Below are 115,343 nucleotides of genomic sequence, written 5' to 3'. Positions count from 1 at the left end.
CAAGGGCTGTCTGCTGGGGCCATCGCCGCTGCGGGTGCTGCGCCAGCCCCTGGTTGCCTGGCTGCTGGGGGTGGGCGGTCTGTTCGGGTTTCATGTCTGTTACTTCCAGGCCATGGCGCTGGCCCCTGCGGTGGAGGTGGGGCTGCTGGCCTATCTGTGGCCACTGCTGATTGTGCTTTTCTCGGCCTTGCTGCCGGGCCAGAAACTGCACCCGCTGCATGTTGCAGGAGCCCTGGCAGCCTTGCTGGGTTGCTGGCTGTTGTTGGGCAAGGGCGATACCGGCTTTGATGCAAAGTACTGGCAGGGTTATGGGCTGGCGCTGGCCTGTGCGCTGATCTGGTCGGGCTATTCGGTGGCCAGCCGGCTGGTGGCACGGGTACCCACCGATGCGGTGGGCTGGTTCTGTGGTGCTACGGCACTGCTGGGTCTGATCTGTCATCTGCTGTGGGAAGCGCCGGTATGGCCGCAGAGTCTCACCCAATGGAGTGCGGTGCTGGGGCTAGGGCTGGGCCCTGTGGGTATTGCCTTCTTTACCTGGGACCACGGCGTCAAGCATGGCGATCTGCGTCTTCTGGGCGTGCTGGCCTATGGCGCACCCCTGATCTCGACCCTGCTGCTGGTGCTGAGCGGTTTTGCCCAGGCGAGCCTGTCACTGCTACTGGCGAGCCTGCTGATTGTCGGCGGCGCGCTGGTGGCAGGCGTCATGCCCAGCTGGCTGCAGCGCAACAGGGGCAAGGGGGAGGCGGCTACAGGGGGTCAAAAGTAGTAGGCAGCAGCGGTGTTTTCGATGCCAAGGGAGCATACCGGGGTTGCCGGCCTCATCGCTACTATGCAGTTGTAGTCGAACAGCATAAGGCGCCGGGATAAAACGGTCGTCGCAGCGATAACAACAAGAGGCATGAAAACATGATCTACGCACAGCCAGGAAGCGAAGGCTCCGTTGTTACATTCAAACCCCGTTACGGCAACTTTATCGGCGGCGAGTGGGTTGCACCGGTCAAGGGTGAGTACTTCAAGAATGTGTCGCCGGTCAACGGTCAGCCGTTCTGCGAGATCCCCCGTTCCACCGCCGAAGACGTTGAACTGGCGCTGGACGCCGCCCACGCCGCCAAGGCCGCCTGGGGCAAAACCTCCGTTACCGAACGCTCCAACCTGCTGTTGAAAGTCGCCGACCGTCTGGAAGCGAACCTGGAAACCCTGGCCGTGGCCGAGACCTGGGACAATGGCAAGGCCGTACGTGAGACTCTGGCCGCCGATGTGCCGCTGATGGTGGATCACTTCCGCTATTTCGCCAGCTGCATCCGCGCCCAGGAAGGTTCCATCGGCGAAATCGACGAAAAAACCGTGGCCTATCACTTCCATGAGCCTTTGGGTGTGGTCGGTCAGATCATTCCCTGGAACTTCCCGCTGCTGATGGCCGCCTGGAAACTGGCGCCTGCACTGGCCGCCGGCAACTGCGTTATTCTGAAACCCGCCGAGCAGACGCCGGTGTCCATCCTGGTGTTTGCCGAGCTGATTTCCGATCTGCTGCCCGCCGGTGTGCTGAATATCGTCAACGGCTTTGGTAGCGAGGCCGGTCAGGCCCTGGCCACCAGTACCCGCATCGCCAAGATCGCCTTTACCGGCTCCACCCCGGTAGGCGCGCACATTCTCAAATGCGCCGCCGACAACATCATCCCGTCCACGGTGGAGCTGGGTGGCAAGTCGCCTAACATCTACTTCGAAGACGTGATGGCGCAGGAAGACAGCTTCGTCAGCAAGGCTGTTGAAGGCACGGTACTGGCGTTTTTCAACCAGGGTGAAGTCTGCACCTGCCCGTCACGCCTGCTGGTACAGGAAAGCATCTACGACGACTTTATGGGTCTGGTCATCGAGCGTATCAAGCAGATCAAACGTGGCAACCCGCTGGATACCGACACCATGGTCGGGGCCCAGGCCTCGCAGCAGCAGTACGACAAGATCATGAGCTACTTCGATATCGGCCGTGAAGAAGGTGCCGAAGTGCTGATCGGTGGTGGTGCCGAAAAACTTGAGGGTGATTTCAACACCGGCTATTACATTCAGCCGACCATCCTCAAGGGCACTAACAACATGCGTGTGTTCCAGGAAGAAATCTTTGGCCCGGTCATCTCCGTGACCACCTTCAAGGACGAAGCCGAAGCGCTGGCCATTGCCAATGACACCGAATTCGGCCTGGGTGCAGGCCTCTGGACCCGCGACATGAATCGCGCCTACCGCATGGGCCGTGGTATCGAAGCCGGACGCGTCTGGACCAACTGCTACCACCAGTACCCGGCACATGCTGCCTTCGGTGGTTACAAAAAATCCGGTGTTGGCCGCGAAAACCACAAGATGATGCTGGATCACTACCAGCAGACCAAGAACATGCTGGTGAGCTACGACGTTAATCCGCTGGGCTTCTTCTAAGCCGACAAGTCACCCGTACCGCAGTGCGCAGGGACCTCCTGCCGTGCGCACCGCACTGCAGATCGGCTGGTTCGTCCCATGGATCAGTCAACCCCCCCTGACCGAGTGCTCTCACTCGCAGGTTTTAGCCGCGTCTGACGCGGCTTTTTTTATGTACAGGAAGTACGGTATGCCGCGGGCGTATGGATGCGCAGGACTACATGGATGTAGGAAGTAGGGCGACATACTTTCTTTGCTCGTGCAAAGAAAGTAACCAAAGAAAGGCCCCGATGAAGCCTTCTTGCTGCGCTCTGACGCCATTCGACGGACTCCGCCGACGGTACATCCATGTACCTCGTCGGAGGCGGAACAGTCCCTGTTACGCCCCTGCGGGCCTGATCGTCGAATGACCTCAGTGCTCGCCGGCGTCATAAGGGGGAATGACAGCCGCTCTGTTATCCCGGAGGTGCTGAGTTGTACCCTGGGCCGGTACGCCGTCATGATTTATCACGAATCACGAATCACGAATCACGAATCACGAATCACGAATCACGAATCACGAATCACGCCTCTGGTCGCGTCATCTGCCATCGTTATACTGAGACTGATGAGGGCGCCGCTCGCAGCCGGTTACCGTGGCGAGCGCATACACTGAGCGATTAGCCAGGGAGGTCTGGATGCAGGATCAGAATTACAGTATTCGTACCATGTCGCGCAGCGAGGTGGATCTCGCCATTGAGTGGGCGGCGCGGGAGGGGTGGAATCCCGGATTGCAAGATGCCGACTGTTATTATGCGGCCGACCCGAACGGTTTTCTGGTGGGGGTGCTGGATGGCACGCCCATCGCCTGCATATCCGTTATTCGCTACGGTGACAGTTTTGGCTTTCTGGGCTTCTATATCGTCAGCCCCGACTATCGCGACCAGGGTTATGGCATCCAGCTCTGGAAGGCCGGCATGAAGTATCTGCAAGGGCGGAATATCGGCCTCGACGGCGTGGTGGATCAGCAGGACAACTATCGCCGCTCCGGTTTTCGCCTTGCCTACCGCAATATCCGTTATCAGGGCCAGGGAGGTGGCACTGCCTCTGATGGGGTTGATGCGGCTGCTGTGGTGAATCTGGCTCGCTTGCCGCTGGCTGACCTTGTTGCCTACGATCAGCCGTTCTTCCCGGACGACCGCGCCTGCTTCATCAGCCGCTGGGTGCAGCAACCGGGCTGTCATGCGCTGGGCATACTGCAAGGCGGTGCGCTCGCCGGCTATGGCGTGATTCGCCCCTGTCGCAGTGGCTACAAGATAGGCCCCCTGTTTGCCGATACGCCAGAGCTGGCGGAGTCCTTGTTTGTGGCGCTCAAGTCGCGGGTTGGGGCAAGGGAAACGGTGTTTCTCGATACGCCTGAGCCCAATCGAGCTGCTGTAGCGCTGGCAGAGCGGTATGGGATGACGGTGGCGTTTGAGACTGCGCGCATGTATACGCAGGATGCGCCGGACCTGCCGTTGGAGCGGGTTTTTGGGGTGACGTCATTTGAGGTGGGGTAGCTGGCTGTGGTTTTGGCAGTTATTAACCCGGTAGGTTAATACATGAAGCAGGGATGCTTCATCATTGGCCGCAGGCCAAAGCGAACGCCAGAAAAACCAGCAAGTCCATGCACTTGCGCCCGTTTTTCTGGCGTGACGGACTTGGATCGAATCTGCCAGCAGAGCATTTACCGAGCTCTTCGAGTCTGTATTTCACCTTTCCTTGTAACGCGACAAGGAAAGTAGGCAAAGAAAGCGACACGCCAGAAAGGCGTCACATGAACCATCAAGTTCCCCTAAGGGGTCCGTCCACTGCCTTCCCCCGTGACTAATCGGCCCCGTGCTGTTTGAACACTCCTTCATGCCGGGTTCGATCATGAATACATCGCCGACTTTCAGGTGTACTGGCTGCTCGCCTTCGGGCGTGATGATGCAGTAGTCATCGAGGAAGTGGCAGAATTCCCATTTATCGTCATTCACCTCGAATTTTCCGGGCGCAGGCTGAGCCTGCTTTCCAGCCAGTTTGCCTTATCGTTACCCAGCGATAGCGTTACTCCTCGAGGTGGCAGGCTCCAGAGGCATGCCCCACGCAACAGACGCGAGCCGGCTCGCCATGCAGCGATTAGTTAATGCGGGCCTTAACAAAGCTGCCGGGTGCCGGCTCCAGAGGAGGGTAGTCTTTGTTGCCGAGGGCCTGGGGTGCAGCCACCTGCTTGCCGGCGCGCTTTTTGACCCAGGGAGCCCAGTGGTTCCACCAGGTGCCCTGCACATCTTTGGCGGTTTCCAGCCAGTGGTCGGGGCCTTTGCCGCTTTCACCTTTAATCCAGTGGTTGCGGCGATTTTTGGAGGCCGGGTTGATAACGCCGGCCACGTGGCCGCTGCCACCCAGCACGAATTCCACGTTTGGGATGATATCGGTGGCGGCGAAGGTGCTTTTCCAGGGGGCTATGTGGTCGTCAACGCAGGACAGGAAGTAGCAGGGGGTACTGATTTTGCCGAGGTTGACCTTTTCACCGCAGATGCTGAGGCAGTCGGGCTTGATCAGATTATTCTGCTGGTACATGTTGCTTAGGTAGTAATTGTACATGTCCGCCGGCAGGCTGGTGGGGTCACTGTTCCAGTACAAAATGTCGAAGGGGGCCGGGGATTTGCCCTTAAGGTAGTTGTTGACCACGTTGGACCAGATCAGGTCGTTGGAACGCAGCATATTGAACACGTTGGCCAGGTTTTTACCGTCCAGTACGCCGGCGGCGTCCACGTCACCGAGGATTTTCTTTGCGTCATCACCGTCGATGAAGACCTCAATTTCACCCGGATCTTCAAAGTCCGTGAGGGTGGTGAGGAAAGTGGCGGAGCTGATTGTGTTGTCTTTGCGCGCCGCCAATACGGCCATGGCACTGGCGGTGATAGTGCCGCCCACGCACCAGGCTACGCAGTTGACCCGCTTGCTGCCGCTAACCGCTTTGGCAACGTCCAGCGCCTTGAAAACGCCGCTTTCCACGTAGTTGTCCCAGGACAGGTGTCGTTGCTCCGGGGTGGCATTAACCCAGGATACCAGGAAGACGGTGTTGCCCTGGTCAACGGCATATTTGACGAAGGAGTTATGGGGCTGTAGATCGAGAATATAAAACTTGTTGATGCACGGCGGAATGATCAGTAGCGGCCGTCCGGCGACCTTGTCCGTAGCCGGGGCGTACTGGATCAGTTGCATAAGGTCGTTCTCGAAGATGACAGCGCCTGGCGTGGTGGCTATGTTTTCGCCGAGGGTGAAGGCCGTTTCATCGGTCATGCTGATGCGGCCCTTTTCCATATCTCCCATCAGGTTCTGCAGGCCGTCCATCAGGCTCTGTCCCTTGGTATCGATGGCGTGCTTGATCACCTCGGGGTTGGTGGCGGCGAAGTTGCTGGGGGAAAGGGCATCGATGTACTGCTGGGTGTAAAATTCCAGCTTTTTCTGCCTTTTCGGGTCCAGGTTGGCGTTCTGGGCCGTTTTCTGAAGCATGTGCGAGGCCATCAGGTAGGACTCTTTGATGTAGTTGAACACCGGGTTTTCACTCCATTCCTCCGAGTGGAAACGGCGGTCCTTCGAGGCGGGCTTGGTGGCGCCATCAGGGGCGTTACCCAGTAATCCCGCCCAGAGTTCCAGCTGGTTTTTCTGGTAGTCGCTGACGGCCTTCATCAAGTCATCGGGGGTCTTCGGGGCTTGCAATACTTGAGCCCAGGCCGCGTTGAACTTCTCCAGATAATCGTGACCGGAGCCGGCCTTGCCGCCGAACATCTCCATTAATTTTTGGGACTCTGTGGTCATGGCATCCAGGAAATCCTGGGTGACCTTATCAAGGCTTTTGTTGTCCATGGGCTGGTCTCGGGTATTGAGTGAAAGAGTGGGCCGGCCAATGCCTGGGCGCACCAAGTACCGGACATGATAGACCACGCTAGCTGATGCTTTGGGTCAGAAGGGGTCAGGCTTCATAGGTTCCCTAGATGATGTGTGGGATCGTTAACCGGGTATAGTCGCATCGCTTGGCGCGGGGCAGAGGCTGCCCTCGTCTGGGTTCAACATTCGCTTTCAGGCGCTATGCTGCATAGCGCCTGAGTGTGAATACCTCAGCACAGGGCACTTCTGACAAAAGGAGCAACCTCTATGACGACGGGAACCGTTCGACTTCATCGTGTGCTGCGGGCCAAACCGGAGAAAATCTATCGTGCCTTCCTTAACGCGGACGCAATAGCCCGGTGGCTGCCGCCCTATGGCTTTGTCTGCAAGGTACAGCACATGGATGTACGCGTGGGAGGGAGCTTCAAGATGTCGTTTGAGAATTTCTCGACCGGGCAGGAGCACGCCTTCGGCGGGGACTATCTGGAGCTGGTGCCGGGCGAACTCATTCGATACACCGACACATTCGACGATCCGAACCTGCCTGGCGAGATGCAGGTCAGAGTGTCGTTGCAGCCGGTGTCCTGCGGTACAGAGGTTCATATAGTACAGGAGGGGATTCCGGCCATGATTCCGCTCGAGATGTGCTATCTCGGCTGGCAGGAATCGCTTGCCCAGCTCGCCAATCTTGTCGAGCCCGATATCCCAGGCTAGCCGACGCGGCTAGGTCAAGGCAAGGAGATCCTAATGCCCGCCTTGGCGTCTTGCGACCAAGCTGTTAACGGCAATTTCCTCGTCTGTGCCGAAGAATTTTATTAGACAGTGGGCAGGGTGACGGGAGCAGGTTTTGTCTTTTGATAGCAAAACACAAAACCTGGCCCTATTTTACGCCGGGCTCAGCAAGCCCTGCTGAGCTGAAGGCTCAGGCAAAGACGAAGTACTTGCGCACTGTTTCCACGACTTCCCAGGTGCCCTTCATGCCGGGTTCGATCACGAACACATCGCCGGCCTTCAGGTGTACTGGCTGCTCGCCTTCGGGCGTGATGATGCAGTAGCCGTCGAGGAAGTGGCAGAATTCCCATTTATCGTATTCCACTTCGAACTTGCCGGGGGTGCAGATCCAGGTCCCCATGATCTTGCTGCCGTCTTCGGAGAGGTAGGCGTTGAGGTTTACGGTGTGCGGATCGCCACCGATGCGCTTCCACTTGGTGGCGTCAACGACCGGAGTGGGGCAGGTTTCGCGCATTACGGTGATAAAATCAGACATGTCAGCTCCAAGCGATCTGATGAAAGGGCCATCAGTGTAGTGCCAGTGCCATAGGGCAGAGTGTCTGGTTCCGACACTGAAAGGCCTGAAATGCACCTGCTGTGATGTCGTAACCGGCAACAATCTGTGGGGCGTACCTGCCGTGGTACAAAAGGGGTTTTGTCTTTTGTTAGCAGACACAGGATCCTGCTAGCATCCGGTGCAGTGTATCGACAGCTGTCATCACGTTCATTTATCGGAGCCCTTCAGCAGGGTCTTGCGTCGGCCGGTCCGCGAGGTGCCGTCCACGCCCGCCCAATAGACCTTCAGTACCAGCATCAGGGCGCCCGCGGCGGCGGCAAGGTGCTTGAGTGTATGACCACTCAGAAGAGTGCCGCTGAGTTCGTAGATGCGCGCATCCCAGATCTCCAGCACCTTGGCCAGCACATAAAATGCCAGTGTCAGCCACAACCAGAGCGTTCCGGGAGCCCGGTATAGCTGGATGATCAGCGGCAATGCGAGCATAGGCCCGAACTGCACCAGCAGATAGAGTCTGAGGTCGTCCCGCCAGTGCCAGTACAGGACACTCAACATTGCCAGCGAGACTAACCAGGGAAACAGTGTGCGCCCCATACCCAGGCCAAGACGCTCCGCGACCACGATCGATGTGAAGGCTGCAAAACATAGCGCCATTGGCAGTCGGTCCCATACCAGGGTGTTGTTGCCAGGATTCAAATGGTACCAGGCTGACCCGAGCGCGACCCCGACCAGGCCACCCATAAAGCAGAGGTAGATGGCGACCAGCTCGCGACACATGCCTGGCCGTTTTCTCAAGACGGCCAGACCGATAATGCCCACCAGGGCAAAGGGCAGATTGGACAGGACATTGAATGCATTGGGCACCTGGAGGAACGGGCGCTGGTCGGCAAAGGCGTGGTAATCCAGGCTCTGAGGCAGTGGCTCAGTCAAGAACAGCAGCACCGACATAACAAAGAGCAGCAGGCCCGCAAGCGCAGACCGGTGACGATAACAGCGGGCTTTTACGGTTACGGAAAATTCATCCAGCATGGTCAGTTTGTCCCATCGTTACACCTGCGATCACAGCGCGTCTAAGGTGTCAGGCTGCCTCGACTGTTGTACCCAGCGCAATCGAAAAATTTGAAGTATCGGAGCAAGTGACCTTAGGTATCATCAGCTAATACGATGCGCCTGAGTTCTACGGGTGTCTTTAGCCACGGGCAGCCAGCGGGGTGGATGCAGGCATAACGCACCGCTACAAAACAGATATGTGCTAAAACCATCAAGGTAACCAGATGCTCTGTGGCATTTAGCCGCACAGGTAGCGCCAGGCCGGCAATGTAACCAACAGATTCGTTGGGTGCTAACGTAACCGGCACAGGAAAGGAGATCCGAATGCCCGACTTTACCCCTTGCGACCAACCGGCTAACGGCCATTTTATCGCGTACTCCGACGAGTTTTGTGAGGTTGTGGGCAGCGACCCACAGTTCTACACGGTGATCGAAACCGATGCCCACGAAGGGCCTGTGTACGTGGAAGCAGAGAATGCCCTGTACTTCACGACGCTGCCGGCCAGCAGCAATATCCCCGTCGCCAACGCCAAACAGGTCGCGATCAGGAAAATTTCCCTGGCCTGCGACAGCTTCCCATTGGCGCCACAGGCCGTTACGACCGTCCGTGCCGCCTCCAACATGGCCAATGGCATGACGCTGGATTCTGACGGACGTCTGGTGATCTGTGAACAGGGAACCAGAACGACACAGGCGCGCATCAGTCGCCTGGATATTCGCACGGGCGCTGTGGAAAGGCTTGTCGACGAATGGCGCGGTCTGCGATTCAACTCGCCCAATGATGTCGTGGTGAAAAGCGACGGCACTGTCTGGTTTACCGATCCGAGCTACGGCGCGCTGCAGGGGTTCAAGGACGCTCCTTTGGTGGGTGATTACGTCTACCGCCACGACCCGGCGACGCAGCAGACGTCGGTCGTCGCGGACTCGTTTAACAAGCCCAACGGACTGGCGTTCTCGCCGGACGAGTCCATCCTGTACATCAACGACAGTGGCGCCATACAGGGCCCGGGCAGCTATTTTGCCAATCTGCCGCATCATATTCGAGCCTTCGATGTGCGGGGCGGGCGGCAGCTGGAGAACGGTCGTCTGTTCGCTGTTGTGAGCCCTGGTATCCCGGACGGGCTGAAAGTGGATACCTGCGAAAGAGTGTACAGCTCCTCGGCCAGTGGGGTTCAGGTGTTCAGCCGCGACAGCGCCCTGCTGGGCGAGATTATCGCGCCGGGGGTCGCAAACTTCAGCTTCGGTGGCCCGGAAAACAACGTACTGTACATGATGGCGGACACCCGGATCTGGGCCGCCAGGATCGCGGCGGTGGGTGCCACGCGCCCGCCGTTCACCCGGCAAGCAGCCCAGCCCTGAGTCAGGTCTGCTTTTACTGCCAAGGGCGCTAGAGGAAGGCTGCAATTGGATACTGACGGAACAGATGGGAGTAGGGCTGGCATGGCGCGCAATGATCATTTCGATACAGTGGCGGACTGGACGCAAGCAGCAGGTCTGGTCGACTTTGAGCCCCGCCGACCCGCATTGTCCACGCCCTATGGTCTGGCGCCCGTGACGGTGCGGGTGGCCGGACAGGAGGCCCGCAGCTATGCGCTCGGGCCCGTGCCGGATCCCGACGACATCGATGGCCGCAGCCCGGCTGTCGTCGTGTGGCACGAGAGTGACAGGGTCTATCTGGTGGCGAGCGGCCAGCTCGAGGCAGAAACCTTGCTGCGCATCGCAGCGTCGCTGTACGACTAGCGCGCGCGGATCACGCCTGACAACAGTAGCCAAATCCTTTTACGTTAAAAATCGAGCATTGGAGTAAATTGAGAAATAATAAGTCAGGCCGAATCGAAATGATTTCGTCTTCTGCAGAACATGTTCGCATAGAGCTTGAAATGCCAGAGCTACTTGCTGAAAAGTTAAATGCAGTGGTATCAGACAATTGGCCGTCGGGAGAATATGATCGAGATGCGATGGAATTTTTCCTTTCATGTTTCGAAACAGGTGGAGACGCCGCAAAAGGCTGGTACGGTTGGTATGCAGTAAATATAGACAATGCAGAAGGCGCGAGGGCGCTCGTGGGTGCGGGTGGTTATTTTGGCCCGCCAGACGTTAATGGCGTTGTCGAAATTGGTTACTCAATATTACCCGAATGGCAGCGACGTGGTTATGCAACTGAAATGGTTAATATGTTAGTTGCTCACGCATCATCGTTTGATAGTGTAAATAAAATTATCGCTCACACTGCAGCAGATAATGTAGCCTCTATTAATGTATTAACGACGAGTGGCTTTGAAAGAGCAGGAACCAATGAGGGTAATGTACGTTTCGAACTCAAAAACTGAAATTTTCGCTATTAACCCGGCAGGTTAATAGATGAAACCGGGATAGGGGAATACTGAAATAGCAGGAGCACATTTCAATAGACCATAAGGTTCATCGTATGAAGGTAATACAGGGGCTTGGGCTTGCACTATTCGCGGCTAAACCGGAGTATCAGAAGAGCAAAAGGCAGGGTCTGGCCCTGTAACGCATATCCTCAGGAGGTAATCTTGAATCTCATAATAGGCAATAAAAATTACTCTTCCTGGTCGCTACGGCCGTGGCTGCTGCTATCTTTTCATGGGGTGCCTTTTGAGGAAATTCGTATTCCACTGGATCAAGACAACACCCGGGCAGTGCTTGCCAGGTATACAGACGCGGGGAAAGTGCCGGTGCTGCAGGATGGTGATCTGACCGTCTGGGACTCGCTGGCTATTTGTGAGTATATTTCGGAACACTATCTTGGGGGTGGCGGCTGGCCTGGGGAGGCTCGAGCCCGAGCAAAAGCACGATCTTGCAGTGCGGAGATGCATTCCGGTTTTTCACAGGTTCGCAGTCAAATGCCAATGAATTGCCGTGCGTCGGGGCGAAAAGTGGTTGTCAGTCCGGCTTTGAAGCGGGACATTGCCAGGATCGACCAGATCTGGTCAGAGTGCCGGGAAACTTATTCGGGTCTGGGTCCATGGTTATTTGGCGAATTTTCGATCGCAGACTGCATGTTTGCTCCGGTGGCGTTCCGGTTTCACACTTACGAGGTCAAGCTTTCAGACCCGGCTGCCCAGTACATGCAGTTCGTGCTGAGCCACGGGAAAATGTATGATTGGGCAGAGCAAGCTCGAACCGAACCTGAGACTATTGAGATGGAGGAAGTTGGGATCTGAGCAGTGGTCGGCCGGCGACTAACAGCCTATCGATTTTGCTTCCCCGGGCTATCATTTCGGGGCGGTTAGCATTAGCGTTAGCCAAATGGCCGCCACAGACATGTATCGGCGCTCGAAATGCTGTGTACAAGGATAGGGTGTGAATATTCACAACTGAACAGGGCCAAGGAGTGGATACAGTAATTACCTCACAGCACCTCAAACATGCTCTCGCTGCGCTTGTACTTGTAAGCTTGGCCGCTGGCCTGAGGCTATGGCCGCTGCAAACGTTTGAGTCGGAACTCGCCTGGCTGACATTCTATCCTGCGGTGATTGCCGTTGCGCTCTATGCGGGATTTTACACCGGCTTGCTGGCTACCGTGCTTGCCTGTCTCGCGGTCACTTTTCTGTGGCCGCTGTTTGTTACCCGGCCTTTTATCGAGAGTCATCTTGATCTGCTGGAAATGGCCATTTTCGCCGTCATCTGCGGATTTGTCTCGTACCTTGTTGAAGTCGTGCATCAAAATAAGAGGGCACTCAAACAGGCCGAATCCGAAGCGATAGCCAGTAGCGAACGTGAACAATTCATCAGATCCATCGCTGATTGCGTGCCCAATATGATCGGCTATTGGGACCGGGACTTACGCTGCCGCTATGCCAACCATGCCTACCATGAGTGGTTCGGAAAGTCGCCCGAGGAGATTGTCGGTATCAGGTTCCAGGATCTGACGGGCGAGGCTCTGTTTGCCCTGAATGAGCCCCATATCCGCGGAGTCCTGGCCGGGGAGCCGCAACGCTTTGAGCGGACACTGAACAAAGCCAGTGAAAACGTAGGTCATATCATCGGGCACTATATCCCCGATTTCGATGCCGATGGTACTGTAAAAGGATTTTCTATTCAGGCCAGCGAGGTGACTGTTCTCAAGGAGACCGAGGCGAAGCTCGAACTGGCCGCATGCGTCTTTGAGAACACCCTCGATGGTGTCATGATCACCGATGTTAACGGGATTATTTTGTCGGTTAACCCGGCATTCAGTGAGATAACCGGCTATGGGAGTGAAGAGGCCGTCGGGCATACGCCCCGCATTCTTCACTCTAACCGGCACGAGCAGGCATTCTATGCCTCCATGTGGCAAGAGATAAAAACCAGGGGGCGGTGGAATGGTGAGATATGGAACCGTCGCAAAGACGGGAACCCTTACCTGGTACGCATGACCATCAGTATGGTTCGCGTTGTGGATGGCGAACCTGTGCGCTATGTATCGGTATTCAGCGACATTACTGAGCTTTGGCGTAAAGATGAGCACATAAAACATTTGGCTTTTCACGATGCCTTGACCGGCTTGCCAAATCGTAACTTGCTGATGGATCGGATAAACCAAAAGCTGATTCATTCCCAGCGTGAACAGTGCAGCCTGGCGCTGATGTTCCTCGATCTTGATGGATTTAAACTCGTCAACGACCAGTTTGGCCACAAAGTCGGAGACGACCTGTTACAGGTGGTCGCGAAAAGGCTGCTGGCACTGGTGCGAAAATCAGATACTGTGGCCCGCGTGGGCGGCGACGAGTTCATATTTGTCCTCGACAATCCGCAAGGAAAAGACGAAATTATGGTCGTCGCTAACCGTGTTATTCGTTCGATTAATGAACCAATGGATACTCTCGGTGAAGTGATCCAGATAGGCGCATCCGTCGGCATTGCCATGTTCCCGGCTGATGCGGGTACCTATGTTGAATTAATGAAAAATGCCGACGCGGCAATGTATACCGCCAAAGCCTCGGGCAGGAATAATATTATTTTTTTCTCGTCTGAAATGACTTCACAAATGGGCACCTCGATTAATTGATGATTTTCGCTCAATTGAAAAAAACTGCGGCGAGGACAAAAACAGGATTGTCTTCCCTGCGAATGAAGGCTTATTTCACCGAATTGATACCTGTCCGTAGTTCGAACCAGGTCTGCTATTCGACCCACGACAACCATCAGAAAGCCTCGATTCTGGCTCGGCGTAAATACACTAACCGCTTCAGGTTGTAGCCGCTTGCCAGCCTTGTCGAGCCCGAAGTCGCCAGCTCGCCTATACGCTGAGGCCACAGGCCGTCTAGCCGCGGATCTGTCTTTGGTAGATCGCCTATGTCCGGGGCTATTGCCGTCTTGCCTCGTCGTGCGACCCGGCTGCCAGCCTGGTAGCACCGTCGGGCGCTAACTAACGACTATGAGTAAACATGCTGATTGCGAGCTAAGATGGTGGGTACTTGTTTTACAATACGGCCAAAACAGACTGAATATTAGGAATGAAGATGGCAGATACCACGGACCTGGAACAAATATACCCAAGACCACTGTCGGGCGCCGAAGTAGTGAATCCCCCACCCGCCTTGGTTCCAGGCAGGGTTCCATTGACTGGACATTACGTAAAACTTGAGCCGCAGAATGCGAATGAAGATGCTGCAGAGCTTTACGAGGCGGGTCATTCCAGTGAAGAAGGACTCCGTATTTGGGATTACATGACCTATGGTCCATGGACGGACCTCAGTAGCTACAAAGCGACTTTACGCGCTCAGTCGTCGAGTTTCGATCCAATCTTTTATACAATTCGATCCATTGAGACCGGTAGAGCCTGTGGTCAAGTTAGTTTTATGGACATAAACGCACAAAACGGAGTAATAGAGATCGGACATATCTGGTTCGGGCCCGAGCTGCAGAAAACGCCCGCTGGAACTGAAGCACTGTTTTTGATGCTGTGTCATGCAATGGATGATCTTGGTTATCGTCGCATGCAATGGCGCTGTAATTCACTGAACGAAAGATCCAGACAGGCTGCCCGCAGGTTAGGATTCAGATTCGAAGGTATCTTCTACAATCATTTGATCTTTAAAGGGAAGAATCGAGATACTGCCTGGTACTCTATTTTGGATGACGAATGGCCTGAAGTCAGAAGAGCAATCGCCTCCTGGCTGGAACCTTCAAATTTCTCATCGGATACTATATCCAAAGTATCATTGACCGAGATGATGGAAAATAGATCAGACAGTCAGCGGGGTTAGAGTCTGCGCAGTAGTAACCGCCCCTAATGTACATACTCGTTCAATACGGGCGGTTTAAGGATAGCGTTATATTCATTGCCAAATATCAGCCTGGGCTTCACGTGGTTTTTGTTCCAATTGTGGTGCGCACTTATTTAGCCGTTTCAAGAAAACGGGTAGCTACAATATGCCAGTGGGCTTGTTTCCGGATACCGAGGGCCTGGAAATGTCTATGCAGTATTTCAGTGATCTTAGACCGAAATATTACTGCTTCTCTAACGATACGCAAGAAATGACTGAGGCCGAGATCTATGCCCATTTTTCTTCGGATATGCAGGATTAAAAAATAAAGCACTCTATGCGTTGATGCTATTCAGAAGAGGGGATGGAAGATTTTGTCTTTTCCCCATCTTTCAGCCGGTTAATTAAAAATTCTTGAATAAATACAACTCGGTTGATTAACCCGCCGGGTTAGTACATGAGGCGGGGATACTTCATCATTGGCCCTTTCGTTGGGTGACGGACAAATAGGTAGGCAACCTATTTGTCCACCAGGTTAATAATCAGTGCTGCAGAGTAACCAAGGATGCTCTGGGCGTTACGATTCGAGTGTGCAGGTGCTCTGTACCCTGTGTCCTCGCGGGCGAGTGGACGGTTAGCTGATAGTTGAGACTGTTGACGACCCGCACAGGTTTCAGTCCATGCTCGATGCTGTGTGAGATCTTTAACGGGATTTTTGTGCACTTGAGGTGCTGTCACCTCCGACATAGGCCGGCAGTCTATACTGGGCAGAGAGGGCTCAATCAATATCTGCAAGGTGGAAAAACGCTGCCACTTGCTTGCGTTCTCCGCGCCCGCTGACCGCGTTAGACTATAAAAGAGGGGATGTCATGGCTCAGGCAAGGCGTCATTATCAACACTCCAACCTTGCGGTTGTATCCGAAAAGGTGGATGCCGAGTTATCACCTGACAAGGTTGAGCTGCTAAAGAGTGTCTATTCAGAAGTCTGTGCAACCTGGCGATCTTTGCATGATGTTCGTTTTAAGCTGCTCGGTTTGGTGCCTTTTGTTACTGTCGGGGTGTTGGTCGTCATACTGCCGGGTAGCGGTACCAGTGAACACTTGAGCAGTTGGTACGCAAGAATCATCCCCGCTGTGGGGTTGTTGGTCACTATAGGCCTGTTGATTTACGATACTCGAAATTCAGAGATCTATGATGATCTAATAAGTCGAGGTAGAAGAATCGAAGCAGAGTTGGGAATTAAAACAGGAATATTTCGAGGTCGGCGAACACCTGAGTGTGCATGGATTAAGCACGGTAATGCTACACGGTTGATTTATGGTGCGGCAATACTGGGTTGGGTGCTATCACTTGTTGCTGTATAGCCCCTGGCCATGAGTGCTGTGTCCGTCGCGTGTCACTGCGACTTATGCTGTTTTTCCGCGCCGACAATTCGATGGCGCACTGATTGGCCTTATTATTAACCCTGCGGGTTAATACATGAAGCAGGGATGCTTCATCATTGGGCCTTTCGTTGGAACAAAACCCAATGCGAACCCCACCCCGTCCCTTGATAGAGTCCAGCATGTCCGCGCACCTGCGCCCATTATTTTAGGTTAAAGAGTCGCGCACATACGCATCCATGCGTGTGCGGCATACCGTACCTTCTGTACATAACGGGCAAATAGGTAGGCAACCTATTTGTCAGCCAAGTTAATAGTATGACGATAGACGCCATGCACTGAATGGATTCATCCTCCCCGGTCAAGCTATAAAAAGTCGCACAGCCACTGGGGTTCTGTACCCAACGGCCATGGCCATCCACGGCCGTTGATGTAGGGCAGGTCAATAGCTCATGGCTGGATCTTGGACGCGTCGAAGATACTCTGGATGGATGCGTCGAGCATGGTGTTGAACGCCTCGCTGGACTGTTGTGCCGACAAGCCCTCGGTCAAGGCGCGGGAGAAGCTTGCAATCATTGCGTTGTTTTGGGCGAGCCGTTCATTCGCTTGCGCCCGCGTATAGCCGCCCGATAAGGCAACAACCCGCAGGATGTTCGGATGCTCGATGCACTCTTTGTAAAAGTCGGGCTGTTCCGGCAACGTCAGCTTGAGCATGACGTTCTGCCCCGGCGTGAGAGCATTCAGCTGCGCGAGTAACTGGGTTTTAAGAATGACCTCAGCCTGTGCTTTTTCGGGGCTGTGAATATCGATTTCCGGTTCGATGATCGGTATCAGTCCTTTGGCGAGGATGCGCTTGGCGATCTCGAATTGCTGGTCGACGATCGCACGGATGCCCTTATCCTGCGCGAGCGTGATGAGCGAGCGCATCTTGGTGCCAAAGACACCCTGTGCCACTGCCCGATCAAGCAGGGCGTCAAGTTCCGGGATCGGCTTCATGAGCTGAACGCCATTCTCTTGTGCCGCCAGGCCCTTGTCGACTTTGAGGAAAGGCACGATCTGCTTCTCTTCCCACAGGTATTGCGCCGTTGGCTTGCCGCCGACCTTGAGCTCCATGGTGTTCTCGAACAGGATCGCGCCCAGGATCCGGTTGCCACCGAACGCCGGGCTGGTGATGATCCTTGTACGCATTTGATGGACCCGATCGAACATCTCGTCATCGCCCGAATAGTCGGTTTCGGGAATGCCGTACTGACGCAATGCCTTGGGTGTGCTGCCACCGCTCTGGTCGAGCGCGGCGATAAAGCCGTCATCGCCACGTACTTTGTTGAATTGCCGCTGGTTCATGATTCCTTCCATGCACAGTTGGTTGGACGGGGACTACGGTTCAAAGAATCGGAGCCGCAACGGGGGTCAAAGTATACTGCCAATTCCGGTATTTTGCCGTACGGCTGAGCCCTTGACGGATTCGACTGTGGCGTTATCGGTAACCGGGTGGCCCGGTTTGTGTGGCAGCACTCACTAAAAAAGGCCCGACTCACTGAGTCGGGCCTTTTTTGATCAAGCGAAACCGCAGCGGCTCAGTTTTGCGCTTTTTGTCCGAACAGCAGCTTTTTGCCTTCTTCCGTTACCGCTGGACGGTCAGTCCAGGGCGCGGCCTTTTCGTAGGCGGTGATAACGGCCGGGCGACTTTGCATGCGCTCGAACCAGCGCTTGAGGTTCGGGAAGTCATCCAGGTTCTGTAATTGGCGCTCGTGGGGCCTGATCCAGGGGTAGGCGGCCAAGTCGGCGATGGAGTATTCATTCAACACGGACACTCGCGGTATTAAAGACCCGAGCTATCATCTCAGCTTGGCTCCGACTCGCCGTCTTGCGCAGGAGGTTTCGTATATGGAAACGGACCGTCGCCTCGCTGACGAAGAGGTAGCCAGCGACCTCTGATACTTGCATTCCCTCCATCAGCCGTTGCAGCACTTTCACTTCCCCTTTGCTGAGATTAAAGGTCTTGCTCAGCAGGTCTTCATGAGGGGCATCAACGCTTGGAGAGAGAATGAACACGATGCAGCAGGTAACCTTGCCCAGCCAGTCAAACTGCTCGTCACTGCTACGCCAGGGAAAACACAGCGCAGTCTTCTGCACGCCTTTCTGGACGAAGGGCACGATGCCGTTTTGCTCCTGTGCTTCGCCTTGGCTGATGGCGCCGATAAGGGTATGCAAATGGCTATTGGCATGGGCGTCCGGAAGTCGAATTGTTGTCTGCTTGGTAGAGCCTCCGGTCTGATGAAGATAGGGATTCGCTCTACTATTGTGCTGCACAACTTTGCCATTACTTGCGAGTAGCATCGTAGCGGCGGCAATATGTTCAAGTGAGTCGAGGGCGACCTTCGACGTAAGATGGGCCTCCAGTAGCTGCACGTTGATCATGAAGGCTCGTTGCAGGTGAGGCGTGAGGGTTTGCATCAGCAAACACTCGTCCGGCTTAAAGAGCGGTTCGGATTCACTGCGGACCACCGATAGCCATCCCCGGCGCTGGTCGTCTTTGTAGAACAAGCCTGCATTGAAGTTAGCAAACCCAATGCTTTCGTAGAAGCCTTCGTAGCAATACAAAGAATGAAGCTCTTTCCGATCGAAATAGTCCTGTGAGACAAACGAGGTACCAGGTGCCATCTGTTTGTAGATCGCCGTAAAGCGGTCCTGGGGCATGATTTCCTTCTGATAGCGCTCGATCTGAGCTTGGGAGACTCCGTTCGAATACATTGAATTCACTCGATCATCTCGGAGGTCTTCAAACATCAAGTTGACACTATGTCCCCCAATCGCTCGCTGAATTTGCCGGGCTACAGACGGCCACAGTGACGGATCCGCCGCTGCGGAGTAGATAGCATCGATGAGGGATAAAAGTGTGTCTGAGGCCATGTGGCAGTCCCCAGCCCTCCATGGCGTTCATCCTGAATTGGTTGAGACGAACAAACCTGCCCATCCCTGAAACATAGCAGCAGGTACCACCTGGGTAGATTACGAGCACTTTCTTTAAAGCTAGTTCACAAACTATCCATTTGAATAGGTTCAAACCTGCGAATTGTTCCTATTTTCCTACATGACAGTGAATCTCCGTCAAGAGGCTCATGTCATCGGTGCTACACGGGCTCAGGAATCCGTTCTTCCGGCGTGCTCGGAAGTTAGCCTCTTGGGTGGCAACTGATAAATTGAAAAATAGGGTGTAAGGCCATGAAAAATATTCTTGTATTCTTTATAGCAATGTTGGTCACACATTTCGCCTACTCGGCAAATTTGGAACAAATTGACGTTGGTGTTGGTGAGACATTAACAATTAATAATCAAACAGTTTATGCGAACATATCTGTTAACGGCGGCACGTTGTTTTTAAAAAATCAAGCTTATGTTGAGGGCAGCATTGACGTTAAAGAAAATGGTGTTCTAGATTCACAAACGGGCTCTATAGTTGGTGGAAATGTTGAAGCTTCAGGCGCTTTTTTAGTAAAGCTAAACAATACAAATGTAAACGGAAAAGTTAAACTTTCTGATACCAAATCTTTTATTTCTGGAAATAATTCTGTATTATTTTCAAATTTATGGTTAATGAATTGTGAGAATGTTGATGTTAGTAATTCATTGGTTGAGTCTGGCGAAATTCGAGTAACAAAAGCACAGGTTGCTAATATTTTTGCAAACCGAACTAAGAAACTTATTTTAACTGAAAATAAATATGCATTTGCAGTAATGAATACTGTTTACCAAAATATTAAAGTAACTGACAATGACATAGCATTTATGGACAGCAATACTGCTGGTGCAGAAGCAACAGACGTAGACCCTAAAAACCCAGCCGAAGTTAAAATAGTTGATAATATTGCAACTCATTTGTTTCAGAATAGCTTTTACGGAAAAGTAAAAGTGCTGCCAAGTGATGACGCTGCTGCCATTTGTGAAATGGACGGCAACGTATTTAATCACCTTATTTTTGGATGCGGTGATCTTTAGTCAAAAAATATATCTAATAGCGAGGCGTTGAGGATTATATTTTATAAAGGTCGGCTATTGGAAAGTATTACTAATCTAGTTCTGAGTATTTAATGTATTGGGCGGATGTTGACCACTGTGCTTTCTCATCCAGCCTCAAGCGCTGCTGGACCTGAGGCGTCGATAACGAGGATTTAACGACTTTGCTCCTGTGCACCGGGACGCGTTCCAGGCGACGCGCAGTTTTCCGGGACAATAGCGTAGCAGTTTCTTTAAAAATTTGATCACGCTGTCCCCGGTCAGGGGCTCAGTGGTCCAGCTAAAATACGTTCGGCCCTCGGGGGATACCGCCCAGCTGATCAAGCAATTCTGGGGGATCGACATTCCGGTTCGGACTCTGGGAGACTACCTCAAGCGCTGGGGCTTCTCGCCGCAGAAGCCGCTGAAGAAAGCTTGGGAACAGAACCCAACCTTGGCTAAAAGAGGAGTATCCGCAAATCAAGGCGCGCGCCAAAGCAGAGAACGCGCAGATTATATGGAGCCCCCGGTGTCAGGGTAGTTGTCGCCTGATCAGTTTCACCTAAATCAAAGCACCGGGGACGGAAAGAGTCATGCGATGCGACGTTATTCACCCGAGCGTAAAGAAGCGCTGCTGAAGAAGCTTTTGCCGCCCCACAATATGTCTGTGGCCGAGCTCGCCCGCCAGGAAGGCATCTCCGATGTAACCCTGTATGCTTGGCGAAAACAGGCCAAAGCGGGAGGTGCTGCGGTGCCCGGAGATCAAAAGTTAACGGATAACTGGTCAGCTGAATCCAAGCTGGCGGTGGTGATTGAGACCGCCGCGCTGTCTGAAATCGAGCTGAGCGAATACTGCCGCAGTAAAGGGTTGTATCCCCAACAGGTCAAAGCGTGGCGTGACGCCTGTCTGTCGGGTCAGCAGACGGCCAAGGCCCAACGTCAGCTCGATCGCGAACAGGCCAAGGCCGACAAGAAACGTATCCGCGAACTGGAGCGTGAACTCAGACGCAAGGACAAGGCACTGGCCGAGGCGGCCGCGATCCTGGTGCTGCGAAAAAAGCTCAATGCCTACTGGGGGGACGACAGCGAGGACAGCTAACGGCGCTGTCGGTCCGGCAGGATTATGTCGCCTGGATTGCTGAAGCCATGGCCGCCGGTGCCCGAAAACAAGTCGCCTGCAAGGAACTGGCGATTAGTCTGCGCTCGCTGCAACGCTGGACACAGGAAGGCGCGCCGAAAGCCGATGGTCGCACGACCACGCCGCGGCCCACGCCGGCGAATGCCCTGACTGATGCTGAACGCGAGACGATCTTGCAGCTCTGCAACAGCACGGAATACGCGCATCTTCCACCGAGCCAGATCGTGCCCCGGCTGGCCGATCAGGGCCGTTATCTCGCATCTGAAAGCAGCTTTTATCGGGTGCTGCATGCCGCCGATCAGCAGCATCGCCGGGGCCGCGTTCAGCGCCCGAAAAGGCATCCGGCACCCACGACGCACGCTGCGAACGGGCCGAACCAGCTTTGGTCTTGGGACATCACGTATTTACCCTCGCCGGTGCGGGGCCAGTATTACTATCTGTATCTGATCGAGGACCTTTACAGTCGCAAGGGCGTGGGTTGGGAGGTGCATGAACAGGAATGCGGCGATAAGGCCGCAGCTCTGCTGCAACGCAGCGTGCTCAGCGAGCAGTGCCTGCATCAGCCGCTGGTACTGCACTCGGATAACGGCGCGCCGATGAAGTCCGTCACACTGCTAAGCAAAATGTACGACCTGGGGATCACACCGTCGCGTGGGCGACCGCGGGTCAGCAATGACAACGCCTTCTCGGAGTCGTTGTTCAGAACGCTGAAATACTGCCCGCAGTGGCCACATAATGGCTTCACCAGCCTAGATGAGGCACGGGCCTGGGTGAGAGACTTCATACGCTGGTACAACCACGAACATCGTCATAGTCGCATCCGCTTCGTCACGCCGGCCGAACGGCATCGTGGACAGGATCATGAAGTGTTGGCTCGGCGAGATGCGCTGTACCAGCAAGCCCGTTCTGAACGACCGGAACGCTGGTCAGGCAACACGCGTAACTGGCAGCCGGTTGGGATGGTGATGCTCAACCCGGAGAAGCAGGAAACGACTCAGAATAAGGCTGCATAACAGAATGGTCTGCGCGACAACTACGTTGACAAACACCGGGAGTGACAAAACCGGGATCAAGAATACAACCCAGCATGGCTGTAGTTATGCTCCGATCGGTAAAACGTCCGTACAGCCGCTGCGCAATCAAGCGCGTATCGCTGAATATGGTCTCGGCGATCACCAGCCAAGTGAAGGTGCGTTTTATGCTCTACGAATAGACGATGAGCGCCAAGGTTCTGATCAAATTTCTTCGGGCACTGATTGAGTCGATGCCCGGAAAAGTGTTTCTGATTCTGGATAACCTGCGCGTCCACCATGCCAGCTCGTGAAGCGCTGTCTAGAAGTGTTCTTTTTGCCAGCGTACACGCTTGAATTGAATCCGGATGAATACTTGAACTGAGAGCATGAAAAACATGGTGCACAGCGGCCCGGCGGTTCGTTCGATTGAAGACCTGATAAAACGCTCTCGATCGTGCCTGCTCAGATTGCAAGGTCGGCCAGAACAGGTAAAAACCTATTTCCGGCAGGACACATCCTGTATGCAACAGATGCGATGTATTTATCCGCCGGATTAATAAATAGTAGGGACTGAACTGAAATGGCCGCAAACTTTGGTTAACTAGCCAGCCCGCCGCGCACCTGTTTCAGGAGTGCCCTCAACCCCATCCTGCATGGACCACGCGATCGAGATTATTAGCTGTTGACCTGATAGAGCGCCGAGGCAAGTTTAAGCACAGGTACCTCCTGCCAGGTGGTACGAGCGCTCTGTGTCGGTCGCAGACTTTCGACGCAACGCCTAAGGTGCCCACACACTCTTGCTCGGCGACAGCAGTCTATCCCTGATACGATCCCGCTTCCTTTTAACTGAGCTTGATCAAGCGAATCGCAGTTGCTTAGTTTTGCGCTTTTTGTCCGAACAGCAGCTTTTTGCCTTCTTCCGTTACCGCTGGACGGTCAGTCCAGGGCGCGGCCTTTGCGTAGGCGGTGATAACGGCCGGGCGACTTTGCATGCGCTCGAACCAGCGCTTGAGGTGCGGGAAGTCATCCAGGTTCTGTAATTGGCGCTCGTGGGGCCTGATCCAGGGGTAGGCGGCCATGTCGGCGATGGAGTACTCATCGGCGATCCAGTCGCGGCCTTCCAGGCGCTTGTTGAGTACACCGTAGAGGCGGTTGGTTTCGTTGACGTAGCGATCCATGGCGTAGGGGATGCGCTCAGGGGCGTATTGCACGAAGTGGTGGTTCTGGCCTGCCATGGGGCCCAGCCCGCCCATTTGCCACATGAGCCATTCGAGTGCCGTTTTGCGGGCACGGGTCTCGGTGGGCAGAAAGCGTCCTGTCTTGTCGGCCAGATAAATCAGGATGGCACCGGATTCGAATACCGAGATCGGCTCGCCACCATCATCCGGGTTGTGATCCACGATCGCCGGCATGCGGTTGTTGGGCGAGAGCGCAAGGAACTCGGGCTTGAACTGATCACCGGCGCTGATATCCACCGGATGAATGCGGTAGTCAATCCCGGCTTCTTCCAGAAAGATGGTGATCTTGTGACCGTTGGGTGTGGGCCAGTAGTAGAGATCTAGCATCGGGTGCTCCTCAGGCCTTGTCTGTATTGCCGGATACTTTGGGGTAGTTCTGCGGGAACAGGGCGCGCAGGGCAACTTCGTCTTGTTCGGACTTGAACTCGACATCCTTGCCAAGATCCCGGGCGCGGGCAACGGCGGGGCGGCTGTTGATGCCCCCGAACCAGTGCTTGATGTTCGGGTAGGCATCCAGGGCCTTATCACCCAGAACGACGTTGGCCTTGTCGATCCAGCCCCAGGCGGAAATATCGGCAATGCTGAAGCTGTCGCCGACGAGGTACTGGCGGTTTTTCAGGTGTGTATCCAGCGCCTCGTAGTGACGCTGGGCTTCACGGTCATAACGGTTGATGGCATAGGGCAGTTTTTCCGGTGCCATGTGTTTGAAATGTACCGCCTGACCGGAGAAAGGCCCGAGACCACTGGCAATAAACATCAGCCAGGACAGCAGCTCGCCGCGATCCTTGGCATCGCCGCCCAGCTGGCCGGTTTTTTCAGCCAGGTAGAGCAGAATGGCGGTGGAATCGAACACCCGCACGCCGTTGTCTTCTATCGCCGGCACCTTGCCGTTGGGGTTGATGGCCAGAAAGGCGGCTGAATGCTGCTCGCCTTTCATGCTGTCTATAGGTGCGAGTTCGTAGGCCAGGCCCGTTTCTTCCAGGAAGAGGGAGATTTTCAGCGGGTTGGGGGCGCGGTTAAAAAAGAACTTGATCATGCAAGACTCCGGGTCGGCTTGAGTCAACATTCAAACACGGCTTGAATGATCGTTCAAGTTTAATTTGAACATTCATTCAAGCAAAAGCTATACTGCAGCCTGATGACAGCAGGCGGTAACGACTCATGGCGCGGGTACAGTTTGATCGGGAACAGGTGATTCAGGATTGCACCCAGTTGTTCTGGCAGCAGGGCTTTAGCGGCGCCTCCATGCAGAATGTTGTACAGGCGACCGGCCTCAAGCCCGGCAGCCTCTATCTGGCCTTTGGCAGCAAGGAAGGCCTGTATCAGGCTGCGCTGGAACACTATGCGCGCCAGTCCCAGGCCACCCTGAGCCAGGCGCTGGAGAATGCGCCATCCGTGGGGGCGGGCATTTGTCAGCAACTGCTGCGCATGATCGAGGCGGCCGAAAAGGCAGATTACTGCAGCTGCTTCCTGGTGAAAAGCCAGCTTGAGCTGGCGGCCAGTGGCGGTGATTTGCACAGCCGCGTCTGTGCTTATATCACCGAAATTGAAGACCTATATGTAGAGTATCTGCAGCGTGACTATCCCCAGGATCAGGCGCGCCAGTATGCCACCTGCCTGATGATGCATGTGTTTGGCATTCGCGTGTACGGCTATCTGGAGCGCGACCGGGATAGGCTGCTGGCCGCGGTAAAGGCCGGGTTACCCTGGCTGCCCTGGGATACCTGTGAGCAGGCGGCTTCGCAGTAGCAAAGGTGTGGGTGGAAGTAGCAGCGCCGGTATTTGTGAGTTGTTATGCGTGATTCACCCATTGGTAATGAGAGAGCTGTGATTAAAGAGCCGTGTTGCGTTAGGCCAGGGCAGTCGTAGTGCGGAAAAGCAATGCTGACTCCAGGATCATTTTTTAGGGCTCTGCCTTGATAGCTCTGTATTAAGAGCCCGATATTAATAAACCTGTATTAAAAATATCCGATACATATTGCATGGTTTCCCGGCAATGTCTGCGGTTCATGCGCAGCGGTCCTGCTCTGGTCTATAGGCGCTGCACCCTCGGGGCTGTGCGTGATATCGAGCCCTTATATCCCTTTCGTTATCCATTGGTCCAAGAGCGGTCTCAATGCCCACGCTTTCGTCAGTGCCACCAACACTTTACGCCGCCTGGCGTTGCGACTAGGCTGGCGTTTGTGTCCTTTCATGCAATGGAGTCGTGCCGCTTATGCCTAAATCACTCGCCACCCCTGTGCTCACCGCGCTCTTTGTCGGCGGTCTATTACTGCTGCAAGGCTGTAGCCCCGAGGTAGGAACTGAAGCCTGGTGCAAGCAGATGGAAGCAAAGCCCAAGGGCGACTGGACCGTGAATGACGCTGGCGATTTCGCCAAGTCCTGCATTCTTAAATAGCCCACCATCCAATTCGCCCGCCTTGCACAGGGCGGGCTCAGTCTTATACCGTTATCTTGTCCCTTGCTTCCCAGAATTGCTTTCCGCTTGACGCATACCAACCGGTATGGTTAACTTGCTTCAAATTAAACCGACCGGTATGTTTGTCGGTTATTAACGGGCTGTTCGGAGGTGAACAATGGGTATCGGCAAAGGCAGGGGGCGTATCGCGCTCGTAATGACAACGGCCACCATGCTGGTCATCGGGGCGGCGGGTTTTGAGTACACGCAGCAGTCCCATGCCGCAGGTGCTGAGGCGCAGGCGCAGCCGGTGGCACCCGAGGTGGAAGTGGCGACCTTGCAGCCTGAATCCGTGAATATCTGGAGCGATTTTTCCGGCCGGCTCGCGGCTGTGGAAGTAGTGCAGGTTCGGCCCCGGGTAAGCGGCACCCTCGATCAGGTGCTGTTTCGCGAAGGGGGGCTGGTCAAGGCCGGCGATCCGCTCTATGTGATTGATCCACGCCCTTATGCCGCCGCTGTTGCCAGCGCCAAAGCGGCTCTGACGTCGGCGCGCTCAAGGGTCGAGTTTGCCCGGGTCGAGCTTGATCGGGTCAAGGGGCTGGAATACCGCAAGGTCATCTCCAAAAGTCAGTTCGATTCGGTGAACAATGACTACCGCGTCGCCCAGGCGGACCTGAATGCAGCCCAGGCCGCACTGGATCTGGCACAGCTGGATCTGGAATACGCCCACATCAAGGCACCGACCAGCGGGCGAATCAGCCGCAGTGAAGTGACCCGTGGTAACCTGGTGGAAGGCGGTGCTAATGGCCCGGTGCTGACGACCATCGTTTCAAGCGACCGCCTCTATGCCGAATTCGATGTGGATGAGCAGACCTACCTGAATCTGGTGCGTAACCACAGCGAAACGCCGCTGGCGGTCACGCTGAGCCTGTCCGGTGGCGATGATGTCGTTTACACCGGTGAGCTGCATGCATTTGATAACCGACTCTCCACCCAGACCGGCACCATTCGTGCCCGTGCGCTCTTCGACAATCCGGACGGCGCCCTGATTCCCGGTATGTTCGCCAGTGTGCGTATCGCAGCACCGGTGCAGGGGCAGGCGCTGCTGGTGGAACAGCACGCGCTGGGGACCAACCAGGATCAGAAATACGTCTATGTCATTGATGAAAACAATGTCGTGACCTATCGCCCGGTAATGCTCGGTGCTGCGGTGGGCGAACGTCGCCTGGTGCTACAGGGGCTTAATGCGGGCGACAAGGTGATGGTCAACAGCCTGCTGCGGGTCATGCCCGGCATGAGTGTCACGCCGGTGGATAGGGCCGTCGCAGCCAAGAGCGATCCCAGTGTCGCCTATCAGCTTTGATGTATTAACCCGACGGGTTAATACATGAAGCAGGGATGCTTCATCATTGGCCGCAGGCCAATGCGAACGCCATCTCTTCGCCCCCAAGAAGGCCAGCAAGTCCATGCACTTGCGCCCATTCTTTTAGGCTAAAGAGTTCTGGCGTGATGGACAAATAGGGAGGGAACCTATTTGTCCGCCGGGTTAACAGTAGATAAGGAGCAATAACGATGAGTGAGCATGTAAACAGTGTGGGTGATGCGGATTTCGCGCAGCAGGTTCTGTCCAGCGAACTGCCGGTGGTTGTTGATTTTTGGGCACCCTGGTGCAAGCCCTGCCAGGACGTAGCGCCTGTGGTGGAAAGCCTGGCGAAGGACTATGCCGGCAAGGTGCGTTTTGTGAAGCTGAACGTCGATGAAAATCCGCAAATTACCGGTGATATGGGTATTCGCGGCCTGCCGACCCTGATGCTGCTGCGCGGTGGTGAAGTGCTGCATACCAAGGTTGGCGCACTGCCGGCAGCACAGCTGACCGCCTGGCTTGAAAGCCGTTTGGCGGGTTAAAACAGCTCACTTGGACTCAGCTTACAGGTGTTTTACGGCATCGACCGGCTGGGCCGTTGCCATCAGCCGGCTGAACTCCTGGCCGGGCAGTTTTAGCAGCGTCTGGTGATCGCCGGATTCGATAAAGACCTCAGGTTCGGCCAGCAGACGACGGTCGATCAGGGTCTTGATACCGTAGGCAGCGCCCGTGGGCACAAGCGCACCGGGGTCACAGTCGTGGAAGAGTTCCCGCACTTCCGTTTCGGTGGCAAGGCCGACAGTTTCGCCCAGCATCAAGTGCAGGCGCCCAAGCTGGATACGATGATCCGCCGGCAGCACCATCACCATATAGCTGTCATCCTTGCGCTTGAGTACCACCGCCTTGGCGAGCTGGTGGCCGGGTACATGGGCCGCTTCTGCGATGCGGGCGCTGGAGGACGGACTATAGGGATGGGGATGGGATTCGAACAGAATTGCATAGCGCTGCAATTGCTCTGTCAGGGTCGCGGCAATGGGCATGATCTTGCTCCGGCAAAAAATGGTCCAGCGCTTTCTCCAGCACTCTTAGCAGTATTCTTTTCCGTATTCTGCGGATAATCTCAAGTTTAGTTCAGCCCGGTGTTGGTGAGGATAATGGCGAGGGCGCCGACAAATGCCGCTCTATAGCCGGATCATCTGAAACGAAAAAACCGGGCGCAGGCCCGGTACACTCAGGTAACTCCAGCGCGAGCCAATGCGCGGACATGCCTGAAAAAGGTCGAAGGGGTGAATAGCGGTTATGCTGAAAAAGAGGCGCCGGGCGAAAGCTCGGCGCCTCTTTTTGCGTTTTCGATCTGTGCTTTACGCCGGCCAATCAGTCGCGAGTCGAATGATTGGCCACAGGCTCCAAGGCTTTGATCATCGTCGCACTGGGCAGCCCCAGTTTGCTCTTATACAGAGACGTTTTAGTCTCGAATCGAATGATTTGCCATGTGTTCCAAGGCCTTGATCATCGCCGAGTGATCCCAGTTTTCACCGCCAAGGGCTGCGCAGGTGCTGAAATTCTGCTGCGCGCTGGCGGTGTTGGGCAAATTCAGCTTGAGCGCCCGGGCGCCTTCCAGGGCCAGGTTAAGGTCCTTCTGGTGCAGGCAGATCTTGAAACCAGGATCGAAGGTGCCCTTGACCATGCGCTCGCCGTGCACTTCCAGAATCTTGGACGACGCAAAGCCACCCATCAGGGCCTCACGCACCTTGGCGGGGTCAGCGCCGGCCTTGGAGGCGAACAGCAGGGCCTCGGACACGGCCTGGATGTTCAGCGCGACTATGATCTGGTTGGCCACCTTGGTGGTTTGGCCGTCACCGTTACCGCCCACCAGGGTAATGTTCTTGCCCATGGCATCGAACAGCGGCTTGGCGCGCTCAAAGGCAGCTTCACTGCCACCCACCATGATGGTGAGGCTGGCAGCCTTGGCACCGACTTCACCGCCGGACACAGGTGCATCTATATAGTCCGCGCCGGTCTGGTTGATGCGTGTTGCGAATTCCTTGGTGGCGATGGGGGAGATCGAACTCATGTCGATAACGACCTTGCCGGCAGCGGCCCCTTCGGCCACACCATCGGTGCCGAACAGGACCTCTTCAACCTGGGGGGTATCGGGCACCATCAGGATGATGAATTCAGCTGCTTCTGCCACGGCCCTGGGGTTGGGCAGGGCCGTGCCCTGGGCGCCCAGCAGGTCCGCCGGGGCCTTGGAATGGTGCTCGGAAAAATAAAGACTGTGGCCTGCTTTCTGCAAGTTTTCTGCCATGGGCTTGCCCATGATGCCGGTACCGATAAATCCTATACGTGCCATCTGTGTTCTCCTTTCGTTGCAGGGTCAGATCTGATTGTAGGCCTTGAGCCAGCCAAGACCGGCTTCGGTGCTGGTGGCGGGCTTGTACTCACAGCCGATCCAGCCGTCGTACCCCAGGGTGTCGATGAAGTTGAACAGGAAGTCGTAGTTGATCTCGCCGGTACCCGGCTCATGCCGGCCCGGATTGTCGGCCAGCTGTATATGGTTGATGGCGCCGAGGTTGGTCTCGATGGTGCGCGCCAGGTCTCCTTCCATGATCTGCATGTGATAGATGTCGTACTGCAGGCTCAGGTTGCTGCTGCCGACTTCATCACGAATGGCCAGCGCCTGGGCGGTGGTATTGAGAAAGAAGCCCGGAATGTCGCGGGTATTGATCGCTTCCATCACCAGCCGGATCCCGGCTTTTTCCAGCTCTGCGGCGGCGTATTTCAGATTGTCGATAAAGGTGCCTTGGGCCTGCTCAGTGCTGACGTCTGCAGGCTGAATACCGGCCAGGCAGTTGACCTGGCTGTTGCCCAGCACCTTGGCGTAGCTGATGGCGCGCTGCACGCCGGCCTGGAACTCTTCGGTCCGGTCCGGGTGGCAGGCGATACCGCGCTCGCCGGCATTCCAGTCACCGGCGGGCAGGTTGAACAGCACCTGGGTCAGGCCGTTGGAATCTAGCTTCGCCTTGATGTCCGTTGCGGCGAAGTCGTAGGGAAACAGATACTCGACACCGCTAAAGCCCGCTCTGGCGGCGGCGTCAAAGCGTTCGAGGAAGTCGTGTTCAGTGAACAGCATGGACAGGTTGGCACACAGACGTGGCATGGAAATCTCCTGTTGTCGGGTCAGTCGCAGCCCCGGGGTCGCTACCGGGGCGGCGGTTGATGAATCTATTTATGCTTGCAATCAGGCCGGCAGCGGCTCGAATTCATTGACGTTGTCGATTTCGGTGCCCATGGAGATGTTGGTAACACGCTCCAGAATGATCTCGACGACAACCGGTACCTGGTACTGTGCCTTGAGTCGCTTGGCTTCTTCAAGGGCTGCGCCTATCTCGTTTGGATCCCGTACCCGGATGGCCTTGCAGCCCAGGCCTTCGACAACAGCAACGTGATCCACACCGTAGCCATCCAGTTCAGGCGCGTTGATATTATCGAACGCCAGCTGCACACAGTAATCAATGTCGAAGTTGCGCTGTGCCTGGCGAATCAGCCCCAGGTAGGAGTTGTTCACCAGAACATGGATGTAGGGCAGTTTGAACTGGGCACCCACCGCCAGTTCTTCGATCATGAACTGGAAATCATAGTCGCCGGATATGGCGACAACGTCGCGGTCCGGGTTGGCTTTTACCACACCCAGTGCCGCAGGGGCTGTCCAGCCCAGGGGGCCCGCCTGACCCGCATTGATCCAGTTGCGCGGCTTGTACACGTGCAGGAACTGGGCGGCGGCGATCTGGGACAGGCCGATGGTGGATACGTAGCAGGTGTCTTCGCCAAAGACGGCATTCATCTCGGCATAGACGCGCTGCGGCTTGACCGGGATATTGTCAAAGTCGCTGCGGCGCAGCATTGTCTGCTTGCGCTCCAGGCAATCCGCCGCCCAGGCCGAACGGTCCTTCAACCGGTTGGCCGCCTTCCATTCTTTTGCCACTTCAACAAACAGATCCAGGGCGCTGCCGGCGTCGGACACTATGCCCAGATCCGGCGTGAAAACGCGGCCAATCTGGGTGGGCTCTATATCTACGTGCACGAAGGTACGGTTCCTGGTGTAAACATCAACAGAGCCGGTGTGACGGTTGGCCCAGCGGTTGCCGATACCCAGTACAAAGTCGGACTCCAGCATAGTGGCGTTGCCGTAGCGGTGCGAGGTCTGCAAACCCACCATGCCGGCCATCAGTGGATGGTCGTCGCTGATCGCACCCCATGCCATCAGGGTCGGGATGACAGGTACACCGATGATTTCGGCGAATTCCACCAGCTTTTCGGAGGCATTGGCATTGATAATGCCACCGCCGGCCACCAGCAACGGCTGTTCGGCTGCATTGAGCATTTCCAGTGCGCGTTCGATCTGTTTGCGACTGGCCGCAGGCTTGTAAGCACCCAGGGACTCATACATCTCGGGATCAAATTCAATTTCCGCCATCTGCACATCAAATGGCAGGTCGATCAGAACCGGGCCCGGGCGGCCTGAGCGCATCAGGTTGAAGGCCTTCTGGAACACCTGCGGCACCAGGCCCGGCTCCAGCACGGTGGTGGCCCACTTGGTCACCGGCTTGGCGATGGACTCGATATCCACGGCCTGAAAATCTTCCTTGTGCAGGCGCGCCCGCGGAGCCTGCCCGGTGATGCACAGCATGGCGATGGAGTCGGCGGAGGCGGAATAAAGCCCGGTGATCATGTCGGTACCGGCGGGGCCGGAGGTGCCGATGCAGACACCGATATTGCCCGGCGCACTGCGGGTATAGCCCTCGGCCATGTGGGAGGCGCCTTCGACATGGCGCGCCAGTACATGGTCGATACCGCCGAGTTTCTTCATGGCGGCATACATGGGGTTGATCGCCGCACCCGGAACGCCAAAGGCGGTATCAACGCCTTCGATTTTCAGAATCTCTATTGCCGCTTCAATTGCTCTCATCTTCGCCATGCTGATGGCCTCCCAGGTTAGCTGTTAGATCTGAATCGGGTAGCGCAACGTCGATGAGGGGCTTGCTACAGAGGCTGCTGTCATCGGCCGTGCCGCGCTGATGGAGTCAGTAAAACAGCTATGGAAGTTGATTACAATAACAATGGAATAGATTTTCATAATGTGGAAGTTAATATTTTCAAGATATGGATCCTGATTTTTCTATTTATGTTCTTATAAAACATCATGTTAGAATTATTTTATTGATTTGTGTTGATGTTTATAAAAATTCCATCAGTTAAAAAGTGTTTTCTAAAAATATTTCCTTATAGATTGACAGCAAAGACCCGGGCGAAGGCGGATGGACGGTGAACGGAGGGTCACCGCGCAGCACCGGGCTGCCCGTGGGCAGGCACTGGGTGCAAAGGGCCAAGGGGGCAAGGGAGGGGCTGTGGAGGCAGGGCACGCCCGTGTCGTTGCTTGTGAGCGGTGTGGTGGCGGGGATGCAGTACGAGGCCTGCACCGAAGTGAGCATCCGTTTTTTAAGACTGTTGGGAACCTGTACCAGCGCTGCTTCTATTGCACTGAAAAGTGGTGCCAGCCACAGGGATGGCCTGTGGGGATGCCGTTTACGGGCGCGGCCTCTGCCGCCCCAGGGCTGGGCTAAGCTTTGAGGCAGCGGGGCGGTTCGCCCGCTACAACCTGAGCGGGGCCATATTCAAATGCGATGTGAAGGGTGCGGGTACGCGAATCCGGCTGATGCCAAGTACTGCGAGCAGTGTGGCACCCGGCTGCAACCGGCCTGTCCGCGCTGTGGACCTGGGGTCGGCCCGGCAGCCCGCTTCTGCCGGGAATGCGGTGCCGCCCTGGATGGGGGCAGGCAGGTAGCCGTGCCGTCCGTCGGCACGGACGAAATGTCCGCGCCGCTGCGCTATACGCCGCCCCACCTGGCCGCCCGGCTGCGGGCTGAACAGGCGGCCCTGGCCGCACGCAGCGGTGCCGAGGGCGAGCGCAAAACCATCAGCGTGCTCTTTGCCGACATGGCCGGCTCCACCGCGATGGTGCATGACCGTGACCCGGAAGACGCCCGTCGGCTGATCGACCCGGTGCTCGCGCTGATGATGGAGGCCGTCCACCATTACCAGGGCTATGTCGCCAAATCGCTGGGGGATGGGATATTGGCCCTGTTCGGTGCCCCGATCGGCTGCGAAGACCACGCCCAGCGGGCACTCTATGCGGCACTGCGCATGCAGGAGGCGATGCGTCACTACAGCGACCAGGCACGGCTGGAAGACGGGGTTTCGCTGCAGATCAGGGTCGGAGTCCATACCGGTGAAGTTGTCGTCCGGGCGATCCACACCGAGGACCTTCAGATCGATTACGATCCGGTCGGACATACCATCAATATCGCGTCACGGCTCGAGGGTATCGCCGCCCCCGGCACGGTGCTGGTAAGCGACGAGACCTGCCGGCTGGCCGAAGGCTACTTTCGCTTCAAGACCCTGGGTGCCACCGCGTTCAAGGGTGTACCCGAACCCATGGTGGTGCACGAAGTCCTGGGTAGCGGCCCGCTGCGAACCCGGCTGCAGGTTGCGATGAGCCGTGGTCTGGCGAGCTTCGTCGGGCGCCAGGCGGAGCTGGCCCGAATGCGCTCAGCGTTGCAGCGTGCCTGCGCCGGCCAGGGTCAGGTTGTCGGCGTGGTGGGCGAACCCGGTGTCGGCAAGTCGCGGCTGTTCTATGAATTCAAGCACGGACTGGAGCCGCCCTGCCTGGTACTGGAGACCTATTCGGTATCCCATGGCAAGGCATTCCCTTATCTGCCGTTGATCGAGCTGCTGAAAAACTACTTGCAGATCCTGCCGCAGGATGACGAGCGGCAGCGCCGGGAGAAGGTAACCGGCAAGCTGCTGACGCTGGAGCCCGGGCTCGAAGACTGCCTGCCCTATGTGCTCTATCTGCTGGGGTTGGCCGGTGCGACCTCGCCGCTGTTGCAGATGGATCTGAACATCAGGCGCCAGCGTACCTTCGATGCGATCAAGCGTATCCTGCTGTGCGAGAGCCTCAAGCAGCCGCTGATCCTGATCTTCGAGGACCTGCAGTGGCTGGATCGCGAAACCGAGGCCTTCATCGACTGTTTGACTGACGGCATTGCCGGTGCCCGGGTGCTGCTGCTGGTCAATTTTAGGCCCGAATACCCCCAGGGTTTTGATGACCGCAGCTACTGTACGCAGCTGCGGCTGGTACCCCTGGGCAAGGATGAATCCGGGGAATTGCTCGAAACCCTGTTGGGTAAGGACGCTTCGCTGGCGCCGATCAAGCCGCTGATCATGCAACAGACTGAAGGCAATCCGTTTTTTCTCGAGGAGGTGGTCCAGACGCTGCTCGAAGAAGAGGTACTCAGTGGGGCACCGGGCCACTGCCGTCTACAGCGGATGCCGGCACTACTGCATATCCCAACGACGGTTCAGGGCGTGCTGACGACCCGCATCGACCGGCTCGCCAGGCCGGAAAAGGAACTGCTGCAGACGCTGGCGGTGATCGGCAAGGCCTTTGCCTGGCGTCTCATCAGGCGACTGTCGGACCGACCGGAGGATGAACTGGGCCGTCTGCTGTCGCGTCTGCAGGCCGGCGAGTTCATCTATGAAGTGCCGGCGGGCCCGGACGAGGAATACCACTTCAAGCATGGCCTGACCCAGGAGGTCGCCTATGCTTCCCTGCTCAAGGGGCGTCGCAGACAGCTGCACGAACGCACCGGTCAGGCGATCGAGACGCTGCATCGCCACCGCCTCGAAGACCACCTCGGGGAGCTGGCGCATCACTACAGCCGCAGCGACAATTCTGCCAAGGCGGTCGAGTTCCAGCACAAGGCCGGGAGACAGGCGGCGCAGCGCTCGGCCAACCACGAAGCCGCGGCCCAGCTGCGCGGTGCCCTGGCAACCCTGGAGCGGCTGCCGGCCGGCAGCGAGCGCGACCACCTCGAACTCGAAATACAGCTCGTACTCGGGGCGGCGCAGATGTCGGTCCGGGGTATCGGCTCGGCGGAGGTCGAACAGGCCTATACCCGTGCGTTGTCGCTGTGTCGTGAGCTTCACCAAACGAAACAGCTGTTCCCCGTGCTGGTGGGGTTGCGCAGGTACTACACCATGCGGGCGAACTTCCAGACCGCGCAGGACCTGGCGCAGCAGTTGCTCAGGCTGGCCGAGCGCGAGCAGGACGAGGAGTACCGCCTGCAGGCCCATTTTGCCATGGCGGCGGTGCTGTTTTTTCGCGGGCAGCTGGACGAATCGCGGCGGCACTTTGAGCAGTGCACCCTGATCGGTGATCCCGAGGCCCACCGGGCGCAGGCATTCCGCTACAGCATTGAACCGGGGCTGCTGTCGCGGTGCTTCCTGGGCTGGGTCCTCTGGTACACCGGCAATGCGGACAGGGCGTTGACGCAGTGCCAGGCCGTCGTCAACCAGGCACGGGAGTCATCTCCGCCCTTCGTGCTGGCCGAAGTCATCGACGGCCTTGCCGAACTGCACCAGCTGCGAGGTGAAGCCTCTGCCACGCAGGAGTGGGCCGAAGCCGCGATGGCGCTGTGCCGCGAGGAGGGGCTGCCGTACTGGCTGGCGCGCGCCACCGTTCTGTACGGCTGGGCGCTGGCGATGCAGGGGCAGCACCGGTATGGGATCGCGCGTATCCGCGAAGGCCTGAAACATTATGAGTCGAGTGGCGGCCTGATGATGTATCCACGCTATCTGGCGCTGTTATCGCAGGCGCTGGGCGGAGCGGGCAGGACCCGGGCGGCGTTAAGGACCCTGGCCGCAGCGAAGGCACAGGCCAAAACCAGCGGCGAGCGCCTTTACCTGGCCGAGATATTACGCCAGGAGGCCGAACTCCTACTGGCACAGGGCGCGGCAACGGAGTCGGAGCGGGAGGCCGAGTGTTGTCTGCTACAGGCCATCGACACAGCACGGGAGCAGGGGGCCAGGGCGCTGCAGCTTCGGGCCGCAACGAGCCTCGCACGGCTGTGGTGGCGCCAGGGCAAGGCAGCGCAGGGGCTCGAGGTGCTGCAGGAGAGTTACCGCCCGGTCACCGAAGGTTTCGCCACGGCGGACCTGCGGGAAGCCAAAGCGCTGCTGGAACAACTGGCGCAGGCTTGATCCCAGGCGTTGTTGCCCGTGCGGGCATGGTCGCTCGAGCGCCGCTAAAGGAACAGCAGCGTGCAGGGTATGACCACAAGCCCCACCAGGTTTCCGACGATGACCACCGATGCCACTCGCTGCGGCGCCTGGTTGTAGCGTTCCGCCAGCATATAGTTCATCAAAGCCGGTGGCAGTACGCTGAACAGTATCAACAGGGGGAGCTGCTGCGCAGGCAGCGGGAAGGCGATATTGATCAGCAGCGCCACGACCAGGCCGGACAGCGGGCAGAGAATGCCGCCGACGAGCCCCTGTCCCCAGTCGTCAACCCGGACGGTGGCCATGCGGATGCCCAGGGTGACCAGCATCAGCGGTATCGACACCTGGCCCAGCATGGAGACGGCGGTCCCCAGGGCCTCGGGTATTGCGAGCTCAAAATAGCTGAAGCCGATGCCCAGCATCGCCGCCAGTATCATGGGTGTGCGGATAAACCGGGCCAGCGAGAAACGCCGGTCGAGCATGTAGACGCCCAGGGTCATGTGCAGCGACATTTCGACCACCCAGAGAATGACGGCGGCGGGCAATGCCGGTTCGCCGAAGGCCAGTACCGCCAGGGGGATGCCAAGATTGCCGCTGTTGTTGAACATCATCGAGGGCAGCAGGTTGCGGCAGTCCAGCCGCAGCCCTTTCAGCACAGGGTAGGCGGTGAGGGCCGAACCCAGTACGACCAGCGCACCGGCCAGCGCGAGCCCCTGGTACAGGCCGAGTTCAAATTCCCTGACGGCCAGGACATCGAATATCAGGGCCGGGGTGAAGATGTCCATGTTCACCCGGTTTGCGAAGCCGGTATCGGGCTCGCGTTTGCGACCGTAGAGGTAGCCCGCAGCAACGATGACGACCAGGGGGCAGACGGTCAGGAACACTCGACCGATCAGCTCTGCGCTCATACTCCAACTCTTTCCTTGTCAGTGGCAGCTGTCCGAACGTGGCCACGGTGCGGCCTTCACCGGGGCCACCGGGCAGCCCCGACCGTCGACCTGCGTCAGGCGATGCCGTCGCGGATATTGCCGAAGTAGGCCTCGGTGCCGACCTGCCCGCCCTTGAGTGCGACCTCGAGCCCGTCGAAGGCGGCGTTTTCGCTGTGGGCCGTGCATAGCGGTGACCCCGGGGTTTCGGCGAGCGGCAGGCGCGTGGTCAGGGCGTAGATGCCGAGCTGCTGCAGGGCATGGCTCGACGTATCGCCGCCGGCAACCACGACGCGGCGCAGCGATTCGAGTTCCGTGAGCCGTTTCAGGATTTCACCCAGGGAGGCGCCTATCCGGTGGCGGAAGGCTTCACTGCACTCCTCGGGGGCCACCAAGTTCGATTCAGGTCCGCGCGCGGTATAGAGGACGACGCTCTTGCCCTGGCGCAGTACCTCGCAGCCCTGGTCGACGGCGGCCTGCTTGGCGCGGGGATTTTCGATCGGGTCTGCAATTTCGCGGGCGTCCAGGGCGATGGCGACGAAGCCGTTACGCTCCGCCCAGGCGATCTGGCCGGCGGTGACCTCCGAGCAACTGCCGGACACCACGGCGATGCGATCAACCGCACCCGGGTTCGGATACTCGGCTTTACCGGGAATCAGGCCGCTGTCCTTCCAGGCCTGTATCAGGGCGTACTCGATGCCCGAAGACCCGACCATGAACTGACCGCCGGGGCGACGTGTGCGCCAGAGCTGGCGGCCAACCTGGCGCTGCACATCAAGGTCCGGCACATCGTACAGCAGCACCTCGGCACCGCCGTCGAGCAGCTGGTCGACCCGGGCGTCGACGTCGTCGCGGCGCAGGCTGACCATGTCGGCCAGCGCGATGGTCTTGTCGGTCTGCTTGCCCAGGTGCAGGCAGAGGTCGCTTTCGTCCATCGGCGTCACCGGATGGCGGCTCATCACCGGGTGGCGGTCGATGCGGTGCACCGAACCCCGCGCCGCCGCGAACAGGTGTCCGAAAGCGGTATAGCGCTTGAGCTGGGGCGCGCCGACCACCACCGGGGTGACATCCTGCTCAAACAGCCCGTGGCCGATATCCAGCGCCTTGCCGATACTGCCCACCGCGGGCGCGCTGTCGAAGGTCGAACAGACCTTGTAGTGACAGATGTCGGCGCCAAGACGCTTGAGCCAGCCAAAGGCCTGCGGCAGGTGCTGTTCCATCCACTGCGGCGACTCGCTGCGGCTGGTGCCGGCGAGCCCGACGACGCGGCAGTCGGCGAACTGGGCCCGCTGCGCATCGGTGGGCGGTTTCAGGAAGAGTACCGTCGGTACACCGTGGAGGCTCAGCGACTCCATGACGTCGGTGGATCCGGTCAGGTCGTCGCCGTAATAGGTCAGTAGCAGCTTGTCTGTCATTTGCGAAATGCCTCTATTGCCTGGGCGAGTTCAGGGTGGTTCTGGGCGTAGGTCTCCAGCGCTATACCCTGTTCGGCGGCGTCCCAGGCCTGGCGCAGGCTGTCGATACCGCCGCGGATACCACCGGGGTGGCCCATGATGCCGCCGCCGCAGCAATAGATGAGGTCGGTGTTGCCCAGGGCCGCATAGGTATCGCCGACCTGCTCCGCGCTCTGGGCGGAGGAGAACACCGGCATGATGCGGCAGCTGTTGTGGGGCGCGTCGAACATCGGTGTCTGGCAGGCTTGTGCCGACGCGATCACCGATTCGTCGCCTTCACTGAACTTGTTGCGCAGGCCGTTGACGTGCAGGTGGTCGACGCCGGCCAGGCGCCAGAGTTTCTGGTAGGCGATATAGCTCATGCCGATGTACGGCGAACGGCTGTAGAGCCCCCAACCGGCGCGATGGCCGTGGATAGGCACCGCGCTGTACTCGCGCAGCTTGGCCAGTCCCGGCAGGCCGACGCTGTTGAGCGTGGCCATGACACAGGTGCCGCCGGCGGCCAGTACATAGTCGTGGTGCCGCTTCATTTCGTCGATATCGCCGGTGATGTTGAAGGCGTACATGGCTTTTTTGCCGGTACGGTCGGCATGCTCGTTAATGACGCGCATGACGGCATCGACGCGCTCGGTGAGCGGATTGTGGGGGCCATTGGCCTGGAGTTCGTCGTCCTTGATGAAGTCGATACCGGCGCTGACCAGTTCATGCACGATGTTGGCGGTTCCCTCCGGCGACAGGCCGACGCTGGGCTTGATGATGGTACCTATCAGGGGACCCTGGTCGATGCCCGCCAGCGTGCGGGTCCCTTCGATGCCGAAGGCGGGGCCGCGGTACGCCTGCGCGAACTCGGAGGTCAGCTGAATGTCCAGCAGCCGCAGGCCGGAAAACTCTTTCAGCTCGAACAGGTTGCCGGCGATGGTCGCGAGCAGGTTGGGCAGCGAGGGGCCCATGTTCTCGATGGGCCAGGACAGCTCGACCTGGGCACGCTGAAAGACAGGCGCGCCGCCGTTGGTTTTGGGCAGCGAAAGTATCGGCAGCGAAGGTGCCGATACCGTCTCCAGCGGTTCGATGCGCTCGACCCGGGCGCCGTGGGCCTGTCGCAGCTCGTTGGTTTCAGCCTTCAGTCGGGTGAAGGTCCCGCATGACTGTTCACCCGCCATGACCTGTGCTGCGACATCCAGCGGGTAGGGGGTTTCGATCCAGTAGGTTGCGCGAATGCGTTCGGCCATCAGTCAGCCTCCAGGTGTTATTTGAGTGTCGGGTGTACGCGCTGGTGGTCGCTGCGATGTCCTGACCGAAGACGGCAGGATTTATCGTCAGATCGACCTAGCTGGTATCGATAGTACGTCATCATACCAGTTGATGTAAACAACATCTGTCGTGCCACTGCAGTTTGAGGATTCAGGTGTCGCCGCGATGGCAGTGCCCGGCGATGGCCGCTGCAGGTCCGGCGGTATACAGGGTGATGACCTGCGGTCACGTCGATGGGCCGCTCAGTGCTCCCGTGGGCGGGCCTTTGGGTAGCGGCTTGCAGGCGCTGATGCCTGTGCTTTGTGTAATGCACAGCGGGTGCGGCTTCGGCTGCAGGGTTCGGCTGGCGGGTTTGGTTGGCAGGGGTGGCGGGGAAGTCGTGGCCGGAATCGAAAAGGCGGGGTTTAGGGCCCCCGGGGCCCTTTGTCTAGCGCAGAAAGAAGCCAACCGGCTTGGGGGTTGGCGGCTGTTGCCGTGGCTAGTGTACTGCTTCACCCTAATGGGTGCTTATAGAGCCCGCCAATTTGTGTCCGGCAAGGCGCCGTTCGCCGGTAATAGTGGGGCTCTTGCCAAGAGCGGCAACGCAGCTGGGCGCGAATTGGCGCGCTCCCTGCGGGCGAGCCGCCAGAAGGCCGTCCGCGGTGTTGCATTTCCTCGACATAGGCCCACTATGCCTTCGAAAATGCGCCGTGCGGCCCACCTCCTGGCGACTCGCTAAAAGCGCCTCTAAGAGCGAAGCAGTACACTAGGTGATCGGCCCGGTACCGTTCGCCCGGTCGGTGCCGGACTGGCTGGTGTACAGGGCCTTGGCGCGCTTGAGGTGGCTGGTCATGGCCTGTTCGGCGGCGTCGGCGTCGTTAGCCGCGATGGCCCTCAAGATCTGGGCGTGTTCATCGAGAGTGACCTGCTCGTTGCCTTCCCAAAGCAGAATGGTCGAGTGGAACTTCGCCAGCCAGCTCAGCATGGCCCGACTGGTGGCTTCGAAGATGGTGTTCCCGGTGATGGCGGCAATGCCGGTGTGAAAGGCCATGTCCGCTTCGACGAAGGCCTGGCAGTCCAGGTTGAGCTGCTCGGCCTGGGCCTGGAGCAGCTTCTCGAGGCGAGCGATATCCTCCGGGCCCGCCAGCTCGGCGGCGCGGCGTACCATGCCAATCTCGAAAAAGGTGCGGGCTTCCTTCAGCTGCTCAAGTGATTTGGGTGACTGCAGCAGCATGTGGCGGGCGGTGAAGTCGATCTGCGAGATCAGGCCCGCGGCGGTCAATTCAAGCACCCGTGGTCGCTGGCCATGGGAGATCGATACCAGGCCTGCATGTTCCAGCGACTGCATGGCTTCGCGCACCGCCGGGCGGCCGACACCGAACTCCTCCATCAGCTCCCGCTCCGATGGCAGGTTGTCACCGGGCGCATAGTCGCCGTTCTGAATCATCCCGTAGAGCCGGTCGAACACATCGTCCGACAGCCTCCGCCTGACTATTTTTTTCGATCCTTTCATAGGGCTGCGTATTCCTGTAACTGGCTGTGGGCCGCACAGGGCGCGGCCATATGGGGCGAAGTCTAACAGCAGGCGGCCGCCAGCAGAATGCTGGGCCCGGAAAATAACTGTTGACATGATGGTATAGATATTATGTCATTATACCAGTTGCGGCAAGGCGACCCAGCTGTCGCACTGGCCGTTATCCGCTACGGGATGTTCCGGCAGCCGGTAGCGCAGCTCCAAACCTTAACGAATAGAGGCACAGACATATGACAACAATCGCCCTGATCGGCGCCGGCGGGAAAATGGGCTTCCGGCTGTCGAGTAACCTGAAGGACTCCGACTTCGACGTCCGTCACGTGGAGGTCAGCGAAGCCGGCCGCGCACGCCTGCAGACCGAGCTCGGAATCACTTGCGTCGACGTTGAAAAAGCCGTGCCCGGCGCGGATGCCGTGATCCTGGCTGTGCCAGACAACCTCGTCGGCAAGATTTCAGCGGGCCTCAATTCAATGCTGGAAAGCGGCACCATGGTCATCACGCTGGATGCCGCTGCACCCTTCGCCGGTCACCTGCCGGATCGCAGCGACCTGGTTTACTTCGTGACCCACCCGTGCCATCCGCCGATCTTCAATGACGAGACCGATCTTGAAGCCAAGCGGGACTATTTTGGCGGCGTGCGTGCCAAGCAGCACATCGTCAACGCCCTGATGCAGGGCCCCGAGGGCAGTTACGAGCTGGGCGAGAAGATCGGCCGCACCATCTATGCGCCGGTGGTGCGCTCGCACCGCGTATCCGTGGAAGAGATGGCGTTGCTGGAGCCGGGCCTGTCCGAAACGGTCTGCGCCACCCTGCTGGTGATCATGCGCGAGGCGATGGACGAAGTCGTGCGCCGCGGTGTGAGCTACGAGTGCGCCCGTGATTTCCTGCTGGGCCATATGAACATCCTCGCCGCAGTCATCTTCGACGAGCAGCCGGGCGTATTTTCGGATGCCTGCAACAAGGCAATCGACAATGCCAAGGGCCAGATCATGAAAGAAGACTGGCTGAAGGTGTTCGAACCGCAAGAGATCGCCGAAAGCATCAAGCGTATTACCTGATCGTCCGGGGCGCAGGCAGGGCCTGTCTCTTGCGCGTTCTGCGCCCCATACTGCTATAGAAGAGCCTTATATAATTAAAACAAGTAGGAGTTTTACCATGAAAACCATCACCCGTTTCCTGTCCGGTACAGTGCTCGGCGTAGGTCTGTCGCTCGCGTCCATGACCCAGGCTGCGCAGGAAATGAACCTCGCCTTCACCCCGCCGCTCAACTCCCACTACGGCGACGCCGGCAAGGCGTTTGCCGACAAAATGGAACAGCTCAGCGGCGGCGCCTTCAAGATCAACCTGAAACCTGCCGGTGCTCTGGGTGGCGAGCGCGATGTCGTAGAGGGGCTGCAGATCGGTTCCGTCGAGCTGACGATCACCTCCACCGGGCCGGTCGGCAGTTTTGTACCGGAGGTCTTCACGCTCGACTTCCCGTTCCTGTTCGACAGCTATGCGAGCGCACACCAGGTGCTGGACGGTGAAATCGGCCAGGAGCTGCTGGCCAAGTTCGAGCCGCAGGGGCTGATCGGCCTGGCGTGGGCCGAGAACGGCTTTCGCCATGTCACCAACAACGTCCATCCGGTCGAAAAACCTGAAGACCTCGCCGGTCTGAAGCTGCGCACCATGGAGAACAAGGTGCATATAGCGGCGTTCCAGGCCGCCGGCGCCGCGCCGACGCCGATGTCCTGGACCGAGGTTATTACCGCGTTGCAGCAGGGCACCGTCGACGGTCAGGAAAACCCGGTGACCATTCTGACCGCCAACAATTTCTGGGAATTCCAGAAATACCTGACGCTCACCGGTCATGTCTACTCGCCCGCCGCCGTGCTCATGTCCAAGATCGTCTGGGATGACCTGGACGAGCAGCAGCGGGGCTGGTTTGTCGAGGCTGCCAGGGCCGCGGCACAGGCATCCCGTGACACCGTAGCCAGGAACGAAAAGGCCGGTGTCGAACTGCTGCAGCAGAACGGCATGGAAGTCGTCACCAATATCGACAAGGCTGCTTTTCAGGCTGCGGTGCAACCGGCCTACGACAAGTACGCCGAAGAGTACGGTGCGAGCCTGATCCAGCGTATCCGCGACGCTCAGTAAATCCTTCGTGCAAAGGGTCCCCTGGGGCCCTTTCGCAACTCCTCTGTACTTCTCTCTGGAGGCCGCAATGCTATTTAAAGCCCTTTCGAGGTGTAACCAGAGTCTCGTCAGCCTCAGCCACAATATTGCCGCCCTGTTACTGGCAATCTCGGTTGCGCTCGTGTTCTACCAGGTGGTGACCCGCTTCATTGTCGGCGAGTCTTCCACCTGGTCCGAGGTGCTGGCGCGGGGACTCGTAGTCTGGTGCGTCTTCCTCTCGGCCGCTGCCTGCTTTCGGCTCGGCAACATGATCGCGATCGAAATCCTGCTGCAGAACCTGCCGCGCCGCCTGCAGATCATCGGCCACCGGGTTATAGCGCTGCTGACGCTCACCTTCCTTGGCATCCTGGTCTGGTACGGCACGCTGATGACCCTCAGGGTGGCAGGCCAGCCCGTGGCCATGCTGGATTTTTCCATCGCCTGGTTCTACAGCTCGATTCCGGTGGGTGCGGCGTTCGCCTTCCTGGCGGTGCTGATGAAGCATGCCGAACACGAGTGCACCTACCGGACGCGCACGCTCAAGGATAAAAACAATAGCCTTTGTGGAGAGACATCATGAACCTGGCCATCGCACTGGCGCTGATCCTGTTCTTCGCGATCTCGGTACCCGTCGCGGTTTCCATTGCGCTTTCGAGCATCTTTGGGATCGTGCTCTTTACCAATATTCCCCTGCTGGTGGTGCCGCAGCGGATGTTCGTGGGGCTGGATAGCTTTCCGCTGATGGCGGTGCCGTTCTTTATCCTCGCCGGCAACATCATGGTGAAAAGCGGCGTCGCCGCGCGCCTGGTGGATTTCGCCAAGTCGCTGGTCGGCGGCATGCAGGGGGGGCTGGCCTGCGCCTGTGTCGTGACCTGCATGATTTTCGCTGCGGTGTCGGGATCGAGCGTCGCAACTACCTTCGCCATCGGCAGCATTCTGATTCCTGCCATGGTCAAACATGGCTATCCGACGCCGATGGCGGCCTCCATCCAGGCCTCGAGTGCTGAGCTGGGCGTGATCATTCCACCGTCGGTGCCGCTCATCCTCTACGGGGTCAGCACAGAAACCTCCATCGGCCAGCTGTTTATGGCCGGCCTGGGGCCGGGCCTGCTGATCGGCGGCGCCCTGATCCTGATGGTTGTCATCTGGTGTCGCATCAAGGGTTACGGCAAGGACGACGGCGACGGCAACCTGCCGTTAACGGCGTCCATGGGGCGTGCCTTCCTGGCGCTGCTGATGCCGGTCATCATTATCGGCGGCATCTACGGCGGTATCTTCACACCCACCGAAGCGTCTGCGATCGCAGTCGTCTACGGTCTGTTCCTCGGGCTGATCGTGTATCGCACCATCTCGTTCCGGGATTTGCCAACGATCTTCCGGGAAAGCGTGGTTTCGTCGGCGAGTGTCATGCTGATCATTTCGGCCGCCGCGCTGCTGAGCTTCATCATCAGCCGTTCGGGACTGCCGAACGAAATTGGTGAGTGGGCCCGCGCGACCTTCGAGAGCAAATATACCTTCCTGCTGGCGATCAACCTGCTGCTCTTTATCGTTGGCATGTTTGTCGAAACCGCGGCCGCCATTCTGATACTGGCGCCGATTCTTGCCCCGATCGCGATCGCCTTCGGTATCGATCCGGTGCACTTCGGCATTATCGTCGTGTGCAACCTGGCGCTCGGCATGTTTACACCGCCGCTGGGCATCAACCTCTTCGCCGCCTGCCAGGTCGCGCAGATACGGGTTGAGCAAATTTTCCGTTCACTGCTGCTCCCGGTATTAACGGTGGTGCTTTGCCTCATGACGATCACGTACGTACCGGCGATCTCGTTGTTCCTCAGAGATCTGATTTATCGCTAGTGGCCAAGTGCCATTTCTAACCGAATCAAGTAGGGACTGGACGATGTTACGCAGAACCAAAATAGTGGCCACCCTGGGCCCCGCAACCGACGCCCCGGGCGTGCTGGAGGCCTTGCTGTGCGCAGGGGTCAACCTCGTACGCCTGAACTTCTCCCACGGCAGCGCCGACGATCACAGGCGCAGGGCCCGTGAGGTGCGGGAAACCGCGCACAAACTGGGGCTGTTCGTCGGTATTCTGGGCGACCTGCAGGGGCCGAAGATACGCATCGCGCGCTTCGCGTCCGGCAAGGTCGTGCTGGAGAACGGTCAGGACTTTACCCTCGATACCGCGCTGGATGCGGACGTCGGCGACGCGACCCGGGTTGGCGTCGACTACAAGCCACTGGCGCAGGATTGCGCGGCGGGCGATGTGCTGTTGCTGGACGATGGCCGACTGGAGTTGCGGGTCAAGTCGATCAGCGGCACCCGGGTCGAGTGCGAGGTCGTGAACGGTGGCGTCCTGTCGAACAACAAGGGGATCAACCGCAAGGGCGGTGGGCTGTCGGCCTCGGCCCTGACCGACAAGGACCGCGACGATATCCGGACCGCAGCCGCGATCGGTGTCGATTACCTGGCGGTGTCCTTCCCGCGGGGGGCTGAGGACATGGAGCTGGCCCGCGAGCTGGCCCAGGCTGCCGGTTGCCAGGCGGGCCTGGTCGCCAAGATCGAGCGGGCCGAAGCCACCGCCACCCAGGTGCAGCTCGATGCGATTATCAAGGCCTCGGACGCGGTCATGGTGGCGCGCGGCGACCTCGGGGTCGAAATCGGTGACGCCGAGCTGATCGGCGTGCAAAAACTGATCATCGAGCGGGCGCGCAAGCTCAACAGAAGCGTCATCACCGCGACCCAGATGATGGAGTCGATGATTCACAGCCCGCTGCCGACCCGGGCCGAGGTGTTCGATGTCGCCAACGCGGTACTCGACGGTACCGATGCGGTGATGCTGTCGGCGGAAACGGCGGCCGGTGATTACCCGGTGGAGACGGTGGCGGCGATGGCCCGCGTCATCATCGGGGCGGAGCGGCACCCGTCTGCGCAGCAGTCTGGACACCGCCTGAACCGTTCGTTCGAGCGTATCGACGAGTCCATCGCGCTGTCCGCGATGTACTGTGCCAACCACCTCGAAGGCGTCAAGGCCATCATTTGCATGACCGAAACCGGTGCCACGCCGCTGATCATGTCCCGCATCCGTTCGGGGCTGCCGATCTTCGCCTTCACGCCGTCTCCCGGCACCCAGCGCCGGGTGGCGCTGTATCGCGGCGTCAACACGATCCCCTTTGACGGGGCGACGCTGGAGAGCAGTGGCGTCAATCAGAACGCTGTCAATCGGCTGATAGACCTCGGCGTCGTCGTCCCCGGCGATAGCGTCATCATCACCAAGGGTGACTATACCAACGTCCATGGCGGGACCAACACGATGAAGATCGTCACAGTGGGCGAGGCGATACTGTAAATCCACGCCGCGGCGAGCTGCCGGCGGCCCGGATACAGCGTCCGGGCTATGGCGGTTTCGACAGGTTTCCCGGGTGACGGTCGTGCAGACGCTAGGCTGCAGGTCCCACCCGGCTTTTCGAAAGCAGAGAGTAAGTATATGAACGACCGAATCAGAATCGGCGACCTGCAGGTCGCGGCGCCGCTGCATGAACTGGTGGCCAACGAGATTGCGCCCGGTAGCGGGATCACGTCGGCGGAGTTCTGGCGCGCATTCGAGAACATCATCGACGAGCTGGCGCCGATAAACCGCGCGCTGCTGCAAAAGCGCGATGAAATCCAGGCGCAGATGGACCAGTGGCACCGTGATCACCAGGGCCAGCCCCTGGACGCGGCTGCGTACCAGGCCTTCCTGCGCGAAATTGGCTACCTGGTGCCCGAAGGCGAGGCGTTCAGTATCACGACGGCGAACGTCGATGACGAGATCGCCCGGGTGGCCGGCCCGCAGCTGGTCGTGCCCGTCAACAACGCCCGCTTTGCCCTCAATGCGGCCAATGCCCGCTGGGGCAGTCTCTATGATGCGCTCTACGGTAGTGATGTCATCGATGAGTCCGCAGGGGGCGAGAGAGGCTCGAGCTTCAATGCAAAACGTGCCTTGCGCGTGATCGCCTGGGCCGCGGAATTTCTCGATCAGGCGGTGCCGCTGGCCAGTGGCAGTCATGCCCAGGTCAGGGAGTATGCGCTGGCAGAAGACGCAGGCTGCACGGGTTTGGCAGTTACCCTTGGTAATGGCGAGATCACGGCATTGGCTGATTCACAGCAGTTTGCGGGCTTTGGCACCGCCGATGATGGCGCCAAGACAATCTTATTGCGTAACAATGGGTTACACATAGAACTGCAGCTGGACTCTAAACACCCTGTCGGTGCACTGTCGGCCTCGGGCCTGAAGGATCTGGTGCTGGAGTCGGCGCTCAGCACCATCATGGATTGTGAGGATTCGGTCGCCGCGGTCGACGCCCAGGACAAGGTGGGCGTCTATCGCAACTGGCTCGGGCTGATGCAAGGCACGCTGGAGGAAAGCTTCAGCAAGGGTGGGGAAACCATCCGGCGGCGCCTGAACGGCGATCGTTGCTACCGCACGCCTGCGGGCGAGGAACTGCGTCTGCACGGGCGCAGCCTGCTGCTGGTGCGTAACGTCGGTCACCTGATGACCACCGATGCTGTGCTGGATCGCGACGGCCAGCCGGTGCCGGAAGGCATTCTCGATCTGATGGTTACCAGCCTCTGCGCACTGCACGACCTCAAAGGCGGGAGTCAGTACCGCAACAGTCGCAGTGGCAGCATCTACATCGTCAAGCCCAAGATGCACGGGCCCGAGGAAGTCGCCTTCACCAACAGGCTGTTCACAGGTGTCGAGCAGGCCCTGGGGCTGGCGCCCAATACGCTTAAGGTCGGTGTCATGGATGAGGAACGCCGCACCTCGGCCAACCTGGCCGAGTGCATCAGGGCGGTGCGCGAGCGGCTTTTCTTTATCAATACCGGTTTCCTGGATCGCACCGGTGACGAGATCCACACCAGCATGCAGGCGGGCCCGATGCTGCCCAAGGATGCCATCAAGGCGCAGCCCTGGATCGGCGCCTACGAAGACCGCAATGTGGATATAGGTCTGGCCTGCGGCCTGCGCGGCCGGGCCCAGATCGGCAAGGGCATGTGGGCCATGCCCGATGAAATGAAACAGATGCTCGACGCCAAGATTGTACACCCCCGGGCCGGTGCGAGCTGTGCCTGGGTGCCGTCCCCCACGGCGGCAACGCTGCATGTGACGCACTATCACCAGGTGAACGTGGCACAGCGCCAGCAGGAACTGCAGGGCGGCAGCCGTGCAGAGCTTAAGGCCCTGCTGAGGCCGCCACTGTTGGGGGATGAACGTCTCACGCCACAGCAGATCCAGGCCGAAGTGGAGAACAATGTGCAGGGAATTCTGGGGTACGTGGTGCGCTGGGTAGGCCAGGGCATCGGTTGCTCCAAAGTGCCGGACATCCACAATGTTGGCCTGATGGAAGATCGCGCCACCCTGCGCATATCCAGCCAGCACCTGGCCAACTGGCTGTTGCACGGTATCTGTACCGACGATCAGGTACTGGATACCCTCAAGCGCATGGCAGTGGTGGTGGATGCACAGAACGCAGCAGACCCGGCTTACCAGCGCATGGTGCCGGAGCTGGAACGCAGTGTGGCATTTCAGGCCGCCTGTGATCTGATTTTCAAAGGCTGCGAGCAACCCAGCGGCTATACCGAGCCTTTGCTGCATCAGCGCCGGCGTGAACAAAAAGCGCTGCAGGCCAGCAGCTGACAGGCTAACGTGAACCGTCACGCCGGCAGGTAACAGAACCTGTTGCAGGCAGGTCGAACAACAGGGCAGGGGCGCACAAAGGCTCCTGCCGGATACCCTTTTAAGGAGCTGTACCATGTTAACCATTAATCGACTCGACCAGGCCGATGCCCGTCTTCTGATCGCAGGCGCCGCCGCCCGGGCCACCGAAATAGGCGTGCCGATGTGTATCGCCATTACTGATGAATCCGGCAATCTGCTGGCGTTCGAGCGCATGGACGGCGGCAAGGTCACCAGCATCACCGTGGCCCAGGACAAGTCATTTACCGCCAGTGCGGCGCGCAAGGCGACCCATGAATACAACGCCGCCTGTGTGCCGGGCAATCTGGTGTTCGGCATCCATACGGCGCTCGGCGGTCGGCTGTGTGTGGTGGGCGGTGGCCTGCCGGTAATGGTTGATGGTGAAGTTGTGGGGGGTATTGGCCTGAGTTCCGGCACACCGGCACAGGATATGGATTGTGCCCAGGCCGGTATTGATCACTTTATGCAACGCCGGGGCGCTTAAGCAAAGCGCCGGGAATAGAGCGGAGCCCCGTCATGACTGAAAAATCCAAACCTGATAAAGCCCGGCTAGTGGAACTGTTTCGCAGCTTCATTGACCCCGAGTACGTGATCGAGGACGCCGAGACCCAGCGGCCCTACGAGTGCGATGGCCTGTCGATGTACTGTGAAATGCCGCTTATCGTGGTGTTGCCTGACACCGTTGAGCAGGTGCAGCGGGTGCTGCAGATTTGCCATCAGCAGGGCGTCCCCGTGGTGGCCCGCGGTGCCGGCACCGGGCTCTGTGCCGGGGCCATGCCCCACGCCGAGGGGGTCGTGCTGTCCCTGGCGAAGTTCAATCGCATTCTGGCCATTGACCCACTGGCGCGCACCGCCCGGGTGCAGCCTGGCGTGCGCAATCTGGCCATCACTGAAGCGGCGGCCGAGCATGGGCTCTACTACGGCCCTGATCCGTCGTCCCAGATCGCCTGCACTATAGGCGGCAATGTGGCGGAAAACTCAGGCGGTGTGCATTGCCTGAAGTATGGCCTCACGGTGCACAACATCCTTAGCGTCGAGATGCTTAGCGTCGAGGGCGAGAAACTCAGTATCGGCAGCCAGGGGCTCGATAGCTGCGGCATGGACCTGATGGCGCTGATTACCGGTTCCGAAGGCCTGCTGGGCATTGTGACCGAGGTCACCGTCAAGCTGTTGCCCCAGCCCGAAAAGGCCCAGGTGGTGATGGCCGCGTTCGACAGCGTGCAAAAGGCGGGGGATGCGGTGGGGGGCATTATTTCCCGCGGCATTATTCCGGCAGGCCTCGAAATGATGGACACCTACGCCATCAGTGCGGCGGAAGACTTCGCCAAGGCAGGTTACCCCAAGGGCGCCCAGGCGCTGTTGTTGTGCGAAGTGGATGGCACCGCCGAGGAAGTGCAGGAGCATATCGCCCAGGTCGAGAGCCTGTTTGCTTCTTTTGGCGCCACCTCGATACGCACCTCACAAAGCGAAGCCGAACGGGCCCTGCTGTGGAAGGGTCGCAAGTCGGCCTTCCCGGCGGTGGGGCGCATTTCACCGGACTACTACTGCATGGACGGCACTATCCCCCGCGGGCAGCTGGCCCATGTGCTGACCGAAATGCAGCGCATGTCCGATGAGTATCAGCTGCGTGTGGCCAATGTGTTTCATGCCGGTGATGGCAATCTGCACCCGCTGATTCTGTTCGATGCCAATGTGCCGGGTGAATTTGAAAGAACCGAAGAGTTCGGTGGTCGTATTCTCGAGCTTTGTGTTGAGGTGGGCGGCTGCATTACCGGTGAGCATGGCGTGGGCATCGAGAAGATTCGCCAGATGCCGATCCAGTTCAACGCGCAGGAGCTGCGGCAGTTCAACGCCATCAAGGATGCCTTTGATCCGGCCGGCACCCTGAATCCCGGCAAGGGTGTGCCGACACTGCGCCACTGCCAGGAACACCGGGCGCTGGAAACCAGGCCCATGCCCGCAACCCCTGATACAACGGGAGCCGCCTGATATGGCAGATATAGCAAATCACCTGCAGCAGCAGATACTGTCCGCCCGGGATGCGGGCACCCCGCTGAATATCATGGGCGGTAACAGCAAGGCCTTCATGGGCCGCGTTGCGACGGGTGACCCCCTGCGGGTTGGCGAGCATCGCGGTATCGTCAGCTACCAGCCGGTGGAGCTGGTGCTCACCGCCCGGGCCGGCACGCCCTTGACCGAGCTCGTCGCTGCACTGGATGAGCATAATCAAATGCTGTCCTTCGAGCCGCCACGCTTTGGTGGCGCCGCCACTATCGGCGGTACCCTGGCGTGCAATCAGTCCGGCCCCGGCCGGCCCTGGTGGAGCTCGGTGCGCGATCAGGTGCTGGGTGTGCGCCTGCTGAATGGCCGTGGCGAGCATCTGCGCTTTGGCGGCCAGGTGATGAAAAACGTCGCCGGTTACGATGTCTCGCGACTGCAGGCCGGCGCCATGGGCAGCCTGGGTCTGATTACCGAGGTCAGCCTCAAGGTGCTGCCAAAACCCGCCGTCACCCGCACTTTGGTGTTCGATGTAGCGCTGGAAGATGCGGTGGCGCTGATGAATCGGCGTGCCGCCGAACCCAAGCCGCTGTCGGCGGCCTGCTGGCTCGACAACCGGCTCTATCTGCGTCTCAGCGGCGCCCGGGCTGCGGTGGATGCCACGTTGTCGCAATGGCAGGGCGAGCAATTGGAGAGCCAAGGCACGCAGCTGGAGGATGACGAGTCCTTCTGGGCGGCATTGCGGGATCAAACCCTGGGGTTCTTTGAGGGGGATGCGCCGCTGTGGCGCTTTTCGATCAAGTCCACGGCGGCCAATCCGGATTTGCCGGGCAACTGGCTGATCGACTGGGGCGGCGCCCAACGCTGGTATCGCGGTGATGCCAGCATGGCGCAGATGCAGCAACTGGCCGAAGCCGCGGGCGGACAGGTGAGCCTGTTCCGTGGTGGTGACCGCCAGGCGGATGTGATGCATCCGCAGGCCAGGGCACTGCAGCTCCTTCAACAGCGACTCAAGCAGTCTTTCGATCCGGATGGCCTGTTCAATCCCGGTCGTCTGTATAGCTGGATGTAACAGGCAGGTTTGCAATGAAAACGAACATACTACCCGAATTCAAGCAGAGCGCCCGGGGGCAGGAGGCGGAGTCCATTCTGCGCAGCTGCGTCCACTGTGGCTTCTGCACCGCCACCTGCCCGACCTACCAGGAACTGAATGATGAACGCGATGGCCCGCGCGGGCGCATTTATCTCATCAAGCAGCTGCTGGAAGAGGGCACTGTCACGGAAAAAACCCGTACCCATCTGGATCGCTGCCTGACGTGTCGCAGCTGTGAAACTACCTGCCCGTCGGGGGTGCAGTACGGCCGGCTGGTGGATATAGGCCGCGCCATTGTCGACGAAAAGCTGGAGCGTCCGCCGGCGCAGCGTCTGTTACGCTGGAGTCTGCGCCAGGTTTTACCCTATCCCGCCCGTTTCGGGCCTCTGCTGCGCCTGGGGCAGAGCCTCAAGCCGCTGCTACCGGCGGTGCTCAAGGCCAAGCTGCCGCCCAAGCGCAGATCAAGTCCCTGGCCCGTGAGTAGCCATCCCCGGGTGATGCTGGCACTGGCCGGCTGCGCCCAGCCCGCAGCGGCGCCCAACACCAATGCGGCCACCGCACGGGTGCTGGATCGCCTGGGCATCAGCCTGGTGGAAGCGCCCAAAGCCGGGTGTTGCGGTGCGGTCAGCTATCATCTGTCGGCCCACGATGAGGGCCTGGATTTCATGCGCCGTAATATCGATGCCTGGTGGCCGGCGATTGAAGCCGGTGCCGAAGCCATCGTTATGACGGCGTCGGGCTGTGGTGCCATGGTGCAGGAATACGGCCATTTACTGCGCCAGGACAAGGCCTATGCCGACAAGGCACGGCGGGTCAGCGAACTGACCCGTGATCTGGGTGAGGTTCTGCTGCAAGAGGACCTGTCGGTGCTGGCGCCCAATCCTGCTGCCACCGGCAAGGTCGCCTTTCACTGCCCCTGTACGCTGCAGCATGCCATGAAGCAAAGCGGTGTGGTGGAGCAGGTGCTGGAAAAGGCCGGCGTAGAGCTGGCCAAAACCAAGGACAAGCACCTGTGCTGTGGCTCCGCCGGTACTTACTCCATCCTGCAGCCCGAAATGAGCCAGAAGCTGCTGCGCAATAAACTGGACGCGCTGACCCTAGACAACCCCGAACGCATCGTCACGGCCAATATCGGCTGTCAGCTGCATCTGGAGTCAAAGTCGGATCGTCCGGTGCAGCACTGGATTGAATTGCTGGATCGCTGAGATCCGGTTGCAAGTGCGAGCAGGAGGTTAAAAAACCGTCATTCGTAGTGAGCATCAGACCTTGCCCGTTTGAACTGTTCTCCACCGTTTCGCTGCGGATGTCGGAATTCACTGCGCTCATTACCTACGGGGTGCCGTTGCAGCCTGATGAGCCTGCGAATTCCGGGACGTGAGCCCCAGGCGAATTTCGAGGATCTGCCGGCGAATTCCGGGAAACAGGGGGCAGCGATGCAGGCATTTGGGTGATAAACTGGCGCCCATTGAGTCTGCCGGCCCCCGGTGACTGTTTCGCTTGGCACAGCTTGATCTTCAAGGCGTTGTGTCTGTAGTGGTTCTGGGGGGCGGCAGTTGGTGTGGCGCAGGCCTTCTGCAAGGATTACAGAACCGATGAACGACAGCCTGAACGACGGGCCCAAAGCTGGCAAGAAAACCTCCTCAGGCGCGGTTCAGGTGCAGTCTCTGAGCCGTGCACTGTTACTGCTCAAACGCATTTCCGCCTCCAGCAACGGCCTGAATCTGACCGAGCTCGCCGGCGAACTCGCGCTGGCGCCATCCACTGCACACCGCCTGCTGAACAGCATGCGGCAGCTTGGTTTTGTCGATTTCGACGAGCAGAGCGGCCTCTGGACCGTGGGCGTGACCGCATTCTCGGTCGGCAGCGCCTATCTGAAAAAGCGCGACTTCGTGGCCGAAGCCCGCAGTCATATGAAGCGGCTGGTGGCCGAGACCGGCGAAACCTCGAATCTGGCGATTCTGGACGGCCACAACCATGTGTTTGTCGGCCAGGTGGAATGCAGCGAAGTCATGCGCATGGTGGTGCAGATCGGCAGCCGTGGCACCCTGCACGCGGCCGGTGTCGGCAAGGCGCTGCTGTCGGGCCTGAGTGATACCGAAGTCACCAATATCATCAACCATACCGGGCTTGCGTCCCTGACGCAGAACACCATCACTACACCGGCGGTCTTTATGGAGGAACTGCGCAAGATCCGTCTGCAGGGTTTTTCCGTGGATGACGAAGAGCAGGTCTCGGGCCTGCGCTGCATCGCCGCCAATATCTACGACGAAAACGCGGAAGTCATAGCCGCGGTGTCCATTTCCGGGCCTTCGGTACGGGTGAGCCGCGACCGGCTGGATCACTACAGCGCGGCTGTGATGCGCGCGGCCGCTGCGATTACCCTGGCGATCGGTGGCACGCGGCCGGTGCAGCGTGCGTCGGTCTGATACCCCGGGCCAGGCTCGGCGGGCTGCTAACCGGCTACACAAGGCACAGCAAAGGATGGCGTTATGCTGGGTGCGCTGACACTGATTATCGGCCTGCAGGTAGTGGGTACCGTGCTGGCCGAGATACTGGCCCTGCCGTTACCGGGCCCGGTGCTGGGCATGGTGCTGTTTCTGCTGGTGCTGGCCGTTATCCGGCGTCCCTGGGCGGAACTGGAACAGGTTAACAACTTTTTTCTGGCCAACCTGTCGTTGCTCTTTGTGCCGGCGGCCGTGGGTATCGTCAGCCATCTGGAATTGGTGAGCCCGATTCTGGGCCGGCTCTTGCTGGTACTGCTGCTGAGCCTGCTGGCGGGGCTGGTCGTTACGGCGCTGATATTTGCGCGGCTTGCACGCCGCTTTACGCCCGCCTGTGACGAGGAGTTGCTGCCATGAACGCCGACCTCACACCCCTGTGGGTCTATCTCGGGCGGGATCCGCTAACCTGGCTGCTGATTACACTGGGTGCTTTTGTACTGTCGCGCGCCCTGCATGAGCGGGCAGGGCAGTCGGCCCTGCTCAACCCCATGGCCCTGACGGTGTGCCAGCTGGTGCTGCTGCTCAGTATCACCGGCGTCAGCTACGATGCCTATTTCACCGGTGCCCAGTTTATCCATGTGTTACTCGGCCCTGCGGTGGTTTGCCTGGCGCTGCCCATCTGGCAGAACAGACGCAGTATCAGGCGCAGTCTGCCAGCGCTGATTCCGGCGCTTGTGGCCGGCTCCCTGGTGTCGGTGCTGAGCGCCGTCGGGCTGGGCTGGGCGCTGGGGCTCGACAGTACCATTCTGCTGACGCTGGTGCCCAAGTCCGTTACCGCCCCGGTGGCCATGGGTATCGCCCAGAATCTGGGCGGTATCCCCGAGCTTGCCGCGGTGCTCTGTGCCGTGACCGGCATTTTCGGTGCCATTATCGGCGTGCCGCTGATGACGCGCTTGGGGATAAGAGATGCCCGGGCCCAGGGCCTGGCCATGGGTGTGACCAGCCATGGCATCGGCACCGCCGCGGCTTTCCAGGTTAACAGTGTCATGGGGGTCTACAGCTCTATCGGCATGGCGCTGAATGCGATGCTTACGGCGATACTGGCGGGTACGCTGCTCCTGGTCTGGCTGTAGCGCCAACCCTGGACAGTCACCATGTCTGTGCCATTCTCTGTTGCTTGGCGGGTGTAGCCACCCGCCTGAAGCACCTTACCTGATCAGCGCGTCACCGTCTGAACGGCGGTATCCCAGCCATCCTGAGCGACCTGGTCGGCCTGTCTACCCGCGTCCGACCGGCGCTATTCGTCACTCGTTGTTCTTTCAGGGGCCGCGACAAGCTCGCGGGTCTGCAGGCTGTCCACAAGCAGGCGGGCCGGTACGCTGAGGCTGTTGTAGTCGCGCATGCAGATGACAAAGTTGCGATGGGTCCAGTCGTTGGTCAGCGGTATTACCCGCAGCCCCAGGGCGGCTTCCACGGGCAGCGCCGCCTCGACCGGAATCACCGCGATGGCGAGGTTCGCCGCCACGAAACGAAAGGCCGCCTCGAAGGTGGTGACCTGTATGCGGTAGCGGATCGACCTGTTGGCCGCCGCAGCTTCGCGCCGCTGGGTCAGCTGGACGACACTGCCCGACTGGATTTCCAGGTGCTCGTAGTCAAGGGTGTCTTCGAAGCGCAGCTGCTGGCGCGATGCCAGCGGATGGGACGGATGCACCACCACGGCCAGGCGATCATGGCGGTAGGGCAGAACCTGTAAGCCGCGCATATCGCTGACATCCCAGCAGACACCAATATCGGCACGGCCATCCTCTATACCGCGCACAATTTCGGAGCTGACTTTTTCGTCCAGGCTGACCTTCACACTGGGATAGTCACGCACAAAGGTTCCGATATCCTCCGGCAGAAACTCCACCACCGCCGACATGCTGGCGAAGATCCGTACATGGCCATGCACGCCGCGGGAAAATTCGCTGAGTTCGGCAAACATGCGTTCCATCGATTGCAGCAGCGGTCGGGCGTAGCGCAGCAGCGCCTCGCCGGCCGGGGTCAGGCTAATGCCGCGCCTGTCCCGTTGCATCAGCTGGACGCCGACCCGGTCCTCCAGAGCGCTGAGCCGCTTGCTGATGGCCGAGGCCACGATGGCCTCGCGCTCGGCGGCGAGCACAATGCTGCGCTCTTCGCACACGGCAACGAACAGCCGCAGGCTGACCGGATCAAAATAACGCATGGTTCGCTTCCTTTGTTTACTTGGGGCTGTCCCGGGTCTGTGGCACCGGGCACGGCGTCCTGTGCTTATAAAAATTCCGTATCGGAATCTTAATCGCGAATAATTGGCACTGTAAACATCATCCGGGAATTTATAAAGTGTAATCCATCAAACGCTGGCCAACGACACCGCAAACGACCAGCCATTACCAATGGTCAGAACGGCTGAATACCCGGCGGACTGAACACTGATAGTGCGGCATAACAGGAGCGAGAATAATAACGATGACACTTTCCATGAGAGAACCCATGCCTGCCCAGGCACAGATCCGCGAAGTCGGCCTGCGTGATGGCCTGCAGAGCCTGTCCCGGGTCATGCCCACAGAGTTCAAATGCAACTGGATCCGCCAGGCCTATGAGGCCGGCATGCGCGAGATGGAGGTTGTCTCCTTCGTGCCGCCCAGGCTGCTGCCGCAGATGGCCGACAGTGTCGAGGTCGTGGCCTTCGCCAAGACGCTGCCGGGTCTGCAGGTCTGCTCCCTGGTACCCAACGTCAAGGGCGCCGAACGGGCCATCGAGGCCGGTGCCGATCTGCTGATCCTGCCCATCTCCGCCAGCTTCGCCCACAGCCAGGCGAACGTGCGCAAAACCCCCGACGAGATGATCGACAACGTGCGTGCCATCGTTGAGGCGCGTAACGCTGCCGGCGCCGCAACCCGGCTGGAAGCCGGCATCGGTACCGCGTTCGGCTGTGCCCTCCAGGGCGAGGTGAAAGAATCTGAAGTGCTGCGCCTGGCCGAAGCGGCGCTCGAGGCCGGTGCCGACTGCATCAGCCTGGCCGATACCGTTGGCTATGCCAACCCGGCGCAGGTGCGACGCCTGTTCCGCCAGGTGTTCGAAATCGCCGGCGATCGCTTCGTGTGCGGCCATTTCCACGATACCCGCGGCCTCGGGCTGGTCAACGTGCTGGCGGCGCTGGATGTCGGCATGACCCGTTTCGATGCGTCGCTGGCCGGCATCGGCGGCTGTCCGTTTGCACCCGGTGCCACCGGCAATGTCGCCACCGAGGATGTCGTCTTCATGCTGAACAGCATGGGCATCGATACCGGCATCGACCTCGAGGCGCTGCTCAAGGTGCGCGCCTGGGTGGGTGGCCCGCTCGAGGGCGAGAGCCTGCGCGGCGCCATCCATCAGGCAGGACTACCGAAAAACTACAAATCTGTGCCTTCTGCTGCCTGAGGAATTTCCGAACATGAGTGACCTAAACCAGAATACTTCAACCGGCCTGCCGCTCGAAGGCATCCGTGTGATCGAGTTCAGCCACATGGTCATGGGCCCGACCTGCGGCATGATCCTGGCGGATCTGGGTGCAGAGGTGATCAAGATCGAGCCGCCCGGCGGTGAAAAGACCCGTGATCTGCCGGGCCTGGGCATCGGCTTTTTCCGCTCCTTCAACCGCAACAAGAAGAGCGTGGTGCTGGATACCAATACACCGGAAGGCGTGGAGACGGCACGCGCGCTGATCAGCCAGTGTGATGTGGTGATCGAGAACTTCCGCCCCGGGCGCATGGATGCCATTGGCCTGGGCTATGCGTCGCTGTCCGAGCTCAACCCCGGGCTGATCTATGTGTCGCACAAGGGGTTCCTGCCGGGACCCTATGACAAGCGCCTGGCCCTCGACGAAGTGGTGCAGATGATGGGCGGCCTGGCCTACATGACGGGCCCCGAAGGGCGTCCGTTGCGTGCCGGTGCGTCGGTGAACGACATCATGGGCGGCATGTTCGGCGCCATCGGCGTGCTGGCGTCGCTGCAGGAGCGCCGCCGCACTGGTCGCGGTCAGGAGGTGCAAAGTGCGCTGTTCGAGAACTGCGTCTTCCTCAGCTCGCAGCACATGCAGCAGTACCTGATGACCGGGGAAGCGGCGCCGCCGATGCCATCGCGCGTGTCGGCCTGGAGCGTGTACGACGTCTTCACCCTGGCGCATGGCGAGCAGCTGTTCATCGCCGCGGTCAGCGACAAGCAGTGGTGCATTCTGTGCGAACTGATCGAGGCGCCGGAACTGCTGGCCGATGAAACGCTGGGGACCAACGCCCAGCGCGTCGAGGTACGGCCTGCGCTGCTGGCGCGCCTGGGCGAGATACTGAAGCACCACGAGGTTGCTGAACTGTCGGCCAAACTGGAGGCAGCAGGCCTGCCGTACGCCCCCATCGTGCGGCCGGACCAGCTGGTTAACGATCCGCACCTCAAGGCCAGCGGTGGTCTGGTGCCGATGATGACCGATACCGGCGAGGAAACCTCGGTAACGCTGCTGCCGCTGATGCTGGGTCAGCGCCGCCTGCAGGTGCGCCGTCCGTTGCCCAAGGCCGGTGAACATACCGAGGAGGTGCTGGCAGCCCTGAAGGCTACGAACCGGTAAATACATCCACTGGGTGGCCGGCGAGGTCCGGCCGCGGTCGTCCGTTACGTTCGGCATATACTAAGAATAAAGAGAGATGAGACATGAAAAATCTAACAACTGCCACCCTCGCTACCCTGATCTCCGGCCTCTCACTGGGGCAGGCCGTCGCCGCACCCTCTGAAACCATGCGCTGTGCGCACCAGTTTCCGCCGACCCACAGTCTGGCGGTGGTGATCGACAAGTGGGCAAGCGAGATTGAAACGCTGTCAGACGGCGATATCGATGTCCAGGTGTTCCCGGCCAACAGTCTGGTGTCCGACAAGGAAAACATTCCGGCGGTCGCCAAGGGTGATATCGAGTGCGCCTTTGCACTCAACTTCGCCTGGGGACGTACGCTGCCGGCGATGCTGGTGACGACGGCACCTTTCACGTTCGGTGATCTGGACGTCTGGAGAAAATGGCCGGATTCCAAGGCGGCCGCTTTCCTCGAAGACCGGTTGCTGGACAAGGGTTTGAAGAATGTTACCTGGCTGTTCCAGACCAACACCTCGGTCTTTACCTCCAACGACAAGTTCCTCAAATCCCCGGACGATTTCAAGGGCATCAAGATTCGCGGGCTGGTACCGCCCTTTAATGCCGGCCTCGAGAAAATGGGCGCCTCGCCGGTGTCCATGTCCGGCGGCGAGGTCTACCAGGCGCTGTCGACGGGTGTTATCGATGCGGCCCTGACCGACATCGCCGCGGCGGTGAGCCGCAAGTACTACGAGGTGCAGGATCACATGTCCGTGGTGCCGGTCATCTCGGTATACGCGCATGGCTTCGTTAACCCGAAATGGTACGACGGCCTGTCCGCCAAGAACCAGGATGCGCTGAGCAAGGCCGGCCATATGGCCGCGATCTGGGCGGTCGACGAGTCGGGTGCGGCCGTTGCCGATGCACCGGCACAGCTGGAAGCCCAGGGGGTGAAACTGCACTGGACAACGCCACAGGAACAGCAGGCTATGGCCGACGTGATGCTGCCCGCGTTTAACGAATCCTTCGGCAAGTGGGCCGGCGAAGATTCCGAAGAACTGGTCAAGCTCGTGCAGGAACTGAAATGAAAGCGGGCCAGGACCTTTCGCTGCGAAGCCAGATTGTGACATTGGACCGAATCTCGGATGCACTGGCCCTGCTGCCCCGGCTGGGTGGCTGGATCAGTGCGGCGCTGATTCTGGTGGTTCTGGCTCTGATTACCTACTCGATAGCGCTGCGCTACTTTTTCGGTACGCCGCTGGAGTGGACCGAAGAACTGGTGGGCTACACCGTGGTGGCGCTGGTGTCATGCGGCCTGAGCGACGCGCTTATCAGGCAACGGCATATAGCCATCGACCTGCTGACCAATCAGCTGCCGCAGCGCCGGCAGGTCTATGTGGCCCTGATCGGCTCGCTGGCAACCCTGGCCGTCGCGCTCGTGTGGGTCTGGTCGACATGGGAAACCACAGAGTTCAATCGCGCCTTCTGCCTCTACTCCAACGGTGACCTGGAAGCGCCGATCTGGATCACCCAGGTACCGCTGGTGATCGGGGCCGGTCTGCTGGTGCTCGCCAGCCTGTCAATTCTCATCAAGCTGATGGCGGAGGTGTCAAAATGACCGCCTTGTTGGTATTCAGCGCACTCTTGTGTGTGCTTCTGGCGGGGGTGCCTATTTTTGTCGCCCTCGCGGGTGTCGGGGTGGCGGTGCTGGCGATTGCCGGAGAAAGCGTCACGGCGGTTGGCGATACCCTCTTTGCAACGCTCAACCGGAGCGTGCTGGCAACGATTCCGCTGTTCGTGTTCATGGCGCAGGTCATGGTGCGCGGCAAAGTGATCGATGATCTCTACCAGTTCGCCCATAACCTGATTGGGCATGTGAAGGGTGGACTGGGGGTGTCGACGGTACTGTCCTGCACCATCTTCTCGTCCATCTCCGGCTCCTCGGTGGCCACGGCACTGTCCATCGGCTCCAGCGCCATCCCGCAGATGACCAAGTTCGGCTATCCGACACGGCGCTCGCTGGGCGTGGTGGCGGCGGGGGGGACCCTGGGTATCCTGATTCCGCCATCGGGTCCGATGATCCTCTATTCCCTGGTCACCGATGCCTCCATCGGCGCGCTGTTTCTGGCCGGGCTGATCCCGGGTCTGCTGATGGCGGCTATTTTCTCGGCCTACTGCATGCTCAGTGCGCGGCGCGAGGCATCGCCGGACTTTCCGGGTTTCCGGGCGGTCTGGGGCGCGACCAAAAAGGCCTTCTGGGCCGTCATGATGCCGCCTTTCATCATGGGCGGGATCTATTTGGGGGTGTTTACGGCGACGGAAGCGGCGGCGGCCGGGTCTGTCTATGCGCTGCTGGTGGCCACCCTGGTCTACCGCTCGTTTGGCTGGTCCCAGCTGTATGACGCCACCATGGAGACGATGCGTATCAGCATGATGGTTTTCGCCATCATTGCCGGCGCCGCCATCTTCGGGCATGCCATTACTCTCATCCGCTTGCCGGTGGGTATCTCGGAGTGGGTGGTGGCCTCCGGCTTCACGCCGTTCACCTTCATCCTGGTGGTCATGGGCATCATCTTCGTGATGGGCATGTTTCTGGAGTCGATCGCCATCATCCTGATCACCACGCCGATCTTTCTGCCGGCGCTGGTTGCCCTGGATATCGACCTGATCTGGTACGGCGTGCTGCTGATGGTCAACCTGGAACTGGCAATGATTACGCCCCCGGTGGGCATGAACCTGTTCGTGATCAAGGGCATTACCGACGAACCGCTGTCTGAAGTCATAAAGGGCGCCTATCCCTATGTGCTCATGATGTGTCTCGGGCTGGCGCTGCTGGTCGCATTCCCGTGGTTGGCGACAGCGCTGCCCTATGCTGCGGGTTACGGACTCTGATCCCGTCTCCCCCGTAAAGTAACTGAATTCTGGAGGATAAAAAGATGACTGATCTGTTTGAGAACCCCGCCGGCCTCTGTGGTTTCGAATTTGTCGAGTTTGCCGGGCCCGATCCCGAGAAGGTCGCCGAGGTGTTTCGGCTGCTCGGTTTCACGAAGGTGGCGCGTCACCGCTCCAAGCAGGTGGACCTGTATCGCCAGGGCGGTATCAACTTCATCCTCAACCGGGAGAAGAAAAGCCTGGCCGACTACTTTGCCCAGGAACACGGCCCCTCGGCCTGCGGCCTTGGCTTTCGCGTGCGCAATGCGCAGCAGGCTTACAAGTACGTGCTGGACAAGGGCGCGCAGCCGCTGGAGATTCCGACCGGCCCGATGGAGCTGCGGCTGCCGGCCATCAAGGGCATCGGTGGCGCTCCCGTCTACCTGATCGACCGCTTCGAGGAAGGCTCGTCGATCTACGATATCGACTTCGAGTTTCTCGATGGCGTGGATCCGCACCCCGAGGGCTGCGGCTTCTACGAGATCGATCACCTGACCCACAACGTCTACCGCGGCCGCATGGCCTACTGGGCCGATTACTACACGCGGCTGTTCAACTTCCGTGAGATCCGCTACTTCGATATCAAGGGCGAATACACAGGGCTCACATCCAAGGCCATGACGGCGCCGGACGGCAAGATCCGCATTCCGCTGAACGAGGAGGCGTCCAGCGGCACCGGCCAGATCGAAGAGTTCCTGATGCAGTTCAATGGCGAAGGCATTCAGCACATCGCACTGCGCTGCAACGACCTGCCGGCCTGCGTCGACCGCCTGCGCGAGCGGGGCGTGCCGCTGATGACGGCGCCGCCCGAGACTTATTACGAAATGCTGGAAGAACGCCTGCCGGGCCATGGCGAGCCGGTGCATGAACTGCAGGCACGGGGTATCCTGCTGGATGGCACCACCGGAGGCGGCACGCCGAAGCTGCTGCTGCAGATCTTCTCCAATACCCTGCTGGGGCCGGTATTCTTCGAGTTCATCGAGCGCAAGCAGGATGATGGTTTCGGTGAAGGCAACTTCAAGGCACTGTTTGAATCGATCGAGCGCGATCAGATTCAGCGCGGCGTGATCAAGGGCGACAACTAGCATCCGCTACTCACACCCTGCCGGGCAGGTCCGGCCAGGGTATGAGCAGGCAGGTGAGGGGCACGGATGTCTTGCTGCGGGCAGATGGCTGCCGCGCAGCAATTGCAGATACTTGCGTTCATGTACAAATTTACCGGTGGATTGTACGGTGGTTCGGGCGTTACAGGGTGCCCGGCAGGTACAGTACAGTCCTTTTTTCAGTGCCCGGCCCCGTGCAGTGGCGCTGATCTTTTTTTTCAGGAGCTCAGAATGGCGATCTATCAGTACGACGGTCAGGCACCGGACATTCATGAAGACACCTATGTGGCTGACCAGGCGACAGTCATCGGCAAGGTGGCTCTCAGGGCCGGCGCCAGCGTCTGGCCGCAGGCGGTACTGCGCGGCGATAACGAGACCATCGAGATCGGGGTGGGCAGCAATGTGCAGGAAGGCGCGGTGCTGCATACGGATATGGGTTTCCCGCTGACCCTGGCGCAGGACGTCACTATTGGTCATCAGGCCATGCTGCATGGCTGCAGCGTGGGTGAGGGCTCGTTGATCGGTATTCAGGCCGTGGTGCTGAACGGTGCCGTGATCGGCAAAAACTGCCTGGTGGGGGCCGGCGCCCTAGTGACCGAAGGCAAGGTGTTTCCCGATAACTCCCTCATTATCGGCAGCCCCGCGAAGGTGGTACGCCAGCTCGACGACAAGACTATCGCCGGCCTCAAGGCCAGCGCCGAGCACTATGTTGAACGCGCTCGGCTGCACAAGCGCAGCCTCAAGCGGATCGATTAGACCCCCGATAGCCTGAGCTTTAACAGTCTGCAAGTGCGGTTAATCCATCAGGTCGTCCGTCACTGCTGGCAGAGCAGTCTCTTTGGGCAGGATGGCACCGCGATGCTGGATAACCTGGGCGGCCAGACGGTGGGCCAGGCGGGCACTGGCTTGTGGCGCCAGGCCTGACAGTCTCCCGGCCAGGTAGCCGGCGTTGAAGGAATCGCCGGCACCTGTGGTATCCAGCGGCCTGATGCCCTGTTCGGCGGGCACTCTGAGCCTGCCGGTGGATATCAGGCACCCCTCGCTCCCCTGTTTTACCAGCACTTCGGCAGCCCCCAGGGACAGCCAGTGGTCGACCACCTGGTCGGCATCGTCCAGGCTGTGCAGCAGATGCTCGTCATCCAGGGTGGTGAGCACCGTGGGGTTACAGGCCGCGATCTGGGCCATAACGGTGGCGGCCTCGGTGGCGGATGACCAGAGCGCGGGTCTATAGTTGGGGTCAAAGGCAATGCGCACCTGGCTGCGTTGCAACAGTGTCAGCAGGCGCTGGCGTGCATCCCTGGACAGAATCGCCAGTGATATGCCCGACAGGTACAGCACATCGTATTCGACCAGGGCCCCCAGCAGCGCTTCGCCGACGCTGCCCTCGAACATGGCCCGCGCGGCCGACTGCTCACGCCAATACTGAAAATAGCGCTCGCCGCTGGCATCGTTCTCCACCAGGTAGAGGCCGGGTGACTGGCCCGCCAGGCTGGAGATCAGCCGGGTATCCAGACCATCGGCCCGGAATTGCGCCAGCATGCGCTGACTGAGCCGGTCATCGCCCAGCGCCGTGGCGTAGCTGACCTGAGCCCGCTCAGTCAGCAGTTGCTTGAGGTAATAGGCGGTGTTGTAGCTGTCGCCGGCAAAGCCCAGGCGGTACAGGCTATCTCCTGCTGGTACCAGTTCCACCATGCATTCGCCCAGACAGGCAATAGACAGCGACCTGGCGCTCATGACGAGTGTCCCCCCAGCACATAGCGCTTGATGGCCAGTTCCGCACCGCGCAATTCGGCCAGTCCCTTCATGCGTCCCAGCGCCGAGTATCCCGGCTTCACGTTCTTTCGCAGGTCATCCATGATCTGGTGGCCGTGATCGGGCCGCATGGGAATGGCGGGCAGGTCACCGGCCTGTTCGCGGCGCTGTTCTTCCTGCAGCAGAATGCGGATTACATCCAGCAGGTTGGCATCGCCATCCAGGTGCGAGGCTTCATGAAAGCTGCCAGGCGTCTGTTCCCGTTCGGTGGATCTCAGGTGGGTGAAGTAGATACGATCGGCAAAGGTCCGGGCCATTGAGCTGAGATCGTTGTCTGCCCGCACGCCGTAGGAACCGGTGCAGAAGGTAATGCCGTTGGCTCTGGAGGGGACGGTTTCGATCAGCCATTCCACGTCCTGTGCCGTGGAGACAATGCGCGGCAGGCCGAGAATAGGGCGCGGTGGATCATCCGGGTGTATGGCCATGCGGATGCCGCATGCTTCGGCTACCGGGATTATGGCTTCCAGGAACAGCTGCAGATGGGTGCGCAGCTGATCCTTGTCGATATCCCGGTAAGCCGTCAGGGCGAGCTGGAAATCATCCAGGGTATAGCTTTCCTCTGCACCTGGCAGGCCGGCGATAATGGTGGCCACCAGGCTGTCGCGACCCTCCTGGCTCAGGTTTTCCAGGTAAGCCCTTGCGGCGGCCTGCTCATCGGCACTGTAACTGGCCTCAGCGCCCGGGCGTTTGAGAATGTAGAGTTCAAAGGCGGCAAAGGCGGTCTGGTCAAAACGCAGGGCACGGGAGCCGTCGGGCAGTTCGTAGGCCAGATCCGTGCGTGTCCAGTCCAGCATGGGCATGAAGTTGTAACAGACAGTATCGATGCCGCAGGCCGCCAGATTGCGCAGGCTTTGCTGATAGGCGGCGATGTACTGGGCGTAATTGCCACAGCGCCGCTTGATATCTTCATGTACCGGAATGCTCTCGACCACCGACCATTGCAGTCCTGCGGCCTCGATCATGGCCTTGCGCGCCTGGATATCCTCCAGCGGCCACACCTCGCCGTTGGGGATATCATGCAGGGCGGTGACTATGCCGCTGGCACCGGCCTGGCGGATATCGCTGAGGGTAATGTCGTCACTGGGTCCGAACCAGCGCCAGGTATGTTTCATGGTGGGGTCCTTTTAATCTGAATGGGCGGTCATGCGCTTGAGCAGGTCGGACAGAGGTCCTTGCTGCAGAGCGTTATATTTTGGGCGATGCCAGGTGCTGTAGCAGCGCCTGACATCGGATTCGGCAAACAGGGCGTCCGGAATGGCTCGCATGTCAGCTACACAGACCGGCTCGCGGTTATCCTGGATTTACGTTCTCAGTCCATCAGGGAAGGCAGCCACAGTGATATGGCGGGCACATAGGACACCAGTAGCAGCACCAGCAGGTTGCAGATCAGAAATGGCCAGATTGCGCGTACTACGCGGGTGACCGGCAGTTCGCCAATGCCGGCGGCGACAAACAAACAGACACCGACCGGTGGGGTGGTCAGACCAATCATCAGGTTTAGCACCGCCATGATGCCAAAGTGGATAGGGTCCATGCCGATGCCTTCGGCCACCTTGAGCAGGGTCGGGAAGAGGATGATGAGGGCGGCAATGGTTTCCATGAAGCCGCCCACCAGCAGCAAGACCAGGTTGATGATCAGGATCACAATGATGGGGTTTCGGCTGATATCGAAGATGGCCGAGGCGAGCATTTGCGGGATCTGTTCGCTGGTCAGGATCCAGCCGAAGAGGTTGGCCATGCCCACCAGGATCATCAGAGCCGACGCGCTGAGTGCGGTATCCAGCAGCAGTTTTGGCAGATTGTTCCAGCTCAGGCCCTTGTACACGAACATGCCCACAATGAAGGCATAGATGCTGGCAATAATTGAGGCTTCGGTGGGGGTGAAGAGGCCGCCGATAATGCCATACAGAATAATGAAGGTCATCAGCAGTGCCCAGAAGGCACCGCGGCCGACACTGAGAATCTGCATCAGGGACGCGCGGGGCTCCCGGGGGTAATTGCGCCGGACGGCGATAATGTAGGTTGTTAGCATCATGGCCAGTCCCATCAGGATGCCCGGGATGATGCCGGCCATGAACATCTTGCCGACTGAAATGCCACTCAATGACCCGACGATGATCATAGGCACGCTGGGTGGAATGATGGGCCCTACGGTTGAGGACGCGGCCGTTACGGCGGCAGCAAACGGCTTGTCATAGCCACTTTTGGCCATGCCTGGGATCATGACAGCACCGATGCTGGCGGTATCAGCTACGGCGGTGCCCGAAATGCCGCCGAATATCATGGAGCCGCCGACATTGGCGAGACCAAGGCCGCCACGGATGTGGCCGAGCAGAGCGTTGCTGAAACGGATGATATAGTCGGTAATGTTACCGACGTTCATCAGGTTGCCTGCCAGGATAAAGCCGGGGATACACAGCAGTACAAAGGTATCCATGCCGGCATAGAGGCGCTGCGGCACTATGGTCAGGGGAATGCCTGACAGTGTCAGATAGACAAGGGAGGCGATGCCCAGGCAGAAGGCGATGGGTACGCCTATAAGCAGCAGCACAAAAAAAATGGCGAACAGCAATACGACTTCCATTAGCGGACTCCAGATCTGCGCAGATCACTGAAAGCGCTGATCGCGCCCAGGGTGCTGTAAACAACCGTCAGCGCAAAAAACACCACCATCGATAGAAAAACCCATACCATCGGCACTTCCAGCGCGGGGGATGTCTGCCAGCGGCCAATCATGGCGTACTTCCAGGCGGAAGGCAGAATATAGGCGGCGAATGCCCCGGTCAGCAGATGGCACAGGGCCTGGTAAACGGCCTGGTATCGCGGTGACAGGGCATGCTGGAACAGTTCCAGCCTGACCTGGCGGTTCTGGCGGATAACCAGGCCTGAACTCAGCACGATCAGATAGATAAACAGGTAGCGGGACAGCTCCTCGGTCCAGACTGGGGAGCTGGGCAGCGTAAAACGCGCGACCACTTGCAGCGTCACCACGGCGGCGATGGCCAGCAGCGCGATGATAGCCAGGAAACCGAACAGGCGGTCAATCCAGCGCAGGCCGGTGTTCAGCCAGCCGGTGACTCTGTGGGCGGGCTTAGTGCTTGCCGGAATGTCGGATTTGGTTGATACGCCCATGTTGAGCTCTCCGCAAGGAGGCCCTGGCAAAGCAGGGCCTCGGGTTATCAGCCGATTCAAATTTTCTCGAACAGTTCGATCTGTTCCGGAGTCAGTGATTCCAGAACTGCTGCCCGGGCCTTGCTTCTAAAGGCATCGGTATCGACCTCGATGAACTCCATTCCCTTGCTTTTGAGGGTGTCGGCCAGTTGCTGTTCATCGGCGGCAAAGAGGCCATGTTCATAGGTCTGCATTTCGCCGGCGGCATCCCAAACGATTTTTTGCAGATCGTCCGGCATGCTGTTGAGCTTGTCCTGGCCGATAACGACATAGATCCAGCTACGCACATGGCCGGTGAGGTTGACGTACTTCTGCACCTCGAAGAAGCTGGCACTGTTGATCAGGCTGAGGGGGTTCTCCTGGCCATCAATGGTGTTTTGCTGCAAAGAGGTAAACACCTCGCTGAAGGCCATGGGAATCGGCTTGGCACCCAGGTTCTCCCAGGTTTTGACGAACAGGGGAACATTGGGTACGCGCAGTTTGAGACCGTCCAGCTCGTCCGGGGTGCGGACAGGCCGATTGGATGTCAGGTGGCGGGCGCCGCGTTCAAACCAGGCCAGGGGTACCAGCCCGGCGCGTTCGGTAATCTGCTCGCTGATTTCGCGACCGACGTCACCCTCGACAGCGCTGCGCAGCTGATCTGAGTTGGTGAAAGCATAGGGTACCGCCATCAATGCGGCCTTGGGTGCCCAGTTTTGCAGCGATTCACCGGTAATGGTCATATCGGCAGTACCCAGCTGAATACTGTTGATGACATCCATTTCCTTGCCCAGCTGCTCGCTTGGGTATACCAGCACACTGATGCGCCCCTCTGACTTCTCTTCGGCGGCCTGTTTGAATTTCAGTGCCGCCTTGTGCCAGATATTGTCTTCATTGGCAGGGTGGCCGAGTTTAAGTGTGAACTCGGCCGCACTTGTGATGGATGCAAACAGGATCGAGCCTGCAATGGCCGCTTTGAAAAGGGGTTTGAACATGTTGAATCTCCGGTTTTTTTGTTGTTAGGCTATGGGCGTGCAAAACGCGTTAACCTTTCATTTCAACCAGCACCTTACGGGTCTGGTCAGGATGATCTTCAATCAGATGTATGGCGTCACATATGCCGTCCAGCGCGATGCGGTGGCTGACCAGGGCGCCGGGATCCAGCCGGCCGTCGGCGATCATTTCCAGTACATTGGGGAAGCGACCGTTGTTTAGCCGTGAGCCCACCAGCGTCAGTTCTTTCTTGATAACTTCCAGCTGCACCAGGTCACTGGGCGTGGCGGTGAAGCCCAGCAGGCCGATACGGCCGGCCGGTGAGGCGATCCGCAGCATCTGCGGCAGCAGAGCGGGAATGCAGGCGGCGTCGGCGATCAGTGGCACGCCTTCACCGGCGGTCAGCTCGCCAATGCTGGCTTCCAGATCCTGCTCGGCGCTGTTGATGGTCTCGCTGGCGCCCAGGGCTCTGGCGGCCTCGAGCCGTGCATCGATGATATCGGTGACGATGATGCGCTCGATGCCAAGGGCCCGTGCTACCTGAACGATGGTCAGGCCGATCACGCCAGCACCGTACACCAGCAGCGTATCGCCCGGCAGGGGACCCATGCGGTCAAGCACGTTGGAGGCAATGGAGTAGGGTTCGACCAGGGCGGCCTGCTCCAGGCTGACATTGTCCGGCAGGCGTATCACATTGCCAGCTGGCACGCAGCTGTACTCACCGAAACCACCATCACGGTGCACACCAATGACCTGAAGCTGGCTGCACACGTTGGAACGGCCGATACGGCAGGGATAGCACTGGCCGCAACTCACCACAGGGTCGACGCAGACGCGGTCTCCCACCTCGACGCTCTGGACCGCATCGCCCACGGCAACAACGGTGCCGGAATACTCATGACCGGTGATGCGGGGGAACTGCACGAACGGATTCTGTCCGTGAATAATATGCATGTCGGAGCCGCAGATACCGGCGAAGGCGGTGCGGATCAGCACCTCGTTGGCCGCAACGGTGGGGGTCTGTACCTCTGCCAGCGCATAGTTCTGCACGGCATTTACCTGGAATGCTTTCATTGTCTGTGTCTCACCAGTGCCAGAGAGTGCCGTCTTCAAGCCGGTTCACCGGCAGGTAGGCGGGTTTGTAAGGGTAGCGTGCGGCCTGTTTTTCATCGATGTCCACACCGTGCCCGGGGGTCTCGCCCGGGGTGAAATAGCCCTGGTCAAAGCGGTAGGCATGGGGGAATACCTCATAGGTCTCCTCGCTGTGGGGCATATGTTCCTGAATGCCGAAATTCGGCACCCAGGTATCGAAATGCAGCGCAGCCCCCATGCATACGGGTGACAGGTCAGTGGCGCCGTGAAAGCCCGTACGCACATGAAACAGGGCTGCGAAATCGGCAATACGGCGCATATGAGTGATGCCCCCCGCATGGGTCAGGCTGGCCCGAATATAGTCGATGGACTGGCTCTGGATCAGCTCGCGGCAATCATGAATGCTGTTGAATACTTCACCCACGGCCAGGGGGGTGGTGGTGTGTTGTCGAATCAGCTGGAATGCCTGCTGGTTTTCAGCTGGCACAGAGTCTTCCAGCCAGAAAAGGTGGTAGGGCTCTACCAGCTTTCCAAGGCGCGCCGCTTCTATGGGCGTCAGGCGGTGGTGCACATCGTGCAGCAGGTGCAGGTCCGGCCCAAACTGTTTACGTACGGCTTCAAAGAGCCGGGGCACGAAGTTGAGGTATTTTTCCGTGGACCAGACATGCTCAGCCGGCAGTTCGGAGTCAGCCGGCTCGTAGCGCTGACCTGGCACCTTGGCAACGCCATAGGTTGATGCAATACCGGGAATGCCGCACTGTACGCGCACGGCCTGATAGCCTTGGCGTACATGCTGTTCGACCTCTTCCAGGCAGCTATCTATATCTGTGCCTGTCGCATGGCCGTACACCATCACCCGGTCGCGACTCCTGCCACCCAGCAGCTGGTACAGCGGCATGTCGGCCAGTTTGGCCTTGATGTCCCAGAGTGCCATATCCACCGCAGCGATGGCGGTCATGGTCACCGGGCCACGGCGCCAGTAGGCACCGCGATACAGATATTGCCAGGTGTCCTCGATACGCTGTGGGTCCCGCCCGATCAGTGCCGGGATAAGGTGTTCTTCAAGATAGGCAACGACCGCTTTCTCCCGGCCGTTGAGCGTGGCATCGCCAATGCCGTAAACGCCCTGGTCGGTTTCGATCTTGAGGGTGACCAGATTGCGCCCAGGGCAGGTCACGATCACTTTGGCCGCGCGAATTTTCATGTTGTTACCCGAGAGGCTGTGCAAGTATTTTTGGTATGCCAGTTATCAGTTGATGGTGGCAATCCGGTTATGTGGCGTTGATGTTGGACCAGTTATAGGTTTTTAGCAACCATAAATGCTAAATTGGTGAACCATTTAAGGTGTTTTTTTATCTCGCAGGCTTCATAGAGGCGTGCATGGTGGCATCGTTGTGCTAAGATGTCATACCAATCTGCTGTTAGCTGGGCAGCTACCACCCTTATTGAAGTTAGGCACTATGGCTGAGCGACTTTACCGAGATATCGGTGAGCACATCAAAGAAGAGATTAGGGCGCAGGGCCTGATGGTCGGTGCCAAGTTGCCGACCGAGCGCGTCTATGCGGAGCAATTTGGCGTCAGTCGTACCGTGGTACGCGAAGCCTTTATCATGCTGGAAATCGAAGAGTTGATTGAGGTGCGCAAGGGGTCCGGCAGTTACCTGATCAAGGTGCCGGCCGACGGCCGTCTGATCAGGACTCATACTGAGGATATAGGGCCTTTTGAGCTGCTGCAGGCGCGTCAGGTGCTGGAAAGTTCGATCGCCGCCTGTGCCGCCCAGGTGGTGACCAAGCACGATATTCAGCTGATGCAGGACACCCTGGATCTCGAAGATGCGGAACTGGATTCGATTGAAAAAAGTGATGCCGCGGACCGGGAATTTCATCTGCTGATCGCCCGGGCGACGCAGAACGGCCTGTTGCTGGAAACCTGCACCCAGCTGTGGGATCTGCGCGAGCGCAGCCCGATGTGGAAGACGCTGCATGCCAGAATTCAGGACACGTCCTACCGCGGTGACTGGCTTGATGATCATCGGGAAGTACTGGCACAGCTGCGCAGGCGTAATGCCGAGGGCGCTCGTCAGGCCATGTGGCAGCATCTGGAAAACGTCAAGGTGACGTTGTTTGCGCTGTCCAACACCGAGGATCCGGATTTCGACGGTTTCCTGTTTACCAGCCTCGGTGCCGGGCCACTCTAAAGCGCCTGCAGGGCAGGGCGGCTGACGTGGGTCGTTCATGCCCTAAGGTAATGCGCTAAGTTAATGTTCTAAAAGCTTGAAATTTTCCCCTGATGGCTGACACTCAGGTAATGACTTTCGATCGCCGCACCTCCAGAACCCTAGTGACCCTGCTGCTGGCTGCCTCAGCGCTGCTGTGGGTCGGTGCTGCCCAGGCCGATAGCCTGCGCAAGATCGTGCATCCGGATGGACGTATCGAGTACACCAATGTGGGCAGGCCTGGGAAAGGCGACAAGGTGCTGGGGGGGAGGCGCGGGCAGAAAATCTACAAGTACCGCGCACCCAGCGGCGTCTTGAGCTTTACCGACCAGAAGCCGAAGAATCAGGCTTACGAGATCGTCAAAATCCAGTGCTATGCCTGCAATCCGGTGTCGTCGGTTAACTGGCGCAATACGCCGCTGAATGTGACCGCCTACGCCCAGCTGGTGCGAAAGGCCGCCGCCGAGCATCGGGTTGACCCTGCGCTGGTGCGGGCACTGATACATGCCGAATCCGCCTTCAATCCTGCTGCGGTTTCCCATATGGGTGCCCAGGGGTTGATGCAGCTGATGCCCGCGACCGCGGCCTCTCTGGGGGTTGAAAACTCTTTCGATGCACAGCAAAACATCGAGGGCGGTGTAAAGCATCTGGCCGATCTGCTGAGTGCTTTTAAAGGCAATGCCCGCCTGGCGGTGGCGGCTTATAACGCCGGTGCAGGCGCCGTGCGAAAGTACGGCGGGGTGCCGCCCTACGCCGAAACCCAGGTCTATGTGGAGCGGGTGGCAATTCTGCGCCAGCGCTATCAGGAAAAGGTGAGCCTCGCGCCCTAGAAGCCGCGGCGAACCCCCAGCCCTGTGCAGGATTCAGCGTTTTTGACTGGCCGTGGCTCCTCCTTGGTTGTACCCTAAGCGCCGGTTACGCGGGGACGCTGTTGATCCTCGCAGAATTTTTCAGGGGGAGTTTGTGACGATGTCAAACCAACTGCGTATCCGCTATCCGGATGACTGGCACCTGCATGTGCGTGATGGTGAAGTACTGCAAAAAGTATTGCCCGAAACCACGCGCTGGTTTCGCCGTGCCATCATCATGCCCAATCTCAAGCATCCGGTTATCACCACCGCCCAGGCGCTTGATTATCGTGCTCAGATCGACGCAGCATGCCCGGCATCGGACCCCTTTACACCGCTGATGACGCTGTATCTGACTGAAAAGACGGATCCTGCGGATGTGCGCCAGGGGTTTGCCGCAGGTCATATAGTCGCGGCCAAGCTGTATCCGGCGGGCGCCACCACCAACTCGGCGGCGGGTGTCAAAAATGTCGAGGCGGTGTACGACGTGCTGGCGGTCATGGAAGAAATTGGCATGCCACTGCTGGTACACGGTGAAGTGGTGGATGCCGATATCGATATCTTTGACCGTGAGGCGGTCTTTATTGAGCGCACACTGGGCCCGGTGCGTAGCCGCTTTCCTAAGCTCAAGATAGTGCTGGAGCATGTTACCACCAGCCACGGCATCGATTTTGTGCAGTCCTGCGCCGAAAACACCGCTGCGACCATTACACCGCACCATCTGGTGATCAACCGCAACGCCATGCTGGTGGGAGGCATCAAGCCGCACTACTACTGCCTGCCGGTGGCCAAGCGCGAAAGTCATCGCCTGGCGCTGCGTGCCGCAGCCACCTCCGGGGATTCTCGTTTCTTCCTCGGGACTGACTCAGCGCCGCACCTGCGTTCGGCCAAGGAAAGTGCCTGCGGCTGCGCCGGTATTTTCAACGTTTCTGTGTGTCTGGAAACCCTTGCTACGGTGTTTGAGCAGGAAAACGCACTGGACAAGCTCGAAGCCTTCACTTCGCTCAACGGCCCGGCTTTCTATGGGCTGGAGCCAAACAGCGACTATCTGCTGCTGGAAAAAACCACCGAGGCACAGCCGCTGCCGGCCAATGTCGAGGCCCAGGGTGAGTCGATTCTGGTATTTGATCCGGGCTTTGCGCTGCACTGGCGGGTAAGGGCTGAATAGTCCCCGTTATGCGAACATGAAAATGCCGGCCTAAGCGCCGGCATTTTTGTATCTGTTGATGGGGTCTGGTCCGCAGCTTGCAGGCGCACCGCCGCCTTAGCGTTTTTGCAGCGCGGCGTTGCGCCTGCGTTCATAGTCGCGGGCCGCCCCTGCGATATCGCCACTGTTACCGGTTTGAATCCATTTGCGGATACGGTTGGCATCGCCTGTGGGAGTGCGCTTGCCGAAGGAGTCCAGCATGACCATCACTACTTCGCGGTTGTCGATTTTGGCCAGCATGACCAGGCAGCGGCCGGCTTCATCGAGGTAGCCGGTTTTGCTCAGACGAATGTCCCAGCTGCCACCGCGTACCAGAGCGTTGGTGTTGGTGTACGCCAGGCGGTAGCGCGGGCCTTCGAAGTTGGCGGTAAATACCTTGGTGGTGGAGTAGTCGCGAATCAGTGCGTACTTGGCGGCGGCACTGACCATGCGGGTGAGGTCTGCGGCGGTGGATACGTTGTTCGGTGACAGACCGCTGGAGTCGACGAAACGGCTGTGGTGCATACCCAGTGCCTTGGCCTTGGCATTCATGGCCTTGACGAAGGCCTTGAAACCGCCGAGATAGTTGCTGGCCAGCGCGGTTGCGGCGAGGTTTTCCGAGGACATCAGCATGATGCGGATGACATCGGCGCGGCTGAGTTTCGACTGGGTGCGAATGCGCGAATAGTAATTGTGGGCCAGGGTGCGGTCGTTGCGGGTGAAGGTGATGCTTTCCTTCATCGACTGCTTGCCGTCGAGGATGACCATGGCCGTCATGAGCTTGGTGATGGAGGCGATGGGTACAGGTACATCTGCGTTCTTGTCGTACAGACGCTTGCCGCTTTTCAGGTCGACGATGGAGGCGCTGGCAGAAGCCAGGTGAATTTTCGTGTTTTGCTCGACCGCGACCGGTGCTTTGGCGGCGGGTTCGCTATGGGCCAGGGACAAGGATGAAGCCAGTACCAGTAACAGCGATGCAGATAGTTTTTTCATTATATTCACGGCGATGACGATGGAATTAATAATAAATACAGATACATAAGGCACAGCATCATACAGTAGCCATTTTGATTTCGCATCGCAGGCGCTGGCAACTTCAGATGATATTTTTCATTGTTACGCGCCTTTTCACACACCGGGCAGGCATGCTGTCATGGGCTTGGGCTTCAGGCATCTTCCTCGTGCATCATGCCATTCACCAGCTCCATTTCTTCGACAAAATTCTCGTCGTGTCGTGCCAGCCGATAGCTGCCGTTAAGCATGTTCACCAGATAGACGGTATCGCCTTCACGGGTGTCCAGTGCCTGTATCACAGTGCTTGGCAGCTCCACGCCCAGACCTTTACCCATCTTGCACACTTTGAGCTCTATCATGCTGATTCTCCTGTGGCAGTCACAATGACGGTGGCGGCAAGCACAGTGCCACCGCTCGTGTCGGGATGACAGTAACGCTGTTAAATCCAGCTTAGTGTTAAGTGTAATGGCAAAGAGGCGTCGCGGCCTTACGGCTGAGAAATATTCGTGCGCAGGGCCTTAGGCCCCTGGGAATGTGGCATCGGCATCGGCAGGGGGCGCGTTGAGCTCGTCCTGGGCTGTCGTCTGCGGGCTGTAAACGCACACCTGGTTGCGGCCGGCTTTTTTGGCGTCATAGAGTGCGGTGTCGGCACGGCGCAGCAGGGACTCGAGCGTATCCTCGGGCTGACACAGGCAGGCGCCGGCGCTGATGCCGAGCCTGATGGCCTCAGCGCCGGCCGTGGGCAGCGGGTTCTGCGCCAAACTGTTACAAAGGCGCTGGCCGAGGGCTTGGAGGTGCTGCACATTGCAATCCTGCAGCAGGATCAGAAATTCATCACCGCCCCAGCGCGCGGCGCCGTCCTGGCTGCGGATCTGGGCGCGGATCAGCTGGGCAATATGCTTGAGCGCGGCATCCCCCAGGGTATGGCCGTGCTGATCGTTGATGGCCTTGAAGTGATCCAGATCAAGCCAGATGATACCCAGACCCTGGTTGCCGCACTGACAACGCTGCAGCTCTGCGCCTAAGCGTTCTGTCATGCCGCGGCGATTGAGCAACTCTGTCAGTGGGTCTGTACGGGTCAGGGTCTCCAGGGCTTCGGTGCGCAGTTGCACCTTGTGTTCCAGGCTTTGACGGGACTCCAGTACGGATTCTGCCATGTGCTGGAAATGGGTTACCAGGCGGCCGATTTCGTTGCGCTGTGCCTTTGGCAGGGATTGCACATTGAAATCCCCCTGCTGGATACCGTGCATGGCCTGTTCAAGCTGGCGCAGAGGGCGCAGGACAAGGTGGCTGAGTATCAGATTCAAGCTCAGCACGGCCAGCAGCAGTGTGATGCCGCAAATCAGCAGGATGCCGCTAAAGCTGCTTAATGGCAGCAGGGATTCAAAGTCCAGCAGGGTGATTTCGTACCAGTCAATTTCCGCTATATAGGCAACGCCGGCCAGGTAGCGTTTTCCGTTCAGGTGAACAAAGCGCGTGGTGACGGCTTCGCCGCTCTCGACCAGCGCCGCCATGGCGCCCTTGATGCTCAGCACATCGGCGGGGTCATCCAGCAGGCGCTCCAGGGTGTTGGATGGGCTGCCCGGATTGGAGATGGAGGCGTAGTCGATCAGGCTGGGGTCACTGTAGAGCTGAATGGCGCCGCGATGATCAACAAACAGGCTGCTCACGTCGTCGCCGCTGTCCTGCAGCACCTGGTCAATAAAGCCGTCGAGCGCCATGCCGGTGCCGATTACGCCCAGGGTCTGGTCGCCATCGCGCAGCAGTACGTCAATCCAGAGTTTGGTGACGCCAAGCTGGACATCGGGGTTGACGTTCAGATGCACGGCACGCTGCTGTGCAATGACATCATAGAACCAGCGGTCCTGCGGCTTGTCGGGGTTCAGGGTATAGCGCAGCTGGCGCCCGGCGTAGTCGTTGGTCGCATTGTTGTGGAAATAGTGGCCGGATTGCTGCAGTGCAACGAAGTAGCTGTTGTCCGTGAAGTTGAGGCGGTAGCTCTCCATTTCCTCAATGGCCCGGCTGCGCAGCTGGGGGTCATCCGGGTTCTGGGCCCAGTCGATGATGTGCGGGGAGCTTGCGAACTGGCGCGAGAGCGCCATTTCTCGCAGGATCGGCTGCAGGGCGCGGGCCTTGTCGTAGAGTACCTGCTTTTCCGCGTAGCGAACGGCCCACTGGTCGATGATCTCTTCTGCCTGCTGGCGGGCGGAGTACCAGATCGCAACGCAGGAGATAATGATCAGCGAGGCACTAAACAACAGAAATCGTGGTTTTAAATTCATGCTGTGTCTCTGCATTCCATTCGATCATAGAGCTCCGTGCGCGGGTGCAACCACCGAGAGTAACATGATTACGCCGTGGCACAATGCTGCCAGCGTCTGGGTGGCGCCATGGGCAGCGCTGGGAGCGCGGGTGCTGCAGTCCGGATTTGAATGGTTGCAGGCGAGGTCAGCTATGGGTATCGAACTGCAGCTTGGCCAGTTGCGCATAAAGGGAACAGCTTTGTATCAGTTCCTGATGGGTGCCCTGAGCGACCAGGCGGCCATGGTCCAGCACCGCGATGCGATCAGCGGACTGCACCGTCGCCAGACGGTGTGCGATCACCAGGGTAGTACGACCGCGCATCAGGCTTTCGAGCGCCAGTTGTACGGTGCGTTCGCTCCTGGCATCCAGTGCGCTGGTGGCTTCGTCCAGCAGCAGGATGGGCGCATCGGTCAGGATGGCGCGGGCAATGGTCAGACGCTGTTTTTGCCCGCCAGATAAACCGCTGCCGGCATCGCCCAGACGGGTCTGATAGCCCTGGGGCAGGGCGCAGATGAAGTCGTGGGCGTGGGCGGCTCGGGCTGCTGCTTCCACCTCCTGCTGGCTCGCGCCGGGCTTGCCGTAGCGCAGATTGTCATCGATGGTGCCGAAAAACAGCGCCGGTGTCTGTGATACCAGGGCAAAGCAGCGGCGCAGGTCGACAGGGTCAAGGTGGCGGATATCGATGCCATCAACACTGATATGGCCTTCACTGCAGTCGAAAAAGCGCAGCAGCAGGTCGATGAGGGTCGACTTGCCGGCACCGGAGGGCCCCACCAGCGCCAGCGTTGTACCCGGCTCTATACGCAGGTTGATGGCATCCAGGGCCGGTATTTCGGGGCGCCCGGGATAGATAAAGCCCAGGTTGTGCAGTTCTATTGTGCCACTGATGCGTGCTGGGAGCCGCTGCAGGCCCACCGGTGGCGCGGTGATTTCATTTTCGCTGGCCAGCAGCTCGACGATCCGCTCGGCGGCGCCCGCGGCACGCTGCAGATCGCCGATCACCTCACTCACCGAGCCCACCGCGGCGCCCACAATGACGCTGTAAAACACGAAGGCTGCCAGCTCCCCTGCGCTGATGCGCCCTGCAATAACGTCCAGCCCGCCTACCCAGAGCATCAGCCCCACGGCGCCGAGCACCAGCACTATAACGATGCTGATCAGCAGGCCGCGCTGTACCGCCCGCAGCCGCGCGACCGCAAAGGCCTGTTCGACCACGGTGCTGAAGCGGGCCTTGTCCAGAGGCTGGTGATTGTAGGCCTGCACGGTCTTGATCTGCCCCAGCACTTCGCCTACATAGACACCCACATCGGCAATGCTGTCCTGACTGCGCCGGGACAGTCCGCGCACACGACGGCCAAACAGGATAATCGGCGCCACCACCAGGGGTACGCACAGCAACACCAGCGCGCTGAGCTTGGCATTGGTGACAAAGAGCCAGACGGTGCCGCCGAGCATCATGATCAGGTTACGCAGCGCCACCGACACCGAGGAGCCGATCACGGCCTGCAACAAGGTGGTATCGGCGGTGAGGCGTGACTGTATTTCGAGCCCGCGATTGCTTTCGAAAAAACCGGGGTGCAGATCGATCAGGTGATTGAAGACCTGGCTGCGAATATCGGCCACCACGCGCTCGCCAAGCCAGGTGACCCAGTAGTAGCGCGCAAAGGTGCCCAGCGCCAGGGCGGCGACCAGCAGCAGAAAGAGCTGCACATAGTGACGTAGCTGCGCGGTGGAGCCGGTGCTAAATCCCTGGTCAATGATCAGTCGCACACCCTGGCCGATGGACAGCGTAATGGTTGCGGTAAACAGCAGGGCGCACAGTGCATAGGCAATCTGGCGTCTATAGGGGCGCAGGTAGCCCAGAATGCTCATAAGCGACGCACGCGGGATGGGGGTCTTGCGCTGGCTGTCACCGGACATGGGTGTACCTTCCTGACTAATACGTGGGCGGCTGTTGAGCATAAAGCCGTCCGCCAATCCTGCGATACCCACCCTGTGATGTCCATGCGTGCTTGCAGCGCGGCGCTGGCGTGCCTTAGAGCATCGCTATAGAGTACCCCTGTGACTGACTGGACAGATTCTATCTCAGGAGCGCTATCGTGAAAGTTGTGATACCGGATGATTATCAGCGTGTGGTGCGAGGGCTTGACTGTTTTTCCCGCCTGCGGGATTTCGAGGTCGAGGTTTACCATGACTCGGTTGCCAGCATGGACACCCTGGTGGAGCGCTTTGCCTCGGCCGATGCGCTGGTGCTGACCCGTGAGCGCAGCTGTATCGATGACGCGCTGCTGGCCAGGCTGCCGCAGCTTAAGCTCATCAGTCAGACCGGCAAGGTTGCGGCGCATATTGATGTTGCGGCCTGTCATCGCCGGGGTGTTGTTATTACCGAAGGGACAGGGTCGCCGGTGGCGCCGGCGGAGCTTAGCTGGGCGCTGATCATGGCGGCGATGCGCGGCCTGGTGCCGGCGGTCAATGGGATGCAGCAGGGGCGCTGGCAGGTGAATATAGGCGACTGTCTGGCCGGCAAGACGCTGGGCATCTGGGGTTTTGGCAAGATCGGCCGTCGCCTGGCGCGCTATGCCGAGGCCTTTGACATGAAGGTGCTGGTGTGGGGACGCGACGATTCGCGCCGGGCCGCCGCGCACATGGGGTTGGGTGTGGCTGCAAGCAAGGATGACTTTTTTGCCCGCAGCGATGTGCTGAGCCTGCATGTGCGCCTGAATGCCGATACGCGCGGTCTTGTGCATTACGAGGATCTGATCCGCATGAAAGCCAATGCGCTTTTTGTAAATACCAGCAGGGCGGAACTGGTGCAGCCCGGCGCTCTGCAGCGGGCGCTGCAGTTCGGCCGTCCTGGCCGGGCAGCGCTGGATGTATATGAACAGGAGCCTGTTATCGACGCCGACTACTGGGCGCTGAAAATGGACAATGTGCTCTGCAGTCCCCACCTGGGGTATGTGGAGCGCGAGGGCTATGAGCTGTACTTCGGCCAGGCGTTTGAAAACCTGGTGGCCTTTTTCGACGGCCGGCCGGTGAATGTTCTTGCGCCTCCAACCGGTGAGAGCGGCTAATTGCGGGCCAGCGCTCTGCCCAAGAGCGGGCATCTGATTTGGGCACCTGCTGGTGGCGTCCCGTCGCCTGTTGTTTATACCGTTATCTTATGTCGCCTGTGTATGGGGTCCTGGGCCAACTGGGTAATCAGTCGGTGCTGGGCTGAACGGGATCTGCGTGACGCAGTCTCATTGCATAACTTTCAATCTGTTTTCAACCGAGGTAGACCCCATGAAGATTCGCGCAATCGCAACTTTGGCACTGCTGGGCGCACTGCAGCCTTCAGCGGTGCTGGCCGACAAGGCCATTTTCGCCGGTGGCTGCTTCTGGTGCATGGAGCAGGCGTTTCAGCCCCAGGCGGGGGTGACGGATGTGGTCTCCGGCTTTACCGGCGGTACTCTGGAAAACCCGGTGTATGACGGTAATCATGAAGGCCACTACGAGGCGATTGAAATCACCTACGACCCCAAGGTGATCAGTTACCAGCAGTTGCTGGACCTCTACTGGGTGAACGTCGACCCCTTCGACAGCCGGGGTCAGTTTTGTGACAAGGGCTCCAGCTACCTGAGTGCTATCTTTGTGCTGGATGAAAACCAGCGCGGTCTGGCAGAAGCATCCCGCCAGCAGGTTGTGAACGAATTTTCCGACAGCACGGTCGTCACGCCGGTGTTGGATGCCTCGCGTTTCTATCCCGTGGAGGAAGGGCATCAGGATTACTACATCAAGAATCCCATCCGCTATCGCTACTACAAAACCGCCTGCAGGCGCGTTTCGCGGCTGGAGGATATTTGGGGTGAAAGGGCCGCACACTGAATCTGTTTCAGACCCAGTCGATAGCCAGCTCTGAGCGAGGTGCCGCGCCGTGCGTCTGTTGCCGACGGGCACCCGGCCAAGGACTCTTAGTCACACAGCAGCTGTGTGAAGTCCAGCACAGGCTGCGCGTCAGGCGCTAAATGGTGCTCATCACAGTTGTGCTTCTGCGTTATGAGGTCGATCAGTACAAAGTCCTGATCGGGGGCCAGCGCCAGCAGCGAGTGATGCCAGACACCGGGGTGGTAATTGACCCCCTGGGTTCCGTCGCAGAGAAAGGCACGGATATCCCGCCTATCAGGCGGTTCCCCCGCCGGTGCCACGACGACGATAAAGGGCGTCTGAGCCTGGGGGATAAATGCCTGGCTTGCGAGTGGGTGGCGCTCCAGCATTTTGATGGATAACGGTGAGGTCAGGGGTTGTGATCGCGCCAGGCTGATCGCCGCGTGACCATCCCGGGGATCGGCAAATATCTGCCCTATATCGTGATAGCGTATGGTCGCGCCGCCGTTGATGGCAAAATTCTTGCTGCCGTCCATTTCGATCACATCCCCAAAGGGTGCAAAGGCGGTACGCTCCAGCGGTTCGATTATCAGTGTTGTTGTCATCTATCAAGACTCCCTGTGGGCGTTGTCGATCTCGATACGCTGAATGTCGCCCGGGTGGCCCAGGGCCACAATAACCCAGTCATTGCCCGGCGTGCGGCGACGGGCGGTTTCCCAGCCATCCATCCACTTGCCATTGTCATCGAAGAGTCCTTCCTTCCACTGGGGCTCAGTGTGAGACAGCGTGCGGCTGGCTGATGCGAAGAAATCAGCGGTGCAGAACAGCACCTCGGCGCCAAAGCGGTCGTCGGCGAGGTTAGGCCAGCGGGTTGCAAGATCAGTTGCAGGCTTGGTCATGGTCATTATTTCCATCTTATTGATATTCAGTTATTCGCCGAAGGGCGTCGGGGGCTGGTGTCGATAATGTTTAATTCATTTTTAGCGGTTCCGTTAATATGAACTCATCATTATTCTGACTAAATAGTCAGTTAATTGGTCGGCTGTATCCATGGACTGTTTTATATTAATCAGGGCGATTTGGATGCTCTTGTAGGCCAGATTGTACGCAATCATTTTGCTTAATCAATACTGTTTTTTCACTTTTATTTTGTTTGAAAATTAATTATCATTCATTGGCTGGTCACAAGGATGTGCTCACGGTTTTCGAATTCGTGTCTGTGATGGATCGCGACAGCGCAGCACGCCGTCGGTGGTTTCACCTTGGCGGCAGGCCCGAATAACCTATTTGGAAAAGATGACAATGCGTGTGGTCGCCTTGACCGGACTCAAGGTAACCATGAGCACCAAATGACGGGTTCACAATAAAAATCATAAATGAGGTGTATATACTATGGCAGACGCCAACAGCAGCAGCCCAGGTGTGGCTGAGTCTCTGTCTGGTAACCGCACGATAGCCCCGGAGGTTGACGTGAAGACCAGAAAATCATTCGAAATGCCCCATATCTACGTCATTCTGTTCGTTTTCAGTGCTATCGCAGCCCTGATGACTTACATAGTGCCGGCCGGTCAGTATGACCGCATTCCCGGTCCCAATGGCCGTACCACCATCGATGCTGATTCCTTTCGAATCATTGAATCGACACCGGTTGGTCTGCAGGACTTCATGCTCGCCATACCCCGCGGTCTCATGGATGCCGGGGTGGTGGTGTTCTTTACTTTCATCATCGGCGGCATGTTCATGGTGCTGCGGCGTACCGGCATTATCGAGATCGGTGTCGACAAGCTGACACGTCGCTTTGCGCACAACAGCATAGTGGTGATTCCGGTTCTGATGGTGACCTTTGCGGTCATCGCAACCCTTATCGGTACCCAGGAGCTGGCGCTGGTCTATGTACCGGTGATATTGCCGCTGATGATTGCCTTGCGTTTTGACTCGGTCACGGCGGCGGGGGTGGCGCTCTGCGCCACCACAGCGGGCTTTACCGCCGGTGTGCTCAACCCGATCAATACAGGCTTGGGGCAGCAACTGGCGGGCTTGCCGGTATTCTCCGGCATGGGACTGCGCTCCATGGCCTTTGTAGCAATCCTTCTGACCGGTGTGGCTTATGTGATCCGTTATGCCAGCCGGGTGCGCAATAACCCTGAGCTGAGCCTGATGAGCGGTGATGCGGCCGAAGCTGAAAAGCGCAAGCGTTACCTGCATGCCGAGACTGAGGGCGTTCTGGCTGCAACGGCGCGACAGAAGCTGGCTGCCGTGGCTGCCTTTGCCTTCTTTGGCATCCTGGTCTGGGGTGTGCTGGAGCGTCACTGGTTCATGATGGAAATGGCGGGCCTGTTTATCATTATGGGCGTGGTTGTGGGTCTGATTGCCGGGCTTAAGACTGCGGATATCTGTGAAGGCTTTAACGAAGGCTTCCGCGATGTGCTGGTCGGTGCCTTTATTTGCGGTGTGGCCCGTGCGGTTGCCGTGGTGCTGGAAGACGGCCATATCATGGACACCCTGGTACATGGCCTTGGCGGCCTGGTGGGCGGCTTCCCATCCATGCTGTCCGCGATTGGCATGTTTGTATCGCAGCTGGGCTTTAACTTTGTTATTCCCTCGGGCAGTGGCCAGGCGCTGGTGACCATGCCGATCATGGCGCCGCTGTCAGATCTGGTGGGTGTCACCCGTCAGACCGCAGTGCTCGCCTATCAGCTGGGCGATGGCCTGAGTAACATCCTGTATCCAACGTCCGGTTATTTTATGGCTACCCTGGCACTGGCAGGTGTGGGCTGGAACAAGTGGGTCAAGTTCTTCCTGCCACTGTTTGGAATCTGGGTTGCCATTGCCATTGCTTTCCTGGCCTTCGCGCAGGCGACCCAGTGGATGGGTTAATAGAAAGCGCTAATTGATTCTCCTAATGCCCCCCGATTTGAAAACCGGGGGGCATTTTTGTATGTGCAGCTAAACGGCCGCGGAGCATAAAGTATATAGGTGAGTCTTGTTTGGTCCTTGTGCACAAGGTATAGAAGTGAATAGCACCACATCTTTAACTGGGTTAATCAATGCAGGTACTGATACAGCATTAAAATCATGCATGATGTTTATCTGAGTGAAACCGAATTGTTCTGATATTTAACTGTTAATGTATACAAAGTGAAAACAAATTTTTAGTTAGGCTGTATTTGAAACAAATTATCGTTTCGGCGCCTGTGCAATGTGAATGAACAAGACATGGGGGCTTTACATACAGGGCTCTTCGGAGCGAAAACGAGAAAGATGTACTCTGTAATCCCAGATTTCTGTGCGCTCGGGCACAGGCTGGGCGTGGCTGGCACGGCTAAAAAAACATCACCGCGGGGCGGGGCAGGGCATTTTTGTGCTTTAACTGTAGCCTGTTCGCAGCACTGCTGGCGCAGAGCAGATAGAATGGCGTCATCAGGATTCAGGCAACCGGCAAGACGGGTCTGTACAGGGGGATATCTATGAAGTTGCCAATCGAAGATCGCTTGCGTGAGATATATGAAGAGCTGCCTCGCAGTGAGCGGCTGCTTGCCGATATCATCATCGACTTTCCCGGTGATCTGGCAACCCATTCCATTTCCGAGCTGGTCGAGCGCGCTGATACTTCGAATGCCGCGGCAACCCGCCTGATCAAGCGCCTGGGGTACAAGGATTTTCGCGAGATTCGCAAGCAGGTGCGTGAGGCCAAGTCCGAAGGCTCGCCGCGCTATCTGAACACCTTCGATCACCATGCCGGGGATTTTCGCAGTGAAATCAAGCAGCATCTTGACTGCGAGATGGAGAATCTGGTGCGCAGCTTTGAGGCATTGAGCGAGGATGCGCTGCAGGAAATCATTCCGTGCATTGAGACCTCGGCCAAGATCTGGATTATCGGCTATGGCAACAGCTACATGCCCGCGCTCTATTTTCGCCAGCAGCTGATACAGCTGCGCTCCTGTGTGGAAGTGCTGCCGCGCCCGGCCCAGGCGATCGAGAAAGATCTCTGCGGTCTGACCGAGCAGGACCTGGTGATCGTGATCGGTTTTCGCAGGCGCAAGGAAGTCATTAGCCGCGTCATGACCTATGCCCGGGAGCTGGGCGCCAAGGTGCTCTATCTGACCGATCACACCGAAGACAAGACCGTGAATCTGGCAGACTGGACGCTGCGCTGCATGGTGCAGAGTACCTCCCTGTTTGATTCCTACAGCTCCGGCTTCAGTATGCTGAACTACCTTTGCGCCTCTGTGTCGGATCATATCGGGCGTGGGGCATCGGAGCGCCTGAGCCGGGCTGAAAAGCTGCATGAGCTGTTCAGCAAGATTGAAGAGAACTGAGGCTGTGCTTTGATGCAGGGGTGGCTTGTTCGGTCCCGGGGGCCGGAGTATTCTGCCAGCTTCGAAACTATGGATGGTCAGGGATTTTCTATGCAACTTTACTATTCGGCGGCATCTCCCTTTGTACGCAAGGTGTTGGTAGCGGCCCATGAGCTGGGCTCGGCTGATCGGCTCGAACTGCTGAGCGCGGCGGCCAATCCGGTGAATCCCAATCTGACGATCGCGGCTTTCAATCCACTGGGGCAGGTGCCCACCCTGATAACCGATACAGGCGCGGTGTTCTGTGACAGCCGGGTGATTTGCGAATACCTCGACGCTCAGGCCGGCGGCACGCTTTTCCCCCAGGGCGAGGCGCGCTGGGCGGCGCTGGTGCTGCAGTCCCATGCCGATGGCTTGCTGGATGCGGCTCTGCTGGCGCGCTATGAGCGCATTACCCGTCCAGAGGCGTTGCAGTGGGATGACTGGGAAGCCGGCCAGATGGGCAAGATTGCCCGTACCCTGGATCTGCTGGAGCGTGACATTGCGCTGATTGAAGGCTCGGCGGGTCCGGACGAGCAGCGGGTCGATATCGGCACCATAGCTCTGGGCTGCGCCTTGGGATACCTCAGCTTTCGCTTTCCTGACTTTAACTGGCGCGAGGGTCATGCCGGCCTTATGGCCTGGTTTGAGCGTTTCAGTCAGCGCCCGTCCATGCTGCAAACGGCCCCTAAGGGATAGTCCCGCCTGGGGCATGCAAGATGCAATAAAGGCTGCCGAGGCAGCCTTTATTCTTTGTTGGCATTGTTGCCGGGCGGGCTATGGGTTCCTGGTGTCGGGTGCAGGGTCTGGTTTTATACCGTTACCTTTTTCACCTTTCACCTTTCACCTTGCCCCTGCTTTATTCAGTCCTGCTCGTCGGCGTAGAAGATGCCCTGGTTGATCAGCTGGGTCAGTAGCTCCAGCGCCGCGTCTATGTCCTCGCCCAGCTCCAGGCCGCCGCTGTTGCAAATGCCGCTGAAGAGCGACTCCTGTGCTTCGGTGCCGGCATAACGGACGCCATCGGCAAAGAGTTCGCAGCCGTTGCTGCTGCGCCGCCAGGCCAGACGGGCGCCTTCGGTACGGCTCAGGGTGCCGCCGGACTCCAGGTAGGTGCGCAGGTTCTCGCAGCTGACGGGCTCTTCGGGTTGCTGATCCAGGTCCGGATACTTGGGCTCGGTCATGCAGCGGCCGAACCATTCGCCCAGCAGGGCATCGTCATTAATGTACTGGTTGAGGATGCCGCGCACCCGTGCCAGGGCATCGTCGCCAATCTGGGTGCTGTTGGCCTGAGGTTTCAGATCGGGGTCGCTGTAGCGCAGCTCATTGCTCAGGCGCTCACCGACAAAGTCGGTAAAATTGCGCATGATTTCGCCATGGGAGGGCGCACGAAAGCCCACCGAGTAGGTCATGCAGCCATCACCCACGGCGATGCCGCTGTGTCCCAGGCGCGGCGGTACATAGAGCATGTCGCCGGGTTCCAGCACCCAGCTCTGTTCGGCCTCCCATTCGGGCAGAATCATTACCGGGGCATCGCTGCGTTTGGGCGAGTCTGAGTTGAATTCACCGCCGACCTCCCAGCGCCGCTGTCCGGCGGCCTGAATCAGGAACACGTCGTAGTTGTCATAGTGCGGCCCGACACCGCCACCATCCACGGCATAGCTGACCATCAGGTCATCCAGACGCCAGCGCGGGATAAAGTCGAACTGTGCCATCAGCTCAGCGGCTTCAGGCACCCAGTGATCCACGGCCTGAACCAGCAGGGTCCAGTGAGATGGAGGCAGCTGGCCAAAGTGTTCTTCCTCGAACGGCCCCTGCTGCAGCTCCCAGTGATCGCTGGCGGGGTCCTGCAGCACGATGCGCGCTTCCACATCCTCTTCGCAGGCCAGGCCCGCCAGGTCGTCGGCCTCGATGACCGGCTCCAGATCGGGAAAGGCCTGGCGGATAAGCAGTGGCTTCTTCTGCCAGTATTCGGCCAGGAAGCGTTCAGGGGTCAGGTCGCCCAGGTTAAGTATGTTCATCAGCGCTGCAGCAGCTCCTTTAATTCATCGACGGCGCCTTCAAGTTCAGCCATGATCTTGCGCTGATCCTTGGCGGCGATGGCCGCGACGCGATTGTTGCCCACCAGGGTGACGCAGTGGCTGATAGTGTCCACACAGCGCTCGATACCGGCGAGATTGAGTTGATAGTTCTGGGTGCGTTCGGCCAGGTCGTGGATGCCGTTGCGCAATTCATCGGCCTGGCTCATCAGTGTCTTGATCTGGTTGTTCATCGTTCGGATCCCGGCAATGTTATCGGACAGATTCACACAGCTTGCTTGCGTGTCGACACTGGCTGTGAACGGCCAGCGTCGGGGTTATCAAGACTAGCCTGCAGCGCCTTGTCGGGACAACAGCCAGGCGGGTTGTGACGACTGTTTTTTGTCAGCCGTTTACTTTTTATGCTTGCCGAGCACTTCTTCCACCGAGGTTGCAGGGGATGGCGCGCAGCATGTCGGGGCCAGTGTCTTTCAGCGAGAATGACATCGATGTGATTTACTTTTTATGCTTGCCGAGCACTTCCTCCACCGAGGTTAGGATCCCTCGCAGCATCCCAAGCTCGGCCCGTTCCGGGCGACTGCGGTTGAAAAAGCGGTGCAGCTTGTCGAGCACACGGCCTTCATGCTGCGGAATGATGAAGTGGGTCAGGCGCAGTACCCGCTCCAGATGTTCATAGAACATCTTCATTTCACCCTGACGCGGATACTGGGCGCTGTCCTGTTTCACCGAGGGTGCTTCGTGGGCCATCCAGACCTCATAGCTCAGCAACTGTATCGCCTGGGCCACGTTGAGTACCGGGTATTCCGGGTTGGCCGGAATATAAACGTGGAAGTTGCAGCGCTTGAGCTCATCGTTATGCAGCCCCATGGTTTCACGGCCGAAGACGATGGCAATTTCACCGTCAGCGGATTCCGCCGCGCACTTGATGCCGCATTCGCGGGCATCCAGCTGGGGCAGGTCGAAGGTGCGATTGCGCGCGCTTGTGCCTATTACCAGCTGGCAGTCGGCGATGGCTTCATCAAGGCTGCCAACGACCCGGGCGCTATCCAGCACATCCTTGGCGCCAGCGGCACGGGAGTCGGCATCGGGGTGGGGGAATTCACGCGGTTCCACCAGCCAGAGTTGCGTCAGCCCCATGTTTTTCATGGCCCGCGCCGCAGCGCCTATGTTGCCGGGATGATAGGTGTTGATCAGTACAATGCGGATATTCTTCAGCATGGGAGTTCCGAAGGCAGTTCGGGTTATGCGTCGATTGGCCTGCGCAGGCAGGCACAGAGTGCGGCCACCATTGAAAACGGGGCCCTGGGGCCCCGTTCATTCAGCCCGGATCAATCAGATTGATTCGGCCTGTGCCACAGCATTACCGATGTAATTCTGCGGTGTCAGAGCCTTGAGCGATGCCTTGGCGTCGTCCGGCATATCCAGGGTGTCGATAAAGTTCTGGATGGTCTCGCGGTTCATGGTGTGACCACGGGTCAGCGCCTTGAGCTTTTCGTACGGCTCTTCGATGCCGTAGCGGCGCATCACGGTCTGGATCGGCTCGGCCAGGACTTCCCAGGCGTTCTCGAGGTCTGCATCCATGCGCGCGGCGTTCAGTTCCAGCTTGCTGATGCCCTTGAGGGCCGACTGGTAGGCGATCAGGCTGTGGCCAAAGCCGACACCCAGATTGCGCAGTACCGTGGAGTCGGTCAGGTCGCGCTGCCAGCGGGAGACCGGCAGCTTGGCGGCCAGGTGCTGCATGATGGCGTTGGCGATGCCGAGGTTGCCTTCGGAATTTTCGAAGTCAATCGGGTTCACCTTGTGCGGCATGGTGGACGAACCCACTTCGCCGGCAATGGTGCGCTGCTTGAAGTAACCCAGGGAAATGTAGCCCCACACATCGCGATCGAAGTCGATCAGGATGGTGTTGAAGCGGCAGATCGCATCAAACAGCTCGGCGATGTAATCGTGCGGCTCGATCTGAGTGGTGTAGGGGTTCCAGTCAAGGCCCAGGCTGGTGACGAAAGACTCGGCGTAGGCCTGCCAGTCGACATTGGGGTAGGCGGAGATGTGGGCATTGTAGTTGCCGACTGCACCGTTGACCTTGCCGAGGAACTCCATCTGCTCCAGCTGCTTGAGCTGGCGCTGCAGACGGTGCGCCACGTTGGCCATTTCCTTGCCCAGGGTGGTGGGCGAGGCGGTCTGACCGTGGGTGCGGGACAGCATCGGCTGGGCGGCGAAATCGCGTGCCAGGGTCGCGATGGCATCTTTTACCTGCTGCATCTGATCCTGCATCACGGCCAGGCCGTTTTTCAGCATCAGGGCGTGGGACAGGTTGTTGATATCCTCGGAGGTGCAGGCAAAGTGCACGAATTCGCTGATCTTGGCCAGTTCGTCGTTGCTGCCGAATTTTTCCTTGATGAAATATTCAACGGCCTTGACGTCGTGGTTAGTGGTGCGCTCGATGTCCTTGACGCGCTGGGCATCGACTTCGCTGAATTCGCTGACGATAGCGTTCAGTTGCGCGTCTGTGGCAGCGCTGAAGGGCTGCACCTCGACGATGCCGGGGTGGTTGGCCAGCTGTTGTAGCCAGCGGATCTCCACTTCGACACGAAAGCGGACCAGGCCGAATTCGCTGAAAAAGGCGCGCAGGTCAGCAGTTTTGCTGCCGTAGCGGCCGTCGATGGGGGATATGGCGGTAAGGGCAGAGAGCTCCATGAAACGTCTCGCTGTGACTGTAGGGTTAAAAAAGTGGGCGCATTATACCGAAAATGCAGCGCCCGCGTATGACTTATGCACAGATCTGCAGACGAGCCGCCCGGGTGAACCTTAGGTCCGGGGGTATTAGTCTGCAGGTTCGCCTTATTGCGGGGCCTGCAGGCGCTGCAGTGAGGGTCGTACCCGGTGCTTGAAAAACAGCAGTTGCCAACGGCGGCCACCGACCTGCTGCCAGAGCATGGCGGCGCGAATGCCGGCCAGCAGTAGCGCACGGATCTTGGCGGCATTGTCGGCATTCTGCAGATGGCGCGGGTCGCCGCCCACGTTGATGCGAAAACTGAAGGTGCTGATCGTTTCCTGATACAGGCTGGCGATATTGGCCACTACGTTGGTGTGGGTGAACACCGCCGGGTTGTCCATTAGATCGCCATCCTGACCATTGAAATACTGCGCCTGCTGGCTGATCTGATCGATTCGCCTGCCGAGGGTTGCAAGCATTTCCTTGTTGGAGGCCAATTTGGCCTGCAGGGTGATCATGCTCAGCACATAGTTGATCAGGTTGCGGTTCTGATCGCCCCGGCGCTTATCGATGAAGTCACCCAGAGTCTTAAGGCCCAGATGCAGATTGTGGGGCAGGTCATGGGCACCCCCGAATATATCTTCAGTGCAGTCCGGCGTTGTGACGAAAATGCTGTAGAGGCTGGCTTCGAAGCTGTTCTGCGGAATCATGCCGCGAGTGGCGATCTGATCCACCAGGGTTGCGGCCTGGCACATGGCGGCCAGGGCGATGGCCTGTTGATCCTGTTGGCGTGACATCTTAAGCGCTTACTCCGAGCCGGTTTTACCTGTGGTTTCAATGACCCCGCCACCCAGGCAGGTCTTTGCGTCGTAGAACACCACGGACTGGCCGGGTGTCACGGCGCGCTGGGGCTGATCAAAACGCACCCTGTAACTGCCATCTTTGGCTGCGTCGATCACACAGTCCTGATCGGCCTGGCGATAGCGCACCTTGGCCTTACAGCGGTGAGGCAGGGGCGGGCACTGGCCATTGATCCAGAAAATTTCAGTGGCGCTGAGCCAGTCGCTGAACAGCAGATCGTTCTGTTTGCCCTGTACGGCGATGAGCACGTTGCGCTCCAGATCCTTGAAGGCGGCAAACCAGGGTTCTTCCGGGTGGTTTTTCAAGCCGCCGATGCGCAGGCCCTGACGCTGGCCCAGGGTGTAGTACATCAGGCCATTGTGCTGGCCTATGACCTCGCCGTCCGGGGTTTCGATAGCACCGGGCTGGGCGGGCAGGTACTGCTTGAGAAAATCCGCAAAGCGCCGTTCGCCGATAAAGCAGATGCCGGTGCTGTCTTTCTTGGCATGGGTGGCCAGGTCGTGCTCTTCGGCGATGCGGCGTACTTCGGGTTTTTCGAGCTCGCCCACCGGGAACAGGGTCTTGGCCAGTTCAGCTTCGCCGACCTGGTGCAGGAAATAGCTCTGATCCTTGTTGTTGTCCAGCCCCTTTTGCAGCCGGGTATGGCCGTGCTGATCCTGGCGGCGCACATAGTGGCCGGTGGCGATAAGGTCGGCCCCCAGCTCGCCGGCGTAATCGAGGAAGGCGCGAAACTTGATTTCCCGGTTGCACAAAATATCGGGGTTGGGCGTGCGACCCGCGCGGTATTCATCCAGGAAGTGTTCGAACACGTTATCCCAGTACTCGGCGGCAAAGTTGGCCTGGTGCAGCTTGATCCCCAAGCGGTCGCAGACGGCCTGGGCATCGGCGAGATCCGCCAGTGCGGTGCAGTATTCGGTGCCGTCGTCTTCGTCCCAGTTTTTCATGAACAGGCCCTCGACCTGATACCCCTGCTGCATGAGCAAAAGGGCTGAAACTGAGGAATCGACGCCGCCGGACATGCCGACGATTACTTTGGTGTGGGTGTTTTCGCTCATGGTGATGTCGGATCGGATCTCAGGGCAGAATGTTCTGTCACAAATTCAAGCGGATAACGCCGTCCCGCCAGGTAGTCATCAATGCACTGCAGTACCAGCGGGCTGCGCAGCTGATCGTGGCGCTCGTGTAGCTCGTCGCGGCTGAACCAGTGGGTGGCAATGATGTCATCGTCCAGCCTGTAGTCTTGCCCCCGCGCAAGCAGCGTCGCAACAAAGCAGAAACGGTAATAGGTTACCCCATTGGACGGCGCCTTGTAGGTGTAAAGCCCGACCAGGGATTCCGGGCGCACCTGCCAGCCAGTTTCTTCCAGGGTTTCACGCACGGCGGCCGCTACGATAGTTTCGTCTTCCTCGACATGGCCTGCGGGCTGATTAAATACTCGCTTGCCGTCGGAGTTTTCCTCAACCATAAGGAAACGACCATCCCGTTCCACGATGGTGGCGACGGTTGCGTGGGGCGTCCAGCACATCGGTTTCATATCCGCCAATTCAAGGGGTGCACACGATAGCATTAATGCTATGATTTTTCCCGCCCGCAACAGGAGTCATGCATGAGTGATTTTATCAGTATTCAAACCGAGGACTTTGATATCGCCGGTCTACACGCACAGCTGCGTGCCGAGGATGCCAGCTGCGGCGCTATCGTCACCTTTACCGGCATTGTGCGCGAGCTTGAAGGCGCCGAGCGGCTGCGGGGTATTTTCCTCGAGCATTACCCTGGCATGACGCAAAAGGCGCTGGTCAAAATTGTTGCCCAGGCCCGGGAGCGCTGGCCACTGGGGCAGGTGTGTGTGATTCATCGTATTGGCGAACTGCTGGGCAACGATAATATCGTCTACGTCGGTGTGGCCTCGCGCCACCGGGTGGCGGCGTTTGAGGCCGCCCAGTTCATCATGGATTATCTCAAACGCGATGCGCCTTTCTGGAAAAAGGAACTGCTGGGCGATGAGGCGCGCTGGGTCGAGCAAAAGGGCACTGACCTGGATGCGGCGGAAAAATGGTGAATCGTAAGCCGTAAGCCGTAAGCCATAAGCCATAAGCAGTAAGCCATGTAAGCCATAAGCCGCAAGAGCCCATGCTGCCGCCGGGCTCTGTTGAACGGATAGTGCCGCTCTAGCGCCGCTTGGGTGTTTTTCGGCTGGTGGTTGTTTTTCCTCTGCTTTTTCCATTCGCGGGTTTCTGGCCGGGGCGCTTTTGTTCGCCGCCAGGCGCGCGGACTGTGGCGTTGCTGTTGCCTTGCACGGGTGACGGGGCTTCAATGCTGCGGTATTCCCCAGGCTTAAGGCCATCCAGTGACCAGCGGCCTATGGCGGTGCGTATCAGGCGCAGGGTCGGAAAGCCGACGGCCGCAGTCATGCGTCTTACCTGGCGATTTTTCCCTTCGGTGATGCGCAGTTCGATCCAGCTGGTGGCAATTTCTGCCCGTTGGCGGATCGGCGGATGGCGTTGCCACAGTTTCGGATCCTCGACCCGCTCGGCTTTGGCCGGTGCTGTGAAGCCATCCTTGAGCTCCACGCCCTTGCGCAGGGCCGCCAGCGCCGCTTCGCTGACCTCACCCTCGACCTGGGCCAGATAGGTCTTCTCCATCTTGTGACGCGGATGGCTCAACTGATGCTGCAGGGCACCGTCGTCGGTTAGCAGCAGCAGCCCCTCGGAGTCATAGTCGAGCCGGCCGGCGGCATAGACATCCTTTTGGCGGATAAATTTGGCCAACGTCTTGCGACCCTGGTCATCGGTGAACTGGGTCAGTACCTGAAAAGGCTTGTTGAACAGGATCAGCTGGGACATGGGACCTGATGGGCTATAGTGCGATAGCGGCAGAATTGCCTTTGTGTATACTCAGTCGGGCGATACTACTACGAATGTATTCAGTGGAGTAGAGAATGGGATATCAGAAAATTCAGGTGCCAACCAAAGGCGAAAAGATCACGCTCAATGCCGACTTTTCCCTGAATGTCCCCAACAACCCCATCATCCCCTATATCGAGGGCGACGGCATCGGTGTTGACGTCACCCCGCCGATGATAAAGGTGGTGGATGCTGCAGTCGACAAGGCGTACGGCGGCCAGCGCAAAATTTCATGGATGGAGGTCTATGCCGGCGAGAAAGCGACGCAGATCTATGATCAGGATACCTGGCTGCCGGAAGAGACTCTGGCTGCGTTCAGGGAGTTTGTGGTGGGCATCAAGGGCCCGCTGACCACGCCAGTCGGTGGTGGCATCCGCTCGCTGAACGTGGCGCTGCGCCAGGAGCTGGATCTGTATGTCTGTCAGCGTCCTGTGCGCTGGTTTGAAGGGGTACCGAGTCCTCTGAAAAACCCGCAGGATGTGGACATGGTGATCTACCGTGAAAACTCGGAAGACATCTACGCCGGGGTGGAGTGGAAGGCGGGTTCGGCGGAAGCCGACAAGGTTATTCGCTTTCTGAAAGAGGAAATGGGCGTTACCAAGATCCGTTTTGACGAGAATTGCGGTATTGGCATCAAGCCGGTGTCCCGTCAGGGGACACGGCGGCTGGTGCGTCAGGCGCTGCAATACGCGGTGGATAACGATCGCGCCTCTGTGACCCTGGTGCACAAGGGCAATATCATGAAATTCACTGAAGGTGCCTTCAAGGACTGGGGTTACGAGCTGGCCCAGGAAGAATTTGGCGCCACCTTGCTGGATGGCGGCCCCTGGATGAGCTTCAAGAGCCCAAAATCCGGCAAGCAGATCGTAGTCAAGGATGTCATTGCCGATGCCATGCTGCAGCAGATACTGCTGCGCCCGGCTGAATACGACGTGGTAGCGACGCTGAACCTTAACGGTGACTATATTTCCGATGCCCTGGCGGCAGAAGTCGGGGGTATTGGCATAGCGCCTGGGGCCAACCTGTCCGATGAAGTGGCGATCTTCGAAGCCACCCACGGAACAGCACCCAAGTATGCCGGCAAGGACCAGGTCAATCCGGGCTCCCTGATACTGTCGGCTGAAATGATGTTGCGTCATATGGGCTGGCTGGAGGCGGCGGATCTGATCCTCAAGGGTGTCGATGGCGCCATTGCGGCCAAGACCGTGACCTACGACTTTGAGCGGCAGATGGACGGTGCCACCTTGCTGAAAAGCTCGGAATTTGGTGATGCCATCATTGCCAGAATGCAGTGAGGCAATGATTTAGCCTGTCAGTAAGAAAGCCATAAAAAAAACCAGCCTCCGGGCTGGTTTTTGCTGTCTTGGGGGCTGAATCTGAGGCTGGAACGACAAAACCTGTGGGCAGGCAGCTGCTTGTGGCTCAGTTCGTGCCGATGGGCTTGATATTGACAGCATGGGTGCCCTTGGGGCCTGGCTGGGTTTCGAACTCGACCAGCTGTCCTGCCTTGAGGCTGCGGTAGCCGTCGGACTGGATCGCCGAGTAGTGGGCGAACAAGTCTTCGTTGTGGTCATCCGAAAGAATAAATCCATATCCCTTGGCGTTATTGAACCACTTTACTTTCCCTGTCTGCATGCGCGAATTCCCCTAGTTGACTGCCCTGAGCGCTTGTCTGCAGGAAACAAGCCTCAACTCCCAGACGCTGACTTGCTACAATGGTGAAGCGGACCCGGGGGCGGCTTCTTTACATTGAGGCAGGTACTGCTGATACTGGATCCCTCCTGCGTCACGGCAGTATAGCACCGGCTATCCGGGACGCTAATTGTCAGTCCCCAATTTCATCCAGTGACCAAAGTAAAGGCTAATATTCAGGCATGAGCAGTTCCGTATCCGTCAGGCTTTCGTCTGATAATGACAACGATGGGCATGATGAGCAGCATGGCGATCATAATTCAGGGCTGGCCACTGAAGAGGCCAAACCAAAGTTGAAGCGCCCGCCGATGTATCGGGTGGTGCTGATGAATGACGATTACACGCCCATGGATTTTGTGATTGAGGTGTTGATGATTTTTTTCGCGCTGGATCAGGAAAAGGCGACACAGATCATGTTGGCCGTCCATACTCAGGGTAAAGGCGTTTGTGGTATATACACACGCGATGTGGCTGAAACTAAAGCCGCGCAAGTGAATCAATACTCAAGGGAAAATAAACATCCCTTGTTGTGTGAAGTCGAAAGCGTCTGATCAGGAGTCCGCCATGCTTAACAGAGAGTTGGAAGAGACCCTCAGCGCAGCCTTCCGGGTAGCCCGGGACAAGCGGCATGAGTTCATGACGGTCGAGCATTTATTGCTCGCGTTGCTAGATAACCGCGAAGCCCAGGGGGTACTAAATGCCTGTGGCGCTGATATCGCAAAATTGCGGCAGTCGCTGACCACCTTCATAGATGAGACAACTCCGCTGTTGCCGGAGAATATTCCCAACATGGAAACCCAGCCCACGCTTGGTTTTCAGCGTGTGCTGCAGCGTGCTGTGTTTCATGTGCAGTCGTCCGGGCGCCACGAAGTCACCGGCGCCAATGTGCTGGTAGCGATCTTCAGCGAGCAGGAGAGCCAGGCCGTGTTCGTTCTGCAGCAGCAGGGCGTGGAGCGCATTGATGCGGTCAATTACATTTCCCATGGCATATCCCGCGTGTCGGATCACGAAGCTCAGGATCATGAGGTGTCGGTAGATTCCGAGGCCGGCGATGACAAGGACAAGAGTGCGCTGTCCAAGTATGCCGTCAATCTCAATATTCTGGCGCAGCAGGGGCGTATTGATCCGCTGGTGGGTCGGGATGCGGAGGTTGAGCGCGTTATCCAGATTCTGTCGCGCCGGCGCAAGAACAATCCGTTGCTGGTCGGCGAAGCCGGGGTTGGCAAGACCGCCATTGCGGAAGGTCTGGCCAAGCTCATCGTCGAAGGACAGGTGCCCTCGGTGATCGCCGATAGTGTGGTTTACTCGCTGGATCTGGGGGCGCTGCTGGCCGGTACCAAGTACCGCGGTGATTTCGAGAAGCGTCTCAAGACGCTGCTGGGCGAGATTCGCAGTCAGGAGCACTCGATACTCTTTATTGATGAAATTCACACCATCATTGGCGCAGGCGCCGCTTCCGGAGGCTCCATGGATGCCTCTAACCTGCTCAAGCCCATGCTCAGCTCCGGCGAGATTCGCTGCATTGGCTCCACGACCTATCAGGAATTTCGCGGCATCTTCGAGAAAGACCGGGCCCTGGCCCGCCGCTTCCAGAAGATAGACGTGCTGGAACCCAGCGTGCTGGATACCTACCAGATTCTGAAAGGACTGAAGAATCGCTTCGAACAGCATCACCAGCTCAAATACACCGATGCGGCCTTGCGTGCCGCCTCTGAACTGGCGGATCGCTACATCAATGACAAGCACATGCCCGACAAGGCCATTGATGTCATCGACGAAGCGGGTGCCTATCAGCGCCTGATGCCGGAGGAAACGCGCAAGCTGCTGATTGATGTCCCCGAGGTCGAAATTGTGGTGGCCAAGATTGCGCGTATCCCGCCCAAAAGCGTGTCCGCCTCCGACAAGGATCTGCTCAAGAAACTCGATTCCAACCTGAAAATGGTGGTGCTGGGTCAGGAGCAGGCCATCGATACGCTGTCGTCTGCCATCAAGCTGTCGCGGGCCGGCCTCAAGGAGGCCAATAAGCCGGTGGGTTGTTTCCTGTTTGCGGGCCCGACAGGCGTCGGCAAGACCGAGGTGACCTCGCAGCTGGCGCGGATTCTCGGCATTGAGCTGGTGCGCTTTGATATGTCCGAGTATATGGAGCGTCACACCGTATCGCGTCTGATCGGTGCGCCTCCGGGGTACGTCGGCTACGATCAGGGCGGCTTGCTGACCGAGGCTGTGACCAAGTCACCGCACTGCGTGCTCTTGCTCGATGAAATCGAGAAGGCGCACCCTGAGGTGTTCAACCTGCTGTTGCAGGTGATGGATAACGGCACCCTGACCGACAATAACGGCCGCAAGGCGGACTTCCGTAATGTCATCATGGTGATGACCACCAATGCCGGTGCCGAGGCGATGAGTCGGCCGTCCATTGGTTTCACGCACCAGAATCACGCCAGCGATGGTATGGCGGCGATCGTTCGCATGTTCTCGCCGGAATTCCGTAACCGCCTGGATGGCATCATCCAGTTCAAGTCGCTATCGCCGGATATTATTCGGGGTGTGGTCGACAAGTTCCTCACCGAGTTGCAGGCGCAGCTGGATGAGAAAAAGGTCGTGCTGCATGTGGATGATGCCGCCTGCGCCTGGCTGGCGGAGAAAGGCTACGATGACACTATGGGTGCCCGGCCAATGAAGCGCCTGATTCAGGAGCAGCTGAAAAAGCCGTTGGCAGAGATGATTCTGTTTGGCGAGCTGGCCGAAGAGGGCGGTACCGTGGAGATCAGTGTCGGTGACGATGGTGATCTGGCGTTGCATGTGGTGTCTGAGCAGCCGGAGGGCTGTCACTGATCTGACTGCAGCGGCTGGCTATTCTTGTCAGTCGCTGCTTTTGCGCTTTTCTTCCATCCGAATTCTTCAATCTGAAGTGTTCTTGCGTTTATCTGCGTTATCTTGCCTGTCGCTGCCCGCCGTACTGCATGCCATAGCGGCTATTCGCAGCATTCTTGCCTGCGTTTCAACGCGTCTGTATAGGCGAGAACTTCCATGCTTGCGAAAAATGGCACAGCATTTTGCGCGCGGTTGATGCGCGGGCTTGGCAGTATCTTCTTGTCGTCAGGCAGGAGATGAATTTAACGCAGGTGTTCTTCGAAGCTGGAGCGCGCAGCACAGTGACAGCGAAGATGCTGCCACTGAAGCTGATAAAGCGGAAGAGAGCTGGGTAAGGCGTGCAATCAGCGGGCGCGGTAGACGATGCGACCTTTGCTCAGGTCGTAAGGCGTCAGTTCTACTTTGACTTTGTCGCCGGTCAGAATGCGGATGTAGTTCTTGCGCATTTTGCCGGAAATATGTGCTGTTACAACGTGACCGTTCTCGAGTTCTACGCGAAACATGGTGTTCGGCAGCGTGTCGATGACGGTGCCTTCCATTTCAATGCTATCTTCTTTGGCCATTCAGTACCTACCTTGTTAAGGCTGTTGCTAACCCAGTCTTCCACGCTGATTTAATACGAATTTCATCAGCGCTTCCCAGTGAAGCGCAGTATTCTGCCTTAAAAGCGGTGTTATATCAAAGAGATTCGCGTGCTGAAGTGATTAGCGCAGTGCACTCCAGTGCCCGTCGAGCAGTAATTGCAGCGGGCGGAAGCCAATCTTGTAGCTCATTTTATGACATTGCTTCACCCAGTAGCCCAGATACAGGTAAGGCAGGCCCAGTTGGCGCGTCTGTTCTATCTGCGTCAGGATGCAGTAGGTGCCCAGGCTGCGCTTGGGTAAATCGGGGTCGAAGAAAGTGTAAATTGCAGAAAGTCCCTGGGTCAGCTGGTCGGTCACCGCAACGGCGAGCAGCTGGTCATTCAGGCGCACTTCGAAGAAAAAGCTGCTGTCGTGGCCCTCCACCAGGAATGCTCGAAACTGTTCAATCGACGGAGGATACATGTCGCCGTCGGCGTGACGCGCATTGATATAGCGCGCATAGAGGGCGTAGTGCTCATCGGTCATGATCGGAACCACGCGGTTGCAGGACAGATCCAGGTTGCGATTCAGCACGCGCTTCTGGCTTTTACTGAGGCGGCAGTTATCCGCGGGAATGCGGACCGAGACACAGGCCTGGCAGCCTTCGCAGTGGGGGCGGTAGATGTGCTTGCCGCTGCGACGAAACCCAAGGTCCGATAGCTGACTATAGGCGTCCGTGCTGATGACGGCCTGGGGGTCCACAAAGAGCGTGCGGGCCATGCGTCCCGGAATGTAGCTGCACTCGTGTTCCGGCGTGGAGTAGAAGTGCAGTTGTCGCAGGGTAGTCACGGCGTCTTAACCTCCAAATGCGCTGGCATCGATATCGAATATCCAGCTCGGACTGCAGGGAATGTCGACAATTCGATCCAGTTCCTGAAGAAAGGTTTCCCGTGTGATCTCTTCGGCTCCCAGCGTGACGAGATGCGGGTTGTGAACCTGGCAATCAATTAAAGGATAGCCCCAGTTTTTAAGTTGTTCGACCAGCCAGGCAAAGGCGATTTTCGAGGCGTCTGTGCGCAGGCTGAACATGGATTCGCCAAAAAACATACGGCCCGAGGCAATGCCGTAAAGTCCGCCCGTCAGTTCACCCTCCTGCCAGACCTCCACCGAATGTGCATGGCCGTGGCGGTGCAGTTGGCGGTAGGCTGCGTGCATCTCGGGGCTGATCCAGGTGCCGCTGCTGCCGGTCCTGGGGGCTGCGCAGCCGTCCATGACGGCGCCGAACGCCTGATCAAAGGTCACCTGGTAGTCGCTGCGTCTGAGGCGCTTGCGCAGGCTGCGGGATATATGCAAGCGGTCGCTATAGATGACGCAGCGCGGATCCGGGCTCCACCACAGAATGGGCTCGCCGGGGTTGTACCAGGGGAAGATGCCGTTGCGGTAGGCGTTGAGTATGCGGTCGGGGTTCAGGTCACCACCGGCTGCGAGCAGGCCGTTGGGGTCCTTGAGAGCCTGGGATGCAGGGGGGAATTGATGGGATGTGCGAGAAAGCCAGGAAATCATCGAGGGTTCCCCGAGTATCAGTCAGCGGGCAGGCCGCCTGGCCTGCCCGGGTGTTGCCATGGATGTGGCTTACTTTTCCAGATCGTCGAGGTAGCGCTCGGCATCGAGTGCGGCCATGCAGCCAAAGCCCGCGGATGTAACGGCCTGGCGGTAGACGTGGTCACTGACATCGCCGGCGGCGAAAACACCGGGAACGCTGGTGGCGGTGGCGTTGCCTTCGAGCCCTGAGCGAATTTTCAGGTAGCCGTCGTGCATGTCCAGCTGGCCTTCAAAGATATCGGTGTTGGGCTTGTGGCCGATGGCGATAAAGACGCCGGCCAGCTCGATATCCTGGGTGTTGTCGTCTTCGGTGCTGCGGATGCGCATGCCGGTGACGCCGGTGGCATCGCCCAGAACTTCGTCCAGGGTGTGGTTCCAGACAATCTTGATATTGCCGTTCTTGGCGCGCTCGAACAGTTTGTCCTGCAGAATTTTTTCGGAGCGCAGGCTGTCACGACGGTGCACCAGGGTGACCTCGGCGGCGATGTTGGACAGGTAGAGCGCTTCTTCCACTGCCGTGTTGCCGCCACCGATAACAGCGACTTTCTGGTTGCGGTAGAAAAAGCCATCGCAGGTGGCGCAGGCGGAAACGCCTTTGCCCATAAAGGCTTCTTCGGATTCCAGGCCCAGATACTGTGCCGATGCGCCTGTGGCAATGATCAGGGCGTCGCAGGTGTAGATGCCCATGTCACCCTTGAGGCGAAACGGGCGGCTGCGCAGGTCTGTTTCATTGATATGGTCGAACAGGATTTCAGTGTTGAAGCGCTCGGCGTGAGCCTGCATGCGCTGCATCAGTTCAGGGCCCTGGACGCCTTCGGCATCGCCTGGCCAGTTGTCGACATCGGTGGTGGTGGTCAGCTGGCCACCGGCCTGCATGCCGGTAATGATCACCGGGTTAAGGTTTGCCCTGGCAGCATAAACGGCGGCTGTGTAACCGGCGGGGCCGGAGCCGAGAATAATAAGACGGTGGTGTTTGACTTCGCTCATGTTAGATCCGTGTCGATGTTAGATGAGATGTTAAATGAAATGTCAGATTCGATGCTTGATGAACAGCGCCGCACGCCTGGCGGCATCTGGCCTGTGACTGCCGTTGGCCGGCGGCTACAGGGCGCTCGGGCGCTCGGGCGTATAGGCCACAGCTAGATGCTGTTCAGTTAGGCCGGACTTCTGCCTGGGTCGATGCCTGCTTTCATTGTGAAAACCCGCTGTGCAAAAGTGACAGGCTTTCAAAATGAGGGCGCTGGGCGCTGAATTCAATCCCTGGCGGATATGCGGCTGTCTGACAATATGAGAGCCTGGGCATCTGTTCAGCCGGCTGTCAGAATTGCCCTGTATAGTCTTTGTAATAGGGGTTCAGATATCGCGTTCGGTCAGCGGTGTGCTGATTCATTAACCACAAGTGCCGCATCGCGGGTAACTATCGCTTATTCATGCCTTTGCATCAATAGCGAGTCAACCCAAACCGCCAATTGTGGTATGTTGTTGGCCTGAAAAATCGGGCTAAATTAAGGGCTTGTTGTTTGAGTGAACAGAATTTGAAAGCATCTTTGTCGTTTACGGAACTGCTGGTGCGTATTGCTAAAGAATCGGCGCTGATGTTGGTGCTGGGTGTCTGCCTTTATCTGATGATAGCGGTGCTGGGGTATGACAGCCGGGATCCGGGTTGGTCTCACCTGGGCTATCAGCCAGAGGTGAGGAATCTTGCCGGTACTGCCGGCGCCTGGGTCGCAGACTGGCTGTTTTCCTTCTTTGGCATAGGCGCCTGGCTGGTGCCGATACTGCTTGCCTATCCGTCTCTGCGCTTTTTGCTGCGTCGCAAGACTAGCTTGCTCGATGGCATGCCGTACCTGATCCTGCGTGCCAGTGGCGGCCTGCTGTTCGTGGCCGGGCTCTGTGCGCTGGCATCACTGCATCTTTCCAACAGCGTATTTGAGTATCCCTTTACCGCCGGCGGTCTGATTGGTCAGGCATTGTCGGACTGGATCGTGTCCTGGTTCAGTGTGCTGGGGGGCTCTGTCGTGCTCTGGACCCTGATGCTGGTGGGGTTGACCTGCTATGTCGAGGTATCAGTTGGCCAGACGCTGGATTGGATAGGGCGCGGATTGCTGCGCCTACCCGCCAGGCTTGCGTCCCTGGGGCGCTTGCGCCCGCGCCGTGCTCCCCGTTCCGGCGCTGATACGAAGACTCCGGCCGCTGCGAAGCCCGCCGCAGCCCCTGGCTACAGCAGCAGTGTATCCAGTGCGCGGATTCGCACTGAGCCTTCTAGCACTGGGTCTTCTCAGGGCGCAGCAGCGCAGGGCCCGTCATTCAGCGGTTTGACAGAAGAACAGGCACCGCTGTTTCTGACACCTGAGTTTGCCGATGAAGATGCACATTCATCGGTACCCCCGGCCCAGGGGCCTAGCAGTGAGACTGCAGCTAGCCGCCCCGCGCCCCGGCCCGAGCGTGTGGAACCGAGCTTTTCGTTCGAAGAAAGCCCGGCTGCCAGGGCAGCGGCGCAAGATCCGCGCGCCAGCGAGAGTCAGGACTACAGCGATTACGCTGATGCGCCTTTTGCTGCGGCCCCCGCCACGCAGAACGCTGCACATGCCGGCGATAGGCATGCCAGCGATAGGCATGCCAGCGATGTGCATTCCAGAGCCGCCGGTTCAGAGCCTGTTGCCGTATCCCAAGTGCTGGATACCGCGGTAGGTCGCATGGCGGCGCCAGGTGATGCTGCGGGGCAGGGGATGGATGAGGCGGTACGCAAGGGTGTACGCATAGTGCCGCTGGCCGAAGCCCACAAGCCGATGCAGGACAGTGACCTGGGGCTTGATCATGATCAGCGCCCCACAGGTTTGCGGCCTGCGCGCCAGCAGGTGCCCTCGCTTGATCTGCTGGACCCGCCGGAATTGCATCAGGAGCAGGGGTATAGCGACGACCAGCTCGAAATGATGTCGCGCCTGCTGGAAGACAAACTCAAGGACTTCGGTGTGGTCGCCGAAGTGGTGGAAGTGAATCCAGGGCCTGTTATCACCCGTTTCGAACTGCAGCCGGCTCCGGGCGTCAAGGCCAGCAAGATTACCAATCTGGCGAAGGATCTGGCCCGCTCCATGGCGGTACTCAGCGTGCGCGTGGTGGAGGTCATTCCCGGCAAATCGGTGGTGGGTATCGAGATACCCAATGAATCCCGCCAGACGGTGCGCCTGAGTGAGGTGCTGAACTCCAAACCCTATCGCGAGGCCTCATCGAAGCTGACGCTGGGCCTGGGTAACGACATCGCCGGTAACCCGGTGGTGGTGAACCTGGCCAAGATGCCTCACCTGCTGGTGGCCGGTACCACGGGTTCGGGCAAGTCGGTGGGCGTCAATGCCATGCTGCTCAGCCTGCTGTTCAAGGCTACACCCGATGAAGTGCGCCTGATGATGGTCGACCCCAAGATGCTTGAACTGTCGATCTATGAAGGCATACCACACCTGTTGACACCGGTTATTACCGATATGAAGGAGGCCGCCGGTGGTCTGCGCTGGTGTGTGGCCGAAATGGAGCGGCGCTACAAGCTGATGGCCAAGATGGGGGTGCGTAACCTGTCGGGCTTTAACGAGAAGCTGCTCAAGGCGCAGGAGCAGGGACAGCCGATCAAGGATCCGCTGTGGAATCCGGAGCAGGAAGGCCTGCCGTTCGATACCCCGGCGCCCGCGCTCGAAACCCTGCCGTACATCGTCGTGGTGATCGACGAGTTCGCCGACATGATGATGATTGTCGGCAAGAAGGTCGAAGAACTGATTGCACGTATCGCCCAGAAGGCACGTGCGGCGGGCATTCACTTGATCCTGGCGACACAGCGCCCGTCGGTGGATGTTATTACCGGCCTGATCAAGGCTAACGTGCCGACGCGCATTGCCTTTCAGGTGTCCTCCAAGATCGATTCGCGCACCATCCTGGATCAGTCCGGTGCTGAAAACCTGCTGGGCAACGGCGACATGCTGTATCTGCCGGCCGGGGTCAGTGTGCCGAACCGCGTGCACGGTGCCTTTGTGAGTGATGATGAAGTGCACCGCATTGTGGATGCCTGGAAGCTCTATGGCGCGCCCGCCTATATAGATGACATTCTGAGCGATCCGTCTGAAGGCGGCGCACCTTCTGCCGGCCTGTTCGATGATGAGCAGGATGCGCTCTACGACGAAGCCGTGGCCTTTGTACTGGAGAGTCGCAAGGCATCGATTTCGAGTGTGCAACGTAAACTCAAGATTGGTTACAACCGCGCCGCCCGAATGATTGAAACCATGGAAGCTGCCGGCGTCGTAACGTCGGCAGGCAGCAATGGTCAGCGCGAAGTACTCGCGCCACCACCACCGAGAGATTGATTATGAAACAGTTAGTTGCTGTTGGTTTTGCAGGTCTTTTATCGTTATTTTCGGCGCCGCTCTGGGCGCTGGAAGCGGATGCCCGCTTGCAGCAGATGCTGCAGGGCTACGATACCTTCAGTTCCGATTTCGAGCAGTTTTCAGTGACGGATAATGGGCAGCGTACCGAGGCGACCAACGGTACTCTGGTGCTGCGCAAACCTAATCTGTTTCGCTGGACCAGCGAGGAGCCTTTTCCCCAGGTGATCGTCAACGACGGCACCTACCTGTGGATCTACGACCCCGATCTGATGCAGGTTACGCGCAAGCCCTTCGATGCCAATGGCAACAGTGCGCCGGCCCTGATTCTGAATGGCCAGATCGACCGCCTGGGCGAGGATTTCACCATCACGCTGGTGAATGAATCCGGCAGTGAGGCGCTGTTCGAACTGCTGCCACGCAATGAGCAGAGCACCTTTACCCGCATCCGGCTGCTGTTTGTTGAAGAGCAGATTGGCCAGCTGATGCTGGAAGACTCTCTCGGTCAGCGCACTACCATCCAGTTTCACAACCAGCAGCAGAATCCCACGCTGGGCGCTGATCTGTTCAGCTTTGATGTGCCCGATGGTGCAGATCTGATAGTCGACCCGGGTGCCTGATGGACGATCTGTTTGCCGATGACAGCCCGGGGTATGAGCCGCTAGCGGCCCGTATCCGCCCCCGTAACCTGGATGAATACGCCGGCCAGCAGCATCTGCTGGCGCCCGGCAAGCCGCTGCGTCTGGCGCTGGAGCAGGGCGTCGCCCATTCGATGATTTTCTGGGGGCCGCCCGGTGTCGGTAAAACGACCCTGGCACGGTTGATGGCGCGGCAGATTGATGCCCATTTTCTGACCCTGTCGGCAGTGCTGTCGGGGGTCAAGGATATCCGGGCGGCGATCGAGGAGGCTCGTGCCTATAAGGCCCAGTCGGGACGCAAGAGTATCCTCTTTGTGGATGAGGTGCACCGCTTCAACAAGTCGCAGCAGGATGCCTTTCTGCCCTATATAGAAGACGGCACCTTTATTTTTGTTGGCGCGACCACCGAGAACCCGTCGTTCGAACTCAATAACGCACTGCTGTCCCGCGCCCGCGTCTATCTGCTGCGCAGCCTGGAGGCGGCCGACCTGCTGAGTCTGTTGCACCATGCGCTCAAGGATAGTGAGCGCGGCCTGGGGCAGCGCCGCCTTGATGTCGCCGATGGCGTGCTGCAGCAGATTGCGGTGGCGGCCGATGGCGATGCACGCAGGGCGCTGAATTTGCTGGAGATTGCTACGGATCTGGCCCAACCCGATGGCGACGTTGAGCGCATTGATGAGTCGGTCATGACGGAAGTGCTCGGTGCCAGCGGACGTCGCTTCGACAAGCAGGGCGACCTCTTCTACGACATGATCTCGGCGTTTCACAAGTCGGTACGTGGCTCATCGCCGGACGGTGCACTCTACTGGTATTGCCGCATGCTCGACGGCGGCTGTGATCCGCTCTATGTGGCGCGCCGCCTGGTGGCCATTGCCTCGGAAGACATTGGCAATGCCGACCCCAGAGCCATGCAGGTCGCGCTGTCCGCCTGGGATGCCTTCGAGCGTGTTGGCCCTTCGGAGGGCGAACGCGCCATCGCCCAGGCGGCGATTTACTGCGCCTGCGCACCCAAGAGCAATGCCGTTTACCGGGCATTCAATCAGTGCCGCGCCGATGTGGCCGCTGATGCCAGTCTCGAGGTGCCGGTACACCTGCGCAATGCGCCAACCAAGTTAATGAAAGAGCTGGGTTATGGCGACGAATACCGCTACGCCCACGATGAGGAAGGGGCCTACGCAGCGGGTGAGGTTTACCTGCCGGAATCGATTTCTGATCGGCGCTACTACGAGCCGAGCCGACGTGGGCTGGAGCAGAAAATTGCCGACAAGCTGGATCATCTGGCTAATCTTGATGCCCGCAGCGCCCGGCGCCGTTATGGGGCCGAGTGAGCTTGCGTTAAGTGTTTTATCTGCAGAGATAGCGCTGCTGCCGGTCTGAACTGAAATGAACGCCCGCGATGGCAAAGGATGAGTCATGCTGCACTTGATAGCGATTGCCACCGGGGGTGCCCTGGGTGCGCTGGGGCGTTACTGGATCAGCGGTCTGCTTAACAATGCCCAGGGCCGCTTTCCGCTGGGCACGCTGCTGTGCAATGTGGCAGGTTCGCTGCTGATGGGTGTGCTCTTCGTGCTGGTGCTCGAAAAGGCGCGCCTGAGTCCGGAATTACGTCCCCTGCTGATGGTCGGCTTTCTCGGCGCTTTCACCACCTTCTCCACCTTCGCGCTGGAATCGGTGGTGATGCTGCAGGAGGGGCATGTCATGTCCGCTTTAATCTATGTATCATTGAGCGTTATTCTGTGCCTTGCCGCCCTTTATGTCGGCATGTCGCTAACCCGCCTGCTGTGATTTAAAAGGTGCTTTGAGAACCCATGCTAGACCCTAAATACGTCCGCTCCAATCCAGAAGAAGTCGCCCAACTGTTAAAGAAAAAGGGCTTCGACTTTCCCGTCGAGCGCTTTAGCGAACTGGAACAGCAGCGCAAGGAAGTGCAGGTCACCACCGAAAACCTGCAAAGTGAACGTAACAGCCGCTCCAAGCAGATCGGCAAGGCCATGGCCGCGAAGGAAGATGTTGCGCCCCTCAAGGCTGAAGTCAAGGCCCTGGGCGAACAGCTGGACGCCGCCAAGCTGACCCTGGCTGATCTGCAGGCCGCGCTCGATGATCTGCTGCTGGGCGTGCCCAACCTGCCGGATGCGAGCGTCCCAGAAGGCCTGAGCGAAGACGATAACGTGGAAGTGCGTCGCTGGGGTCAGCCGCGCAACTTCGATTTTACGCCTAGGGATCACATTGATCTGGGTGAACAGCACGGCGAGCTGGATTTTGAAACCGCCGCCAAGCTGACCGGCGCGCGCTTTGCCGTTATGAAGGGCAAAGTTGCCCGCATGCACCGGGCACTGATTCAGCTGATGCTGGATACCCACACCGGCGAGCACGGCTACACCGAAGTCTATGTGCCCTTTATGGTCAATGCGGATTCCCTTTATGGTACCGGTCAGCTGCCCAAGTTTGAGGCGGATCTGTTCAAGGTGCCTTTCGGTGACCGTGACTACTACCTGATCCCGACCTCCGAAGTGCCGGTGACCAACCTGGTGCGTGACGAGATCGTGCCGGCTGAACAGATGCCGCTGCGCTTTACCTGCCATACCCCCTGTTTCCGTTCGGAAGCGGGCGCCTCCGGCAAGGACACCCGTGGCCTGATCCGCCAGCACCAGTTCGAGAAAGTTGAATTGTTGCAGCTGGTTGAACCTTCGAAATCCTGGGAGGCGCTGGAGGAATTGACCGGTCACGCCGAAAAAATTCTGCAGCTGCTGAACCTGCCGTACCGCGTGATCACCCTCTGTGGCGGCGATCTGGGCTTTGGCGCTGCCAAAACCTACGATATCGAAGTCTGGGTGCCGGGGCAGGACAAGTTCCGCGAAATCTCCTCGTGCTCCAACATGCTGGACTTCCAGGCACGGCGCATGAAAGCCCGCTGGCGCAACCCGGAAACCGGCAAGCCCGAACTGCTGCACACGCTGAACGGTTCAGGTCTGGCGGTCGGCCGCACCCTGCTGGCGGTGATGGAAAACTACCAGCGCGCCGATGGCAGCATTGAGGTGCCAGAGGTGCTGCGTCCCTATATGGGCGGCGTTACCGAAATATAGTATGAAACCACGCTATGACATTTTGATCGTCGGCGGCGGCATGGTCGGTGCGACCCTGGCCTGCGCGCTGGGTAACAGTCCCTTGTCGGTCGGTCTGATCGAACACGACTTTGCGGCGCCCTTTGAGCCTGATCAGCCCTACGACCTGCGGGTGTCGGCCCTGAGCGCGGCCTCACGTAACATCTTGCAGGCCCTGGGTGTCTGGGACGGTATCAGCAGTCGGCGTCTGTGTCCGTATCGGCGCATGAAGGTGTGGGAGGCAGACGAAGTACGTGCTGCCACCGAATTCAATAGCGACGAGATCGGCTGCAGCGAGCTGGGGCATATTGTTGAAAACCGCGTGGTGCAACTGGCGCTGCTGGAGCGTGTGCGCAGCTTTGCCAATGTTGACCTTATCTGCCCGGCTCGAACCGAACATATCGAGTACGCGCCTGGCAGCAGCCTGGTGCGCCTCGCCGATGGACGCGAAGTCCTGGGTCGGCTGCTGGTGGCGGCGGACGGTGGCCAGTCCCGCGTGCGCCAGGCCGCCGGTATCGGCGTGACGCAGTGGGACTACGATCAGCACGCGCTGGTCGCCAGCGTCCAGACCGGTTATGGCCAGCAGGACATCACCTGGCAGCAGTTTACCCCCACAGGGCCCCTGGCTTTTCTGCCGCTGGGGGGCAATCACGCCTCCCTGGTCTGGTATGGCAAGCCCGATAGGCTCAAAACCCTTATGGCGCTGGATGATGCTGCATTTTTGCAGCAGGTGGAAAGCAATTTTCCGGCCAGTCTCGGGCAGATTGATAAGGTGTTTGCGCGCGGCTCATTCCCGCTGCGGCGCCAGCATGCCCAGCGCTATGTCGGCGAGGGTGTCGCCCTTGTAGGGGATGCGGCCCACATGATTCATCCGCTGGCCGGGCAGGGCGTGAATATAGGTCTGCTGGATGCAGCGGCCCTGGCCGAGGTGATCGTCCAGGCCCAGGCGAATGGCGAACCCTTTGGCGCCGTACAGGTGCTGGCGCGCTACGAGAAGGCACGCCGGCAGCACAATCTGATGATGATGCAGCTGATGGATTCGTTCTATCGCGTATTCAGCAACAGCAACCTGCCACTCAAACTGCTGCGCAATCTGGGCCTGGGGCTGGCGGAACGGCTGGCGCCTGCCAAGCGCAAGGTCATTCGTATGGCCATGGGACTGGAAGGTGACGTGCCGGCCCTGGCGCGGGGTGAGGCGATCATTCGGGACTAGGCGAGAGCTATGGCGTACCGTTCATCCTGAACATTGGCGCTCTTGTGCATCCATGCACCCGCGCCATACCGTTCATCCTGAACATAAACCCTGCTCTGGTACATCCTGTACCCGCAGGATAAATACGTCCATGTATAAAAAAAGGGCTACCCGAGGGTAGCCCTGAAAAGGTCTGGCAAGGCCAGGCCTGAGTGGTTGGGGACGTGGATCCCCAGAGAACAACTTTACGCAGCGGTAGTCGCAGCAGGAGCAGCGGCTTTGCGCGGAGCAGCCTTGGCAGGCGCTTTTTTCTCAGCTTCTTCGACAACAGGCGCGGCAGTGAAGGCGCTCATGTCGGCGAACTTGCTCAGATCAGCGAACTTGCTCAGATCGGTAAATTTGCTGAAGTCAGCGAATTTGCTGAAATCGGTGAACTTGCTGAAATCAGCGAACTGGCTCATGTCGGTGAATTTGCTGAAGTCGCCGAACTGGTTGGTTGGCAGTTCAGACATTTCAGTGATGCTTTTCTCAACGATTTCGCTCAGCTGATCCTTGGCTTCAGTCAGGGTAGCGATTTCCTGCTCTGCAACGTTGGTCAGTTTTGATTCCAGGGTCTTGAAGAACTGAACCTGCAGTTCTACGGCAGACTTGGGTTCCTTGACAGCAGTCAGGGCTTTCATCTGAGCGATGCTGCTGTTGAACAGGTCAGTCATGCAGGCAGACTGCAGGGCGAACAGCTTTTCGGCCGCTTTCTTGTTGATCTCGGTGATATCAACAACAGGCTGCATTTTGTCTTTCAGGTCTTTCATCATATCGTTGTACATGTTTATTACCTCAATGTGGTATTGGCGGCGTTAACTGGAATCAAATTTGTGCGTTGCAGCAATTGAGATCAAATATAGAGCCAGGGCATCGACCTGTCAATCCATAATGCTGCGCTGCACAAAATATTTTTTGAAGGCCTAACTTGCACTGATATCCCTGTGTTCAGCGGTGTCGCCAAAGTTCACGGGTTGCCTGGGTGCTGTTGCAACGCAGATGCGAACAGCCGGTTGGCGAGCTGTGAAAACCCTTGCCTTGCACGGAACATCGGCGCCAATGTAGCACTCCAATGCAACAGTTTTTTGAAACCGGGCGCATAGCCTATAGAATGGGTGTTTGCGTTTTTCATCAAGGTCGCAGTGACGACCACGGACAGGTTGAGGCACATCGCTTTCATGCAGACACAGAACTGTCATTCCAGCTTTCGTTTTCTCCGCAGTGAAGTCATAGAGTCATTGAACATTGAAATGGCGGAGTATGAGCATCAGCAAACAGGCGCTCGGCACTACCACATCGCCGCCGACAACGAAGAAAATGTCTTTCTCGTCGCTTTTCGCACCGTGCCAATGGACTCTACCGGTGTGGCCCACATGCTGGAGCACACCGCGCTGTGCGGCAGCAAGCGCTACCCGGTACGTGATCCCTTTTTCATGATGACGCGGCGTTCACTCAATACCTTCATGAACGCCTTTACCAGTTCCGACTGGACCGCCTATCCCTTTGCCAGCCAGAACCGCAAGGACTACTTCAACCTGCTGGACGTTTACCTGGATGCGACCTTCTTCTCGCGCCTCGACCCGCTGGACTTTGCCCAGGAAGGTCACCGCATGGAGTTCAGCGACGCCGGCAATCCGGATTCGCCGCTGGTCTACAAGGGGGTGGTGCTGAACGAGATGAAGGGGGCCATGAGCTCCGCCGTGTCCACCCTGTACCAGACCCTGGGCAAGCACCTGTTCCCGACCACCACCTACCACTACAACAGTGGCGGTGATCCGGAGTGCATTACGGATCTGAGCTACGACGAGCTGCTTGAGTTCTACCGCAGTCATTACCACCCAAGCAACGCGGTCTTCATGACCTTCGGTGATATTGCGGTGGAAGAACTGCAGTCACGCTTTGATGCTCAGGCACTGGCGCAGTTCGAACGCCTGGACAGCCATATCCAGGTGACAGACGAAAAGCGCCTGCACGCGCCGATTCGGGTCGAAGAAGCCTATGCGCTGGACGAGGAAGACCTGTCCGGCAAGACGCACCATGTGATGGGCTGGCTGCTGGGACAGTCGATCGACCTGGAAGCGCAGTTGCGCGCCCACCTGTTGTCCCGCGTGCTGCTGGACAACAGCGCCTCGCCGCTGCGCCATGCCCTGGAATCGAGTGAGCTTGGCAGTGCGCCGTCGCCACTGTGCGGGCTGGAAGATTCCAACCGTGAAATGAGCTTTATGTGTGGTCTGGAAGGCAGTGATCCGCAGCATGCCGAGGCCTTTGAGAAACTGGTCCTGGATACCCTGAACGAGGTGGCCGAGAACGGCGTGCCCCAGGAAATGCTCGAAGCGCAGCTGCATCAGCTGGAACTGTCCCAGCGCGAGCTCAGTGGTGACGGTTACCCCTACGGCCTGAATCTGATCATGTCGTCCATCTCGGCGGGTATTCACAACGGCGACCCCATCGCCGTGCTGAACCTGGACCCGGTGCTGGAAAAACTGCGTGAAGACATCAAGCAGCCCGATTACATCCAGTCCATGGTGCAAGAGCTGCTGCTGGACAACGCTCACCTGGTGCGCCTGTCCCTGCGCCCCGACAAACAGCTGGCAAGCCGTCGCGATGCGGCGGAAGCGGCGCAGCTTGAAGCCATTCGCGCTCAGCTGAGCGATGCTGAGAAGCAGCAGATCATTGCACAGACCGAGGCGCTGGAAGCCCGCCAGATGCAGGAAGATGACGAAAGCATCCTGCCCAAGGTGGGTATCAGCGATGTACCGACAGAGATGAAAATCCCGCAGCCCCAGGTACAGCTGCAGCAGCCGCTGGCACTGGAGGCTTACGCCCAGGGCACCAATGGTCTGGTGTACCAGCAGCTCATTATCGATCTGCCGGCGCTGGATGCGCAGGAACGCCGTTTGTTGCCGCTCTTCACCCACTGCCTCACCGAGTTGGGCTGTGGCGCGCGTGACTACAAGCAGAACCAGCAGTATCAGTCTCAGGTCTGCGGCAGCATCGGTGCCTACACCGAAGTGCGTGGCGCGATTGATAATGAGCAGCAGGTCAGCGGATTCCTGGTGTTGTCCGGCAAGGCGCTGGCCAGCAAGCAGCAGGAACTGGTTGATTTGATGCACGAGACGCTGAACGAGGCCCGCTTTGATGAGTTCAAGCGCCTGCGTGAAATCGTCGCCCAGACCCGTACCCGCAAGGAGCAGAGCATCACCGGTCAGGGTCATGCGCTGGCCATGACCGCAGCGGTGGCCCGCATGAGCCCTGCGGCCCAGCTGGGTCATGAGTCCCGCGGTCTGGAAAGCATTCGCTTTATCAAAAGCCTAGATGCGTCTCTGAAAGATGACAGCGTGCTGGCGCAGCTGGCGGCGCAGCTCGAGGGCATCAAGCAGAAACTGCAGGGTGCGCCGCGGCGTTTCCTGCTGGTGGGCGACGCCGATCAGCAGGACAGCATGCAGCAGCAGATGCAGGCGCGCTGGCAGGATGTGCCCGTGAGTGCGGACTTCAGTGCCTTTGCGCTTGAGCCGGTGCGCGAATCGGTGCGCCAGCTCTGGACCACCAGCACTCAGGTGAATTTCTGTGCCAAGGCCTATCCCACGGTGCCGGTCGAGCACGAAGACTCGGCGGCCCTGACGGTGCTGGGTGACTTCCTGCGCAACGGTTACCTGCACCGCGCCATTCGCGAGAAGGGCGGTGCCTACGGTTCCGGTGCCGGGCAGGATTCCTCCGATGCCGTGTTCCGTTTCTTCTCCTACCGTGACCCGCGCCTGGCGGAAACCCTGGACGATTTCGATGGGTCCATCCGCTGGCTGCTCGACACGCCGCAGGATCCGCAGAAGCTCGAAGAGGCGATTCTGGGTGTGGTCAGCTCCATCGACAAGCCAGGGTCTCCCGCCGGTGAAGCCAAGCAGGCGTACCACAGTGCGCTCTTTGGCCGCACAGCAGCGCAGCGCCGCGCCTATCGCCAGCGCATTCTGGCAGTGACGCTGGACGACCTGAGCCGGGTGGCGCAGCGTTACCTGACCGGTGACAATGCCAGTATAGCGGTGGTTACCAATCCTGCCGGTGCTGCAAAAATGGGCGAGGGCTACGAGGTCATCGCAATCTGATGCGTTGGGTCTGCGATCCGCCCGGCGGGTGGGTCGTCAGCGTCAGGCATCGACAGGCCCCGTTCGCGGGGCCTTGTTTATTGCGGCGGCGCCAAAGGGCGTAATAGCGGCATTTCACATTTCATGCCTGGCTGAATG

Annotated in this window: 102 protein-coding genes and 2 pseudogenes (1 of these 104 running past the window's edge); 58 read left to right on the top strand and 46 right to left on the bottom strand. The window is 58.7% G+C overall.

What is annotated here, in order from left to right:
• The 3 genes from yddG to A8C75_RS12605 form a co-directional block, all read left to right on the top strand.
• Positions 1–766, top strand: the 3' portion of a protein-coding gene (yddG, locus tag A8C75_RS12615) for an aromatic amino acid exporter YddG (protein ID WP_067382826.1). The gene continues 164 nt to the left of window position 1, outside the view; 766 of the gene's 930 nt are visible here — the last part of the coding sequence; the start codon falls outside the window, past its left edge; its stop codon occupies positions 764–766.
• A gap of 140 nt (positions 767–906) precedes the next feature.
• Positions 907–2,427, top strand: a complete 1,521-nt coding sequence (exaC, locus tag A8C75_RS12610) for an acetaldehyde dehydrogenase ExaC (protein WP_067382823.1) — start codon at positions 907–909, stop codon at positions 2,425–2,427.
• 656 nt (positions 2,428–3,083) lie between these two features.
• Positions 3,084–3,944, top strand: a complete 861-nt coding sequence (locus tag A8C75_RS12605) for a GNAT family N-acetyltransferase (RefSeq protein WP_067382820.1) — start codon at positions 3,084–3,086, stop codon at positions 3,942–3,944.
• Between the two features lie 336 nt (positions 3,945–4,280).
• On the opposite strand, the pseudogene A8C75_RS23975 reads toward A8C75_RS12605, so the two are convergent.
• Both A8C75_RS23975 and A8C75_RS12595 read right to left on the bottom strand, forming a co-directional pair.
• Positions 4,281–4,418, bottom strand: a pseudogene (locus A8C75_RS23975) (cupin domain-containing protein); the annotation flags it as partial.
• A 127-nt stretch (positions 4,419–4,545) separates the two neighbouring features.
• Positions 4,546–6,279 (bottom strand): PHA/PHB synthase family protein, encoded by a 1,734-nt coding sequence (locus A8C75_RS12595; RefSeq protein ID WP_067382817.1) that lies wholly within the window; start codon positions 6,277–6,279, stop codon positions 4,546–4,548.
• A 288-nt stretch (positions 6,280–6,567) separates the two neighbouring features.
• On the opposite strand from A8C75_RS12595, the gene A8C75_RS12590 reads away from it, so the two are divergent.
• Positions 6,568–7,014: an SRPBCC family protein gene (locus tag A8C75_RS12590; RefSeq protein WP_067382814.1), complete on the top strand. Its 447-nt coding sequence runs from the start codon at positions 6,568–6,570 to the stop codon at positions 7,012–7,014.
• A gap of 208 nt (positions 7,015–7,222) precedes the next feature.
• Here A8C75_RS12590 and A8C75_RS12585 read toward each other — a convergent pair whose 3' ends face one another.
• Both A8C75_RS12585 and A8C75_RS12580 read right to left on the bottom strand, forming a co-directional pair.
• Positions 7,223–7,567 carry a cupin domain-containing protein gene (locus A8C75_RS12585; RefSeq protein WP_067382811.1) on the bottom strand — a complete coding sequence of 115 codons (345 nt, stop codon included), beginning with the start codon at positions 7,565–7,567 and terminating at the stop codon, positions 7,223–7,225.
• A gap of 228 nt (positions 7,568–7,795) precedes the next feature.
• A complete protein-coding gene (locus A8C75_RS12580; RefSeq protein WP_067382808.1) occupies positions 7,796–8,614 on the bottom strand; it encodes a ceramidase domain-containing protein in 819 nt (272 codons plus the stop codon).
• A gap of 345 nt (positions 8,615–8,959) precedes the next feature.
• Here A8C75_RS12580 and A8C75_RS12575 point away from each other — a divergent pair, with 345 nt between their 5' ends.
• From A8C75_RS12575 to A8C75_RS23645, 7 genes are all read left to right on the top strand, one after another.
• A complete protein-coding gene (locus A8C75_RS12575) occupies positions 8,960–9,994 on the top strand; it encodes an SMP-30/gluconolactonase/LRE family protein (RefSeq protein ID WP_067382805.1) in 1,035 nt (344 codons plus the stop codon).
• Between the two features lie 45 nt (positions 9,995–10,039).
• Positions 10,040–10,375: a hypothetical protein gene (locus A8C75_RS12570; RefSeq protein ID WP_157890288.1), complete on the top strand. Its 336-nt coding sequence runs from the start codon at positions 10,040–10,042 to the stop codon at positions 10,373–10,375.
• A 68-nt stretch (positions 10,376–10,443) separates the two neighbouring features.
• On the top strand, positions 10,444–10,965 hold the full coding sequence (locus A8C75_RS23095; RefSeq protein ID WP_227819909.1) for a GNAT family N-acetyltransferase: 522 nt from the start codon (positions 10,444–10,446) through the stop codon (positions 10,963–10,965).
• 207 nt (positions 10,966–11,172) lie between these two features.
• Positions 11,173–11,823, top strand: a complete 651-nt coding sequence (locus tag A8C75_RS12565) for a glutathione S-transferase family protein (RefSeq protein WP_067382799.1) — start codon at positions 11,173–11,175, stop codon at positions 11,821–11,823.
• Positions 11,824–11,993: 170 nt separating this feature from the next.
• Entirely contained in the window at positions 11,994–13,649 is a 1,656-nt protein-coding gene (locus A8C75_RS12560; RefSeq protein WP_227819908.1) for a diguanylate cyclase domain-containing protein, read from the top strand.
• A 454-nt stretch (positions 13,650–14,103) separates the two neighbouring features.
• Positions 14,104–14,850, top strand: coding sequence for a GNAT family N-acetyltransferase (locus tag A8C75_RS12555; protein WP_157890287.1), 747 nt, complete (start codon positions 14,104–14,106; stop codon positions 14,848–14,850).
• An 869-nt stretch (positions 14,851–15,719) separates the two neighbouring features.
• Positions 15,720–16,214: a hypothetical protein gene (locus A8C75_RS23645; protein WP_157890286.1), complete on the top strand. Its 495-nt coding sequence runs from the start codon at positions 15,720–15,722 to the stop codon at positions 16,212–16,214.
• A 468-nt stretch (positions 16,215–16,682) separates the two neighbouring features.
• Here the strand turns inward: A8C75_RS23645 and A8C75_RS12545 are convergent, their stop codons facing one another.
• The 3 genes from A8C75_RS12545 to A8C75_RS12535 all read right to left on the bottom strand — a co-directional run bounded on the left by A8C75_RS12545 (position 16,683) and on the right by A8C75_RS12535 (position 19,022).
• Entirely contained in the window at positions 16,683–17,576 is an 894-nt protein-coding gene (locus A8C75_RS12545; protein ID WP_067382793.1) for a fructose bisphosphate aldolase, read from the bottom strand.
• A gap of 233 nt (positions 17,577–17,809) precedes the next feature.
• Positions 17,810–18,040, bottom strand: a complete 231-nt coding sequence (locus A8C75_RS12540; protein ID WP_227819907.1) for a glutathione binding-like protein — start codon at positions 18,038–18,040, stop codon at positions 17,810–17,812.
• Entirely contained in the window at positions 18,030–19,022 is a 993-nt protein-coding gene (locus A8C75_RS12535; protein ID WP_227820017.1) for a helix-turn-helix domain-containing protein, read from the bottom strand. Before A8C75_RS12535 ends, A8C75_RS12540 begins: the two co-directional genes overlap by 11 nt.
• Before the next feature lie 435 nt (positions 19,023–19,457).
• Here A8C75_RS12535 and A8C75_RS23640 point away from each other — a divergent pair, with 435 nt between their 5' ends.
• From A8C75_RS23640 to A8C75_RS23090, 3 genes and pseudogenes are all read left to right on the top strand, one after another.
• Complete coding sequence (locus A8C75_RS23640) at positions 19,458–20,231, top strand: hypothetical protein (protein WP_157890284.1); 774 nt, start codon at positions 19,458–19,460, stop codon at positions 20,229–20,231.
• Positions 20,232–20,559: 328 nt separating this feature from the next.
• Positions 20,560–20,749 (top strand): annotated as a pseudogene (locus A8C75_RS12530) (helix-turn-helix domain-containing protein); the annotation flags it as partial.
• 77 nt (positions 20,750–20,826) lie between these two features.
• Positions 20,827–22,379 (top strand): IS3 family transposase gene (locus A8C75_RS23090; protein WP_120785161.1). Its coding sequence is split into 2 segments (ribosomal slippage): positions 20,827–21,289 and positions 21,289–22,379, totalling 1,554 coding nucleotides; the frame shifts between segments, so codons are not numbered across the junction.
• Positions 22,380–23,254: 875 nt separating this feature from the next.
• Here the strand turns inward: A8C75_RS23090 and A8C75_RS12515 are convergent.
• A complete protein-coding gene (locus tag A8C75_RS12515) occupies positions 23,255–23,944 on the bottom strand; it encodes a glutathione binding-like protein (protein ID WP_067382782.1) in 690 nt (229 codons plus the stop codon).
• Between the two features lie 10 nt (positions 23,945–23,954).
• Positions 23,955–24,653, bottom strand: a complete 699-nt coding sequence (locus A8C75_RS12510) for a glutathione S-transferase family protein (RefSeq protein ID WP_067382778.1) — start codon at positions 24,651–24,653, stop codon at positions 23,955–23,957.
• Between the two features lie 125 nt (positions 24,654–24,778).
• Here A8C75_RS12510 and A8C75_RS12505 point away from each other — a divergent pair, with 125 nt between their 5' ends.
• The 4 genes from A8C75_RS12505 (at position 24,779) to trxA (ending at position 27,920) form a co-directional block, all read left to right on the top strand.
• The gene (locus tag A8C75_RS12505; protein ID WP_067382775.1) at positions 24,779–25,366 is read left to right on the top strand and encodes a TetR/AcrR family transcriptional regulator; all 588 of its coding nucleotides are present in this window, start codon (positions 24,779–24,781) and stop codon (positions 25,364–25,366) included.
• A gap of 466 nt (positions 25,367–25,832) precedes the next feature.
• On the top strand, positions 25,833–26,015 hold the full coding sequence (locus A8C75_RS12500) for a DUF3012 domain-containing protein (protein ID WP_067382772.1): 183 nt from the start codon (positions 25,833–25,835) through the stop codon (positions 26,013–26,015).
• Positions 26,016–26,193: 178 nt separating this feature from the next.
• Positions 26,194–27,378 carry an efflux RND transporter periplasmic adaptor subunit gene (locus tag A8C75_RS12495; protein WP_067382769.1) on the top strand — a complete coding sequence of 395 codons (1,185 nt, stop codon included), beginning with the start codon at positions 26,194–26,196 and terminating at the stop codon, positions 27,376–27,378.
• A 209-nt stretch (positions 27,379–27,587) separates the two neighbouring features.
• Complete coding sequence (trxA, locus tag A8C75_RS12490) at positions 27,588–27,920, top strand: thioredoxin (protein ID WP_067382767.1); 333 nt, start codon at positions 27,588–27,590, stop codon at positions 27,918–27,920.
• Between the two features lie 21 nt (positions 27,921–27,941).
• Here the strand turns inward: trxA and A8C75_RS12485 are convergent, their stop codons facing one another.
• From A8C75_RS12485 to gcl, 4 genes are all read right to left on the bottom strand, one after another.
• Positions 27,942–28,418 (bottom strand): aminoacyl-tRNA deacylase, encoded by a 477-nt coding sequence (locus A8C75_RS12485; protein ID WP_067382764.1) that lies wholly within the window; start codon positions 28,416–28,418, stop codon positions 27,942–27,944.
• A gap of 425 nt (positions 28,419–28,843) precedes the next feature.
• A complete protein-coding gene (locus A8C75_RS12480) occupies positions 28,844–29,731 on the bottom strand; it encodes a 2-hydroxy-3-oxopropionate reductase (protein WP_067382761.1) in 888 nt (295 codons plus the stop codon).
• Between the two features lie 24 nt (positions 29,732–29,755).
• Positions 29,756–30,538, bottom strand: coding sequence for a hydroxypyruvate isomerase (gene hyi, locus A8C75_RS12475; RefSeq protein WP_067382757.1), 783 nt, complete (start codon positions 30,536–30,538; stop codon positions 29,756–29,758).
• Positions 30,539–30,619: 81 nt separating this feature from the next.
• Entirely contained in the window at positions 30,620–32,356 is a 1,737-nt protein-coding gene (gcl, locus tag A8C75_RS12470; RefSeq protein ID WP_067382755.1) for a glyoxylate carboligase, read from the bottom strand.
• A 701-nt stretch (positions 32,357–33,057) separates the two neighbouring features.
• Here gcl and A8C75_RS12465 point away from each other — a divergent pair.
• On the top strand, positions 33,058–36,480 hold the full coding sequence (locus A8C75_RS12465; protein ID WP_067382752.1) for an adenylate/guanylate cyclase domain-containing protein: 3,423 nt from the start codon (positions 33,058–33,060) through the stop codon (positions 36,478–36,480).
• Between the two features lie 44 nt (positions 36,481–36,524).
• Here the strand turns inward: A8C75_RS12465 and A8C75_RS12460 are convergent, their stop codons facing one another.
• From A8C75_RS12460 to nanR, 4 genes are all read right to left on the bottom strand, one after another.
• The gene (locus tag A8C75_RS12460; RefSeq protein ID WP_084784039.1) at positions 36,525–37,406 is read right to left on the bottom strand and encodes an AEC family transporter; all 882 of its coding nucleotides are present in this window, start codon (positions 37,404–37,406) and stop codon (positions 36,525–36,527) included.
• Positions 37,407–37,501: 95 nt separating this feature from the next.
• The gene (locus A8C75_RS12455) at positions 37,502–38,839 is read right to left on the bottom strand and encodes a four-carbon acid sugar kinase family protein (protein ID WP_067382749.1); all 1,338 of its coding nucleotides are present in this window, start codon (positions 38,837–38,839) and stop codon (positions 37,502–37,504) included.
• Positions 38,836–40,107: a ribulose-bisphosphate carboxylase large subunit family protein gene (locus A8C75_RS12450; protein ID WP_067382746.1), complete on the bottom strand. Its 1,272-nt coding sequence runs from the start codon at positions 40,105–40,107 to the stop codon at positions 38,836–38,838. The genes A8C75_RS12455 and A8C75_RS12450 overlap by 4 nt, the downstream gene beginning before the upstream one ends.
• 767 nt (positions 40,108–40,874) lie before the next feature.
• Positions 40,875–41,621, bottom strand: a complete 747-nt coding sequence (gene nanR, locus A8C75_RS12440) for a transcriptional regulator NanR (RefSeq protein WP_067382742.1) — start codon at positions 41,619–41,621, stop codon at positions 40,875–40,877.
• Between the two features lie 251 nt (positions 41,622–41,872).
• On the opposite strand from nanR, the gene A8C75_RS12435 reads away from it, so the two are divergent.
• The 13 genes from A8C75_RS12435 to A8C75_RS12375 all read left to right on the top strand — a co-directional run bounded on the left by A8C75_RS12435 (position 41,873) and on the right by A8C75_RS12375 (position 56,198).
• Complete coding sequence (locus tag A8C75_RS12435) at positions 41,873–42,700, top strand: phosphogluconate dehydrogenase C-terminal domain-containing protein (RefSeq protein WP_067382739.1); 828 nt, start codon at positions 41,873–41,875, stop codon at positions 42,698–42,700.
• A 97-nt stretch (positions 42,701–42,797) separates the two neighbouring features.
• Positions 42,798–43,778, top strand: a complete 981-nt coding sequence (locus A8C75_RS12430) for a TRAP transporter substrate-binding protein (RefSeq protein WP_067382736.1) — start codon at positions 42,798–42,800, stop codon at positions 43,776–43,778.
• A gap of 67 nt (positions 43,779–43,845) precedes the next feature.
• Positions 43,846–44,376, top strand: coding sequence for a TRAP transporter small permease (locus A8C75_RS12425; protein ID WP_067382734.1), 531 nt, complete (start codon positions 43,846–43,848; stop codon positions 44,374–44,376).
• Positions 44,373–45,650, top strand: a complete 1,278-nt coding sequence (locus A8C75_RS12420) for a TRAP transporter large permease (RefSeq protein ID WP_067382731.1) — start codon at positions 44,373–44,375, stop codon at positions 45,648–45,650. Before A8C75_RS12425 ends, A8C75_RS12420 begins: the two co-directional genes overlap by 4 nt.
• Before the next feature lie 43 nt (positions 45,651–45,693).
• Positions 45,694–47,142 (top strand): pyruvate kinase, encoded by a 1,449-nt coding sequence (gene pyk / locus A8C75_RS12415; protein WP_067382729.1) that lies wholly within the window; start codon positions 45,694–45,696, stop codon positions 47,140–47,142.
• A gap of 138 nt (positions 47,143–47,280) precedes the next feature.
• The gene (locus tag A8C75_RS12410) at positions 47,281–49,473 is read left to right on the top strand and encodes a malate synthase G (RefSeq protein WP_067382727.1); all 2,193 of its coding nucleotides are present in this window, start codon (positions 47,281–47,283) and stop codon (positions 49,471–49,473) included.
• A gap of 115 nt (positions 49,474–49,588) precedes the next feature.
• The gene (locus A8C75_RS12405) at positions 49,589–50,017 is read left to right on the top strand and encodes a GlcG/HbpS family heme-binding protein (protein ID WP_067382725.1); all 429 of its coding nucleotides are present in this window, start codon (positions 49,589–49,591) and stop codon (positions 50,015–50,017) included.
• A 32-nt stretch (positions 50,018–50,049) separates the two neighbouring features.
• Entirely contained in the window at positions 50,050–51,522 is a 1,473-nt protein-coding gene (locus A8C75_RS12400; protein WP_067382722.1) for an FAD-linked oxidase C-terminal domain-containing protein, read from the top strand.
• 1 nt (position 51,523) lies between these two features.
• Positions 51,524–52,603, top strand: a complete 1,080-nt coding sequence (gene glcE, locus A8C75_RS12395) for a glycolate oxidase subunit GlcE (protein WP_067382719.1) — start codon at positions 51,524–51,526, stop codon at positions 52,601–52,603.
• Positions 52,604–52,617: 14 nt separating this feature from the next.
• Positions 52,618–53,829, top strand: coding sequence for a glycolate oxidase subunit GlcF (glcF, locus tag A8C75_RS12390; RefSeq protein ID WP_067382716.1), 1,212 nt, complete (start codon positions 52,618–52,620; stop codon positions 53,827–53,829).
• Positions 53,830–54,216: 387 nt separating this feature from the next.
• Positions 54,217–55,050: an IclR family transcriptional regulator gene (locus tag A8C75_RS12385; protein WP_067382713.1), complete on the top strand. Its 834-nt coding sequence runs from the start codon at positions 54,217–54,219 to the stop codon at positions 55,048–55,050.
• A gap of 63 nt (positions 55,051–55,113) precedes the next feature.
• Positions 55,114–55,482 (top strand): CidA/LrgA family protein, encoded by a 369-nt coding sequence (locus tag A8C75_RS12380; RefSeq protein ID WP_067382710.1) that lies wholly within the window; start codon positions 55,114–55,116, stop codon positions 55,480–55,482.
• A complete protein-coding gene (locus A8C75_RS12375) occupies positions 55,479–56,198 on the top strand; it encodes an LrgB family protein (RefSeq protein ID WP_067382707.1) in 720 nt (239 codons plus the stop codon). The genes A8C75_RS12380 and A8C75_RS12375 overlap by 4 nt, the downstream gene beginning before the upstream one ends.
• A gap of 164 nt (positions 56,199–56,362) precedes the next feature.
• Here the strand turns inward: A8C75_RS12375 and A8C75_RS12370 are convergent, their stop codons facing one another.
• On the bottom strand, positions 56,363–57,289 hold the full coding sequence (locus A8C75_RS12370) for a LysR family transcriptional regulator (RefSeq protein ID WP_067382704.1): 927 nt from the start codon (positions 57,287–57,289) through the stop codon (positions 56,363–56,365).
• Between the two features lie 275 nt (positions 57,290–57,564).
• On the opposite strand from A8C75_RS12370, the gene A8C75_RS12365 reads away from it, so the two are divergent.
• From A8C75_RS12365 to A8C75_RS12335, 7 genes are all read left to right on the top strand, one after another.
• Positions 57,565–58,506: a hydroxymethylglutaryl-CoA lyase gene (locus A8C75_RS12365; protein WP_067382701.1), complete on the top strand. Its 942-nt coding sequence runs from the start codon at positions 57,565–57,567 to the stop codon at positions 58,504–58,506.
• A gap of 13 nt (positions 58,507–58,519) precedes the next feature.
• A complete protein-coding gene (locus A8C75_RS12360) occupies positions 58,520–59,683 on the top strand; it encodes a CaiB/BaiF CoA transferase family protein (protein WP_067382698.1) in 1,164 nt (387 codons plus the stop codon).
• An 83-nt stretch (positions 59,684–59,766) separates the two neighbouring features.
• Positions 59,767–60,765, top strand: coding sequence for a TRAP transporter substrate-binding protein DctP (dctP, locus tag A8C75_RS12355; RefSeq protein ID WP_067382695.1), 999 nt, complete (start codon positions 59,767–59,769; stop codon positions 60,763–60,765).
• Positions 60,762–61,295 carry a TRAP transporter small permease gene (locus A8C75_RS12350; RefSeq protein ID WP_084784038.1) on the top strand — a complete coding sequence of 178 codons (534 nt, stop codon included), beginning with the start codon at positions 60,762–60,764 and terminating at the stop codon, positions 61,293–61,295. Before dctP ends, A8C75_RS12350 begins: the two co-directional genes overlap by 4 nt.
• Positions 61,292–62,569 (top strand): TRAP transporter large permease, encoded by a 1,278-nt coding sequence (locus A8C75_RS12345; protein ID WP_067382692.1) that lies wholly within the window; start codon positions 61,292–61,294, stop codon positions 62,567–62,569. Before A8C75_RS12350 ends, A8C75_RS12345 begins: the two co-directional genes overlap by 4 nt.
• Positions 62,570–62,613: 44 nt before the next feature.
• Positions 62,614–63,693, top strand: a complete 1,080-nt coding sequence (hppD, locus tag A8C75_RS12340) for a 4-hydroxyphenylpyruvate dioxygenase (protein WP_067382689.1) — start codon at positions 62,614–62,616, stop codon at positions 63,691–63,693.
• A 249-nt stretch (positions 63,694–63,942) separates the two neighbouring features.
• A complete protein-coding gene (locus tag A8C75_RS12335) occupies positions 63,943–64,467 on the top strand; it encodes a gamma carbonic anhydrase family protein (protein ID WP_067382686.1) in 525 nt (174 codons plus the stop codon).
• Positions 64,468–64,506: 39 nt separating this feature from the next.
• Here the strand turns inward: A8C75_RS12335 and A8C75_RS12330 are convergent, their stop codons facing one another.
• From A8C75_RS12330 to manD, 8 genes are read right to left on the bottom strand one after another with little or no spacing between them, the layout of a single operon-like run.
• Positions 64,507–65,445 (bottom strand): sugar kinase, encoded by a 939-nt coding sequence (locus tag A8C75_RS12330; RefSeq protein WP_067382683.1) that lies wholly within the window; start codon positions 65,443–65,445, stop codon positions 64,507–64,509.
• Complete coding sequence (uxuA, locus tag A8C75_RS12325; RefSeq protein ID WP_067382680.1) at positions 65,442–66,635, bottom strand: mannonate dehydratase; 1,194 nt, start codon at positions 66,633–66,635, stop codon at positions 65,442–65,444. Before uxuA ends, A8C75_RS12330 begins: the two co-directional genes overlap by 4 nt.
• 12 nt (positions 66,636–66,647) lie before the next feature.
• Positions 66,648–66,788, bottom strand: coding sequence for a hypothetical protein (locus A8C75_RS23635; RefSeq protein WP_157890282.1), 141 nt, complete (start codon positions 66,786–66,788; stop codon positions 66,648–66,650).
• 44 nt (positions 66,789–66,832) lie between these two features.
• Positions 66,833–68,107, bottom strand: a complete 1,275-nt coding sequence (locus A8C75_RS12320; RefSeq protein ID WP_067382677.1) for a TRAP transporter large permease — start codon at positions 68,105–68,107, stop codon at positions 66,833–66,835.
• Complete coding sequence (locus A8C75_RS12315) at positions 68,107–68,655, bottom strand: TRAP transporter small permease (protein ID WP_067382675.1); 549 nt, start codon at positions 68,653–68,655, stop codon at positions 68,107–68,109. The genes A8C75_RS12320 and A8C75_RS12315 overlap by 1 nt, the downstream gene beginning before the upstream one ends.
• Positions 68,656–68,711: 56 nt before the next feature.
• Positions 68,712–69,668 (bottom strand): TRAP transporter substrate-binding protein, encoded by a 957-nt coding sequence (locus tag A8C75_RS12310; protein WP_067382672.1) that lies wholly within the window; start codon positions 69,666–69,668, stop codon positions 68,712–68,714.
• A 49-nt stretch (positions 69,669–69,717) separates the two neighbouring features.
• The gene (locus tag A8C75_RS12305) at positions 69,718–70,740 is read right to left on the bottom strand and encodes a Zn-dependent oxidoreductase (protein ID WP_067382668.1); all 1,023 of its coding nucleotides are present in this window, start codon (positions 70,738–70,740) and stop codon (positions 69,718–69,720) included.
• Positions 70,741–70,750: 10 nt separating this feature from the next.
• Positions 70,751–71,962 (bottom strand): D-mannonate dehydratase ManD, encoded by a 1,212-nt coding sequence (gene manD, locus A8C75_RS12300; RefSeq protein ID WP_067382665.1) that lies wholly within the window; start codon positions 71,960–71,962, stop codon positions 70,751–70,753.
• 256 nt (positions 71,963–72,218) lie between these two features.
• On the opposite strand from manD, the gene A8C75_RS12295 reads away from it, so the two are divergent.
• The 3 genes from A8C75_RS12295 (at position 72,219) to pyrC (ending at position 74,990) form a co-directional block, all read left to right on the top strand.
• Positions 72,219–72,956 carry an FCD domain-containing protein gene (locus A8C75_RS12295; protein WP_067382661.1) on the top strand — a complete coding sequence of 246 codons (738 nt, stop codon included), beginning with the start codon at positions 72,219–72,221 and terminating at the stop codon, positions 72,954–72,956.
• Positions 72,957–73,066: 110 nt separating this feature from the next.
• Positions 73,067–73,804: a lytic transglycosylase domain-containing protein gene (locus A8C75_RS12290; protein WP_067382658.1), complete on the top strand. Its 738-nt coding sequence runs from the start codon at positions 73,067–73,069 to the stop codon at positions 73,802–73,804.
• Positions 73,805–73,943: 139 nt separating this feature from the next.
• Positions 73,944–74,990 carry a dihydroorotase gene (gene pyrC, locus A8C75_RS12285; RefSeq protein WP_067382655.1) on the top strand — a complete coding sequence of 349 codons (1,047 nt, stop codon included), beginning with the start codon at positions 73,944–73,946 and terminating at the stop codon, positions 74,988–74,990.
• Between the two features lie 96 nt (positions 74,991–75,086).
• Here the strand turns inward: pyrC and pbpG are convergent, their stop codons facing one another.
• The 4 genes from pbpG to A8C75_RS12265 all read right to left on the bottom strand — a co-directional run bounded on the left by pbpG (position 75,087) and on the right by A8C75_RS12265 (position 80,246).
• Positions 75,087–76,001, bottom strand: a complete 915-nt coding sequence (gene pbpG / locus A8C75_RS12280; RefSeq protein WP_067387258.1) for a D-alanyl-D-alanine endopeptidase — start codon at positions 75,999–76,001, stop codon at positions 75,087–75,089.
• Between the two features lie 173 nt (positions 76,002–76,174).
• Positions 76,175–76,381 carry a hypothetical protein gene (locus A8C75_RS12275; RefSeq protein ID WP_067382652.1) on the bottom strand — a complete coding sequence of 69 codons (207 nt, stop codon included), beginning with the start codon at positions 76,379–76,381 and terminating at the stop codon, positions 76,175–76,177.
• Between the two features lie 159 nt (positions 76,382–76,540).
• Positions 76,541–78,304, bottom strand: coding sequence for a diguanylate cyclase (locus tag A8C75_RS12270; RefSeq protein ID WP_067382649.1), 1,764 nt, complete (start codon positions 78,302–78,304; stop codon positions 76,541–76,543).
• A gap of 166 nt (positions 78,305–78,470) precedes the next feature.
• The gene (locus A8C75_RS12265; RefSeq protein WP_084784037.1) at positions 78,471–80,246 is read right to left on the bottom strand and encodes an ABC transporter transmembrane domain-containing protein; all 1,776 of its coding nucleotides are present in this window, start codon (positions 80,244–80,246) and stop codon (positions 78,471–78,473) included.
• 179 nt (positions 80,247–80,425) lie between these two features.
• Between A8C75_RS12265 and A8C75_RS12260 the strand changes: the two genes are divergently transcribed.
• Both A8C75_RS12260 and msrA read left to right on the top strand, forming a co-directional pair.
• A complete protein-coding gene (locus A8C75_RS12260; RefSeq protein WP_067382646.1) occupies positions 80,426–81,397 on the top strand; it encodes a D-2-hydroxyacid dehydrogenase family protein in 972 nt (323 codons plus the stop codon).
• Positions 81,398–81,608: 211 nt separating this feature from the next.
• The gene (gene msrA / locus A8C75_RS12255) at positions 81,609–82,190 is read left to right on the top strand and encodes a peptide-methionine (S)-S-oxide reductase MsrA (protein ID WP_067382643.1); all 582 of its coding nucleotides are present in this window, start codon (positions 81,609–81,611) and stop codon (positions 82,188–82,190) included.
• A gap of 86 nt (positions 82,191–82,276) precedes the next feature.
• Here the strand turns inward: msrA and A8C75_RS12250 are convergent, their stop codons facing one another.
• The gene (locus A8C75_RS12250) at positions 82,277–82,795 is read right to left on the bottom strand and encodes an ureidoglycolate lyase (RefSeq protein WP_067382640.1); all 519 of its coding nucleotides are present in this window, start codon (positions 82,793–82,795) and stop codon (positions 82,277–82,279) included.
• A 3-nt stretch (positions 82,796–82,798) separates the two neighbouring features.
• The gene (locus A8C75_RS12245; protein WP_067382636.1) at positions 82,799–83,089 is read right to left on the bottom strand and encodes a hypothetical protein; all 291 of its coding nucleotides are present in this window, start codon (positions 83,087–83,089) and stop codon (positions 82,799–82,801) included.
• 571 nt (positions 83,090–83,660) lie between these two features.
• Here A8C75_RS12245 and A8C75_RS12240 point away from each other — a divergent pair.
• From A8C75_RS12240 to A8C75_RS12230, 3 genes are all read left to right on the top strand, one after another.
• Entirely contained in the window at positions 83,661–85,067 is a 1,407-nt protein-coding gene (locus A8C75_RS12240; protein ID WP_227819904.1) for a YfcC family protein, read from the top strand.
• A gap of 590 nt (positions 85,068–85,657) precedes the next feature.
• Positions 85,658–86,509 carry a MurR/RpiR family transcriptional regulator gene (locus A8C75_RS12235; RefSeq protein ID WP_067382634.1) on the top strand — a complete coding sequence of 284 codons (852 nt, stop codon included), beginning with the start codon at positions 85,658–85,660 and terminating at the stop codon, positions 86,507–86,509.
• Positions 86,510–86,599: 90 nt separating this feature from the next.
• On the top strand, positions 86,600–87,226 hold the full coding sequence (locus A8C75_RS12230; RefSeq protein ID WP_067382631.1) for a glutathione S-transferase: 627 nt from the start codon (positions 86,600–86,602) through the stop codon (positions 87,224–87,226).
• A 164-nt stretch (positions 87,227–87,390) separates the two neighbouring features.
• Here A8C75_RS12230 and A8C75_RS12225 read toward each other — a convergent pair whose 3' ends face one another.
• The 7 genes from A8C75_RS12225 to A8C75_RS12195 all read right to left on the bottom strand — a co-directional run bounded on the left by A8C75_RS12225 (position 87,391) and on the right by A8C75_RS12195 (position 93,674).
• Positions 87,391–88,545, bottom strand: coding sequence for a ribosomal protein uL16 3-hydroxylase (locus A8C75_RS12225; RefSeq protein ID WP_067382628.1), 1,155 nt, complete (start codon positions 88,543–88,545; stop codon positions 87,391–87,393).
• Positions 88,545–88,796, bottom strand: a complete 252-nt coding sequence (locus A8C75_RS12220; protein ID WP_067382626.1) for a hypothetical protein — start codon at positions 88,794–88,796, stop codon at positions 88,545–88,547. Before A8C75_RS12220 ends, A8C75_RS12225 begins: the two co-directional genes overlap by 1 nt.
• Positions 88,797–89,058: 262 nt before the next feature.
• Entirely contained in the window at positions 89,059–89,781 is a 723-nt protein-coding gene (gene trmJ, locus A8C75_RS12215) for a tRNA (cytosine(32)/uridine(32)-2'-O)-methyltransferase TrmJ (protein ID WP_067382623.1), read from the bottom strand.
• Between the two features lie 114 nt (positions 89,782–89,895).
• Positions 89,896–91,260, bottom strand: coding sequence for an adenylosuccinate lyase (gene purB / locus A8C75_RS12210; RefSeq protein WP_067382620.1), 1,365 nt, complete (start codon positions 91,258–91,260; stop codon positions 89,896–89,898).
• 144 nt (positions 91,261–91,404) lie between these two features.
• Positions 91,405–92,076, bottom strand: a complete 672-nt coding sequence (hflD, locus tag A8C75_RS12205; RefSeq protein ID WP_067382617.1) for a high frequency lysogenization protein HflD — start codon at positions 92,074–92,076, stop codon at positions 91,405–91,407.
• A 9-nt stretch (positions 92,077–92,085) separates the two neighbouring features.
• Positions 92,086–93,195: a tRNA 2-thiouridine(34) synthase MnmA gene (mnmA, locus tag A8C75_RS12200; protein ID WP_067382614.1), complete on the bottom strand. Its 1,110-nt coding sequence runs from the start codon at positions 93,193–93,195 to the stop codon at positions 92,086–92,088.
• Positions 93,192–93,674, bottom strand: coding sequence for an NUDIX hydrolase (locus A8C75_RS12195; RefSeq protein WP_335623471.1), 483 nt, complete (start codon positions 93,672–93,674; stop codon positions 93,192–93,194). Before A8C75_RS12195 ends, mnmA begins: the two co-directional genes overlap by 4 nt.
• Positions 93,675–93,746: 72 nt before the next feature.
• On the opposite strand from A8C75_RS12195, the gene moaE reads away from it, so the two are divergent.
• Entirely contained in the window at positions 93,747–94,199 is a 453-nt protein-coding gene (gene moaE / locus A8C75_RS12190; RefSeq protein WP_067382608.1) for a molybdopterin synthase catalytic subunit MoaE, read from the top strand.
• A gap of 109 nt (positions 94,200–94,308) precedes the next feature.
• Here moaE and A8C75_RS12185 read toward each other — a convergent pair whose 3' ends face one another.
• Entirely contained in the window at positions 94,309–94,983 is a 675-nt protein-coding gene (locus A8C75_RS12185; protein WP_067382605.1) for a pseudouridine synthase, read from the bottom strand.
• Positions 94,984–95,078: 95 nt separating this feature from the next.
• Between A8C75_RS12185 and icd the strand changes: the two genes are divergently transcribed.
• Entirely contained in the window at positions 95,079–96,338 is a 1,260-nt protein-coding gene (gene icd / locus A8C75_RS12180; protein WP_067382602.1) for an NADP-dependent isocitrate dehydrogenase, read from the top strand.
• Between the two features lie 127 nt (positions 96,339–96,465).
• Here the strand turns inward: icd and cspD are convergent, their stop codons facing one another.
• Positions 96,466–96,678, bottom strand: a complete 213-nt coding sequence (gene cspD / locus A8C75_RS12175; protein WP_067295063.1) for a cold shock domain-containing protein CspD — start codon at positions 96,676–96,678, stop codon at positions 96,466–96,468.
• A gap of 239 nt (positions 96,679–96,917) precedes the next feature.
• Between cspD and clpS the strand changes: the two genes are divergently transcribed.
• Positions 96,918–97,286, top strand: coding sequence for an ATP-dependent Clp protease adapter ClpS (gene clpS / locus A8C75_RS12170; protein ID WP_067382598.1), 369 nt, complete (start codon positions 96,918–96,920; stop codon positions 97,284–97,286).
• A gap of 13 nt (positions 97,287–97,299) precedes the next feature.
• Positions 97,300–99,570, top strand: coding sequence for an ATP-dependent Clp protease ATP-binding subunit ClpA (gene clpA / locus A8C75_RS12165; protein WP_067382596.1), 2,271 nt, complete (start codon positions 97,300–97,302; stop codon positions 99,568–99,570).
• A 383-nt stretch (positions 99,571–99,953) separates the two neighbouring features.
• Here the strand turns inward: clpA and infA are convergent, their stop codons facing one another.
• The 4 genes from infA to trxB all read right to left on the bottom strand — a co-directional run bounded on the left by infA (position 99,954) and on the right by trxB (position 102,761).
• Positions 99,954–100,172 carry a translation initiation factor IF-1 gene (infA, locus tag A8C75_RS12160; RefSeq protein ID WP_007019821.1) on the bottom strand — a complete coding sequence of 73 codons (219 nt, stop codon included), beginning with the start codon at positions 100,170–100,172 and terminating at the stop codon, positions 99,954–99,956.
• A gap of 141 nt (positions 100,173–100,313) precedes the next feature.
• A complete protein-coding gene (locus A8C75_RS12155; protein WP_067382593.1) occupies positions 100,314–101,021 on the bottom strand; it encodes an arginyltransferase in 708 nt (235 codons plus the stop codon).
• Between the two features lie 6 nt (positions 101,022–101,027).
• A complete protein-coding gene (aat, locus tag A8C75_RS12150; protein WP_067382590.1) occupies positions 101,028–101,735 on the bottom strand; it encodes a leucyl/phenylalanyl-tRNA--protein transferase in 708 nt (235 codons plus the stop codon).
• 69 nt (positions 101,736–101,804) lie between these two features.
• Positions 101,805–102,761 carry a thioredoxin-disulfide reductase gene (gene trxB / locus A8C75_RS12145; RefSeq protein WP_067382588.1) on the bottom strand — a complete coding sequence of 319 codons (957 nt, stop codon included), beginning with the start codon at positions 102,759–102,761 and terminating at the stop codon, positions 101,805–101,807.
• A gap of 581 nt (positions 102,762–103,342) precedes the next feature.
• On the opposite strand from trxB, the gene A8C75_RS12140 reads away from it, so the two are divergent.
• The 6 genes from A8C75_RS12140 to A8C75_RS12115 all read left to right on the top strand — a co-directional run bounded on the left by A8C75_RS12140 (position 103,343) and on the right by A8C75_RS12115 (position 111,090).
• Positions 103,343–106,120, top strand: coding sequence for a DNA translocase FtsK (locus tag A8C75_RS12140; RefSeq protein WP_227819903.1), 2,778 nt, complete (start codon positions 103,343–103,345; stop codon positions 106,118–106,120).
• Between the two features lie 2 nt (positions 106,121–106,122).
• Positions 106,123–106,758 (top strand): outer membrane lipoprotein periplasmic chaperone LolA, encoded by a 636-nt coding sequence (gene lolA / locus A8C75_RS12135; RefSeq protein WP_084784034.1) that lies wholly within the window; start codon positions 106,123–106,125, stop codon positions 106,756–106,758.
• Positions 106,758–108,104 (top strand): replication-associated recombination protein A, encoded by a 1,347-nt coding sequence (locus tag A8C75_RS12130; RefSeq protein ID WP_067382582.1) that lies wholly within the window; start codon positions 106,758–106,760, stop codon positions 108,102–108,104. Before lolA ends, A8C75_RS12130 begins: the two co-directional genes overlap by 1 nt.
• An 85-nt stretch (positions 108,105–108,189) precedes the next feature.
• A complete protein-coding gene (gene crcB / locus A8C75_RS12125) occupies positions 108,190–108,561 on the top strand; it encodes a fluoride efflux transporter CrcB (RefSeq protein WP_067382579.1) in 372 nt (123 codons plus the stop codon).
• Between the two features lie 23 nt (positions 108,562–108,584).
• Positions 108,585–109,859 carry a serine--tRNA ligase gene (serS, locus tag A8C75_RS12120; protein ID WP_067382576.1) on the top strand — a complete coding sequence of 425 codons (1,275 nt, stop codon included), beginning with the start codon at positions 108,585–108,587 and terminating at the stop codon, positions 109,857–109,859.
• Position 109,860: 1 nt separating this feature from the next.
• A complete protein-coding gene (locus A8C75_RS12115; RefSeq protein ID WP_067382573.1) occupies positions 109,861–111,090 on the top strand; it encodes a UbiH/UbiF/VisC/COQ6 family ubiquinone biosynthesis hydroxylase in 1,230 nt (409 codons plus the stop codon).
• Between the two features lie 224 nt (positions 111,091–111,314).
• On the opposite strand, the gene A8C75_RS12110 is transcribed toward A8C75_RS12115, so the two are convergent.
• Positions 111,315–111,893 carry a phasin family protein gene (locus A8C75_RS12110; RefSeq protein WP_067382570.1) on the bottom strand — a complete coding sequence of 193 codons (579 nt, stop codon included), beginning with the start codon at positions 111,891–111,893 and terminating at the stop codon, positions 111,315–111,317.
• A 393-nt stretch (positions 111,894–112,286) separates the two neighbouring features.
• Here A8C75_RS12110 and A8C75_RS12100 point away from each other — a divergent pair, with 393 nt between their 5' ends.
• Entirely contained in the window at positions 112,287–115,205 is a 2,919-nt protein-coding gene (locus tag A8C75_RS12100; RefSeq protein ID WP_067382564.1) for an insulinase family protein, read from the top strand.
• The last annotated feature ends 138 nt before the right edge of the window (positions 115,206–115,343 follow it).

The organism is Marinobacterium aestuarii, assembly GCF_001651805.1.
GTDB classification, from domain to species: Bacteria; Pseudomonadota; Gammaproteobacteria; order Pseudomonadales; family Balneatricaceae; genus Marinobacterium_A; species Marinobacterium_A aestuarii.
Note: the sequence above shows the minus strand (reverse complement) of the source record. Positions and strands in the feature narration are given on the sequence as shown.

Coding starts and splice junctions, on each gene's coding strand:
- exaC (WP_067382823.1), top strand. CDS start 907: ATGATCTACGCACAGCCAGGAAGCGAAGGCTCCGTTGTTACATTCAAA.
- A8C75_RS12605 (WP_067382820.1), top strand. CDS start 3,084: ATGCAGGATCAGAATTACAGTATTCGTACCATGTCGCGCAGCGAGGTG.
- A8C75_RS12595 (WP_067382817.1), bottom strand. CDS start 6,279: ATGGACAACAAAAGCCTTGATAAGGTCACCCAGGATTTCCTGGATGCC.
- A8C75_RS12590 (WP_067382814.1), top strand. CDS start 6,568: ATGACGACGGGAACCGTTCGACTTCATCGTGTGCTGCGGGCCAAACCG.
- A8C75_RS12585 (WP_067382811.1), bottom strand. CDS start 7,567: ATGTCTGATTTTATCACCGTAATGCGCGAAACCTGCCCCACTCCGGTC.
- A8C75_RS12580 (WP_067382808.1), bottom strand. CDS start 8,614: ATGCTGGATGAATTTTCCGTAACCGTAAAAGCCCGCTGTTATCGTCAC.
- A8C75_RS12575 (WP_067382805.1), top strand. CDS start 8,960: ATGCCCGACTTTACCCCTTGCGACCAACCGGCTAACGGCCATTTTATC.
- A8C75_RS12555 (WP_157890287.1), top strand. CDS start 14,104: ATGGCAGATACCACGGACCTGGAACAAATATACCCAAGACCACTGTCG.
- A8C75_RS23645 (WP_157890286.1), top strand. CDS start 15,720: ATGGCTCAGGCAAGGCGTCATTATCAACACTCCAACCTTGCGGTTGTA.
- A8C75_RS12545 (WP_067382793.1), bottom strand. CDS start 17,576: ATGAACCAGCGGCAATTCAACAAAGTACGTGGCGATGACGGCTTTATC.
- A8C75_RS12535 (WP_227820017.1), bottom strand. CDS start 19,022: ATGTTTGAAGACCTCCGAGATGATCGAGTGAATTCAATGTATTCGAAC.
- A8C75_RS23640 (WP_157890284.1), top strand. CDS start 19,458: ATGAAAAATATTCTTGTATTCTTTATAGCAATGTTGGTCACACATTTC.
- A8C75_RS12515 (WP_067382782.1), bottom strand. CDS start 23,944: ATGCTAGATCTCTACTACTGGCCCACACCCAACGGTCACAAGATCACC.
- A8C75_RS12510 (WP_067382778.1), bottom strand. CDS start 24,653: ATGATCAAGTTCTTTTTTAACCGCGCCCCCAACCCGCTGAAAATCTCC.
- A8C75_RS12505 (WP_067382775.1), top strand. CDS start 24,779: ATGGCGCGGGTACAGTTTGATCGGGAACAGGTGATTCAGGATTGCACC.
- A8C75_RS12500 (WP_067382772.1), top strand. CDS start 25,833: ATGCCTAAATCACTCGCCACCCCTGTGCTCACCGCGCTCTTTGTCGGC.
- A8C75_RS12495 (WP_067382769.1), top strand. CDS start 26,194: ATGGGTATCGGCAAAGGCAGGGGGCGTATCGCGCTCGTAATGACAACG.
- trxA (WP_067382767.1), top strand. CDS start 27,588: ATGAGTGAGCATGTAAACAGTGTGGGTGATGCGGATTTCGCGCAGCAG.
- A8C75_RS12485 (WP_067382764.1), bottom strand. CDS start 28,418: ATGCCCATTGCCGCGACCCTGACAGAGCAATTGCAGCGCTATGCAATT.
- A8C75_RS12480 (WP_067382761.1), bottom strand. CDS start 29,731: ATGGCACGTATAGGATTTATCGGTACCGGCATCATGGGCAAGCCCATG.
- hyi (WP_067382757.1), bottom strand. CDS start 30,538: ATGCCACGTCTGTGTGCCAACCTGTCCATGCTGTTCACTGAACACGAC.
- gcl (WP_067382755.1), bottom strand. CDS start 32,356: ATGGCGAAGATGAGAGCAATTGAAGCGGCAATAGAGATTCTGAAAATC.
- A8C75_RS12465 (WP_067382752.1), top strand. CDS start 33,058: ATGCGATGTGAAGGGTGCGGGTACGCGAATCCGGCTGATGCCAAGTAC.
- A8C75_RS12460 (WP_084784039.1), bottom strand. CDS start 37,406: ATGAGCGCAGAGCTGATCGGTCGAGTGTTCCTGACCGTCTGCCCCCTG.
- A8C75_RS12455 (WP_067382749.1), bottom strand. CDS start 38,839: ATGACAGACAAGCTGCTACTGACCTATTACGGCGACGACCTGACCGGA.
- A8C75_RS12450 (WP_067382746.1), bottom strand. CDS start 40,107: ATGGCCGAACGCATTCGCGCAACCTACTGGATCGAAACCCCCTACCCG.
- nanR (WP_067382742.1), bottom strand. CDS start 41,621: ATGAAAGGATCGAAAAAAATAGTCAGGCGGAGGCTGTCGGACGATGTG.
- A8C75_RS12435 (WP_067382739.1), top strand. CDS start 41,873: ATGACAACAATCGCCCTGATCGGCGCCGGCGGGAAAATGGGCTTCCGG.
- A8C75_RS12430 (WP_067382736.1), top strand. CDS start 42,798: ATGAAAACCATCACCCGTTTCCTGTCCGGTACAGTGCTCGGCGTAGGT.
- A8C75_RS12425 (WP_067382734.1), top strand. CDS start 43,846: ATGCTATTTAAAGCCCTTTCGAGGTGTAACCAGAGTCTCGTCAGCCTC.
- A8C75_RS12420 (WP_067382731.1), top strand. CDS start 44,373: ATGAACCTGGCCATCGCACTGGCGCTGATCCTGTTCTTCGCGATCTCG.
- pyk (WP_067382729.1), top strand. CDS start 45,694: ATGTTACGCAGAACCAAAATAGTGGCCACCCTGGGCCCCGCAACCGAC.
- A8C75_RS12410 (WP_067382727.1), top strand. CDS start 47,281: ATGAACGACCGAATCAGAATCGGCGACCTGCAGGTCGCGGCGCCGCTG.
- A8C75_RS12405 (WP_067382725.1), top strand. CDS start 49,589: ATGTTAACCATTAATCGACTCGACCAGGCCGATGCCCGTCTTCTGATC.
- A8C75_RS12400 (WP_067382722.1), top strand. CDS start 50,050: ATGACTGAAAAATCCAAACCTGATAAAGCCCGGCTAGTGGAACTGTTT.
- glcE (WP_067382719.1), top strand. CDS start 51,524: ATGGCAGATATAGCAAATCACCTGCAGCAGCAGATACTGTCCGCCCGG.
- glcF (WP_067382716.1), top strand. CDS start 52,618: ATGAAAACGAACATACTACCCGAATTCAAGCAGAGCGCCCGGGGGCAG.
- A8C75_RS12385 (WP_067382713.1), top strand. CDS start 54,217: ATGAACGACAGCCTGAACGACGGGCCCAAAGCTGGCAAGAAAACCTCC.
- A8C75_RS12380 (WP_067382710.1), top strand. CDS start 55,114: ATGCTGGGTGCGCTGACACTGATTATCGGCCTGCAGGTAGTGGGTACC.
- A8C75_RS12375 (WP_067382707.1), top strand. CDS start 55,479: ATGAACGCCGACCTCACACCCCTGTGGGTCTATCTCGGGCGGGATCCG.
- A8C75_RS12370 (WP_067382704.1), bottom strand. CDS start 57,289: ATGCGTTATTTTGATCCGGTCAGCCTGCGGCTGTTCGTTGCCGTGTGC.
- A8C75_RS12365 (WP_067382701.1), top strand. CDS start 57,565: ATGAGAGAACCCATGCCTGCCCAGGCACAGATCCGCGAAGTCGGCCTG.
- A8C75_RS12360 (WP_067382698.1), top strand. CDS start 58,520: ATGAGTGACCTAAACCAGAATACTTCAACCGGCCTGCCGCTCGAAGGC.
- dctP (WP_067382695.1), top strand. CDS start 59,767: ATGAAAAATCTAACAACTGCCACCCTCGCTACCCTGATCTCCGGCCTC.
- A8C75_RS12350 (WP_084784038.1), top strand. CDS start 60,762: ATGAAAGCGGGCCAGGACCTTTCGCTGCGAAGCCAGATTGTGACATTG.
- A8C75_RS12345 (WP_067382692.1), top strand. CDS start 61,292: ATGACCGCCTTGTTGGTATTCAGCGCACTCTTGTGTGTGCTTCTGGCG.
- hppD (WP_067382689.1), top strand. CDS start 62,614: ATGACTGATCTGTTTGAGAACCCCGCCGGCCTCTGTGGTTTCGAATTT.
- A8C75_RS12335 (WP_067382686.1), top strand. CDS start 63,943: ATGGCGATCTATCAGTACGACGGTCAGGCACCGGACATTCATGAAGAC.
- A8C75_RS12330 (WP_067382683.1), bottom strand. CDS start 65,445: ATGAGCGCCAGGTCGCTGTCTATTGCCTGTCTGGGCGAATGCATGGTG.
- uxuA (WP_067382680.1), bottom strand. CDS start 66,635: ATGAAACATACCTGGCGCTGGTTCGGACCCAGTGACGACATTACCCTC.
- A8C75_RS23635 (WP_157890282.1), bottom strand. CDS start 66,788: ATGCGAGCCATTCCGGACGCCCTGTTTGCCGAATCCGATGTCAGGCGC.
- A8C75_RS12320 (WP_067382677.1), bottom strand. CDS start 68,107: ATGGAAGTCGTATTGCTGTTCGCCATTTTTTTTGTGCTGCTGCTTATA.
- A8C75_RS12315 (WP_067382675.1), bottom strand. CDS start 68,655: ATGGGCGTATCAACCAAATCCGACATTCCGGCAAGCACTAAGCCCGCC.
- A8C75_RS12310 (WP_067382672.1), bottom strand. CDS start 69,668: ATGTTCAAACCCCTTTTCAAAGCGGCCATTGCAGGCTCGATCCTGTTT.
- A8C75_RS12305 (WP_067382668.1), bottom strand. CDS start 70,740: ATGAAAGCATTCCAGGTAAATGCCGTGCAGAACTATGCGCTGGCAGAG.
- manD (WP_067382665.1), bottom strand. CDS start 71,962: ATGAAAATTCGCGCGGCCAAAGTGATCGTGACCTGCCCTGGGCGCAAT.
- A8C75_RS12295 (WP_067382661.1), top strand. CDS start 72,219: ATGGCTGAGCGACTTTACCGAGATATCGGTGAGCACATCAAAGAAGAG.
- A8C75_RS12290 (WP_067382658.1), top strand. CDS start 73,067: ATGACTTTCGATCGCCGCACCTCCAGAACCCTAGTGACCCTGCTGCTG.
- pyrC (WP_067382655.1), top strand. CDS start 73,944: ATGTCAAACCAACTGCGTATCCGCTATCCGGATGACTGGCACCTGCAT.
- pbpG (WP_067387258.1), bottom strand. CDS start 76,001: ATGAAAAAACTATCTGCATCGCTGTTACTGGTACTGGCTTCATCCTTG.
- A8C75_RS12275 (WP_067382652.1), bottom strand. CDS start 76,381: ATGATAGAGCTCAAAGTGTGCAAGATGGGTAAAGGTCTGGGCGTGGAG.
- A8C75_RS12270 (WP_067382649.1), bottom strand. CDS start 78,304: ATGAATTTAAAACCACGATTTCTGTTGTTTAGTGCCTCGCTGATCATT.
- A8C75_RS12265 (WP_084784037.1), bottom strand. CDS start 80,246: ATGTCCGGTGACAGCCAGCGCAAGACCCCCATCCCGCGTGCGTCGCTT.
- msrA (WP_067382643.1), top strand. CDS start 81,609: ATGAAGATTCGCGCAATCGCAACTTTGGCACTGCTGGGCGCACTGCAG.
- A8C75_RS12250 (WP_067382640.1), bottom strand. CDS start 82,795: ATGACAACAACACTGATAATCGAACCGCTGGAGCGTACCGCCTTTGCA.
- A8C75_RS12245 (WP_067382636.1), bottom strand. CDS start 83,089: ATGACCAAGCCTGCAACTGATCTTGCAACCCGCTGGCCTAACCTCGCC.
- A8C75_RS12235 (WP_067382634.1), top strand. CDS start 85,658: ATGAAGTTGCCAATCGAAGATCGCTTGCGTGAGATATATGAAGAGCTG.
- A8C75_RS12230 (WP_067382631.1), top strand. CDS start 86,600: ATGCAACTTTACTATTCGGCGGCATCTCCCTTTGTACGCAAGGTGTTG.
- A8C75_RS12225 (WP_067382628.1), bottom strand. CDS start 88,545: ATGAACATACTTAACCTGGGCGACCTGACCCCTGAACGCTTCCTGGCC.
- A8C75_RS12220 (WP_067382626.1), bottom strand. CDS start 88,796: ATGAACAACCAGATCAAGACACTGATGAGCCAGGCCGATGAATTGCGC.
- trmJ (WP_067382623.1), bottom strand. CDS start 89,781: ATGCTGAAGAATATCCGCATTGTACTGATCAACACCTATCATCCCGGC.
- purB (WP_067382620.1), bottom strand. CDS start 91,260: ATGGAGCTCTCTGCCCTTACCGCCATATCCCCCATCGACGGCCGCTAC.
- hflD (WP_067382617.1), bottom strand. CDS start 92,076: ATGTCACGCCAACAGGATCAACAGGCCATCGCCCTGGCCGCCATGTGC.
- mnmA (WP_067382614.1), bottom strand. CDS start 93,195: ATGAGCGAAAACACCCACACCAAAGTAATCGTCGGCATGTCCGGCGGC.
- A8C75_RS12195 (WP_335623471.1), bottom strand. CDS start 93,674: ATGAAACCGATGTGCTGGACGCCCCACGCAACCGTCGCCACCATCGTG.
- moaE (WP_067382608.1), top strand. CDS start 93,747: ATGAGTGATTTTATCAGTATTCAAACCGAGGACTTTGATATCGCCGGT.
- A8C75_RS12185 (WP_067382605.1), bottom strand. CDS start 94,983: ATGTCCCAGCTGATCCTGTTCAACAAGCCTTTTCAGGTACTGACCCAG.
- icd (WP_067382602.1), top strand. CDS start 95,079: ATGGGATATCAGAAAATTCAGGTGCCAACCAAAGGCGAAAAGATCACG.
- cspD (WP_067295063.1), bottom strand. CDS start 96,678: ATGCAGACAGGGAAAGTAAAGTGGTTCAATAACGCCAAGGGATATGGA.
- clpS (WP_067382598.1), top strand. CDS start 96,918: ATGAGCAGTTCCGTATCCGTCAGGCTTTCGTCTGATAATGACAACGAT.
- clpA (WP_067382596.1), top strand. CDS start 97,300: ATGCTTAACAGAGAGTTGGAAGAGACCCTCAGCGCAGCCTTCCGGGTA.
- infA (WP_007019821.1), bottom strand. CDS start 100,172: ATGGCCAAAGAAGATAGCATTGAAATGGAAGGCACCGTCATCGACACG.
- aat (WP_067382590.1), bottom strand. CDS start 101,735: ATGATTTCCTGGCTTTCTCGCACATCCCATCAATTCCCCCCTGCATCC.
- trxB (WP_067382588.1), bottom strand. CDS start 102,761: ATGAGCGAAGTCAAACACCACCGTCTTATTATTCTCGGCTCCGGCCCC.
- lolA (WP_084784034.1), top strand. CDS start 106,123: ATGAAACAGTTAGTTGCTGTTGGTTTTGCAGGTCTTTTATCGTTATTT.
- A8C75_RS12130 (WP_067382582.1), top strand. CDS start 106,758: ATGGACGATCTGTTTGCCGATGACAGCCCGGGGTATGAGCCGCTAGCG.
- crcB (WP_067382579.1), top strand. CDS start 108,190: ATGCTGCACTTGATAGCGATTGCCACCGGGGGTGCCCTGGGTGCGCTG.
- serS (WP_067382576.1), top strand. CDS start 108,585: ATGCTAGACCCTAAATACGTCCGCTCCAATCCAGAAGAAGTCGCCCAA.
- A8C75_RS12115 (WP_067382573.1), top strand. CDS start 109,861: ATGAAACCACGCTATGACATTTTGATCGTCGGCGGCGGCATGGTCGGT.
- A8C75_RS12110 (WP_067382570.1), bottom strand. CDS start 111,893: ATGTACAACGATATGATGAAAGACCTGAAAGACAAAATGCAGCCTGTT.
- A8C75_RS12100 (WP_067382564.1), top strand. CDS start 112,287: ATGCAGACACAGAACTGTCATTCCAGCTTTCGTTTTCTCCGCAGTGAA.